This window comes from Nicoliella sp. ESL1149 (genome assembly GCF_058107265.1).
The window spans coordinates 1153428-1268770 of the sequence record NZ_JBYLUE010000002.1; the positions used below are offsets into that span (position 1 = coordinate 1153428).

Annotated in this window: 105 protein-coding genes, 14 tRNA genes, 3 rRNA genes, 1 riboswitch and 3 other annotated features (1 of these 126 only partly in view); of the genes, 106 read left to right on the plus strand and 16 right to left on the minus strand. The window is 34.1% G+C overall.

Translation table 11 applies throughout. The features are described 5' to 3' along the window. Nucleotides 1–90: 90 nt before the first annotated feature. The 4 genes from AC3B6G_RS05585 to AC3B6G_RS05600 form a co-directional block, all read right to left on the minus strand. Nucleotides 91–1374, minus strand: a complete 1284-nt coding sequence (locus tag AC3B6G_RS05585; RefSeq protein ID WP_489849411.1) for a replication-associated recombination protein A — start codon at nt 1372–1374, stop codon at nt 91–93. 13 nt (nt 1375–1387) lie between these two features. Continuing rightward, nucleotides 1388–1858, minus strand: a complete 471-nt coding sequence (locus AC3B6G_RS05590; protein ID WP_489849412.1) for a YueI family protein — start codon at nt 1856–1858, stop codon at nt 1388–1390. A gap of 99 nt (nt 1859–1957) precedes the next feature. After that, nucleotides 1958–2566: a 30S ribosomal protein S4 gene (gene rpsD / locus AC3B6G_RS05595; protein WP_489849413.1), complete on the minus strand. Its 609-nt coding sequence runs from the start codon at nt 2564–2566 to the stop codon at nt 1958–1960. A gap of 182 nt (nt 2567–2748) precedes the next feature. Continuing rightward, nucleotides 2749–3222, minus strand: a complete 474-nt coding sequence (locus AC3B6G_RS05600; RefSeq protein ID WP_489849414.1) for a GAF domain-containing protein — start codon at nt 3220–3222, stop codon at nt 2749–2751. Between the two features lie 158 nt (nt 3223–3380). Between AC3B6G_RS05600 and ezrA the strand changes: the two genes are divergently transcribed. From ezrA to trxA, 33 genes are all read left to right on the plus strand, one after another. Further along, nucleotides 3381–5081, plus strand: coding sequence for a septation ring formation regulator EzrA (ezrA, locus tag AC3B6G_RS05605; protein ID WP_489849415.1), 1701 nt, complete (start codon nt 3381–3383; stop codon nt 5079–5081). A gap of 98 nt (nt 5082–5179) precedes the next feature. Then, nucleotides 5180–6325 carry a cysteine desulfurase family protein gene (locus AC3B6G_RS05610; protein WP_489849416.1) on the plus strand — a complete coding sequence of 382 codons (1146 nt, stop codon included), beginning with the start codon at nt 5180–5182 and terminating at the stop codon, nt 6323–6325. 12 nt (nt 6326–6337) lie between these two features. Next, nucleotides 6338–7555, plus strand: coding sequence for a tRNA uracil 4-sulfurtransferase ThiI (gene thiI / locus AC3B6G_RS05615; protein ID WP_489849417.1), 1218 nt, complete (start codon nt 6338–6340; stop codon nt 7553–7555). Between the two features lie 59 nt (nt 7556–7614). Continuing rightward, nucleotides 7615–7821, plus strand: a binding site (T-box leader). A gap of 49 nt (nt 7822–7870) precedes the next feature. Continuing rightward, nucleotides 7871–10534: a valine--tRNA ligase gene (locus tag AC3B6G_RS05620; protein ID WP_489849418.1), complete on the plus strand. Its 2664-nt coding sequence runs from the start codon at nt 7871–7873 to the stop codon at nt 10532–10534. Nucleotides 10535–10583: 49 nt separating this feature from the next. Further along, nucleotides 10584–11885 carry a bifunctional folylpolyglutamate synthase/dihydrofolate synthase gene (locus AC3B6G_RS05625; RefSeq protein ID WP_489849419.1) on the plus strand — a complete coding sequence of 434 codons (1302 nt, stop codon included), beginning with the start codon at nt 10584–10586 and terminating at the stop codon, nt 11883–11885. Between the two features lie 86 nt (nt 11886–11971). Continuing rightward, entirely contained in the window at nt 11972–12976 is a 1005-nt protein-coding gene (locus tag AC3B6G_RS05630; protein ID WP_489849420.1) for a rod shape-determining protein, read from the plus strand. Nucleotides 12977–13037: 61 nt separating this feature from the next. Further along, complete coding sequence (gene mreC, locus AC3B6G_RS05635) at nt 13038–13886, plus strand: rod shape-determining protein MreC (protein WP_489849421.1); 849 nt, start codon at nt 13038–13040, stop codon at nt 13884–13886. A 12-nt stretch (nt 13887–13898) separates the two neighbouring features. Then, nucleotides 13899–14408: a rod shape-determining protein MreD gene (mreD, locus tag AC3B6G_RS05640; RefSeq protein ID WP_489849422.1), complete on the plus strand. Its 510-nt coding sequence runs from the start codon at nt 13899–13901 to the stop codon at nt 14406–14408. A 16-nt stretch (nt 14409–14424) separates the two neighbouring features. After that, entirely contained in the window at nt 14425–15099 is a 675-nt protein-coding gene (locus AC3B6G_RS05645; RefSeq protein WP_489849423.1) for a septum site-determining protein MinC, read from the plus strand. Continuing rightward, nucleotides 15092–15898: a septum site-determining protein MinD gene (minD, locus tag AC3B6G_RS05650; protein WP_489849424.1), complete on the plus strand. Its 807-nt coding sequence runs from the start codon at nt 15092–15094 to the stop codon at nt 15896–15898. The genes AC3B6G_RS05645 and minD overlap by 8 nt, the downstream gene beginning before the upstream one ends. Nucleotides 15899–15974: 76 nt before the next feature. Further along, on the plus strand, nt 15975–17225 hold the full coding sequence (yfmF, locus tag AC3B6G_RS05655; protein WP_489849425.1) for an EF-P 5-aminopentanol modification-associated protein YfmF: 1251 nt from the start codon (nt 15975–15977) through the stop codon (nt 17223–17225). A 4-nt stretch (nt 17226–17229) separates the two neighbouring features. Beyond that, nucleotides 17230–18510, plus strand: coding sequence for an EF-P 5-aminopentanol modification-associated protein YfmH (gene yfmH / locus AC3B6G_RS05660; protein WP_489849426.1), 1281 nt, complete (start codon nt 17230–17232; stop codon nt 18508–18510). Between the two features lie 101 nt (nt 18511–18611). Further along, nucleotides 18612–19520, plus strand: a complete 909-nt coding sequence (locus AC3B6G_RS05665) for a helix-turn-helix domain-containing protein (protein WP_489849427.1) — start codon at nt 18612–18614, stop codon at nt 19518–19520. A gap of 70 nt (nt 19521–19590) precedes the next feature. Continuing rightward, a complete protein-coding gene (gene pgsA / locus AC3B6G_RS05670) occupies nt 19591–20169 on the plus strand; it encodes a CDP-diacylglycerol--glycerol-3-phosphate 3-phosphatidyltransferase (RefSeq protein WP_489849428.1) in 579 nt (192 codons plus the stop codon). Nucleotides 20170–20207: 38 nt separating this feature from the next. Further along, nucleotides 20208–20678, plus strand: coding sequence for a CinA family protein (locus tag AC3B6G_RS05675; RefSeq protein WP_489849429.1), 471 nt, complete (start codon nt 20208–20210; stop codon nt 20676–20678). Between the two features lie 90 nt (nt 20679–20768). Next, nucleotides 20769–21839: a recombinase RecA gene (recA, locus tag AC3B6G_RS05680; RefSeq protein WP_489849430.1), complete on the plus strand. Its 1071-nt coding sequence runs from the start codon at nt 20769–20771 to the stop codon at nt 21837–21839. 175 nt (nt 21840–22014) lie between these two features. Next, nucleotides 22015–23574, plus strand: coding sequence for a ribonuclease Y (rny, locus tag AC3B6G_RS05685; RefSeq protein ID WP_489849431.1), 1560 nt, complete (start codon nt 22015–22017; stop codon nt 23572–23574). Between the two features lie 85 nt (nt 23575–23659). Further along, on the plus strand, nt 23660–24463 hold the full coding sequence (locus AC3B6G_RS05690; protein ID WP_489849432.1) for a TIGR00282 family metallophosphoesterase: 804 nt from the start codon (nt 23660–23662) through the stop codon (nt 24461–24463). Between the two features lie 17 nt (nt 24464–24480). Beyond that, nucleotides 24481–27123: a DNA mismatch repair protein MutS gene (gene mutS, locus AC3B6G_RS05695; protein WP_489849433.1), complete on the plus strand. Its 2643-nt coding sequence runs from the start codon at nt 24481–24483 to the stop codon at nt 27121–27123. A 4-nt stretch (nt 27124–27127) separates the two neighbouring features. After that, on the plus strand, nt 27128–29062 hold the full coding sequence (gene mutL, locus AC3B6G_RS05700; protein ID WP_489849434.1) for a DNA mismatch repair endonuclease MutL: 1935 nt from the start codon (nt 27128–27130) through the stop codon (nt 29060–29062). Between the two features lie 4 nt (nt 29063–29066). Continuing rightward, nucleotides 29067–29675, plus strand: a complete 609-nt coding sequence (gene ruvA / locus AC3B6G_RS05705) for a Holliday junction branch migration protein RuvA (RefSeq protein ID WP_489849435.1) — start codon at nt 29067–29069, stop codon at nt 29673–29675. Nucleotides 29676–29688: 13 nt separating this feature from the next. After that, nucleotides 29689–30693 carry a Holliday junction branch migration DNA helicase RuvB gene (gene ruvB, locus AC3B6G_RS05710; RefSeq protein WP_489849436.1) on the plus strand — a complete coding sequence of 335 codons (1005 nt, stop codon included), beginning with the start codon at nt 29689–29691 and terminating at the stop codon, nt 30691–30693. Nucleotides 30694–30745: 52 nt separating this feature from the next. After that, nucleotides 30746–31087, plus strand: coding sequence for a preprotein translocase subunit YajC (gene yajC / locus AC3B6G_RS05715; protein WP_489849437.1), 342 nt, complete (start codon nt 30746–30748; stop codon nt 31085–31087). Nucleotides 31088–31200: 113 nt separating this feature from the next. Next, complete coding sequence (locus tag AC3B6G_RS05720) at nt 31201–32157, plus strand: DHH family phosphoesterase (RefSeq protein WP_489849438.1); 957 nt, start codon at nt 31201–31203, stop codon at nt 32155–32157. After that, on the plus strand, nt 32154–33515 hold the full coding sequence (locus AC3B6G_RS05725; RefSeq protein WP_489849439.1) for a DEAD/DEAH box helicase: 1362 nt from the start codon (nt 32154–32156) through the stop codon (nt 33513–33515). Before AC3B6G_RS05720 ends, AC3B6G_RS05725 begins: the two co-directional genes overlap by 4 nt. Before the next feature lie 289 nt (nt 33516–33804). Next, nucleotides 33805–36447 (plus strand): alanine--tRNA ligase, encoded by a 2643-nt coding sequence (alaS, locus tag AC3B6G_RS05730; RefSeq protein ID WP_489849440.1) that lies wholly within the window; start codon nt 33805–33807, stop codon nt 36445–36447. A gap of 127 nt (nt 36448–36574) precedes the next feature. Beyond that, nucleotides 36575–36850 carry an IreB family regulatory phosphoprotein gene (locus AC3B6G_RS05735; protein ID WP_489849441.1) on the plus strand — a complete coding sequence of 92 codons (276 nt, stop codon included), beginning with the start codon at nt 36575–36577 and terminating at the stop codon, nt 36848–36850. Then, a complete protein-coding gene (ruvX, locus tag AC3B6G_RS05740; protein WP_489849442.1) occupies nt 36850–37290 on the plus strand; it encodes a Holliday junction resolvase RuvX in 441 nt (146 codons plus the stop codon). The genes AC3B6G_RS05735 and ruvX overlap by 1 nt, the downstream gene beginning before the upstream one ends. Before the next feature lie 9 nt (nt 37291–37299). Then, nucleotides 37300–37596 (plus strand): DUF1292 domain-containing protein, encoded by a 297-nt coding sequence (locus tag AC3B6G_RS05745; protein WP_489849443.1) that lies wholly within the window; start codon nt 37300–37302, stop codon nt 37594–37596. A 68-nt stretch (nt 37597–37664) separates the two neighbouring features. Continuing rightward, nucleotides 37665–37922: a cell division protein ZapA gene (gene zapA, locus AC3B6G_RS05750; RefSeq protein ID WP_489849444.1), complete on the plus strand. Its 258-nt coding sequence runs from the start codon at nt 37665–37667 to the stop codon at nt 37920–37922. Further along, on the plus strand, nt 37923–38390 hold the full coding sequence (locus AC3B6G_RS05755) for a CvpA family protein (RefSeq protein ID WP_489849445.1): 468 nt from the start codon (nt 37923–37925) through the stop codon (nt 38388–38390). It abuts the gene before it with no gap. Between the two features lie 17 nt (nt 38391–38407). Next, nucleotides 38408–40771: an endonuclease MutS2 gene (locus AC3B6G_RS05760; RefSeq protein WP_489849446.1), complete on the plus strand. Its 2364-nt coding sequence runs from the start codon at nt 38408–38410 to the stop codon at nt 40769–40771. 83 nt (nt 40772–40854) lie between these two features. Further along, on the plus strand, nt 40855–41169 hold the full coding sequence (gene trxA, locus AC3B6G_RS05765; protein ID WP_489849447.1) for a thioredoxin: 315 nt from the start codon (nt 40855–40857) through the stop codon (nt 41167–41169). Between the two features lie 37 nt (nt 41170–41206). On the opposite strand, the gene AC3B6G_RS05770 is transcribed toward trxA, so the two are convergent. Continuing rightward, complete coding sequence (locus AC3B6G_RS05770; protein WP_489849448.1) at nt 41207–41716, minus strand: DUF2507 domain-containing protein; 510 nt, start codon at nt 41714–41716, stop codon at nt 41207–41209. A gap of 150 nt (nt 41717–41866) precedes the next feature. On the opposite strand from AC3B6G_RS05770, the gene racE reads away from it, so the two are divergent. Beyond that, nucleotides 41867–42682, plus strand: coding sequence for a glutamate racemase (racE, locus tag AC3B6G_RS05775; protein ID WP_489849449.1), 816 nt, complete (start codon nt 41867–41869; stop codon nt 42680–42682). Next, nucleotides 42675–43259 (plus strand): XTP/dITP diphosphatase, encoded by a 585-nt coding sequence (locus AC3B6G_RS05780; RefSeq protein ID WP_489849450.1) that lies wholly within the window; start codon nt 42675–42677, stop codon nt 43257–43259. The genes racE and AC3B6G_RS05780 overlap by 8 nt, the downstream gene beginning before the upstream one ends. Nucleotides 43260–43304: 45 nt before the next feature. Here the strand turns inward: AC3B6G_RS05780 and AC3B6G_RS05785 are convergent, their stop codons facing one another. Beyond that, nucleotides 43305–44186: a mechanosensitive ion channel family protein gene (locus tag AC3B6G_RS05785; protein ID WP_489849451.1), complete on the minus strand. Its 882-nt coding sequence runs from the start codon at nt 44184–44186 to the stop codon at nt 43305–43307. A 131-nt stretch (nt 44187–44317) separates the two neighbouring features. On the opposite strand from AC3B6G_RS05785, the gene AC3B6G_RS05790 reads away from it, so the two are divergent. The 18 genes from AC3B6G_RS05790 to AC3B6G_RS05875 all read left to right on the plus strand — a co-directional run bounded on the left by AC3B6G_RS05790 (nt 44318) and on the right by AC3B6G_RS05875 (nt 58030). Then, on the plus strand, nt 44318–44713 hold the full coding sequence (locus tag AC3B6G_RS05790) for a DUF948 domain-containing protein (RefSeq protein WP_489849452.1): 396 nt from the start codon (nt 44318–44320) through the stop codon (nt 44711–44713). Nucleotides 44714–44727: 14 nt separating this feature from the next. Further along, entirely contained in the window at nt 44728–45183 is a 456-nt protein-coding gene (locus AC3B6G_RS05795; protein WP_489849453.1) for a hypothetical protein, read from the plus strand. 102 nt (nt 45184–45285) lie between these two features. Then, nucleotides 45286–46290, plus strand: coding sequence for a catabolite control protein A (gene ccpA, locus AC3B6G_RS05800; RefSeq protein ID WP_489849454.1), 1005 nt, complete (start codon nt 45286–45288; stop codon nt 46288–46290). Between the two features lie 111 nt (nt 46291–46401). Then, nucleotides 46402–47136 carry a YebC/PmpR family DNA-binding transcriptional regulator gene (locus AC3B6G_RS05805; RefSeq protein WP_489849455.1) on the plus strand — a complete coding sequence of 245 codons (735 nt, stop codon included), beginning with the start codon at nt 46402–46404 and terminating at the stop codon, nt 47134–47136. Nucleotides 47137–47227: 91 nt separating this feature from the next. Continuing rightward, nucleotides 47228–48205: a competence type IV pilus ATPase ComGA gene (gene comGA / locus AC3B6G_RS05810; RefSeq protein WP_489849456.1), complete on the plus strand. Its 978-nt coding sequence runs from the start codon at nt 47228–47230 to the stop codon at nt 48203–48205. Continuing rightward, nucleotides 48147–49184 carry a type II secretion system F family protein gene (locus AC3B6G_RS05815; RefSeq protein WP_489849457.1) on the plus strand — a complete coding sequence of 346 codons (1038 nt, stop codon included), beginning with the start codon at nt 48147–48149 and terminating at the stop codon, nt 49182–49184. The genes comGA and AC3B6G_RS05815 overlap by 59 nt, the downstream gene beginning before the upstream one ends. A gap of 2 nt (nt 49185–49186) precedes the next feature. Then, nucleotides 49187–49486 carry a competence type IV pilus major pilin ComGC gene (comGC, locus tag AC3B6G_RS05820; protein WP_489849458.1) on the plus strand — a complete coding sequence of 100 codons (300 nt, stop codon included), beginning with the start codon at nt 49187–49189 and terminating at the stop codon, nt 49484–49486. Beyond that, complete coding sequence (locus AC3B6G_RS05825; protein ID WP_489849459.1) at nt 49473–49904, plus strand: hypothetical protein; 432 nt, start codon at nt 49473–49475, stop codon at nt 49902–49904. The genes comGC and AC3B6G_RS05825 overlap by 14 nt, the downstream gene beginning before the upstream one ends. Next, nucleotides 49891–50085, plus strand: a complete 195-nt coding sequence (locus AC3B6G_RS05830) for a hypothetical protein (RefSeq protein WP_489849460.1) — start codon at nt 49891–49893, stop codon at nt 50083–50085. Before AC3B6G_RS05825 ends, AC3B6G_RS05830 begins: the two co-directional genes overlap by 14 nt. Continuing rightward, nucleotides 50075–50509 carry a competence type IV pilus minor pilin ComGF gene (locus AC3B6G_RS05835; RefSeq protein ID WP_489849461.1) on the plus strand — a complete coding sequence of 145 codons (435 nt, stop codon included), beginning with the start codon at nt 50075–50077 and terminating at the stop codon, nt 50507–50509. The genes AC3B6G_RS05830 and AC3B6G_RS05835 overlap by 11 nt, the downstream gene beginning before the upstream one ends. Then, nucleotides 50510–50683, plus strand: coding sequence for a hypothetical protein (locus AC3B6G_RS05840; protein WP_489849462.1), 174 nt, complete (start codon nt 50510–50512; stop codon nt 50681–50683). A gap of 49 nt (nt 50684–50732) precedes the next feature. Beyond that, nucleotides 50733–51755, plus strand: a complete 1023-nt coding sequence (locus AC3B6G_RS05845) for a class I SAM-dependent methyltransferase (protein WP_489849463.1) — start codon at nt 50733–50735, stop codon at nt 51753–51755. Nucleotides 51756–51843: 88 nt separating this feature from the next. Beyond that, nucleotides 51844–53034: an acetate/propionate family kinase gene (locus tag AC3B6G_RS05850; RefSeq protein ID WP_489849464.1), complete on the plus strand. Its 1191-nt coding sequence runs from the start codon at nt 51844–51846 to the stop codon at nt 53032–53034. A 206-nt stretch (nt 53035–53240) separates the two neighbouring features. Then, complete coding sequence (locus tag AC3B6G_RS05855) at nt 53241–54608, plus strand: amino acid permease (protein ID WP_489849465.1); 1368 nt, start codon at nt 53241–53243, stop codon at nt 54606–54608. 102 nt (nt 54609–54710) lie between these two features. Beyond that, nucleotides 54711–55319 carry a metallophosphatase gene (locus AC3B6G_RS05860; protein WP_489849581.1) on the plus strand — a complete coding sequence of 203 codons (609 nt, stop codon included), beginning with the start codon at nt 54711–54713 and terminating at the stop codon, nt 55317–55319. A gap of 15 nt (nt 55320–55334) precedes the next feature. Then, a complete protein-coding gene (locus AC3B6G_RS05865) occupies nt 55335–56714 on the plus strand; it encodes a bifunctional metallophosphatase/5'-nucleotidase (RefSeq protein ID WP_489849466.1) in 1380 nt (459 codons plus the stop codon). 18 nt (nt 56715–56732) lie between these two features. Then, a complete protein-coding gene (locus AC3B6G_RS05870) occupies nt 56733–57239 on the plus strand; it encodes a YutD family protein (protein WP_489849467.1) in 507 nt (168 codons plus the stop codon). An 11-nt stretch (nt 57240–57250) separates the two neighbouring features. After that, nucleotides 57251–58030, plus strand: coding sequence for a TIGR01457 family HAD-type hydrolase (locus AC3B6G_RS05875; protein ID WP_489849468.1), 780 nt, complete (start codon nt 57251–57253; stop codon nt 58028–58030). A 19-nt stretch (nt 58031–58049) separates the two neighbouring features. Here AC3B6G_RS05875 and AC3B6G_RS05880 read toward each other — a convergent pair whose 3' ends face one another. Then, a complete protein-coding gene (locus AC3B6G_RS05880) occupies nt 58050–58688 on the minus strand; it encodes a VTT domain-containing protein (protein ID WP_489849469.1) in 639 nt (212 codons plus the stop codon). A gap of 418 nt (nt 58689–59106) precedes the next feature. Between AC3B6G_RS05880 and AC3B6G_RS05885 the strand changes: the two genes are divergently transcribed. The 17 genes from AC3B6G_RS05885 (at nt 59107) to AC3B6G_RS05965 (ending at nt 68097) form a co-directional block, all read left to right on the plus strand. After that, nucleotides 59107–60683, plus strand: a 16S ribosomal RNA gene (locus AC3B6G_RS05885). Nucleotides 60684–60771: 88 nt separating this feature from the next. Beyond that, nucleotides 60772–60845 (plus strand) — tRNA-Ile (locus AC3B6G_RS05890). A 32-nt stretch (nt 60846–60877) separates the two neighbouring features. Beyond that, nucleotides 60878–60950 (plus strand) — tRNA-Ala (locus AC3B6G_RS05895). A gap of 177 nt (nt 60951–61127) precedes the next feature. Continuing rightward, nucleotides 61128–64043, plus strand: a 23S ribosomal RNA gene (locus AC3B6G_RS05900). A gap of 71 nt (nt 64044–64114) precedes the next feature. Continuing rightward, a 5S ribosomal RNA gene (rrf, locus tag AC3B6G_RS05905) occupies nt 64115–64231 on the plus strand. Together the 16S, 23S and 5S rRNA genes with 12 tRNA genes alongside form the textbook arrangement of a ribosomal RNA operon. Nucleotides 64232–64239: 8 nt before the next feature. Beyond that, nucleotides 64240–64312 (plus strand) — tRNA-Asn (locus AC3B6G_RS05910). A gap of 10 nt (nt 64313–64322) precedes the next feature. Next, a tRNA-Ser gene (locus tag AC3B6G_RS05915) sits at nt 64323–64413 on the plus strand. Between the two features lie 7 nt (nt 64414–64420). Then, nucleotides 64421–64493: transfer RNA gene (locus AC3B6G_RS05920), tRNA-Glu, on the plus strand. Between the two features lie 38 nt (nt 64494–64531). Next, a tRNA-Asp gene (locus AC3B6G_RS05925) sits at nt 64532–64606 on the plus strand. Nucleotides 64607–64649: 43 nt separating this feature from the next. Next, nucleotides 64650–64722: transfer RNA gene (locus AC3B6G_RS05930), tRNA-Phe, on the plus strand. A 4-nt stretch (nt 64723–64726) separates the two neighbouring features. Next, nucleotides 64727–64809: transfer RNA gene (locus AC3B6G_RS05935), tRNA-Tyr, on the plus strand. A gap of 6 nt (nt 64810–64815) precedes the next feature. Beyond that, nucleotides 64816–64886 (plus strand) — tRNA-Trp (locus AC3B6G_RS05940). 13 nt (nt 64887–64899) lie between these two features. Beyond that, a tRNA-His gene (locus AC3B6G_RS05945) sits at nt 64900–64972 on the plus strand. A gap of 48 nt (nt 64973–65020) precedes the next feature. Further along, nucleotides 65021–65091: transfer RNA gene (locus AC3B6G_RS05950), tRNA-Cys, on the plus strand. Between the two features lie 12 nt (nt 65092–65103). Beyond that, nucleotides 65104–65188, plus strand: a tRNA-Leu gene (locus tag AC3B6G_RS05955). 92 nt (nt 65189–65280) lie between these two features. Next, nucleotides 65281–65365, plus strand: a riboswitch (SMK box riboswitch). Further along, nucleotides 65363–66559, plus strand: coding sequence for a methionine adenosyltransferase (gene metK / locus AC3B6G_RS05960; protein WP_489849470.1), 1197 nt, complete (start codon nt 65363–65365; stop codon nt 66557–66559). Its footprint overlaps the riboswitch before it by 3 nt. A 53-nt stretch (nt 66560–66612) precedes the next feature. Next, the gene (locus AC3B6G_RS05965) at nt 66613–68097 is read left to right on the plus strand and encodes an MDR family MFS transporter (protein ID WP_489849471.1); all 1485 of its coding nucleotides are present in this window, start codon (nt 66613–66615) and stop codon (nt 68095–68097) included. Nucleotides 68098–68099: 2 nt separating this feature from the next. Here AC3B6G_RS05965 and mnmM read toward each other — a convergent pair whose 3' ends face one another. After that, nucleotides 68100–68660 carry a tRNA 5-(aminomethyl)-2-thiouridylate-methyltransferase MnmM gene (gene mnmM / locus AC3B6G_RS05970; protein ID WP_489849472.1) on the minus strand — a complete coding sequence of 187 codons (561 nt, stop codon included), beginning with the start codon at nt 68658–68660 and terminating at the stop codon, nt 68100–68102. Between the two features lie 63 nt (nt 68661–68723). Then, nucleotides 68724–68922: a binding site (T-box leader), on the plus strand. Nucleotides 68923–68968: 46 nt separating this feature from the next. Between mnmM and leuS the strand changes: the two genes are divergently transcribed. After that, complete coding sequence (gene leuS, locus AC3B6G_RS05975) at nt 68969–71386, plus strand: leucine--tRNA ligase (RefSeq protein WP_489849473.1); 2418 nt, start codon at nt 68969–68971, stop codon at nt 71384–71386. A gap of 144 nt (nt 71387–71530) precedes the next feature. Beyond that, nucleotides 71531–73198, plus strand: a complete 1668-nt coding sequence (locus tag AC3B6G_RS05980) for a putative polysaccharide biosynthesis protein (RefSeq protein ID WP_489849474.1) — start codon at nt 71531–71533, stop codon at nt 73196–73198. A 64-nt stretch (nt 73199–73262) separates the two neighbouring features. Here AC3B6G_RS05980 and AC3B6G_RS05985 read toward each other — a convergent pair whose 3' ends face one another. Continuing rightward, entirely contained in the window at nt 73263–74096 is an 834-nt protein-coding gene (locus AC3B6G_RS05985; RefSeq protein WP_489849475.1) for an NAD(P)H-hydrate dehydratase, read from the minus strand. A gap of 116 nt (nt 74097–74212) precedes the next feature. On the opposite strand from AC3B6G_RS05985, the gene pepV reads away from it, so the two are divergent. Beyond that, nucleotides 74213–75616, plus strand: coding sequence for a dipeptidase PepV (gene pepV / locus AC3B6G_RS05990; protein ID WP_489849476.1), 1404 nt, complete (start codon nt 74213–74215; stop codon nt 75614–75616). A gap of 51 nt (nt 75617–75667) precedes the next feature. On the opposite strand, the gene mscL is transcribed toward pepV, so the two are convergent. Then, entirely contained in the window at nt 75668–76135 is a 468-nt protein-coding gene (gene mscL, locus AC3B6G_RS05995; protein WP_489849477.1) for a large-conductance mechanosensitive channel protein MscL, read from the minus strand. Nucleotides 76136–76397: 262 nt separating this feature from the next. On the opposite strand from mscL, the gene AC3B6G_RS06000 reads away from it, so the two are divergent. Then, nucleotides 76398–78254, plus strand: coding sequence for a S53 family peptidase (locus AC3B6G_RS06000; protein WP_489849478.1), 1857 nt, complete (start codon nt 76398–76400; stop codon nt 78252–78254). Nucleotides 78255–78287: 33 nt separating this feature from the next. Here the strand turns inward: AC3B6G_RS06000 and AC3B6G_RS06005 are convergent. After that, nucleotides 78288–78371 (minus strand) — tRNA-Leu (locus AC3B6G_RS06005). A 222-nt stretch (nt 78372–78593) separates the two neighbouring features. On the opposite strand from AC3B6G_RS06005, the gene asnB reads away from it, so the two are divergent. From asnB to AC3B6G_RS06025, 4 genes are read left to right on the plus strand one after another with little or no spacing between them, the layout of a single operon-like run. Continuing rightward, the gene (asnB, locus tag AC3B6G_RS06010; RefSeq protein WP_489849479.1) at nt 78594–80483 is read left to right on the plus strand and encodes an asparagine synthase (glutamine-hydrolyzing); all 1890 of its coding nucleotides are present in this window, start codon (nt 78594–78596) and stop codon (nt 80481–80483) included. Nucleotides 80484–80501: 18 nt separating this feature from the next. Continuing rightward, nucleotides 80502–82028, plus strand: a complete 1527-nt coding sequence (locus tag AC3B6G_RS06015; protein WP_489849480.1) for a UDP-N-acetylmuramoyl-L-alanyl-D-glutamate--2,6-diaminopimelate ligase — start codon at nt 80502–80504, stop codon at nt 82026–82028. A gap of 4 nt (nt 82029–82032) precedes the next feature. Further along, on the plus strand, nt 82033–83292 hold the full coding sequence (locus tag AC3B6G_RS06020) for a carboxylate--amine ligase (RefSeq protein WP_489849481.1): 1260 nt from the start codon (nt 82033–82035) through the stop codon (nt 83290–83292). Nucleotides 83293–83297: 5 nt separating this feature from the next. Then, nucleotides 83298–84005, plus strand: a complete 708-nt coding sequence (locus tag AC3B6G_RS06025; RefSeq protein WP_489849482.1) for an aspartate/glutamate racemase family protein — start codon at nt 83298–83300, stop codon at nt 84003–84005. 31 nt (nt 84006–84036) lie between these two features. Here the strand turns inward: AC3B6G_RS06025 and AC3B6G_RS06030 are convergent, their stop codons facing one another. Further along, complete coding sequence (locus AC3B6G_RS06030) at nt 84037–84372, minus strand: DUF1516 family protein (RefSeq protein ID WP_489849483.1); 336 nt, start codon at nt 84370–84372, stop codon at nt 84037–84039. Nucleotides 84373–84460: 88 nt separating this feature from the next. On the opposite strand from AC3B6G_RS06030, the gene AC3B6G_RS06035 reads away from it, so the two are divergent. The 4 genes from AC3B6G_RS06035 to AC3B6G_RS06050 all read left to right on the plus strand — a co-directional run bounded on the left by AC3B6G_RS06035 (nt 84461) and on the right by AC3B6G_RS06050 (nt 90759). Continuing rightward, nucleotides 84461–84531 (plus strand) — tRNA-Gly (locus AC3B6G_RS06035). Nucleotides 84532–84744: 213 nt separating this feature from the next. Continuing rightward, on the plus strand, nt 84745–86439 hold the full coding sequence (gene argS, locus AC3B6G_RS06040) for an arginine--tRNA ligase (protein WP_489849484.1): 1695 nt from the start codon (nt 84745–84747) through the stop codon (nt 86437–86439). A 104-nt stretch (nt 86440–86543) separates the two neighbouring features. Next, nucleotides 86544–88679, plus strand: coding sequence for a transglycosylase domain-containing protein (locus AC3B6G_RS06045; RefSeq protein ID WP_489849485.1), 2136 nt, complete (start codon nt 86544–86546; stop codon nt 88677–88679). Between the two features lie 142 nt (nt 88680–88821). After that, nucleotides 88822–90759, plus strand: coding sequence for an ABC transporter ATP-binding protein/permease (locus tag AC3B6G_RS06050; RefSeq protein ID WP_489849486.1), 1938 nt, complete (start codon nt 88822–88824; stop codon nt 90757–90759). 104 nt (nt 90760–90863) lie between these two features. Here AC3B6G_RS06050 and AC3B6G_RS06055 read toward each other — a convergent pair whose 3' ends face one another. The 3 genes from AC3B6G_RS06055 to AC3B6G_RS06065 all read right to left on the minus strand — a co-directional run bounded on the left by AC3B6G_RS06055 (nt 90864) and on the right by AC3B6G_RS06065 (nt 92617). Beyond that, nucleotides 90864–91778: a peptidylprolyl isomerase gene (locus AC3B6G_RS06055; RefSeq protein ID WP_489849487.1), complete on the minus strand. Its 915-nt coding sequence runs from the start codon at nt 91776–91778 to the stop codon at nt 90864–90866. Nucleotides 91779–91895: 117 nt separating this feature from the next. After that, complete coding sequence (locus AC3B6G_RS06060; RefSeq protein ID WP_489849488.1) at nt 91896–92186, minus strand: hypothetical protein; 291 nt, start codon at nt 92184–92186, stop codon at nt 91896–91898. Beyond that, nucleotides 92186–92617, minus strand: coding sequence for an HIT family protein (locus tag AC3B6G_RS06065; RefSeq protein WP_489849489.1), 432 nt, complete (start codon nt 92615–92617; stop codon nt 92186–92188). Before AC3B6G_RS06065 ends, AC3B6G_RS06060 begins: the two co-directional genes overlap by 1 nt. Nucleotides 92618–92740: 123 nt before the next feature. Between AC3B6G_RS06065 and AC3B6G_RS06070 the strand changes: the two genes are divergently transcribed. The 3 genes from AC3B6G_RS06070 (at nt 92741) to trmB (ending at nt 95446) form a co-directional block, all read left to right on the plus strand. Then, entirely contained in the window at nt 92741–93478 is a 738-nt protein-coding gene (locus tag AC3B6G_RS06070; RefSeq protein ID WP_489849490.1) for an ABC transporter ATP-binding protein, read from the plus strand. After that, entirely contained in the window at nt 93471–94688 is a 1218-nt protein-coding gene (locus AC3B6G_RS06075) for an ABC transporter permease (protein WP_489849491.1), read from the plus strand. Before AC3B6G_RS06070 ends, AC3B6G_RS06075 begins: the two co-directional genes overlap by 8 nt. Before the next feature lie 110 nt (nt 94689–94798). After that, nucleotides 94799–95446 carry a tRNA (guanosine(46)-N7)-methyltransferase TrmB gene (gene trmB / locus AC3B6G_RS06080; protein WP_489849492.1) on the plus strand — a complete coding sequence of 216 codons (648 nt, stop codon included), beginning with the start codon at nt 94799–94801 and terminating at the stop codon, nt 95444–95446. On the opposite strand, the gene AC3B6G_RS06085 is transcribed toward trmB, so the two are convergent. Further along, complete coding sequence (locus AC3B6G_RS06085) at nt 95424–95732, minus strand: hypothetical protein (protein WP_489849493.1); 309 nt, start codon at nt 95730–95732, stop codon at nt 95424–95426. The two genes, trmB and AC3B6G_RS06085, sit on opposite strands and share 23 nt — an antisense overlap. Nucleotides 95733–95810: 78 nt before the next feature. Between AC3B6G_RS06085 and AC3B6G_RS06090 the strand changes: the two genes are divergently transcribed. The 21 genes from AC3B6G_RS06090 to rsfS all read left to right on the plus strand — a co-directional run. After that, on the plus strand, nt 95811–96143 hold the full coding sequence (locus AC3B6G_RS06090) for a thioredoxin family protein (protein WP_489849494.1): 333 nt from the start codon (nt 95811–95813) through the stop codon (nt 96141–96143). 5 nt (nt 96144–96148) lie between these two features. After that, a complete protein-coding gene (gene ytpR / locus AC3B6G_RS06095; protein ID WP_489849495.1) occupies nt 96149–96781 on the plus strand; it encodes a YtpR family tRNA-binding protein in 633 nt (210 codons plus the stop codon). Between the two features lie 55 nt (nt 96782–96836). Continuing rightward, a complete protein-coding gene (locus AC3B6G_RS06100; RefSeq protein ID WP_489849496.1) occupies nt 96837–99122 on the plus strand; it encodes a DNA translocase FtsK in 2286 nt (761 codons plus the stop codon). 70 nt (nt 99123–99192) lie between these two features. Next, nucleotides 99193–100524 carry a UDP-N-acetylmuramate--L-alanine ligase gene (murC, locus tag AC3B6G_RS06105; RefSeq protein WP_489849497.1) on the plus strand — a complete coding sequence of 444 codons (1332 nt, stop codon included), beginning with the start codon at nt 99193–99195 and terminating at the stop codon, nt 100522–100524. A gap of 67 nt (nt 100525–100591) precedes the next feature. Further along, a complete protein-coding gene (locus AC3B6G_RS06110) occupies nt 100592–101293 on the plus strand; it encodes a Bax inhibitor-1/YccA family protein (RefSeq protein WP_489849498.1) in 702 nt (233 codons plus the stop codon). Nucleotides 101294–101390: 97 nt separating this feature from the next. Further along, nucleotides 101391–104033, plus strand: coding sequence for a DNA polymerase I (gene polA / locus AC3B6G_RS06115; RefSeq protein ID WP_489849499.1), 2643 nt, complete (start codon nt 101391–101393; stop codon nt 104031–104033). 15 nt (nt 104034–104048) lie between these two features. Continuing rightward, complete coding sequence (mutM, locus tag AC3B6G_RS06120; RefSeq protein ID WP_489849500.1) at nt 104049–104882, plus strand: bifunctional DNA-formamidopyrimidine glycosylase/DNA-(apurinic or apyrimidinic site) lyase; 834 nt, start codon at nt 104049–104051, stop codon at nt 104880–104882. Further along, nucleotides 104882–105478 carry a dephospho-CoA kinase gene (coaE, locus tag AC3B6G_RS06125; protein ID WP_489849501.1) on the plus strand — a complete coding sequence of 199 codons (597 nt, stop codon included), beginning with the start codon at nt 104882–104884 and terminating at the stop codon, nt 105476–105478. Before mutM ends, coaE begins: the two co-directional genes overlap by 1 nt. 5 nt (nt 105479–105483) lie before the next feature. Next, a complete protein-coding gene (gene nrdR / locus AC3B6G_RS06130; RefSeq protein WP_489849502.1) occupies nt 105484–105969 on the plus strand; it encodes a transcriptional regulator NrdR in 486 nt (161 codons plus the stop codon). Continuing rightward, a complete protein-coding gene (locus tag AC3B6G_RS06135; RefSeq protein WP_489849503.1) occupies nt 105953–107353 on the plus strand; it encodes a DnaD domain protein in 1401 nt (466 codons plus the stop codon). The genes nrdR and AC3B6G_RS06135 overlap by 17 nt, the downstream gene beginning before the upstream one ends. A 5-nt stretch (nt 107354–107358) precedes the next feature. Continuing rightward, nucleotides 107359–108318, plus strand: coding sequence for a primosomal protein DnaI (dnaI, locus tag AC3B6G_RS06140; RefSeq protein WP_489849504.1), 960 nt, complete (start codon nt 107359–107361; stop codon nt 108316–108318). Between the two features lie 359 nt (nt 108319–108677). After that, nucleotides 108678–110627, plus strand: a complete 1950-nt coding sequence (gene thrS / locus AC3B6G_RS06145; RefSeq protein WP_489849505.1) for a threonine--tRNA ligase — start codon at nt 108678–108680, stop codon at nt 110625–110627. A gap of 44 nt (nt 110628–110671) precedes the next feature. Next, nucleotides 110672–110800: a sequence feature (ribosomal protein L20 leader region), on the plus strand. Between the two features lie 34 nt (nt 110801–110834). Further along, nucleotides 110835–111341, plus strand: a complete 507-nt coding sequence (gene infC / locus AC3B6G_RS06150) for a translation initiation factor IF-3 (protein WP_489849506.1) — start codon at nt 110835–110837, stop codon at nt 111339–111341. A gap of 18 nt (nt 111342–111359) precedes the next feature. Then, the gene (gene rpmI, locus AC3B6G_RS06155) at nt 111360–111551 is read left to right on the plus strand and encodes a 50S ribosomal protein L35 (RefSeq protein ID WP_489849507.1); all 192 of its coding nucleotides are present in this window, start codon (nt 111360–111362) and stop codon (nt 111549–111551) included. A 34-nt stretch (nt 111552–111585) separates the two neighbouring features. Beyond that, a complete protein-coding gene (rplT, locus tag AC3B6G_RS06160; protein WP_489849508.1) occupies nt 111586–111942 on the plus strand; it encodes a 50S ribosomal protein L20 in 357 nt (118 codons plus the stop codon). Between the two features lie 118 nt (nt 111943–112060). Beyond that, complete coding sequence (locus tag AC3B6G_RS06165; RefSeq protein WP_489849509.1) at nt 112061–112573, plus strand: YqeG family HAD IIIA-type phosphatase; 513 nt, start codon at nt 112061–112063, stop codon at nt 112571–112573. 10 nt (nt 112574–112583) lie between these two features. Continuing rightward, nucleotides 112584–113705: a ribosome biogenesis GTPase YqeH gene (yqeH, locus tag AC3B6G_RS06170; RefSeq protein WP_489849510.1), complete on the plus strand. Its 1122-nt coding sequence runs from the start codon at nt 112584–112586 to the stop codon at nt 113703–113705. Between the two features lie 12 nt (nt 113706–113717). Next, nucleotides 113718–114029 carry a ribosome assembly RNA-binding protein YhbY gene (yhbY, locus tag AC3B6G_RS06175; RefSeq protein ID WP_489849511.1) on the plus strand — a complete coding sequence of 104 codons (312 nt, stop codon included), beginning with the start codon at nt 113718–113720 and terminating at the stop codon, nt 114027–114029. After that, nucleotides 114030–114668, plus strand: a complete 639-nt coding sequence (locus AC3B6G_RS06180) for a nicotinate-nucleotide adenylyltransferase (protein ID WP_489849512.1) — start codon at nt 114030–114032, stop codon at nt 114666–114668. It begins immediately after the preceding gene. Continuing rightward, nucleotides 114661–115284 (plus strand): bis(5'-nucleosyl)-tetraphosphatase (symmetrical) YqeK, encoded by a 624-nt coding sequence (gene yqeK, locus AC3B6G_RS06185; protein ID WP_489849513.1) that lies wholly within the window; start codon nt 114661–114663, stop codon nt 115282–115284. Before AC3B6G_RS06180 ends, yqeK begins: the two co-directional genes overlap by 8 nt. Before the next feature lies 1 nt (nt 115285). After that, nucleotides 115286–115343, plus strand: partial view of a ribosome silencing factor gene (rsfS, locus tag AC3B6G_RS06190; RefSeq protein ID WP_489849514.1) — the start only. 299 nt of this gene lie beyond the right edge of the window; only the first 58 of its 357 coding nucleotides appear in the window; the start codon lies at nt 115286–115288; its stop codon lies beyond the right edge, outside the window.

A 115343-nucleotide genomic window follows, 5' to 3' on the forward strand; every position in this document is an offset into this window, starting at 1 on the left:
AAAATAAAAAGTTAATTTTTTGGTGTTTCATAAGATAGAATCCAATTATGATTAAAAATAAACTGAATAAAGCTAATAGGATGTTTAAAATCATTTCTTTTTCCTTCCTTGTTTTTGAGCTTTTTGAATTCGCTCATATTGGGACCCAAAAGCTGTTTCGTATCTACCATTTGTTTTAGGATGATAATATTGAGCATCTCGAATAGCATCTGGTAAATATTGTTGGGGTGTCCAATCATTAGGATAATCATGAGGATATTTGTAATCATTTCCGTGACCTAACTTATGAGCACCACTATAATGAGCATCCTTTAAGTGATCTGGAATTGGGCCATAATGATTATTCTTGATGTCACTAAGTGCGGCATCGATTGCTAACATTCCAGAGTTTGATTTTGGTGAAATACATAATTCGATAATAACGTCCGCGATAGGAATGCGTGCTTCTGGTAATCCTAATCTATCGGCGGCAGTGACGGCTTCAACCGTTCTAGCACAAACGCTTGGATTAGCCATTCCAATATCTTCATATGCGATTACGATCAAGCGCCGAGTTAATGAAACTAAATCACCAGCCTCTATTAGACGAGCTGCATAGTGAAGGGCCGCATTTGTGTCTGATCCGCGAATTGATTTTTGAAAAGCAGACATAACATCATAATGATTGTCACCATTTTTATCAGCATCAAGAGATTGTTTTTGCATACAATCTTCCATATCTTTTAATGTAATATGAATGCTATTTTGATTATCGGCTGAAAGAGCCGCTAACTCTAAAGCATTTAGGGCACTTCTCAGATCACCGTTAGTTCCATTACATAGGAGATGCATTGCGTCATCATCGATACTTAAGTTTAAGTTACCCAGCCCTTCCTTTTTATCATGAATTGCTCTTTCAATGGCAATTTTAATATCATTAGGTGATAGGGGATGGACCTGAAAGATTTGGGTCCGACTTCTAATTGCAGGACTGATATTAATATACGGATTTTCCGTTGTGGCCCCAATTAAAATAATTTGACCACTTTCAACAAGCGGTAACAAGAAGTCTTGTTTAGTTTTATCTAGGCGATGAATTTCATCTAGTAATAGGACAACGGTACCACTCATTTTGCCTTCTTCGGCAACAATTTGTAAATCTTTTTTTGAATCAGTCGCAGCATTTAATTTTCTAAATGCATATTTTGTAGAACCAGCGATGGCTCTAGCAATACTAGTTTTACCGGTACCAGGGGGACCATATAAAATCATTGAAGATAGTCTTTTAGCCTTAACCATTCTATTAATAATCTTTCCAGGACCAATTAATTCTGATTGGCCAACAACATCTTCTAGTTTTTTAGGTCGCATTCGATATGCTAAAGGCGAATGCATTTAAACACCTTCTTTAAAATAATTTTTTTAATTTTGTTAGGAATGATGATTTCTGCTTATTTTTTTGATTTGAAGGATTAGATTGGGCTAAGTTACTGTATTTTTGATCCCAATCAATCGGGGATTGATTGATCGATTGTTTAGCAGCATAAACAACCCCATAACTTTCAGGATCATCCCTGTAAAATGAATCGGTTTTAATTGTAAATTGAATATTATTTTGATTTGCAATTTGCATATAAGGACCAAGTAGGTCTTGATTAACTTGTCCATTAGTAATTAATTGTAATCCAGGATTCTTGCTAACTTCTTGTTTAAAAGCGTCAATTGCCTTAGGGTTATTTAAATCTTTAATTTTAATAGCAAAAGAAACTCGTTCCCTAAAAGTTCCTAAATATTTTCGTTGTTCATCGGGATTTATTTTAGGAGTTCCATAATTTGATTGTTCTAAACGATCATTTACTGATCCATTATTATCACTCATAGTCTATTAACCTCACTTTAGTTTTATAGTTTAATAATATAACAAAAAAGATGCTTCGCAAAAGCGAAACACCTTTTAAAGTAAACTTTAATTGATTTATTAAAGTTTGTTGTAGTATTCAACGATAAGGGAAGTATCGATGTCTGCACTCATTTCATCTGGTTGAGGAAGACGATCTAAAGTACCTTCAAGCTTATCAGCATTGAAACTAACGTATGCTGGACGACCAACAACAGCTTCAACGGCATCTTTAATAATTTGTAAGTCTTTGGATTTTTCACGAACACCAATAACTTGACCAATCTTTACTTCATAAGATGGAATATCAACACGCTTACCATCAACAGTAATGTGGCCATGGTTAACTAATTGACGTGCTTGACGACGAGTAGTTGCTAAACCTAAACGGTAAACAACATTGTCTAAACGACGTTCTAGTAAACCAACAAAGTTATCACCGTGACGACCTTCTTTGATCTTACCGGCACGATCGAATAAGTTAGAGAATTGACGTTCAGTCATACCATACATGTAACGTAATTTTTGCTTTTCACGTAATTGAGTACCATATTCTGAAAGCTTTGAACGACGACCTTGACCATGAACACCTGGAGCGTATGGACGACGTTCTAATTCTTTACCAGTACCTGATAAAGAAATACCTAAACGACGAGAGATTCTCCAACTTGGACCTGTATATCTTGACATTAAAAATTCCTCCAATTAATTGTTTGGAGTAAAATAATCGTTTTACATACTTAGTATTCGTGCATATTGCTTTGTAACTTTCACCCCTACAGCAGAAGGGTTACTAATTTCACTTATCAAAACGCATCAATATGTTGACGAGCTTACCGTATGTCGCTGCATTATTTTACACAAGCTTCATCTTACCTACTATTTAAAGGCTTGTCAAGATTTTTCATAAGGTTTTTAGCAAAATCTTCCAATAATTTCTGGTCTTGTTCACTAAATCTGTTTTTTAATGGTGAGTCTAAATCTAATACGCCACCAATGCTCCCATCAGTATGAATAAGAGGGACTACTAATTCTGATTGACTATCACTATCACAGGCAATATGATCTTTCACTGTATGGACATCAGCAATTCTTTGGGTTGATTTGCTTTTTAATGCATGTCCACAAACGCCATTACCGTTTTTTATGTGGACACAAGCAACTTTTCCTTGAAATGGACCTAAAATAAGTTCATCTTTTTGAAGTAAGTATCTGTAAAAACCGGCCCAGTTTAAATCGGGAAGAGTTTGCATAATTAATGCAGAAGCATTAGCTAAATTAGCAAGGGGGTCTTGTTCTTCTTTAATGAGAGCATTTAATTGCTTAATTAAAATTTCATTAGTCATTTTTACACCTGATTTCTTAAATTGTTTATGCGGCAATAACTATCTTATGATATAATTTTAACAATAACATGTTTAAATATGTGGCTTTATCTTAATCCTTACATATTATTAATTTAGTGAAAATAATAAAATTAGAGTTCAAAGGTTGGGATCATCAAATGACAGAAGTTCTTGTCAGCATTATAATAATAATAGGTTTATTTTATTTAGTAACGACATTGTATCAAAGATACATACTAAAAAAAACTAATCAAATTGGAGCTAGTTTTAATAAGATAAAAGAAATTCAGATTAGTAAAGATTTGGAACATGCTTCAAAATTAAGCCTTACCGGAGAATCATTAAAGCAATTTCAAAGTTGTCGAAAAGAGTATGATGACATTAAAAAACAAAATTTTGAAGAAATCCAATCACGGATAGAGTCAATTAAAAAAGACGTTCGTAGCTTAAATGTTTTTAAAACGAATCATAATAATAAAATTCTTGCTGCTGTTGTTAATGAAACGGGGAATCAAGTTGTTACAATTAAAAAAGAATTGGAGCAACTTCATGATCAAAGTCAACAACAAAAAAAAGCAGTTGAGAATTTAAAAGAAAAATATAAGTCGATGAAGAAGACCTTACTTGCTAAGAATTATTTATATGGTGATGCAAGTCAAAAACTTGATATTACTTTAAGTCAGGATGAAAAACTACTTAATAAATTCGCTAAAACCGTTAAAGCTGGCGATCACGAAACTGCTGACAATATTTTAGTTGACTTGAATGATAAAACGTCATTACTGAGTCGTTTAATTGAAGAAATTCCACCCTTATATAAAAACTTTACAAAAGAATTTGTAAATCAAGTTAATGAAATTAAAAAAGGGCATGCTGAAATGCTCAGTAACGGATATAATTTTCCCGATGATAACTTTGATAATAATATTAAATACATTCAAAAACAGATCAATAAAAGTTTAGATTTATTGAAGATCCTTGATTTAGATAAGGCTCGTAATGGTAATCATCAAGTTAATATGATGATTGAACAATTATATGATGAAATGGAATTAGAGCTTAATTCCAAAAAAACGGTTGAAGAAAACACTAATATTGTTAATGCGTACATTAAGCACGCGTTAAATCAAAATGATGCTTTGGATGAAGAATTAACACAATTGAGTCAGAACTATAATCTTAATCACCATGAGATGGAAGATGCTCGTCAGTTAAAAGAACAGATCAAAATGATTGATAGCACAAATCAAAAAGATTTGACAATGATCAAAGATAAAGAAGCGGTTTATTCGATCGTGAAAACGCATCAAGAAAAAGCTAAACGTGATTTGAGCCAGATTGAAGCGGAACAACGAAAAATAAATGATTCAGTTTCTGATCTAACGAAGGAAGAAGAAGAAGCTAGGATAACGATTCAAAAGTATGATTTAATGCTTCATGGAATGAATCGTCAAATTGAAAATTTAAATTTACCAGGGATTTCTGATAATTATTTGGATAACTACGACCAAGTTGATACTGAAATTACTAAATTATTCAAGAGTATGAATCAAGAAAAAATTAGTATGGATGATATTAACAAGCAACTAGAAATCATTCAGCGTGATATTGATAAATTAAATGAGGAAACTAATTCGTTGGTTGACAATGCCATTTTAGCAGAGGAAGTTATTCAGTATTCTAACCGTTATCGGATGACAAATCCACAAATTGAATTAGCAAGTAGTAAAGCAATGAAATTATTTAGCGAAGACTATGATTATGCTCAGAGCTTATCGGTTATATCAACAGCACTAGAAAAAGTTGAACCTGGTGCACTACAAAGAATTTCAAATGCCTATCATTCTAATAATCATTAATTATAAAAGAATCGAATCTATTAACGGATTCGATTCTTTTCTGTTATAATGAATGAGATTGATTATTACGACATAGATTTTATTTAAGAGGTTTAGAAATGATTTATTTTGATAATAGTGCTACAACAAAAGTTGACTCATCAGTATTAGATACTTACAACAAAGTAAGTGAAAACTTTTGGGGAAATCCTTCTAGTCTTCATAACTTTGGAGAACAAGCTGATCATTTGCTTGAACAATCACGAAAACAGATTGCGGATTTATTAAATGTTCATCCTGATGAAATTTACTTTACAAGTGGTGGGACTGAAAGTGATAATTGGGTCGTTAAGGGAACGGTGTTAGCTAAAAGAAAATTTGGTAAACACATTATAACGACGGCTGTTGAACATCCTGCAATTCATAATTCTGTAGAACAAATGAAGCAATTAGGCTGTGATGTTACCTATTTACCAGTTGATAAAGAGGGACGGATTTCTGTAACTGATTTAAAAAATGCAATTCGCCCGGATACAATTTTAGTTTCGATTATGGCCGTTAACAACGAAATTGGTGCGATTCAACCAATTGATGAAGTTGCCGAGCTTTTAAAGAAGTATCCTAAAATTCATTATCATATCGATGCGGTCCAAGGAATTGGAAAGGGAATTCAAGATAAGATTTTTAATGATCGAGTTGACTTTGTTTCTCTTTCTGGGCATAAGTTTCACGCCACACGCGGAATTGGTTTACTTTATAAGCGCCGCGGACGTCAAATTTCACCACTAATGACTGGTGGTGGTCAAGAAAAGAACCAACGAAGTGGGACCGAAAATTTACCTTCGATTGCTGGAATGGCTAAAGCTTTGCGGATTCTATTGGATAATGAAAAACAAAAAGACGCTAACCAATTGAAAGTTAAGGAAACGATTTTAAATCATATTCAACAATTTGAAAAAGTGACAGTCTTTTCACCAGTGAATGCCCATTTTGCACCTCACATTTTATGTTTTGCAATTAAAGGGGTTCGTGGGGAAACAATCGTTCATGCTTTTGAGAGTCATGGAATCTACATCTCAACTACAAGTGCTTGTTCCTCAAAGGAACACGTACCTTCAACAACATTAACATCAATGAACGTTGATTCGGATACTTGTGGCAGTGCAGTTCGAGTTTCTTTAGATGAACATAATACTGTTGAAGAAGCTGAAAAATTTAATCAAGTTTTTGATCAATTATATGAACAATTTGATAAATTAAGTTAAGGAGTGAAAAGAATGCAGTACACCGAAATTATGGTGCGTTATGGTGAATTATCTACCAAGGGAAAAAATCGAAAAACATTCATTCAACAACTTGGTAAAAACATTCGTCATGTATTACATGATTTACCGAAGGCTCATGTGAACCCCCAGCGAGATCGGTTACATGTTGAACTTAATGGTGAAGATTATAATAAGGCGATTGAGAGTTTAAAAAAAGTTTTTGGAATTGAAACGTTATCACCTTCAATTAAGTTACCTTCTGATATCCAAGAGGCAAAGAAGACCGCATTGAAAATGGTGCAAGAACAATATGAACCAGGGAAAACATTTAAAATTCATACTGTTCGTCAAGATAAGGAATTTCCTCTAGATACTTATGGTGTTAATAATGCCTTAGGTAGTTACATTTTTGAAAATGTTGATGGGATTAAAGTTCAAATGAAGAATCCAGATATTGAGATTCGCTGTGAAGTGCGGATGAATGGAATCTTTTTGTCAAGTGAAACCATCAAGGGAATTGGTGGATTACCAGTTGGAACCGGTGGTCGTGCAACAATGATGCTTTCTGGAGGAATTGATTCTCCAGTTGCAACCTACATGGCGATGAAACGTGGTGTTCAAGTGGATATGATTCATTTCTTCAGTCCACCATATACTAGTCAACAAGCTTTAGCTAAGGCGAAAGAGTTAACGGCTCGTGTAGCAAAGTTCGGTGGAAATATCCAATTTATTGAGGTTCCTTTTACTAAGATTCAAGAAGAAATTAAAGAAAAGGTTCCTGAGGGTTATTTGATGACGATTCAACGTCGAATGATGTTAAGACTTGCGGCTGCAATTACGCTTCAAAGAAATTGTAAAGGAGTCTTCACTGGTGAATCATTAGGACAGGTTGCGTCCCAAACGTTGGAAAGTATGATGGCGATCAATGATGTTACTACTTTACCCGTTCTTCGTCCGTTACTATCAATGGATAAAACAGAAATCATTAAAATTGCCCGTCAAATTGATACTTACGATCTTTCAATCTTACCATTTGAAGATTGCTGTACTGTTTTTACCCCACCTGCTCCAAAAACAAAACCAAATTTGGAAAAGTCGCGTGAATACGAAAAACGAATTGACGTTGATGGATTAATGAAAGCAGCAATTGATGGGATTAAAATTTCTAACATTAAACCTGGGGATGAGTATCTTAACCCAGAACAAGATGTTTTTTCTGAATTACTTTAAATTTTTAAAATATATCATTGACGATTAAAATAAAATTGATTATGATATAAGATAATTAATTAAATGTATTGATCAAGATTAGTACCAGTTATCATTTGTTCAGAGAGTTATCGAGTGTTGTGAAGATAACCAAGTGGGACTGGGAAGTAACTTGTGAACTATAATTCTGAAAATAACGTAAGAATTATCGGTAGCGCCGTTATTGCTCTTAAGAGGAACTAGCAATAGTTCAATTTAGGTGGTACCGCGAGCACTTCGTCCTATATTAGGGCGGAGTGCTTTTTACATTTAAAAATCTATAATGAGGTGACAAACATGACTAAAAAAATTGATATGTCCACGAAATATGATCATACCGATGTTGAAAATGGTCGTTACCAAACTTGGTTAGATGAAGATGTTTTTAAACCAAGTGGTGACAAAAAAGCAAAACCGTACTCTATCGTTATCCCACCTCCTAATGTTACTGGTAAGTTGCATTTAGGACATGCTTGGGACACTACGCTTCAAGATATGTTGATTCGTCAAAAACGGATGAAGGGTTATGATACGCTATGGTTACCAGGGATGGATCATGCTGGAATCGCTACCCAAGCCAAAGTTGAAGCCAAACTAAATAAACAAGGAATTACTCGTTATGATTTAGGACGGAAGAAATTCATTGAAAAAGTTTGGGAATGGAAAGATGATTATGCTGCAACCATTAAAAAACAATGGTCGAAGCTTGGTTTATCACTTGATTATAGTCGTGAAAGATTCACGCTTGATGATGGATTATCCAAGGCAGTTCGGAAAGTGTTCGTTAAATTATACCAAAAAGGTTTAATTTATCGGGGCCAATACATCATTAACTGGGATCCAAAAGCACGAACAGCTTTATCTGATATCGAAGTTATCCATAAGGATGACAAGGGTGCTTTTTATCACGTTAAGTATCCATTTACTGATGGAACTACCTTTAATGGTAAAGATTACATTGAAATCGCAACTACTCGTCCTGAAACAATGTTTGGGGATGTTGCTGTTGCTGTTAATCCATCTGACGAACGATACAAAAAAATCGTTGGTAAGACTGTAAAAGTTCCTTTAGTTGGTCGTGAAATTCCAATTATTGCTGATCAATATGTTGATAAGGATTTTGGAACTGGGATGGTTAAGATTACTCCAGCTCATGATCCTAATGACTTTTTAGTTGGAAACCGTCATGATTTGAAACGAATCAACACCATGAACGAAGATGCTAGTATGAATGAAAATGCTGGTAAATATAAGGGTATGGATCGTTTTGATGCTCGTAAAGCAATGACGAAAGACCTTGAAGATGAAGGATACATGCTAAAGGTCGATCCAATTGTTCACTCCGTTGGTCATTCTGAAAGAACCGGAGTTCAAGTAGAATCTCGTTTATCTACTCAATGGTTCGTTAAGATGAAACCACTTGCTGAACAAGCGTTAAAGAACCAAAAGACCGATGATCGGGTTAACTTCGTCCCAGAACGATTTGAACATACCTTTGAACAATGGATGGATAATGTTCATGATTGGGTTATTTCACGTCAATTATGGTGGGGACATCAAATTCCAGCTTGGTACAATAAACAAACTGGTGAAACTTACGTTGGTGAAGAAGCGCCTAAAGATGCTGAGAACTGGGTTCAAGATCCAGATGTATTAGATACATGGTTCTCATCTGCTTTATGGCCATTTTCAACGATGGGGTGGCCTGATACGGATTCCCCTGACTATAAACGTTACTTCCCAACTAATACTTTAGTTACTGGTTATGATATTATCTTCTTCTGGGTATCCAGAATGATCTTCCAAAGTCTTGAGTTTACTGGAAAACGTCCATTTAAAGACGTTTTACTTCACGGTTTAATCCGGGATGAACAAGGACGAAAGATGAGTAAGTCTCTTGGTAATGGTATCGACCCAATGGATGTTATTGATAAGTATGGTGCTGACTCATTACGTTGGTTCTTATCAAATGGTTCTACTGCTGGTCAAGATATTCGTTTTAGTTATGCGAAGATTGAGTCTGCTTGGAACTTCATTAACAAGATTTGGAATGCTAGTCGTTACGTTATCATGAATTTAGGTGACATGGAGGGAACTCCTCAATTACCTGATGCTAATGAATGGAATTTAGCTGATCGTTGGATTTTAAGTAAGTTGAATAAATTAGTTAACCACGTTGATGATCAATTTGAAAAGTATAACTTTGGTGAAGCTGGCCGAGCATTATATGATTTCATTTGGAATGACTTCTGTAGTTGGTATATTGAAATGAGTAAGGAAACATTAACTGGTGATGACGAAGAAGCTAAGAACAATACTAGAAATATTTTAGCCTATGTTCTTGATCAAACACTTCGTCTCCTTCAACCAATTATGCCATTTGTAACTGAAAAAATTTGGTTAACTATGCCTCACGAAGGAGAATCATTAGTTGTTGCTAAGTATCCTGTTGATCATCCAGAATTCAATGACGATAAGTCTGAACATGATATGGATAGCTTGATTGAATTGATTCGAACAGTTAGAAATATTCGTTCAGAAGCGAACGCTAAAATGTCGACAGCGATTGATATCTTAGTTAAAACTGATAATAGCGAATTGAAACAGATTTTTGAAAATAATCAAGATTACATTGATCGCTTCTGTCATCCTAAGACATTATCAATTGGAGCAAACGTTGATGTTCCTAAACTTGCTATGACAGGAATTATGACTGATGCTGAAATTAGTGTCCCATTAACTGAATTAGTTGATGTGGATGAAGAAATTAAACGACTTCAAAAAGAAATTGATACATTTAAATCTGAAGTTCAAAGAGCTGAAAAGAAGCTTGGAAACCAAGGATTTGTTAAAAATGCACCTGCTGAAGTTATTAATTCCGAAAAAGAAAAGTTAGCTGATAATAAGTCTAAGTTAGCTGCTTCAGAATCGCGTTTAGCTACTTTAAAGAATGAACAATAATAAAATACCGGATACTTTGGTATCCGGTATTTTTAGGAGGTTGTAACTTTTGGATTATGAAATGGCTTTAGAGTATATTCATGGACGACCTCGTTCTCATCGGAAGGCAACTCTTGATCGAATGAAAGCGTTGCTTCATCTTTTGGGGGATCCTCAGAACAGGAGTCATTATATTCATGTTGCTGGAACTAATGGGAAGGGCTCAGTTTGTGCTTATTTAACTCATCTATGCTTAGCATCTGGATTAGACGTTGGAACTTATACATCACCTTTTATTGAGAAGTTCAATGAACGAATTCGTTTTAATGGGGTTATGGTCGATGATCAAACGATTGTTGATTTAGTAAGTAGTATTAAACCATTCGTTGAAAAGTTAGACCAAGAGTTAAATGATGGAATAACTGAATTCGAATTGGTTACAGCAATGATGTTCTTATATTTTTATAAGCATCCGGTTGATATAGTTATTTTAGAAGTCGGAATTGGTGGAAGTGATGATTCGACTAATGTCATTATTCCTGAGGTATCAGTGATTACAACCATCGGGTTAGATCACATGCAAATGCTAGGTAATACCTTGACTGAAATTGCCGAAAAAAAAGCTGGGATTATAAAACTGAATGTTCCTGTAGTTACTGGAAAAATTGAAGCATCTCCATTAACGGTTATTGAAAAGACAGCCCAAAATAATCATGCTCCCATGATAAAATGGGAAAAAGATTATGAAGTGAAACCATTACCAATAAATGGGTGGGGTGAAAGTTTCGACTTTATTGATAAGAAATTAAGATTAAAAAAAGTTAAAACTAAACTAATGGGATTGTTTCAATTGCAAAACGCTGCTGTTGCTCTTGAAGCTTTTCATCAATTTTGTAATAAAATTGATTTGATCCCGACGAATAAGCAATTAAAACAGGGGATTGAAACGACCCAGTGGCCAGGACGATTTGAGGAAGTCAATTCTTCTCCATTAGTAATTTTAGATGGAGCTCATAATTTGCCTGCTTTTAAAGAATTAAGAAAGAACATTAAAAAGTATTTCTATAATCAAGAAGTTTATATTATACTAGCAATATTAGTAGATAAACAGTATCAGTCAATGATTGATACTCTAACCGATTTGCCTAATGTTCATTTAATATTAACAGGATTCAGCGGCCCAAATAATCGAACTGTTGCTGATTTAAGCACAGTTGCAGGTAAAACACCTTCAAAACATAAGATCCTGTTTATTCCCGAATGGAAGCGGGCATTTCAATTTACTGTTAGTCGAATGTCAGATGAGGATGTTTTAATTATGGCCGGATCATTATATTTTGTATCAGACGTACGAAAATTATTTGAAATATAAAATTTGGACTTAATATATGATATACTTAATATTGATAAATCTAAGTAAAAAATTAAAGATATAATTGTTGAAGGGATGAAAGTAAAGTGTTTGGAATTGGAACTAAAAACATTGGAATTGATTTAGGAACCGCCAACACCATTGTGTACGTTGAAGGTAAAGGCATTGTCCTTAGAGAACCTTCCGTGGTTGCTAAAAATATTAAAACGGGCGAAATCGTGGCTGTTGGTCAAGATGCTCGTGAAATGATTGGCCGGACTCCAGCTAGTATTAAGGCAATTCGCCCAATGAAGAATGGTGTTATTGCTGATTATGATACAACTGTTGCAATGTTAAAGTATTACATTGGAAAAACAATTGGTCATACTACTGGGAAACCATATGTGATGGTTTGTGTTCCTAGTGGAATTACCGGCGTTGAAAAGCGTGCGGTAATTGATGCAAGTCGTGTTGCAGGTGCTCGTGATGCATATGTGATTGAAGAACCATTTGCTGCTGCAATTGGGGCTGGATTACCAGTTATGGATCCAACAGGTAGCATGGTTGTTGATATTGGTGGTGGTACTACCGATGTTGCTACAATTTCTCTTGGTGGAATTGTTTCTAGTCGTTCAGTAAGAGTTGCTGGTGATAAATTAAATGAAGCAATTGCTACTTATGTTCGTAAGCATTACAACCTCCTAATTGGGGATCGAACTGCTGAAAAATTAAAATGGGATATTGGTTCTGCTTCGATTGAAGAAGCTAAGAAGATGGAAGGAACTACCATTCGTGGTCGTTATCTTTTAACTGGATTGCCAAAATCAGTTGAAGTATCTGCTGAAGATATTGCTAATGCAATTAACGAACCAATTCAAGAAATTATTGGTGCTGTAAAGGAAACTTTAGAAGAAACTTCTCCAGAAATTGCTGCTGATGTAATTGATCATGGGATTGTTTTAACTGGTGGTGGAGCATTACTACACAGTATTGATACTGTTATTTCAGATGCAACCCAAGTTCCAGTTTCTGTTGCTAAGGATCCATTAGATTGTGTTGCAATCGGTACTGGTGAATCATTAAAGAGTATCGACGTCATGAAGAGAAAATAATTAAGGGGCGGGAAGATACTTCTTCTCGTTTTTTAATATCCGATTTGAATGGAGGATAAATATGCATAAACTTTTTTCTAACCGGAAATTAGTTATCGTTGTAATTTGTTTGATTTTTAGTGTTGGTTTTATGACTTTCTCTGTTGCTGTTCGAAATCGTCGTTCGACACCACCTTTAATCCAACAATTTGGAAATGATGTGATTGGTTTCGCTGATCGAATTGTTTCAATCCCAGCTAATTCTTTTGTGAATGGAATCGGATCAATTCACGGATTATTAAATACTTATCAAGAAAACCAAGAATTAAAACAAAAAGTTAATCAAATTACAGCTACTCAAGTGAGAAATCAAACTTTACAAGCTGAAAATAATAAATTAAAGAGTCAATTAAAGTTGAACCAATCTTTAACTAACTATCAATCCATTAATGCGACTGTTATATCCAGGACTCCTTCTTCATGGCAAAATCAGTTGATCATTAATAAGGGTGCAAATGATGGTGTTAAGAAGAACATGTCTGTTTTGGTAGACAAAGGGCTTAGTGGCCGAATTTCTGAAGTTAATCGGACAAATAGTAAAGTGGAATTATTAACGAATAATAATGCTGCTACTAACCGATTTGCAGTTCAGTTAAATTCTAAAAACGGAAAACTGATTAATGGAATCATCACTGGCTATAATTCGAATAGTAATTTGATTGAAATGGGTAATATTAATAATAAAGCGACAATCAAAGATGGTACGAAGGTACTAACTAGTGGTCTTGGTGGAGTGACTCCGAAGGGCTTATTCGTTGGAACTGTTAAAAAAGTTACTTCTGATGACTATGGACTTTCTTCCAAAATTTATATTAAACCTGCAACTAGTTTTAATGATATTGAATTTGTTACTGTTGCAGGCAAAAACTAAGGGGGAATTTGCATGTTAAGAAATTCCTCATTAAGATGGTTATTTCCTTTAGGACTATACATTAGTTTTTGTGCGGATGGTATTTTTGCTAATTTCTTTACGATTCATTCGATGATTCCAACATTCACAATGTTATGGTTAGTTTATGCAGTTTTATTTAAACGTGAGATGAACATGCATTTAGGCTGGTTTGCATTTGGAATTGGAGCTGTAATTGATACTTATTATTATGGTATTTTAGGGGTATTCTTATTCGTTTTGCCATTAATTGTTTATGTTAGTGAAAGACTTTTTAAATATTTATCTTTAAGTTTTTTGAATGGTTTTCTAATTTACTTTATAGATATTACGATTTATATGAGTCTTTATTATGTCGCAAGTCGTTTCGTTTCATTTGCTAATATTCCAATTAGTAGTTTTTTGATTGGCGTTTTGTGGCCAACATTACTTTTGAATTTAGTCGTTTATATGATTTTTTATTTACCAGTTCAAAAGCTATATGATCATTATCTTGATAATTAGTTAGGAGGCGACTGCGGTGAAAACTGTTTCTTTAAAAGGTACAAAAAATGGTTATGAATTTAGTATTCAAGCTACAGCTGATTTTAATGAGGTTTGTAATTCAATTAGAACGTTATTACGTCAGATTGAACGAGAGGATGTTAAAGGAGAAAATTTAAAATTTGATCTATTAACAGGAAATCTATTATTATCGGTAGCAAATAAAAATAAAATCAGAGCTATTTTTGATCAATTTGATAATTTTAATATTAATCGTTTTATTAGTGATGTGACTGCCAATTCTAAAATTAATCAAATCTTAGACCACAATAAAGTTAATTTAAGTTATGATGTGATTAGAAATGGTCAGGATAAACGAATGACTGGAGATGTTCTTTTTTTAGGCGTTGTTCATGAAGGTGGTTGTTTAATTACTGATGGCAATGTTTTTAACATGGGGACGGTTAACGGAATTATCCACGCTGGCTTTCCAAGTTCCGAATCGGCGATGATCATTGGTGACATTAGTAATGCTCAACAATTACGAATTGGTGAACAGTTTGATATTGTTGCTGATCGTAAGTTAAAAAATAATTCTGATTCATTGGTATATATTAATGAATTACATGTGTTAAGTTATAGTCATTTGAAACACCTAAAAGAAATTAATCCGAAATTTTTAAATCGAATTGGAGGAGTTAATAATGGGTAAGGCAATCGTTGTTACTTCAGGTAAAGGTGGGGTTGGTAAAACAACTTCGAGTGCTAACATTGGTGTTGCATTAGCTTTGATGGGAAAGAAAGTATGTTTAGTGGACCTCGATATTGGGCTACGTAATTTAGATGTTATTTTAGGCCTCGATAATCGGATTATGTATGACATTATTGATGTTGTAAACGAAAGAGCGACCCTCCAACAAGCGTTAGTTAAAGATAAACGTTTTGATGGTCAATTATATTTACTTCCTGCTGCCCAAAATACTGATAAAACAGCTATGAATCCAGAACAATCTAAAAAAATCGTTGGTGAATTAACGAACGACTTTGATTATGTAATTTTAGATTGTCCCGCTGGAATTGAACAAGGTTTTATGAATGCAATTTCTGGAGCGCAAGAAGCAATTATTGTTGTTACACCCGAAATTTCTTCAGTTCGTGATGCAGATAGAGTGATTGGATTGTTAGCACAACATCCACTTAAAGAAACGCCAAAATTGATTATTAATCGGATTCGCCCTAGTTTAATGGAAGATAATGATACGATGGATGTAGATGAAATCACCCACCACTTAGGGATTGATTTACTTGGCATCGTTTTTGATGATGAGAATGTGATTACCACTTCTAATCGAGGAGAACCAATTGTTTTAAATCCAGACGATGAAGCTTCTAAAGGATATCGAAATATTGCTAGAAGATTGGAAGGACAAACTGTTCCGCTGATGAACTATCAAAAAGAGGAACAAGTTTCTTTCTGGCAAAAACTTGGTAAGTTTTTTTTCAAAAAATAATCTAGTGATTTAAAAATAAAGTTCCTTTCAAAATTTGAGAGGAGCTTTTTATTTAATTAAAGAAAGTGGCGATTAAGTGAACTTGCAAATAGCAAATGGTGTTAAATTAAGATTTTTTTCAACTAAAAAATTTAAAACAACAACGGTAATGGTTAATTTAATTAATTCTTTTGACTACAAAGTAAGTGCAAAAAGAGCTTTAGTAGCTAGAATGATGGAAAATGCTAATGCTGATTTTCCAGATCAACAAGCAATTGCAAACCATTTAGCATGGATGAATGGTGCGGATTTTGATAGTGATATATTTAGATATGGAAATTTAAGTATTTTGAGATTGACTTTGACGTTACCAAGCAGCAATGTTTTAATGAATAATTCATCATTAGTGATGGGTCTTGAATTCTTGAAGAGTGTTTTATTTTCACCTCTTGCCAAAAATCGAAAAATTGATCAAGATACTTTAGACTTACAAAAAATTAATTTAATTAGATATCTAGAGTCTATTCTTGATGATAAAGAAACTTATGTAACCCAACAGTTGAAAAAATTATACTATAAAGATAATAAAAATTTATCTTCTGGGGATGCAGGAACGATTGAAGAAGTAAAAACAGCTTCTGCTGAAGATGTCTATCAAACATATCAAGATTTAATTCGAGGATCTGACGTTGAAATTATTGTTTTAGGCAATGCTGATGCAGATATTATTCAACAACAAGTTCAAAAATGGCCTTTTGTAAATCGAACGTTACCATCATTTTCAGTTAAGGTGCCACCAGTTGAACATAAAATGATTAAAAAAATAGAATATCAACAAATTCAACAAACAAAAATAAGTCTCGCATATCAATTCCCAATTTATTACGATGATGCAAGGTTCTTTGCTGCAATTTTACTTAATGCTTTGTTGGGTGGATCGTCACAATCTAAATTATTTAAAAATGTTAGAGAAAAGAATCACCTTGCTTATTATGCTGATAGTATTTATGAATCATTTAAGGGATTACTATATATTCAAGCTGGGGTTAATCAATCTCAATATTGTCAAGCTATAGAATTAATTTTTAAACAGGTAGCAGATATTCAAAAGGGTGATTTCAGTGAACAAAATCTTGATCGAATCAAGAAGCAAATTATAAGGGCTAAGATTTCTCTCCAAGATAGTTCACATCAATTAACTTTAGAGAAGTTAGATCACGTTATTGTACATCGTGATTTGTCAGATGAAGAGTGGTGTGCTAAATTAAATCAGGTTAAAAAAGCTGATATTATAAAAATTGCTAATTTATTAGATTTAAAAGCACAATTCACTTTGATGGGGGAATAAATTTATGAAACAAAAAGATTATCCCAAGTTAGGAGATTCTGTTTTTTACGATACTTTAGACAACGGTTTAAAATTATTTATAAATACTAAACCAGAGTTCAAAAAAACATTTATCAGTTTAAGTGTTGATTATGGTTCGATCGATAATACCTTCATTTCATCGGTATCAAATAAAAAAATCATCTTACCATCAGGAGTAGCTCATTTCTTAGAGCATAAGATGTTTGATAAGGATGGTTATGATGTTGATGATGTGTTTGATCATTACGGAGCTAATTCTAATGCATTTACAAGCTTCACGAACACGTCATATGTTATTGAGTTGATGGATCATTTAAAAGAAAATCTAAACACATTGTTGGACTTTGTTCAAATTCCTTTTTTTAGTCAAGAAAAAGTTGATCGTGAGAAGGGAATCATCGAACAAGAAGTTAAAATGTATAACGATGATCCAGAAACCCAATTATATAATAAAACGGTTCAAAATTTATATCCTGATTTCCCATTGAATCAGGATGTTGCAGGAACTGTTGATTCAATTTGTAAAATCACCGTCGACGATTTATTTGCTGCTTACAATAATTTTTATGTTCCTTCAAATATGAAATTAGTTGTTTCTGGAGATGTTGATCCTGAGAATATCTTGAAAATTGTTTCTGATAACCAAGCTAAGAAACATTTTAAGTATTTAAAAAAAGGAACTACTATTTTTGATCAAGCTTCTCAAGAACGAACGATTCCTTCTGAAGTTAGTAACTTCAAGTTATCTCAGTCTAAAGCTTCCATTGGCATCAAGGGATTGAGTGACATGGGAAGTGGATTAACTAATTTAAAGAACGAATTGATTATGAATATGTTGGTTGAAATTTTGATTTCTGATCATTCAAGGGTTAATTCCGAAATGTATAAACAAGAATTAATAGATGATTCTTTCGGTTGGGAATGTGAAAATGAACGTGAATTTCACTTTATATTTATTGCTTCAGATACTGATCATCCTGATGAATTTATTAAAAAAGTTAAGGATACGTTATTGAATGCTCAAAATGAACTAAAAAATAAACACAATGAATTGCAATTGATCAAAAGAGAGTGGATTGGAAAGAAAATAATGGCATTGGACTCTCTAGAACAACTTACAATTCGAATTGGTGATGAGTATAATCAATATTGTAATATGTATGATGAAATTGAATTGGTCAATACAATTGAATTGACAGATTTAATATCAATGGCTAAGAAAATTTTTAAAGAAGAAAATATGACTTTTAATATTATTAAATAAAGTTTGTGGACTTTAATTTTAACGGTTAAATATGATATTATTATATTTGTGATTATTTATGAACAAACTAAACATAAAAAAGTAATTGGGGAATTGATAAAATGGCTAATGAAGATAATCAAAATAAAACAAACAAAAAAGACGTTAATGAAATTGGGAAACAATTACATGACGCTCGTGTAGCCAAGGGATACACTATTGATGATTTACAAAAACGAACTAAGATTCAAAAGCGTTATTTAATTGCGATTGAAGAGGGTAAATTTGATGCGTTACCTGGAGATTTCTATGTTCGGGCATTCGTTAAACAATATGCTGATGCCGTATCATTGAACGGTAGTGAGTTATTAAAGCATTATGATAATGATTTACCTGACACCAACAATCCTGAATATGTTAATGATGTTAGTGAAGATAAGATTGCCTCAAGAAGTGCACAACGTAAGGTTGACGATCGTTACCAACAAATTCGTCGTTATATTCCAGTTGCAGCTATTTCATTGGTGGTATTGGTTGTTATTATTGTAATTTGGGTAGCAGCAGCTAAGAACCATCAAAATAGCAGTCAAACTAATATTCATCAAAGTAGTTCAGTTAGTGTTTCTAGCAATAAAAAGAATAAATCAGAATCAAGTAGTTCTTCAAGTTCATCAAAGAAGACAAGTAAGAAAGCGAAGAGTTCTGATAAACCTGCTAAAACCACTACTAGCGGAACTACAGTTAAGAAATTAGGAACTGAAAACGGCAACGAAACTTACCAAGTTAAATCTGACAAGAGTAGCAACAAGTTATCATTAGACGGTGCTTGGTTCGGAGTTACTGAAGATAACGGTCAACAACAATCAGTTTCTGCCTCTAATGGTAGGCAGGTTGTTAAATTAAAGAGTGGGACTAAGACTGTTGATATTAGCATGGGAAATGCAATCAAGACGGTTGTTAAGGTTAATGGAAAGACTATTCCTGTAACTAAGAGTGTTTCACAAAAGACGGTTACTTTAAAAATTAAATAAAAGATAGTAATAGAAGGGCTGGGCTAATAATTTAGTCGAGCTTTTCTTATTTTAGTTAGGAGAAATTGAAATGAATTTACCAAACAAATTAACGATTATGAGAATCTGTTTAATTCCAATTTTTATTTTGTTATTAGTATTACCCTTGAATTGGGGTGGTTTTACTTGGTTGGGGACTTTTATTCCTTGGAATCAATTAATTGCAATGCTTGTCTTTGCTGGAGCTTCAATTACAGATTTTTTGGATGGTCAGATTGCCAGGAGAGAGCACTTAGTAACTAATTTTGGAAAATTTGCTGACCCATTAGCTGATAAAATGCTTGTAATGACAGCATTTATTATTTTAGTATCGATGGGTTTAGTTCCCAGTTGGGTTGCCGCAATCATTGTTTGTCGTGAACTTGCTGTTACTGGATTGAGATTGATTGTTGTTGAGAATGATGGAGAGGTCATTGCAGCGGCATGGCCAGGTAAAATTAAGACGGCTTCTCAGATGTTTGCCATTATTTTATTATTGTTAAATAACTTTTTGTTACCAGGTTTAAGAATTGGCAGTATCTTACTATATGTTTGTTTATTCTTTACCGTTTATTCTGGTGTGGAATACTTTATCAATAGTAAAGATGTTTTTAAAGATTCATTTAATTAAAAATAATTTACGTATTTATATATTGAGGAGCTTGAAGAATGAAAGATTTAAAATTTGACGTCGTGAATAAATTAATTCAAAAAAACATTTCAATCACCGCGGCAGAAAGTTTAACAGCAGGAAAGTTTTTAGCTAGTTTAGGTGATGTGCCTGGGGTTTCTAAGATATTAGCTGGTGGACTTGTAACTTATTCTAATGAAGCTAAACATGATGTTTTAGGGGTTCCTGATAAATATATTGAGCAAGATGGGGTCGTTTCTAGTTCGGTTTCTGAGTCAATGGCCGATAACGCTAGAAGAATTTATCATGCTGATATTGGGATATCTTTTACCGGAGCCGCTGGACCAGATTCACTTGAAGGTCATCCTGCTGGAACGGTGTGGATTGGAATATCATTTAAGGATCAAGAAACGGTTGCTCATTTGTACCATTTTGAAGGTGATCGAAATGCAGTCCGAAGTCAATGTGTTCAACAAGCTTATCAGTTGATTGCAGAAAAAATAAAATAAGCGAACTTTTGTTCGATTTTGCTTGCTTTTTTAATTTTTGCTTAGTATAGTATAGAGAGTAACTGTCAATGATAAAGGAGGAATTATAAATTGGCTGATGAACGAAAAGCAGCGTTAAATAACGCTTTAAAGAGTATCGAAAAAGAATTTGGAAAAGGCTCCATTATGCGAATGGGTGATCGTGGAGATACAAGAATTTCAACTGTATCATCAGGTTCATTAAAATTAGATAATGCTTTAGGTGTGGGTGGTTATCCACGTGGAAGAATTGTTGAAATTTATGGACCTGAAAGTTCAGGGAAGACGACGATGGCACTTGAAGCAGTAGCTGAAGTCCAAAAGCAGGGTGGAACAGCAGCATATATTGATGCTGAAAATGCTTTAGACCCTGAGTACGCAACCAATTTAGGGGTTAATATTGATGATATGCTTCTTTCCCAACCGGATACTGGGGAACAAGGGTTACAAATTACTGATGCCTTAATTTCTAGTGGTGCTGTTGACATTGTTGTTGTTGATTCAGTTGCCGCTTTGGTACCAAGAGCTGAAATTGAAGGTGAAATGGGAGATTCCCATGTTGGTCTTCAAGCTCGTTTAATGTCACAAGCATTACGAAAATTATCAGGATCAATTAATAAAACTAACACAATTGCAATCTTCATTAATCAAATTCGTGAAAAAGTTGGGGTTATGTTTGGTAGCCCAGAAACTACACCTGGTGGACGTGCTTTGAAGTTCTATTCTACGATTAGATTAGAAATCAGACGTGGTGAACAAATTAAGGATGGTACTAACATTATTGGTAGTAAAGCTAAGATTAAAGTTGCTAAGAATAAGGTTGCACCTCCTTTCAAACGAACTGAAGTAGATATTATGTACGGAACTGGAGTTTCAAAAATGGGTGAATTGGTTGATATGGCGGCTGATGAAGACATTATTGATAAGGCTGGTTCTTGGTATTCATACGGAAATGATCGAATTGGTCAAGGAAGAGAGAATGCTAAGAAGTATCTAGAAGATCATCCTGATGTTGCTGATGAGGTTTATAACAAAGTTCGGAAAGCATATGGAATGACTGGTGCTGCAGAAACTGAAGAAGATAAAGCAACTAAAGATGATAAAAAGACAACTTCTCCAAAAGAAAGTAAACCTAAAAAATAAGAAAGTGTGCTAATCAGTGCACTTTTTTATTATTTAAATTTTTATCTAAGATACTTTGAGTTGACACTGCTACCAGTTAAACTTAAAATATAGTAATGTGTTAGTAATTAAAATAACATTAATTTGATTTAAACATTAATAAACACAATTTATTAGATGATGCGGAGGTGAGAGAGTGTTATACTTTGACCTAATCCTCGCAATCATCGCTATTATTGTTGGTTTTTTAATCGGTTTGTATGGACATCGTTACTTAGTTAACCAAAAACTAAATCGATTACATCAAAACGCTGATGACATTTTAAGTGCTGCTAAACATGAAGCCAAGACCACTAAAAAAGAAGCAATTCTTGAAGCTCGTGAAAAGAGCAATGACTATCGTTCTAAAATTGAAAAAGAGCTTAAACAACGTCGAAGCGAAATTCAAAGACAAGAAGATCGTTTATTACAAAGAGAAAAATCTTTAGATCATAAAGATGCGGCTTTTGAAAAAAGGGATAATTGGTTTAATAAGAAAGAAGCACAGTTGAATACCAAGTTAAAGCGGGTTGACCAAAAACAACAAGAAGCTGACTCGCTAATAGAACAACGACGATCAGAGGTGGAAAAAGCATCATCACTTTCCCAGGAAGATGCACGAAAGTTGATTTTAGATGAAACAAAATCTAAATTGGCTGATGAACGTGCAAAAATGATTAAGAGTAGTTATGAACAATCTCAACGTGAAGCAAAAGCAAATGCGAAAGAACTTATTGTTCAAGCAATTCAACAAAGTTCTGCTGATATTGTTTCAGAAACTACTGTTACGGTCGTTAATCTTCCCAATGATGATATGAAAGGGCGAATTATTGGTCGTGAAGGTCGCAATATTCGAACTTTTGAAACCTTAACTGGAATTGACCTTGTTATTGATGATACTCCTGAAGCAGTTATTTTAAGTGGTTTTGATCCAATTCGGCGTGAAATTGCTAAAATGGCTTTGGAGAAATTAATTAAAGATGGTCGAATTCATCCAGCTAGAATTGAAGAAATGGTTAATAAGAGTAAGGCTGAACTTAACCAAATTATTCAAGAAACTGGTGAAACGGCAATTTTTGATTTAGGAATTCATACAATGAGTCCCGAACTTATTAAATTAGTTGGACGTCTTAAATTTAAGATGTATCGGGGCCAAAATGCACTTGGTCGTTCCATTGAAGTTGCTAAGATTTCAGGAGCGTTAGCTTCTGAATTAGGTGAGGATGTTACATTAGCAAAACGTGCGGGATTATTACACGAAATTGGAATTGCTGTTGATCAAGACGTTGATTATTCACATATTAAGGCTGGTGCAGATGTTGCTAAGAAATATCACGAAAGTCCAGTCGTTATTGATTCAATTGAAGCTTATCATAATGGACATAAGCCGAAATACATTATTTCTGAACTAGTTTCTGTAGCTGAAAAAGTTTCTATTTCAAGACCTGGTGCACAAAGTAAATCATTAGAAAGCTTCGTTCATCGTTTGGAAAACTTGGAAGAAATTACAAATAGCTTTTCTGAAGTTAATAAGAGCTATGCTATTCAAGCAGGACGTGAAATACGGGTAATTGTTAATCCGAAGAAAGTATCTGATACACAATCAATCGTATTAGCTCGCAATATTAAGCGAAAAATTGAATCTGATATGGAATATCCTGGTCATATTAAAATTACCATTATTCGTGAAACAAGATCAGTAAAATATGCCAAATAAAAAGAGTTCCGATGAGGGCTCTTTTTTATTTTAAAATTACCGTGTTAAAATTAATTATAAATAAAATTTGAGAGGATTATGATCAATGAAAATTCTATTTACGGGAGATGCAGTTGGGGATATTGGGGTTGAAATGCTAACGAAGTATTTGCCGCAGTTGAAACGAGATTTAAAACCACAAATTACAATTTGTAATGGTGAAAATGCTACTTCTGTCGGTCGAGGGATTAGTCATAAAATTTTTAAAATAATGATGAAAGCGGGAGCTGATGTTGTAACTTTAGGGAATCATGCTTGGAATAATGCGGAAATCCTTGATTTTATTGATGAAACGCCGCGCTTAATTCGACCAATGAATTATCCAGGTAAAAATGTTCCTGGAAAGGGAATTGTTCAAATAAACGTTAATGGTCATCAAGTCTTCATTATAAATTTACAGGCAAGAATATTTATGGACCCTTTAGATGATCCTTTTCAGGTCATTGATGAAGCTTTAGAACAAATAAAGGAAAAAAATCCAATTATTTTTGTTGATTTTCATGGAGAAACCACTAGTGAGAAATCAGCCATGGCTCAATACTTAGACGGTCGAATATCTGCGTTAGTAGGAACCCATACGCATGTTCAAACTAACGATGCTAGAGTATTAATAAATGGAACAGCTTTTATGACGGATGCAGGAGTGACTGGACCGTATAATGGTGTAATTGGAATGAAGTATGATAATGTTATTAAACGTTTTTTAACACAAAGGCCCACTAGATTCGAGGTTGAAGATCATGGTCCTGGAATTTTATCAGGATGTATCATTGATATTAACGATACTACAGGAAAAGCAAGACGAATTAAGCCGATTTTAATTAGTCCAGATCATCCATATCAAAATTAAGAGAAAGGAATCTTTTTATGAGTAAAACAGCTAATCAAACACCAATGATGCAACAGTATCAAAAAGTAAAGGATCAATATCCAGATGCTTTTTTGTTCTACCGGCTTGGTGATTTCTATGAGATGTTTAACGAAGATGCTGTTAAGGGTTCCCAAATATTAGAATTAACGTTGACGACTCGTAACCATAGTTCCAAGAATCCAATTCCAATGTGTGGAGTTCCTCATCGTGCGGTTCAAAATTATGTTGATATTTTGGTGGATAAAGGATATAAAGTTGCCATTTGTGAACAGATGGAAGATCCTAAGCAAGCAAAAGGGATGGTCAAGCGAGCTGTTATTCAATTAGCAACACCAGGAACTTATAATGACATTAGTGCTGATAATGCTAAGGATAATAACTATTTAACGGCTTTAACATATGATACGAATGCTCATCAATTTGGTTTTGCTTATGCTGATTTATCAACGGGTGAATTAAAAACAAGTTTATTAAAAGACTGGGAAAGTATTTTGAATGAAGTAATGAGTTTGCAAACTCGTGAAATGGTTGTTGATAATTCAATTGATAGGGCTTTAACTGACAAACTTCGTAAGATTGGGATTTTAATTTCTCCTCAAAATGATGAAGAACATTCATCTGAAACGAGCTATTTGGTTCAAAACTTGGATTCTAGTTTAGAAGTTAAAACGGTAAAAATGTTATTAACTTATATTAAAGTGACCCAAAAACGGGATTTAGCGCATCTCCAAACAGCTGTTGCTTATGAACCAGCTCAGTTCTTAAAAATTGATCATAATTCTCAATATAATTTAGAAATTGTTCGCAATATTAGAACGGGAAAGAAATCCGGAACATTACTTTGGTTGTTAGATAATACTAAGACCGCTATGGGCGGAAGAAAGCTAAAGCGGTGGTTGAATCGGCCATTGATCAATCATCACCAAATCCAAGAACGACAAGATTCTGTTCAAGAATTATTGGATAATTATTATGAACGAAGTGAACTACAAGATGCTTTAATTAAAGTATATGATTTAGAACGTTTAGCAGGACGGATTTCATTTGGGAGTGTTAATGGACGAGATTTAATTCAATTAAAATCATCGCTTCAACAAATTCCAAAGATAAAATACGTATTAAATCAGTTAAATCAACAAGTTTTTGGTAAATATTATTCGAACTTAGATCCTGTAGATGAAGTTGTTGATTTAATTGAGGATGCTATTAATGAAGAGTCACCAATTTCAATTACTGAAGGTGACGTGATTAAAGATGGTTATGATCATCAACTAGATGAATATCGTGATGCAATGAGAAACGGTAAAAAATGGATGGCTGAGCTCGAAGCACGTGAACGACAAATAACTGGAATCAATAATCTTAAAATTGGTTATAACCGTGTTTTTGGTTATTATATTGAAGTAACAAAGGTCAATTCTAATAAGGTTCCACGAGATCGGTATCAACGGAAGCAAACGCTATCAAATTCGGAAAGATTTTCAACTCCTGAATTAAAAGAAAAAGAAGCTTTAATTTTAGAAGCACAAGAAAAATCAAAGAGTTTGGAATATAATTTGTTCACGTCAATTAGAGAACAGGTTAAAGATCACATTAGTAGAATTCAACGGCTAGCAGATGTCATAGCAAGTTTGGATGTATTACAAAGTTTTGCAACCGTTAGTGAAGAATATCGATTTATTAAACCAAAATTGTCTGATGATCATGATTTAGAAATTAAAGACGGGAGACATCCGGTCGTTGAAAAAGTTCTTGGCCATCAAACCTATGTTCCTAATGACGTTAAAATGGATCCTGAGACCGAAGTGTTATTGATAACAGGACCTAATATGTCAGGAAAGAGTACTTATATGCGGCAATTAGCTTTGACGGTCATTATGACCCAAGTTGGTTGTTTTGTTCCAGCTAAAAGTGCCAAAATGCCGGTATTCGATCAAATTTTCACTCGAATAGGAGCTGCTGATGATTTAATTAGTGGTGAAAGTACGTTCATGGTGGAAATGAAGGAAGCAAATGATGCTCTTCAGCATGCAACCCCTAATAGTTTGATCTTATTCGATGAATTAGGACGAGGAACGGCAACCTATGATGGAATGGCCTTAGCTCAATCGATTATTGAATATGTTCATAACCATATCCACGCTAAAACATTATTTTCAACTCATTATCATGAATTAACAGTTTTAGATAAAGAATTAAAACACTTAAAAAACATTCATGTTGGAGCAGCTGAAAAAAATGGTGAATTAGTTTTCTTGCATAAAATAAAAGCTGGCCCTGCTGATAAGTCATATGGAATTCATGTTGCTAAGATTGCAGGATTGCCTAATTCGTTGTTATCACGAGCTGATGTAATTTTGAAACATTTAGAAGGCCAGGGAAAGCAGCTAGATGATCAAGCATTAGATGAGCATCAGGCTGCCGCTCCTGAGCCAGAGGTAGGAACTAAAGATCATGAGGAACAGCTTGCTTTATTCGAACCTCCTCATAATAACGATCAAAAAGTGATAGTTGAGTCTACAAATGATCAAAAGGTCTTAAAGGCACTAAAGCAAATTGATTTAATGGCTTTAACACCAATGGATATCATGAATCAAGTTTACAAGTGGAAACAAACGTTAAATCGGAAAGGAAAATAGTTGAATGGGAAAGATTCATCAATTATCGACAACCTTGGCGAATCAAATTTCAGCCGGAGAAGTTGTTGAAAGACCTGCTTCAGTCGTAAAAGAACTTATTGAGAACTCAATTGACGCTGGTAGTCATGAAATTGATGTCGAAATTACTGCAGCTGGTTTGCAAAAAATACAAGTTATTGATGATGGTCATGGAATCGATAATGATGATGTCCAAACAGCTTTTCTTCGTCATGCTACCAGTAAAATAACTGATAGAACTGATTTATTCAAGGTGAGCTCTTTGGGATTCCGTGGAGAGGCTCTTCCAAGTATTGCCTCTGTGGCTGATGTTGTTTTAAAGACTTCAACTGGTGGTCAAGGAACGGAAATCCATATTCAAGGCGGAAAATTGATCGATCAAAAACCTGCTGAAGCTCGACAAGGGACTAGCATCATAGTTTCAAATCTATTTTTTAATACCCCTGCAAGATTAAAATATATGAAATCACCTGCAACCGAATTAGCAAAAATAACTGATATTATTGATCGCCTAGCATTGGGGCATCCAGAAATTTCTTTTTCATTAGTTCATAATGATCGTGAACTTATTCGGACATCTGGTCGTAATAATCTACAACAAGTTATCGGAAGTATTTATGGGACACCAAAGGTTAAAAAGATGCTTTCGATAAAGGGACAGGATTTAGATTTTCAAATTAATGGATACGTTAGTTTACCTGAATTGACCAGAGCGAGTTCTAATTATATTTCGATTATCATTAATGGTCGTTATATAAGGAACCATGATTTAAATCAAGCTTTAATTGCCGGATATGGTTCTAAATTGATGGTCGGAAGATATCCAATTGCAGTGATTGAAATTGAAATGGATCCAATTCTGGTTGATGTAAACGTCCATCCAACTAAGCAAACAGTACGAATTAGTAAGGAGGACCAACTTTGTGACTTGTTAACTAAAGTTGTAAGCTCTCGTTTGAGCAAACAGAATTTGATTCCTAATGCAATTGAAAGACAGGGAGCAGTTCAACCTAAGTATTTAAATAGTGATTTAGATATTAAATGGAATGATTCTTCTGATGATCGATTAACAAATGTTGATAATGATTTTGCAGAAGATTTCTCCAATCATAGTTTGGAATCAAAATTGGATAATGATTCATTAAAATTACCTCCATCACCAATTATTATTAAGGTTAAATATGATTTGAATTCAACAGAAATGCACCAATTTGATGAGTTTTATCAATCGGAACAACACCAATTACCATTTGGAAATGGAAGTTCTACGTTACCTATTAATCAAGAGGTTGAGCAACAACGACCTTTCCCACATTTAATATACATTGGTCAAATGCATGGAACTTATTTATTAGCGGAGTCCGATGATGGAATGTACATTGTTGATCAACATGCTGCTCAGGAACGCATTAATTATGAAAAATTCAGGGTTTCAATTGGAGAAGTTAGTAACGATCAACAGGATATGTTAGTTCCAATCGTGTTGGAATATTCCAATGCTGATTATCTAAAATTGAACGAACGATTGCCAGTTCTTCATGGAATTGGGATTGACTTAGAGCAATTTGGAAAAAATAGTTTTATTATTCATCATCATCCAAGTTGGTTGCCAGAGGGTCAAGAAGAAAATGTAATCCGTGAAATGATTGATTGGGTGTTAAAAAATGGAAAGATTTCTGTGACGGATTTTCGTGCCAAAACAGCTATTATGATGAGTTGTAAACAAGCAATCAAAGCTAATCACCATCTCAATCGCCAGCAAGCAGAAGCATTATTGAATAAACTACAAACGACTGAAGATCCGTTTAATTGTCCACATGGCAGACCTGTTCTGGTCCATTTTTCTAATTATGATATGCAAAGGATGTTTCGACGAGTTCAAGATAGTCACACAAGTTTAAGAAATGAACAAGAGGAATGAAAATATGTTTGAATATTTAAAGGGATATATTACTGATATCCAACCAGCTTATGTTGTTTTAGAAGTAAACGGAATTGGTTATCTAATTTATTCGGCCGATCCTTATCACTATCATATTGATGAAAAAACCCCAGTCCGTGTCTATGTTCATCAGGTTGTAACTGATTCTTTTCAGTCATTATATGGTTTCTCAGATCGAAATAGTAAATTATTGTTTGAAAAATTAATTAATGTTTCTGGAATTGGGCCAAAGAGTGCTAATGCTATTTTAGCTGGAAATAAGGATAACTCACTATTGAACGCCATCAATGAAGAAAATATTACATTTTTAACTAAATTTCCTGGAGTTGGTAAAAAAACAGCTAATCAAATTGTTTTAGACTTAAAAGGGAAATTGGATGATTTATTAGAGGATGATCTTTTTCATCCTCAAACAACTGCATCGACAACTTCCAGTTCCAATCAAGCATTTGAGGAAGCTCTTTCTGCTTTATTGGCATTGGGATACAGTGAACGGGATATTAATAAGATTAAGAAACCAATGTTAGCTAAAACAGGATTGAGTACTAATGATTATTTGAGTTTAGGATTGAAATTATTAACTGGGATGTAGGGAGGTGCTTTAAATGACGGAAGAACGAATTGTTTCAGGAAAGTCTGATGGGGATGATGAATCTATAATTGAAGGTTCATTAAGACCACAGAGTTTAGCACAGTATATTGGGCAAAAAGATTTAAAGCATGAGTTATCTGTCTACATTAAAGCTGCCCAAATGCGAGAAGAATCTCTTGATCATGTTTTGTTGTATGGACCACCAGGACTAGGGAAAACAACGTTAGCTCATATCATTGCTAATGAAATGCATGTTGGCATCAAGACAACCACGGGTCCAGCAATTGAGAAGAACGGTGATTTATTGTCGCTGTTAAATGAATTACAACCAGGTGATCTTTTATTTATTGATGAAATTCACCGCTTACCAAAAACGGTTGAAGAGATGCTTTATTCAGCAATGGAAGATTTTTATGTAGATATTGTCATTGGCCAGGGACCAACCGCTCATCCGGTTCATTTTCCACTCCCACCATTTACATTGGTTGGAGCGACAACTAGAGCTGGATTACTAGCCCCACCATTAAGAGATCGTTTTGGAATTGTTGAACATATGAAGTATTATGATACCGAAGAGTTACAACAAATAATCCAACGGTCAGCTAAAATTTTTAATGTGAAGATCGATGATCAAGCTGCTAAAAAGTTAGCACTTCGTTCACGTGGGACTCCCCGAATAGCGAACCGCCTTTTGAAACGGGTTCGTGATTTTGCCCAGGTTGAAAAACAACCACAAATTACAACAGAAACAATTGAACACGCATTATCTTTATTAGGTGTTGATAGTGTTGGGTTGGATGGAGTGGACCAAAAGATTCTAAAGACCATGATCGATTTCTATGATGGGGGCCCAGTTGGAGTAAAAACCCTAGCTGCTAATATCGGAGAAGAAGCTGATACGATTGCTGAAATGTATGAACCATATTTGCTGCAAATTGGTTATATTAAGCGAACCGCACGGGGACGAATCGTTACTTCAGCGGCATATCAACATTTAGGAATAAATAAAGTGGACTAATTGGTCATATTTTGATAAGGTAGTAGTGTTAAGTTCAAAGGTGGTGAAAATTATGCAACAATATTCAAGTTTAATTTTTATCGTAGTAATCATCGCTGTGATGTATTTCATGATGATTCGTCCACAAAAGAAGCGTCAACAAAAGCATCAACAAACTCTTAGTCAATTGAAGAAGGGTGACCACGTTGTTACAATTGGTCGTCTTCATGGAGTTGTTGATTCAATCGACCAAAACAGTAAGACTGTTTCATTAGATTGTTCTGGAGTATTTTTAGAATTTGATTTAAATGCAATTGCTAAAGTTGAAGATCAAGCAAGCGCACCTAAACAAACTTCTGATTCTAAAGATGAATCAAAAGATGAATCTGATTCTAACGCTACTGATAAGAAATAAAATATAAGAAGCCTGAGTTAAAGCTCAGGCTTTTTTGCTGTTAATTTAATTCGCCAAATTTCGCTAGTATGGTAAGATAGTAATAAGAAATAAAAACAGAAAAGAGTTACATTATGACAGTACAAGCAAAGATTATCGATGCAATAAAAAAATATGATACTATTATTATTCATCGACACCAACGTCCTGATCCAGACGCAATTGGATCCCAAATGGGACTTGCTGAAATCATTCGGCATACCTTTCCTAATAAAAATGTTTATTCGGTCGGGAAGCAATATCCAGGTTTTGACTGGATGGGCAAAGCAGATGAAATTTCAGATGATACTTATAAAGATGCTTTAGTTATCGTTACAGACACTGCTAATCAACCTCGTGTTGATGATCAACGTTATACAAAGGGAAAAATGATGATTAAAATTGATCATCACCCTAATGATGACCAATTTGGTGATCTGATGTGGGTGAAACCAGAAGCATCAAGTTGTTCAGAATTAATTTATGATTTATATTCATCTTCAGATGAATTAAAGATTGATGCTGAAGCCGGACGCTTATTGTATGCTGGAATTGTCGGTGATACTGGTCGATTTAAATATTCATCTACCACTGCCCATACTTTTGCTGTCGCTTCTAAATTGGCAGAACTTGATTTTTCAATTAGTGATGTAAATCAAATTGAAGATTCTATTGATGTGGCTCAAGCACGTTTAAATGCTTATGTTTATCAAAACTTAACGATTTTAGATAGCGGTGCTGCGTATTTAATTTTAACGAATCGGATTCTTAAAGACTTAAATATGTTGGATGAAAGTACTGCATCAGCAGTTCCATTACCTGGTCGAATTAATACTGTAAAAAGCTGGGCTATTTTTGTTCAACAAAAAGATAACACCTATCGGGTTCGTTTACGTTCTAAAGCACCAGCCATTAATGAATTAGCTAAACATTTTGGAGGTGGTGGACACCCATTAGCAAGTGGTGCAACCGCTAATGATGATAAAGAAATTAAGCAGGTAATTAAAGAATTAGATGAAATTGCCAAGAATTACAAGGGAGATATTGCATGACCAAGAGTTTTAAAGATTTTAAATTTAAACCTTTTATTAATAAGGCCCTCGATCAATTACACTTCACAGAACCAACACCAATTCAAGAAAAGTTAATTCCCGTAATCGAAAAAGGGAAGAATGTAATCGGGCAATCAGCTACAGGAAGTGGAAAGACTCATGCCTTTTTACTACCAATTTTTGATCAATTAGATCTTGATAAAAATAGCGTTCAGGCTGTTATTACTACTCCTAGTCGAGAATTAGCTTATCAAATTTATGAAAATGCAAAACAATTAGCTGAAGCAGCAGATCAAACGATTCATTTGGCAAACTATGTTGGGGGTACTGATAAGAAGCGCCAAATTGAAAAATTGAAGAATGAACAACCTCAGATTGTGATTGGAACTCCAGGAAGAATCATGGATTTAATTGAATCACAGGCTTTGGATATTCATACTGCTGATCGATTAGTAGTTGATGAAGCTGATATGACCTTTGATTTGGGCTTTTTACCTCAAGTTGATAAGATTGCAGCTAGTTTTGGAAAAGAACTTCAAATGATGGTTTTCTCTGCTACAATTCCGCAATCTATTAAACCATTTTTAAAGAAATATATGGATAATCCGGTTGTTGAGAATATTCCAGTCAAGACGGTTATTAGTGCTAATGTTGATAATTGGTTAATTTCTACCAAAGGTCAAGATAAGAATCAATTAATCTATGAACTAATTACAATGGGAGAACCATATTTAGCTTTTATTTTTGCTAATACACGAGAGCGAGTGGAAGAGTTAAATGACTTTTTAAGAGACCAAGGTCTTAAAGTTGGAATGATTCAGGGTGGAATGAAGCCACGTGAAAGAAAACGAATGATGAAACAGATTCAAAATCTGGATTATCAATATGTCGTTGCTACTGATTTAGCTGCTCGAGGAATTGATATTGATGGAATTTCATTAGTTATCAATGATGATATTCCAGAGGATTTAACTTATTTTATTCATAGAGTTGGTAGAACTGGTCGTAATAAGATGAAGGGAACAGCAATAACTCTTTATTCGCCAAGTGAAGAAGATAAGATTGATGAATTAGAAAAAATTGGAATTGATTTTAAACCGAAAGCAATTCGGAATCATGAAATTGTTGATTCATATGATCGAAAACGGCGTAAGAAACGGCGTAATCCGCATGATAAACTTGATGTTTCAATGATTGGGTTAATAAAAAAGAAAAAGAAAAATGTTAAACCCGGTTATAAACGAAAAATTAAGACTGCTATTAAAGAAAATGATGCCATGAAACGAAAAGTGGAACGACAACATGCGGATCGAGAACGTCGGAAGGCTCGAAAGAAGAGTTCAAAACGTTATCGTTAAAAACAACATTTTAATTGGCTAAAAAATTAAAATGGGGTATAATGAAATTGTTTTTAAATAAGTCATTAATTAATTAGAAATATATTTTATTTACTTCTGAAAACAGAGACGCTTTGATTGGTGTGAAAAGCGCAGTGGTGAACAAAATGCTCTTCTAAATATCAATTACGCTACTCAGCGTTATCGAGTTGAGAGGTAAACGAGAACATCGTTGCAATTAGAGTGGAACCGCGTTAACAGCGTCTCTATGAGCAACGGTGTTTTTGTGTCTTAAAGGAGGAAATTAGTAATGAAGAAATTAAGCAGTTCACAAGTTCGGGGAATGTATCTCGACTTTTTTAAGGATCGTGGACATACAATTATGCCTAGTGCATCATTAGTTCCAAAAGATGATCCATCATTACTCTGGATTAATTCTGGAGTTGCGACCATGAAGAAGTATTTTGAAGGTCGGGTTGTTCCAAAGAACCGTAGAATGACCAGTTCTCAACCAAGTATTAGAACTAACGATATTGAAAATGTTGGTAAGACAGCTCGTCACCAAACCATGTTTGAAATGTTAGGGAACTTTTCAGTTGGGGATTACTTCAAGGAACAAGCCATCAAATGGGCTTTTGAGTTATTAACTTCACCTGACTACTTTGGTTGGGATAAAGATAAGTTATACATGACTGTTTATCCTAAGGATGAAGATGCTAAGAAATTTTGGCAAGAAGCAGGGGTTGCTAAAGATCATTTGATCGATATGGAAGATAACTTCTGGGATGTTGGTCAAGGTCCTTCAGGGCCAGATTCCGAAATTTTCTATGATCGTGGTGAAGAGTTTGATGATTTAGCACCAGATGATCCCGAAAATTATCCTGGTGGTGAAAATGAACGTTATCTTGAAGTTTGGAACATTGTTTTTTCACAATTTAACCATAAACCAGATGACACTTATGAACCACTTCCTCGGAAGAACATTGATACGGGGATGGGATTAGAACGGGTCGTTTCTATTTTCCAAAATGCGCCAACTAACTTTGAAACTGATTTGTTCTTACCAATTATTCATAAGACCGAAGAATTAAGTGATAACAAGAAATATGATGATAACGCTGACGATGATGTTTCCTTTAAGATTATCGCTGATCATATTCGGGCAATTTCATTTGCCATTCATGATGGGGCTTTACCATCAAACGTTGGCCGTGGATACGTTATTCGGCGTTTACTTCGTCGGGCAATCGTTGCTGGTCGTAACTTAGGAATTGAAGATAATTTCTTATACAAGTTAGTTCCTGTTGTTGGTGAAATTATGAAGGAACACTATCCAGATATCTTAAAGCAAAGTGACTACATTTCTAAGGTTGTCATTTCCGAAGAAAAACGTTTTAATGATACCTTAACTGATGGTTTAACGATGTTGAATCAATTAATTGCTAACTTGAAGAAGTCTGGTGACAAGACAATGACTGGGGCACAAGCATTTAAGCTTTACGATACTTATGGTTTCCCATTTGAATTAACTCAAGAATACTTAAATGATGAAGGTTTAAGTGTTGATGAGGATGGGTTCAACAAAGAAATGTTGAAGCAAAAAGACCGTGCTCGTAAAGCCCGTGGTGATGAAGCTGGAATGGGACTTCAAAATGAAGCCTTAGCTGACATTAAATCACCTAGTGAATATGTTGGTTATGATCATCTTACTGTTAACGATGCTACGCTTTCTGATATCGTAGTTGACGAAAAAGACGTTGATGAAGCTGATAGTGGCAAAGCAATGGTTATTTTTGATAAGACCCCATTCTACGCTGAAATGGGTGGTCAAGTTGGTGACCGTGGTACAGTTAAGGATACTGACGGAAATGAAGTCGCTAAGGTTGTTGATGTTCAACACGCTCCAAATGGTCAAAATATTCATACAGTTGAAATTGAACAACCACTTCATAAAGGTAGTAAGTATCAACTAGATGTTGATCGTAAGTTCCACAGTGGCGTTGAAAAGAACCATACTGCAACCCACTTATTAGACCAAGCTTTACGGAATGTTTTAGGTGGTCATACTCAACAAGCTGGTTCATTAGTTGAACCTAATTATCTTCGTTTTGACTTTACCCACTTTGGTCAAGTTACTGATGAAGATTTGAAGAAGGTCGAAGCTTTAGTTAATAAGGAAATCTTTGCCGCTCTTCCCGTTACGACCGTTGTTACTGATCCTAAGACTGGTCATCAAATGGGTGCGATTGCCTTGTTCAGTAATAAGTATGGTAAGAAGGTTCGGGTCGTTAGTGTTGGGGACTTCTCTGTTGAATTTTGTGGAGGAGATCATGTTAAGAACAGTTCTCAATTAGGATTGTTCAAGATCGTTTCTGAATCTGGTGTTGGAGCTGGGGTTCGTCGGATTGAAGCTGTTACTGGTGAATATGCATTCGATCTTTTACAACATCAATCAGACTTACTATCACAAACTGCTAAGAGTTTGAAAATTGGTAGTGTTAAGGATGTTCCTGCTAAGGTAAGTCAATTACAAGTTGATATGAAACAACTTCAACAAAAACAAGATTCATTAGCTGCTAAGTTAGCATCACAACAAGCTAGTGATGTCTTCAATAATGTTGAGGATGTAAATGGAATTAAGTTGATTGTTGGTTCCCTAAAAGATTCTGGAATGGGTCAATTAAGACAATTAGCCGATACTTGGCGGACGAAGGGCTTATCCAATGTATTGGTTCTTGGAACTAATAGTAATGGGAAAGCAAACTTAGTTGTTGCTGTTGATGATGACACCATCAAGAAGGGTGTTAAAGCAGGCGATTTAATTAAAGCAATCGCTCCTAAAGTTCAAGGTGGCGGTGGTGGCCGTCCTAATATGGCTCAAGCCGGAGGAAGTAATCCTGCTGGATTATCAGATGCTTTAGCTGAAGCTAAAAATTGGTTATCAAATAAATAAATTTTTACAAGACATTAACGAATTGTTACCGTTAATGTCTTTTTATTTGTTAAATTAATTTTGTGTTATAATAACAATACATTGAGAAGTTTCGAGTAGATTTAATTTAAAATTAGAGGTGTTGAAAATGAGTTCACTAGATAAGACAATGTTTTTTGATTTTAATAATAAAAAACCAAAGGATGTTCACGATACATTGTTGATCGTATATCGTGCACTAGAAGAAAAGGGATATAACCCTTATAATCAAATTGTTGGGTACTTGTTATCTGGTGACCCAGCATACATCCCCCGTTTTAAAGATGCCCGGAATTTAATTCGGAAACATGAACGTGATGAAATTATTGAAGAATTAGTCCGCTTTTATTTGGATAAAAATGGTAAGGATGGCGATGAAATTTAATGCGTATTTTAGGGCTTGATGTTGGTTCACGAACAGTGGGAGTTTCAGTTAGTGATATGCTTGGCTGGACTGCCCAAGGAGTTGAAATTATTCGAATCAATGAAGATGAAGAACAATTTGGCTTACAGCGATTAGGTGAGTTAATTAAGAAATATGATGTTCAAGGAATTGTTCTTGGATTACCTAAGAATATGAACAACACCTCAGGACCTAGAGTCGATGCATCAAGACGCTATGGTAAAATGGTGGAAGATAATTTCCATTTGCCAATTGATTTTCAAGATGAAAGATTAACAACAGTTGAAGCCAACCGAATGTTGATTGAAGAAGCGGATACTTCTCGTCGAAAGCGAAAAGAAGTTATTGATAAAGTAGCTTCAGAATTTATTTTACAAAGTTACTTAGATCGAAAGGGCCCATTGGTCGAAAAATTAAAGTGAGGTTTTATGGTGCGTAAAGAACAACCAAAAGATGAAACTGAACAAGTTTCACTCTACGATGATGATGGGAATGAAATTTTATTCAATGTTTTGTTGACGTTTCATTCTGATGATTATAATCGCTCATATATTCTATTATATCCAGCAAGTGAAAAAGATGGTGAAGAACTCGGTGTTCAAGCATATGCACTTGGTCCCGATGACGATCCTGTCTATCCAAAGGGTGGTAATCTAGTTCCAATTGAAGATGACAAAGAATGGGACATGGTAGAATCGGTATTAAATACTTTTATGAGTGAAGATTAAGTGGAAGCTCCTATTTTTTATAAGTAGGGGCTTCTTTAATGATTAAAATAATTAGGAGTTGATAAAAAATGGCAAAGAGTCGTTTTAAGGCTAAGATTGGGACTCGAAATTATACGTTCGTTGGAAATAGCTCAGATGAACATATGCGTGCGGTAACCGAATTAATGAACAAACAATTAGAACAATTGAATAAATTATCTGATAAAATCAGTTATGATGATTCATTAGTTTTATTGGCCTTTAATGCTTTATCAGATCAATTGAAGTTACAGCATGAATTAGATGTGTTGAAAGCATCCAAGTCGACCAAAGACGGAGAAGAATAAATGCTGTTATCCATTGGACTGTTAATTTTAATAATTTGGAATGGAATGCTTGGATATCGAGAAGGCTTGGTCTCTAAAGCAGTTCATTTATTTAGTTATATCGTTGCAATTTGGGTAGCAATTCAATTTACACATCCAATAAGTAGTTTATTGGTTTTTGATATGAATAGTAATTTGGTAATAATAAATGCAATTATTTTTATGATTTTGTTTATTATTACTTTTATTATTGTTAGAAAAATTGGTCAATTATTAAATGAAATTGCTAACCTACCACTATTAAATCTAGTTAATAAATTGTTAGGAGTTATTTTAGGATTAATTTTGGGATACATTATTTGTAGTTTAATTATTAGTTTGGGAATCCCATTAATAAATAATCAGTGGTTAAATGCTCAGGTATTAAATTCGCCAGTTGCGCATTATATAATGATGCATTCTTTATGGAATCAGAATTGGATGAATTAAATAAGTAGGTGTCAGAAATGAATAAAAAAAGTTTAGAAACTTTAGAATATCAAAAAATTAAACAACAAATTTTAGCGTCGATTGTTACGCAAGCTGGTCAGAGAGAATTGCAAGAAATGCAACCCAGTAGTAACAACGAATTGGTTCATCGTCAATTGCAAGAAACTGATGACGGTGCTCATATTTTAAGATTACAAGAGGCAATCCCGCTAGCCAAAATTAAAGACATTCAACCATATATGAAACGCTTATCGATTCAAGCTAATCTTAGTGGTAAAGAATTAGCTCAAGTCGCAAATGTTTTGTTCACGGTTCGAAAAATTATTGGCTTTTTTCAACGACTTAAAGGACAAAAGGTGGAATTATATTCACTGTATGAAATTATTCGTCGTTTTCAGACATTGCCAACTATAACTGATCAATTGAAACAGTCTGTCGATTTAACTGGTCATATTTTAGATGGGGCTTCCGATGAATTATATGGACTAAGGAAACGGATTACTAGAACCGAAGATAGAATCAAAGAGAAAATGAATCATTACATTCACGGAAAGAACGCTAAATATTTAAGTGAAGATATTATTACAATTCGTGATAACCGGTATGTAATTCCGGTAAAGGCTGAACATCGAAATCATTTTGGTGGAATTGTCCATGATCAAAGTGGGTCTGGTCAAACTTTGTATATTGAACCGGGGGCAGTAATTGATTTTAACAATCAACTTCGTCAAGATCAGTTAGCAGAAAAGCATGAAGAACTTCGTATTTTAGCAGTATTATCTGATATTTTAAGACCATATCAACAAGAACTAATGGATAATACAAAACTGATTGGACATTTAGACTTAATAAATGCGAAAGCTAAATATGCTAAAAAGATTCATGCTACCTTACCGAACATTTCAAATGATAACGTTGTTGAATTAAAAAAAGCTCGTCACCCTTTGATCAACCGGCATAAAGTAGTTGGCAATGATATTTTAATCGGTGGTGATTATAAAACAATTGTAATCACTGGTCCAAATACTGGTGGTAAAACCATTACTATCAAGACACTAGGATTACTTCAATTAATGGGGCAATCTGGATTATTTATTCCAGCCAATGAAGGTAGTCAAATTGGTATTTTTGACAATGTTTTTGCTGATATTGGTGATGAACAATCAATTGAACATAATTTAAGTACATTCTCATCTCATATGGATAATATTGTTAACATTTTAAAACAAATTACCCCGCAGAGTTTAGTCTTGCTTGATGAAGTGGGTGCTGGAACTGATCCACGCGAAGGAGCAGCTCTAGCAATGTCAATTCTAGATTATATAGGAAGTCATGGTAGTGAAGTCATTGCAACGACTCATTATCCTGAATTGAAAACATATGCTTATAATCGACCAGATACTATCAATGCTTCAATGGAATTTGATTTGGAAACTTTAAAGCCAACATATCATTTGTTGTTAGGAATTCCAGGACAAAGTAATGGGTTAAATATTGCTAAACGATTAGGACTTCCTGAAGAAATTATTCAACAAGCTGAATCAGAAACTAGTGATACCAGTAAAGACATTAATAACATGATTACCGAATTGACTGAACAAACTCGTTCTGCACGCCAAGATGCTGAAACGCTACGTCAGGAATTATTCGATACAACAAAATTACATCATGAATTAACTGATAAGTTTGGCCGTTATGAAAAACAAAGGGATCGATTAAACCAAGAAGCAAAAGAACATGCTAATCGAATTGTTCAAGAAACAAAAGAAAAAGCTGACCGAATCATTAAAGAAATTCATAAAAAACAAAGGAATTTAAAACATTCGGCTGTAAAAGAAAATGAATTAATTGATGCTAAAGGGAAATTAAATTCATTGCATCATAATGTTGCTCTTAAAAATAATCGAGTCTTAAAACGTGAAAAAGAGAAGAAAGCATTTCACAAAGGAGACGATGTTTTGGTTCGTTCCTACGGTCAAATGGGAGTTTTAGTTAAGAAATTAACTGATAGTGATTGGGAAGTTCAAATTGGAATTTTAAAGATGCGAATTAATGAAGCAGATTTAGAAAAAGTAAATTCCGGAAAAGAAAAGAATCCTCGTCAGTATGGTCAAGTAAGAAGAACTCGTTCCACTCATTTATCTACAAAATTAGATTTAAGGGGCCAAAGATATGAAGCTGCAATGCATCAATTGGATCAATATATTGATTCAGCGCTACTTGCTGGGTATCCTTCTGTGACAATCATTCATGGTAAAGGGACTGGAGCATTGAGAAAGGGAGTTACTCAATATCTTAAACAAAATCGACGGGTTAAGTCATTTGGGTATTCAGCCCCTAATGCAGGTGGAGATGGTTCTACGTTCGTTAAATTTAAATAAAATTATATTGTAAGCAATATAATTGCTTTTTAAATTAATAATGATAAAATAAATTTAGTTATCTAAAGTAAGGAGGAATTGAAATGGTACATGAAACGACTGATAAAACCTTTGAACAAGATACTTCTAAAGGTGTTACATTAACTGATTTTTGGGCTGCTTGGTGTGGTCCATGTAAGATGCAATCACCAGTTATTGATCAATTATCTGATGATATGGGTGACAAGGTTACTTTTAATAAGATGGATGTGGATGCCAATCAAGAAACTCCCCAAAAGTTCGGTATTATGAGTATTCCAACGTTATTAATTAAAAAAGACGGTAAAGTTGTTGATACTGTGATTGGTTATCATAGTAAAGAACAATTAGCTAAGACTTTAGATCAATATGTCGATTAATAAAAAAATAAGAGTCGGGGAAGAAAATCCCTGACTCTTATTTTTTTTCTGATTCTGGTTGATTAAATTTTAGATCGGGCTGATTGATTAACTCAGTAGCTGGTTGGTTTGGATCAAGATGAACTTGAATTGTAACAAGTCCATTTTTAGTCTTTTTAGGATCCATTTCAGCTTCAGTAACAATTCCCTGTTGATGTTCGATTTCTTGAGCTAAAAATCCAGCTTCAAACATGAAATCAGCATCTTTTCCAACGGATTTAAGACGTTCCTCAATCATTGGTCCAGAAAGTTTAAATAGGATTAAATCACTATCATTAGAAGTTTGAGTCAAATTCCCTAATTTAGTTTGTTCAAAGAAGTGAACTAAATCATTTACATTAGCAAGTGGTAATTCACGGGCCATTCTTTTTCCTGCCCAATAAAGAATACTGTGAGTGTCACTTCCCAATAATTCAGGGATAAAAACATCTCTAAAGAAAGTTTGTCCCCATTGTTCATTTACTTTAGAGTTATTGATGAAATTATAATAAATATCTTGAATTGTCACACGTTTAACCTCAATTCTGCTTAAGTTAATACTTCTATTATACATTTGAAATAATAAAAAAAATAGGTTAATTGTTTGATTTATCTTGAAAGAAAAAATAAAAAAGTAGATAATAAAGACTTGATATCTAATCGGAAGGAATGATTAAAGATGGATTCACGCCCAATTGGATTTATGGATTCAGGTGTGGGAGGGTTAACAGTTGTAAAAACGGTAATTAAACAACTTCCAAATGAAGATATTGTTTATTTTGGTGATGAAGCACGGTTACCATATGGTGAAAAAACACCTGAACAAATTCAAACTTTTGCAAGTGAAATTGCGCGTTTTTTAGTAAAAAAGCGAATTAAGCTTTTAGTAGTGGCTTGCAATACGGCAACCTCTTTAGCCTTACCTTTGTTAAAGAAAATTTTACCAATTCCTGTAATTGGAGTGATTGAACCTGGAAGTCAATTAGCAATTCAAAACACTAAAAATAATCATATTGGAGTAATTGCAACTAATGGAACTGTAAAAAGTCATTCCTATGAGCAAACCCTTCATAAATTAAACCAACAAGTGAGCGTTAAAAGTATTGGTTGTCCTCGTTTTGTTCCGCTTGTTGAGAGTGGTAAATATCAATCAAATAAAGTGCAAAGTGATGTTGATGTCGATCTAAATGATTTTAATACAAGTGGTATTGATACTTTGATTTTAGGATGCACCCATTATCCAATCATGAAAAAGCTAATTCAAAAAGCAGTTGGTGATGACGTAACATTGATTGATCCTGCTGATGGAGTGAGTGAACAAGTTAAAACGTTATTAAATCAAACCGATTTAAATAATACAGCTCATCAACAATTATCATATCAATTTTATACGACTGGAAATAAAACTAGTTTTGAAAAGATTGCTGAAGATTGGTTAAGAATTCCTGTAAATGTTGATCAGATCTCTTTAGAGGAGTTAAAAAAATATGACTAAAACAATTTTAATTGCAACTAAGAATCCAAATAAAGTGCGTGAATATCGGGAAATGTTAACGCCACTTGGTTATGATGTTAAGACTCTTTTAGATTTTCCAAACATTCCAACAATTGTTGAAAATGGACAGACGTTTGAAGAGAATGCGTTAATAAAGGCAAAAGTCCTTGTGAAAGCTACTCATCTTTCTGTAATGGCAGATGATTCTGGACTTCAAGTAAAAGCATTGAATGGCGAACCAGGAGTTTATTCTGCTCGTTATGCAGGTGATCATGATGATAAATCAAATAATAAAAAATTGTTAACTAAATTGATGAATCATTCTGATCGCTCAGCTAATTTTACAACTTGTTTAGTACTATTGCATCCTAATGGAAGTAAAATTGTTGTTCATGGAAATTTACATGGTGAGATAACTAAGGAACCGCATGGAGAAAATGGGTTTGGTTATGATCCATTGTTTTATGTTCCAGCTAAGAAAGCAACTTTGGCTGAAATGACTGGTGATGAAAAGAATTCGCTTAGTCATCGTGGAAGAGCAATGCAAGCAATGATGAAAAAATTAAATCAAAAATAAAACACTATTCTTAGAATAGTGTTTTATTTTTGATTTATAATTTAACTAGTTTGTAGATTGAGTAGGAAGAACATTTGCTTTTGGAAGATCAATTCCTTGAGCAGTAATAGCTTCAAAATAAAGTTTTAAGAATTCGTGTTGTACTGCAACTTGAGCTCCATTTCCACTCGTTTGAATATTAACTTGAACGGCAGGATTACTATCAGGTAGTTCAATCGTTCCCCAAATTACTGGGTCTTCAATAATTTCAGGGTGCTTTTTAACGTTTTCTTTATTTACTTGTCTAATAATATCGTAAATCTTATCAATTGGTGTATCTGGATAGACTCTGAAAACAATAAGAGCCTTCATGTTTCCCTTTGAAACATTTGAAATCGCCATTACTTGTCGATTAGGAATGAAATTAACGGTCCCATCAAAAGCAGTTAATTTAGTTGAACGCAATCCAATTTCAGTAACAGTTCCACTTAATGGTTGAGATGTTGTTGTAACAGTAATATATTCACCAATATTGATTTGTTTTTCGAACAAAATAAAGAAACCACTAACGATATCAGTTACAAAACCTTGAGCTCCAATACCAATTGCAACACTAAAGATACTTGCACTAGCTAATAAAGTTCCAATTGGAACGCCAATTGAAGATAGGACTGAATATAACCAGAGGAAGGCTAAGATGTAGTTAAATGTTGTGATTGATAAAGAATTTAACGTTGAGCTACGTTTGTCAGAATTACCATCTGTATTACTTTTATCGTAATGTTTAAAGCCCTTATTAATGAAATAATGTCCTAATTTACGAATGATAATGAAACAAATAGTAACCATAACAATTGAAAAAATAACGTTAGTTAGATGATTTAAAATTTGATTCCACTTAAAAGTAGATAAATATTGCTGTAATAATGATGAAACCTTTAAACTCATTATTATTGTTCCTCCTTTTTAATAATAACTAAATGATAACATATTATTTAGTTTTCAATTAATATTATTGTCAAATCATTGTTAAAATGCTATTCTTAAATGTATAAATGTACTCTATTAGGAGGGGTAATATGACAGGTGGAGAAATTGCTGGTTTGATTGCCGCAATCGCATTTTTATTGTTAGTAATTTTTATTGGGGTTTTCTTATTAAAAGTTATCAGAACTCTAAACCAAGTTGAATCAACTATTTCATCTATTACAGATGATGTTGATGTTATTTCTCAACAAACTGGAAAAATCTTAGCTTCTTCAGATACTTTAATTAAGGATTTAAATGATAAGCTTAATGAAGTTGATCCAGTTTTTAAAGCTAGTGCTGATTTAGGAGAAAGTGTCTCTGATTTGAATGATTCAACTCGTCAAATGATTGATAGAGTTCATTCTAAAAATAAAGTTGGTTTAATTGGTAGATTATGGACAGGGTTAGCATTTTTAAAATCACATCGCAAAAAAAATGAAAAATAAGGGAGTGGCTTTTCATGAGTAAAAAATCATTATTTGGTTTCGGAGTCATTGTTGGAGGTGCAGCAGCTGCTGCATATGTTGCTTTTAGTCGTTTGAATAAAGAAGACAAGAAGCGTGTTGTTAGTAAAGTAAATCATGGTGTTAATAATTTAAAAGACCGTGCTGTTGATTATGCATTTTATGCTAGTGATGCAATTGATGATATCAAACAAGTTCTAAGTGAAAAAGCTGATAACGTTAAAGATTCTTTAGATGATACCAAGAATAAAATTGATGGTGGAATAAAGAATGCTACTGATGATAATGGCGAAGATAAAAATTCCCAATTCAAAACAGCTGCTGATCGTTTAAAGGATGAATTGCATGATTCTTCAGAGGATGCTGAAGATGATATTGTTGTTAATGCTGACGATGTCTTAAATCACAATAACAATAAACGTGTCGAAACGTTTTACCCACAAAACAAATAAAAATGAGAGTCCGGGAGGGCTTTTTTATTTTACAAAAATAAGCACTTTTTATGTTAAAATAAATGTAAGCGCTACAAAGACTGTTTTTAAAGGAAGACGATTATGGAAAAAGCCACAACAATTTACGACGTAGCAAGAGAAGCACACGTATCAATGGCAACTGTATCAAGAGTTGTTAATAACAGTTCAAATGTTAGACCTACGACGAAAAAAAAGGTAATGGACGTTATTGAACGGTTAAACTACCATCCAAATGCTGTGGCCCAGGGATTAGCTAGTAATAAAACAACTACGGTTGGGGTAATTATTCCAGATATTACTAATAGCTATTTTTCAACTTTAGCTCGTGGAATAGATGACATTGCGGCTATGTATGAATACAATATTATTTTAGCTAATTCGGATGGGAATAGTAAAAAAGAATTTAAGGTTTTAAATACGATGTATAGTAAACAAGTTGATGGAATTGTCTTTATGGGGAATAATATTACTAATAAATTAAGGGAAAAACTTATTAATTCTAAGACTCCAGTTGTTCTTGCGGGCTCTGTAGATGATCAGCAAACCCTACCAAGTATCAATATTGATTATCAAAAAGCGATTAAAGATGTTGTTTTAAAATTATCCCAAAGAAAACAGCAAAAAATTGCTTTAATTACTGATTCAATGGATTATGCTATAAATCGACAATTTAGACTAAACGGATTTAAGGATGGATTAACAGAAGCTAGAATGTCCTTTAATCAAGAAAATGTTTTTGAAACCAGTGGTGATTATGATGCTGGATATCAACTTGCTCAAAAATTAAAAAACGAAGGATACACATCTGCAATCGTAACAATTGATGAATTAGCAGTTGGAGTTGAAAACGGATTACTTGATAATGGAGTCAAGATTCCAGAAGAATTTGAATTAGTAACAAGTGATAATACTAAAATTACTGAAATGATTCGACCAGAACTAACATCAATTGCTCAACCATTATATGATATTGGTGCTGTTGCAATGCGACTTTTAACCAAAATTATGCATAAGGACATTATTACAGATAAAAACGTTTTATTGCCATATTCAATTATTGATCGACAAACAACTCTTCATTCTTAAGAGTGAAACATTTAAATAAAGATGGTGGCTTCTTGCTAATTCAGTGTTTAGTTGTTATAATTAAAAACGTTTTTTAAAATATAAGTAAATAAATGAGAGGAGTGCTGCATTATGTCAGGACATTCAAAATGGCATAACATTCAAGGTCGTAAAGGTGCTCAAGATAAGAAACGTGGGAAAATCTTCCAAAAGATTTCTCGTAACTTATACCAAGCTGCAAAAGCTGGTGGAGTTGACCCAGATGGTAATCCACAATTACGATTAGAAATGGATAAAGCGCGTGCCGCTAATATGCCAAAAACTAACATTCAAAGAGCTTTAGATAAGGCTTCTGGTGTTGGTGGTTCTAAATTCGAAGAAATTAATTACGAAGGTTACGGTCCTGGTGGGACTGCTATTATGGTTTCAGTTTTAACTGATAACAAGAATCGGACTGCTGCTGCAGTACGTTCCGCATTTACCCATCATGGTGGTTCATTAGGTGCTAATGGTTCCGTTTCTTACTTATTTGAAAGAAAAGGCTACATTGTTATCTTACGTGATGGCTTAGATATTGATGAAGATTCAATGTTGATGGCTGCACTAGATGCTGGTGCTGAAGATATGAAAGCTAGTGATGATCGTTTTGAAATCTTCACTGCTCCTAATGATTTAACTAGTGTTCGTGATGCATTACAAAAGGATTATACTTTAGATACTGCTGAAGTTAAAATGATTCCTACTACCATTACTGAAGTGCCTGAAGATAAGGTTGCTCAATACACTGGATTAATTGATGAATTAGAAGAAAATGATGATGTTCAAGATGTTTACGAAGCAGCTTCTTTACCAGATGATGCTGAATAATTAACTAAATTATTTTTAGAGCAAGTAATTTTAAATTACTTGCTCTTTTTTTTTACTTTTTTCGTATTTAAATTATGAAGGAGGTTGAAAAATGAGTTTTGAAAGTGAAATTAAGTCTTTAATGAAAAAAGCAATCGGTCAAACTGCATCGGATATTTATTTTTTACCACATGATACCAACTATCAAATTAAATTTCATACTAATAATGGGCTTGTGAATTATTTAGAGATATCTCCTGATAAGATTAAAATGATGATTAATTATTTTAAGTATCATGGACATATGCAACTAACAGAAAGAAGGAGGCCATTGGTCGGTTCATTGGAATGGCAATATGATAATCAAATATATCATTTAAGATTATCGACAGTGGCTGATTTTAATGGGAACGAAAGTTTAGTAATTAGAATTATTTATCCATTCGATAGTTTATCAACGAAATATTTAGTTTCTTACCAATATGAAAAACTAAAAGACTCATTATCTAAAAGGGGATTGATAGTTTTTGCTGGACCAACTGGATCAGGTAAAACAACTACAATTTATCAATTGGCCAAAAAATTAAGTTCTCAACAATTAGTAATGTCCATTGAAGATCCAGTAGAAATTCATGAATCATCTTTTTTACAATTACAGGTAAATCAAGATGCTGAGATGAGTTATGCTGATTTATTAAAAGTTGGCTTACGAAATCGTCCAGATATATTTATTATTGGGGAAATCAGAGATTCAAAAACAGCAATGATAGCTGTTCAGGCTGCTTTGAGTGGACACTTGGTCTTCAGTACAATTCATGCTAAAGACGCATTGGGAGTTATTGATCGTTTAATGAATTTGGGGATTAGTTATGATTATTTAAAAAGTTGTTTGAACATGATTGCTTATCAACGCTTAATTCCATTAGTCAATCAATATGCAACTTTGTTTTCGTTAGTAGATAATAAAATGGCTTTTGACAATAAAATAACGAAAAATTATTTAATGAAAGAATGGAGGAATAACTTAGATAATGCGTATCGCGAAGATAAAATTAGCAAACAAACTAAAACAAGGTTTTGGTACGGGTAATCGAAGTTTAAAATCACAATTATCTTTTTTTACAATGTTAAGTGATTTAATTCAAAATGGATTTTCAATTCGTCAAAGTATTGAATTTATTACAACAATTGATAAGGATGACTTTTATGCCAAAGTAATTATTCATAAGTTGTCTTTAGGAATGTCATTTTCTCAATCATTAAAGGGAATTGTAGATAATAATATGTATTATCAACTCATGGTTGCCGAACAGCACGGTAAGTTAATTCAAACTTTAAGAGAAGTAACGTCATTATTAGAATTTAAGTATCGTCAAAAAGCACAAATTAAGTCTTTAATGTTATATCCTGTATTTTTATTTATTTTTTTATTAATGATTATTATTGGTAGTCAGTTTTTCATTATTCCTCAAATTAATCAAATGGGAAATACTCACTCAGTACTAGATAAATCTATTATTTGGGTATTAGGTGGGATTGGAATAATTATTAGCTTATTAGTATATTTAACTGTAATTAAATATCGTCAATTAAGAGCAATCGAACGTGCTCAAATTTTAATTAAATTACCACTTATTGGGAAAATCTTTCGTTATTATTATCAATATTACATTAGTTCGATGTTATCTTTAATGTTAAAAAGTGGTTTAGATAGTAAAGCAATTTTAGAAGTTTTATCTAATTTTGATAAACGTTCATTTTTATTTCAGCTTAGCAATGAAATTGATGAAAAATTAAAAAATGGAAAAGATATTTTAACAGCTTTTTCAAATAACAATTTGATTCCAAAAGAAATTAATATGTTTATGTTAAAGGGAGATCCTAAAGAGAAATTATCAAGGAACATATTTGCTTTTTCTAAATTAACATTTAACAAGATGATTAAGAATACTAAAAATTTAATTGGAATGGTTCAACCATTGATGTTTTTAATAATCGGAATAGGAATTTTAGGAACATATTTATCTATTTTAATGCCAATGTATAACTCACTTAAGGGAGGATATTGACAATGAAGAAAGTTAAAAAAGGCTTTACATTGATTGAGATGACGATTGTTTTATTTATTATTTCATTATTAATTTTAATCATTGTTCCTAATTTAGCTCATCAAAAGAAAAATGCACAGGGAATTCACAGTAATGCCATGACAAATGTAGTTCAAATGCAAATCGATGGCTATTTAAATGATAATAATGGCGATCATGTAACTTATGAAAAATTAGTAAGTAGTGGATATCTTAGTTCAAAACAAAGTCGTCAAGCACAAAATGAAGGAATAAAAATAGTCGATAATCATGCTCAAAAATAGAATCGGATTTACCGTTATTGAAACGTTAATTGTATTATTTATAAGTATGATTTCGTTAGTACTATTAATGATGTTATCTAGTTTTTTTCAAGATAAAAACCAAAATGAACATTTATTTTGGAAAAATTTTAATCAAGAATGGCAATTGATTGGTAGATCTGCAATGCAAAACCAAGATAGCGCTACAATCATTTTCGGAGAAAATAATGTTGTATTTAAATCAAGTAATCACGATTTGGATACAACCTTAACCTATCCAAAAGGGTTAAAAATTTTAACACCTGGCAAACAAGTATTTGTAAATGATAATGGTTATAGTAGTCCTAAAACAATTCGATGGTATTCAAATAGTTTAAAACAATATTGGAATTTAAAATTTCAATTAGGATGGGGAGTTTATCGACTTGAAAAGGGATAAGTTAAGATCTGGTATGACTTTAATTGATTCTGTAGTGGGATTTAGCATTATTTCTTTAGCACTTTTTTTATTTATCAATACCAATAATATTATAAATCAACAACGGAAACATAATGAGCAAAGCGAACACCAATTAAGAGCTGAATATGAAAAGAAGTTGAAACTTAGATATGAAAATTAGAATTAAACCAGCTTTTACTTTAATGGAAAGTATTCTTTCATTAATAATTGTTGCATCTGCAGTATTAATAATTCAACTTGTGCTAAATATTATCAACCCAAAGCCTAGAATAAATTCTTCCATGCATTATCTAAATAATTATTTAAGAATTTTAGAATCTGATGAATATAAATTTAAATTTGTAGACTTAAACTCAAATAAATTAACTTTACTAGGTAACAAAAAGAATAAAAAATATATTTTTTATTTGAAAAACGATGTTTTACAATTTACTAGTGAACATGGTGGATATATGCCATTACTAGATAAAGTAAAATTAGTTAAGTGGGATTATCATGATCCTATTTTAAAGACAAAAATCATTATGAATGATAATCGAGAATATGAGACGACCTCATATATTCCAATTAAAAAGGATAAGTAAATGAAGAAAAAAGGCTCTTTAACTATAATTTCACTTTTGTTTTTATTATTTGTTGTAGGAATCGTTGAAAATCATATTAAAGAATTTAAAGTTGAACAAAAACAACATCAGCTTATAATAAAAAATTATCATCAAAGAATTAATCAGTTAAAGAATTCAAAACGACTATCTTGAAAAAAATGTTTAATCTGTTATTATGAAAAATGTTTTAACGAGTTTAATAATGGAGATGATTATTCTGTCAGAGAAGCAGACAGAAGCATTTTTTAAAGAATTAGATCATTCAACTGACATAATTCAAAAAGATATTGGAATATCTTATTTAGATGCTTTTATTGAGAACGGTCAAAACATATTGACTGGTAATATTAATGTTGAGGATGGTAAGCCTACTAAAGATGTTGTTGATGAATTAAAGCAGATATATTCAAAAATTAATTTATCCTCAATGTCCTCAGAAACAATTCGTCGAGCTTTGCAATTGATTATGTTAAAAATAGTTAATAGGGATGCAATTCAAGCTAACCATCAATTGACTCCAGATACAATTGGTTTTCTTATGGGATATATGATTATGCGTTTGGTTAAAAATAAACAAGAACTAACAATTCTAGATCCTGCTGTGGGGACCGCTAATTTGTTAACATCAATTATTAATCAAATTACTAATGATCTTCATATTAAGGTAAATTCCATTGGAATTGATAATGATGATTCGATGCTTCAATTGGCAAATATTAATGTCCAGATGCAAAAACAAGCAACCGAATTAATTCATCAAGATGCCTTGAGCCCAATTGATGTTCCTAAAGTAGATTTAGTGGTATCAGACTTACCAGTTGGCTTTTATCCAATTGATTTAAATGCAGATCGATTTGAAACGAAGTCTGAAAATGGTCATTCATATGCTCATCATCTATTGATAGAACAAAGTATGAACAATGTTAAGGAATCTGGTTGGGGAGTATTCTTAGTTCCAAGTAAGCTGTTTGATACGAAAGAAGCAAAACAACTATTAAAATGGATGCAAGATAATGCTTATTTACAAGCTTTAATTAATTTACCTCAGGAGTTGTTTATAAATAAAGAGGCTCAAAAGGCAATTATGTTGCTTCAAAAACCTGGAAAGAGTGCAAAACAAGTTCAAAAAGTAATGTTAGGAGAATTTCCTTCATTTAAAAATCAAACAGAATTTCAAAAGTACATTGCTGAAATTGTTGAATGGGAAAGAACTAATTTTGAATAATCTAGATTAGAATTATTTTTGATTCAAAATTGTGTTTGCTGTTATAATTAATTTAGTTTTTAAATTAATTTTTGTTAGGAGATTAGTAATGGGAAAATCAATTGCAATTAATGCTGGTAGTTCAACATTAAAATATAAATTATTCGAAATGCCTTCAGAAAAACTTATTTCAAGTGGAGATATTGATCGTCTTGGATTAGGTAAATCAAATGTAAAAATCAAATATGGTGATGGTAAGAAATATACTGATACTTTAGATATTAAGGATCATGAAGAAGCCATTAAATTAGTTTTAGATAAACTATTAAGTTTGAATATTATCAAAGACTATAATGAAATTACTGGTGTTGGTCACCGAGTAGTTGCTGGTGGAGAAGAATTTACTGATTCTGTTGTAATTACTGATGAAGTTTTAGATAAATTAGAAAAATTATCCGAACTAGCTCCATTACATGAACCTGCTAATATTTTAGGAATTAAAGCATTTAAGAAAATTTTACCTAATGTTATTAGTGTTGCTGTTTTTGATACATCTTTCCATACTACAATTCCAGAAAAGAATTATGTTTATGGAATCCCTTACGAATATTACCAAAAACATCAAGCTCGTAAGTACGGAGCTCATGGTACAAGTTACCGTTATGTATCACAACGTGCTGCTGACATGTTAGGTAAACCATTAAAAGATTTAAAGTTAGTCATTATGCATTTAGGGGCTGGTGCTTCTATTTGTGCAGTTAAAAATGGTAAATCATATGATACTTCAATGGGGTTCACTCCAGTTTCTGGAATTATGATGGCTACTCGTTCTGGAGATGTTGATCCTTCTGTTCTTGCTTACGTAATGGAAAAAGAAGGAATCAAGAACATGAGCGATATGATTAGTATTTTAAACAATAAATCTGGTTTATTGGGTGTTTCAGGTCATTCAGCTGATATGCGTGAAGTTGAACAAGTAATGGATAAGAATCACCAAGCTTATTTAGCGCGCGAAATGTATAAGAACCGTATCATTAGATACATTGGTCAATACATTGCTGAGATGAATGGTGTTGATGCGATTGTATTTACAGCTGGTGTTGGTGAAAATGATATTATGATTCGTCAAGAAGTTACTGATGAATTAGGCTACTTTGGGATTGGCGTTGATCCTAAGAAGAATGATATTCGTGGCGAAGAACGTGACATTAGTACTGATGATGCTAAAGTTAAAACATTGTTGATTCCTACTAATGAAGAATTAATGATTTGTCGTGATATTGAACGTTTAAAAAAGTAATTAAATAATAAAATAAAAGTCGCTTTTTAGCGGCTTTTTTATTTTCATCTTTAGATGACATAAATTCATCTATAAATATTAAAGATGAAAAAACGTTGACATAACAACTCTTAATTATTTATTAAGTTCAAATGAATATTATTGTTATTTGTCAAAATCATACGTTATTCAATATAATACGAGTAAATAAAAGAGGAGTGAGGAATATGTCTGAAAAACAAAACAGTCCTGAGATGACAAGAGGATTGAAAGAACGACATGTACAATTAATTGCTTTAGGTGGAACGATTGGAACAGGTTTGTTCTTAGGAGCGGGACAATCAATTCAATTTGCTGGCCCATCAATTCTATTAGCTTACATAATAGCTGGATTTGCATGTTTCTTTTTAATGAGAGCATTAGGTGAACTGTTAATGGCGAAGCCAACAGCTCCTTCTTTCATTACTTTTATTAATAAGTATATTGGTCATCATACTGGTTTTGTTGCAGGATGGACATATTGGATTTGTTGGGTAACGATTGCAATGGCAGAAATTACTGCTGCAGGATTATATATGCAATTTTGGTTCCCAAGCTTACCAAAATGGGTAACGGGTGTTGTGTTATTAGGAATTATGTTTTTGTTAAATTCTGTTAACGTTGCTGCTTTTGGTGAAACAGAATTTTGGTTTGCAATTATCAAAGTTGTAGCAATTATTGCTTTAATTATTACTGGAGTTATTTTATTATTAATTCATTTCAAAACACCAGTTGGCCATGTTAGTATCAGTAATTTAACTAATAGTAGTTTCTTTGCGCATGGATGGAAAGGATTCTTTCTATCATTTCAAATGGTATTGTTTAGTTTTGTTGGAATTGAAATGATTGGAATGACAGCTTCAGAAACAAAAGATCCACATGAAGTAATTCCAAAGAGTATTAATTCTGTGCCAATGAGAATTATCTTGTTTTATATCGGGTCATTACTAGTATTAATGTTCATTTATCCATGGAGTGATATTAGTGCAGATTCAAGTCCTTTCGTTCAAGTTTTTAAAAATGTTGGAATTAATTCAGCTGCCGCAATTATTAATTTCGTTGTTTTAACGGCAGCAGCTTCTTCTTGCAACAGTGCAATTTTTTCCACTAGTCGGATGTTATATTCACTTGCAGGAGAAAATAGTAAAAATAAGAATAACTGGCTTCACAGATTGTCTCCTAAACATCATATTCCTGTTAATTCAATTATTGTTTCTACTTTACTAATCATGTTAGCAGTATTGATGAATATCTTTATTCCACATGGGGTATTTGAATTTATTTCTAGTATTGCAACTACTTGTTTCTTATACATTTGGGGAGCAATTGTCGTTGCACATATTTCATATCGTCACAAGACACATAGTGAAAATGATGATAGTAAATTACTGTTTAAAATGCCTGGTTATCCAATTAGTGATTATTTTGTTCTATTATTTTTATTAGTGGTCGGAATTGTAATGCTATTTAAGGTTGAAACCGCATTTGCATTGCTTGGCTCAATTGTGTTCATTATTGCTTTATATATTTTCAATCATTTTAAGACGCAGGCATAACTTATTAACGACTTTGATATAATTATCAAAGCCGTTTTTATTTTGTTAGGTTCTTAATTAGGTGTAATATATACTTATAATTATGTAGTGAGGTGAGTGATGATGAATTATTTCACTGCTGATACACATTTTTTTCATAAAGAGTTATTAGGATTAGATGATTTTGCACCTCGTCCATTTACAAATGTCTCGGCTATGAATGAAACAATCATTAAGAATTGGAATGCAAAAGTTGATGAGAATGATATTGTTTATCATTTAGGTGATATTGCTCTTCATTTCATTCGTCCTGAAAAACAAGCGCATCAAGATGTTTTTGATGTTTTGAAACGTTTGAATGGGCAAATTATTTTTATTAAGGGTAATCATGATAGTCGAAGCCTTTTTAAATTTATTAGAAAACAAGGTTTAATGATTAATGGTAAACCTAAGTTCCTTTTTCATGATGTTGGAACTATCATTAAGTTTGACCATCGTCAATATTATTTGACCCATTATCCAATGTTACTAGGAAAAGTTAAACAAATTATTAATTTACATGGGCATATCCATCATTACACTGTGCCATTTAAAGAAAACATTAATGTTGGAGTTGATACACCAGAAAAAGATTACTTAGACCATCAGATACCTTTTGGGGCTCCTTTTTCTGAGGCTGAAATTGAAGAAATGGTTCAAGCTAAATTTGATGATTTTCATAAAAGAAAATAACAAGGAGTGATTTAGTTGGAACAAGTTGTCATTTTACACACAAATGATTTACATTCTCATTTAGAGAATTGGCCAAAAATTAGACGATATTTAAATGATCAACGTGAGCAAGCAATTAATGAAGGTAAAACTGTTTTAACTTTAGACATTGGGGATGCAGTTGATCGATTCCATCCTTTGACAGAAGCTACTAATGGACAAGCCAATATTGAAATTTTAAATCAAGTAAATTACGATGCAGCAACTATTGGAAACAATGAGGGAATTAATAATACTAAGCAACAATTAGACCATTTGTATGATAAAGCTGATTTTGATGTTATCGTTAATAACCTTTTTGATCCTAGTGATCATCAAATTCCTAAGTGGTCAAAACCAGATAAATTGATTAAAACAACGGAAGGAACTAGGATTCTTATTTTAGGGTTAACTGCTCCGTATATAAGCACCTATGAAGATATTGGTTGGGAAATGAAAGACCCAATTAGTTTGATTCCAGAATTATTGAAGAAACATAAGGGGCAATATGACGTTTTAATTTTAATGTCTCATTTAGGATTATCAAGTGATATTAAGATTGCTAATCATTTTCCTGAAATCAATGTTATTTTAGGTGGACATTCCCATCATCTATTGGTAAATGGACGTTGTCAAAATAATTCTTTGTTGGGAGCTGCTCAAAAATATGGTCATTATGTTGGGAAAGTGGAATTAACTTTAGATGATCATAAAATTGTTGATAAAAAAGCTAGTGTCGTAAAAACAGCTGATTTACCTAGTGAAGCTGGCGATATTAATGAAATTAGTGGATATGAAAATGAAGGAGCAAAATTATTAGCTAGTCGTAAGTTTGCAAAAATCGATCATTCTATGAAAAAAAATTGGGAAGGTGATTCTGAATTAAGTCAAATCGGATTATCCGCAATGAAAGAAAAAGCACATACTGATATGGCAGTTATAAATAGTGGATTGTTCATGCATGATTTACCTAAGGGGATTATAAATAAAAATCAAATTCATGAAATTTTACCACATTCAATGCATGTCATGCGGAGTACTTTTAAAGGTAGCGATTTATGGCGCTTAATAAGGGAAATGGAAAAGAATCGATATTTTCTTTTACGTTTTCCTCAGAAAGGAATGGGCTTTCGCGGGAAAGTATTTGGTAGCCTTATCTATTCAGGATTTTATTATGATTCAAAGACTGATAAAGTAATGTATCATAATAAACCAATTGATATGGATAAAGAATATTCAATTGCTTTGCTTGACCACTACATGTTTATTCCGTTCTTCCCAACTATTGCCATTGTTGGTAAAAATAAAATCTTTTTTGACCAAATGTTGAGAGGAACTTTTTCACAATATTTAAGCGAACACTATCCATTATCTTAAGATTCAGGAGGTATTTACTTGGAACGTAAAAAAATTAGTGAACTTGTTGAGGAACGAAATCAAAATCGAAAATTATTGGCACATATTTCATTAAATGGTTCTGATGATATTGTTATTAATGGTCATCATTATAAAATTATTGTTAATGAGAACGATGCTTTTGATCTAGATACCTTTGAAAACAAATTTGTTCCTAGTCTAAGTCATTATAATTATATTGTCGGTGATATTGGATATAATCAATTACGTTTAAAGGGATTTTATAATGATGAAAGAAATGTAAAGTCTTTACAAAGGGTTTCTGACATTGATACTTATTTAAGTGAGTATTGTAATTTTGGATCTCCATATTTTATTTTGCATAATCTTGAAGCGAAAGGTTATAGTCGTAATCATCATTTTGAAACCAGAAATAAAACTCGTAATTTTCACCATGAAAATAGAAATAAATTTCAAAAAAAACGAGAAAGAAAAAGTCGTTTTAAAGGACATAAGAGCTTTCGAATCGTAACTAAAACCAAATAGGAGAAACATTAATGAAAAAATATAATGGTTATTTTATTGACTTAGATGGAACTATTTATGCAGGAAAGAAAAGAATTCCAGCTGCTAAACGGTTCATTGAAAGATTACAAAAGAAAAACATCCCATTTTTGTTTGTAACAAATAATACTACTAAACTCCCAAAAGATGTTGTTAAAAATTTAGCTGATAATCATGATATTCATGTAGAAGAGAATAATGTTTATACGGCAGGATTAGCAACTGCTGATTATGTAAAACAATTGGCTGATCGAGATGGTAAAGAGAAAACTGTTTATATTGTTGGTGAATCAGGATTATATGATGCATTGGAAGAGCAAGGTTTTACAATTACGTCTGATCATCCTAATTATGTAGTGGTCGCATTAGATTCTAATGTTACTTATGAGAAATTTAGTTTAGCAACTTTAGCAATAGAAGATGGAGCAACTTTTATTGGTAGTAACCCAGATACTAATTTACCTAGTGAAAGAGGGATGTTGCCTGGTGCAGGCTCTTTAATCGCACTAGTTAAATATGCAACTCAGGTGGAACCGATTTTTGTTGGTAAACCAGAACCAATTATTTTAGAAAATGCTTTGAAGAGAATTGGTTTAACTAAAAAAGATGTCGTTATGGTTGGTGATAATTATAATACTGATATTAAAGCGGGAATTAATTTTGGAATTGATACATTGCTTGTTTATACAGGTGTTTCAACACCCGATGATATTAGTAAAGTAAAAATTAAACCTACTATAATTGTTGATAGTTTAGATGACGTTGAACTATAAAAAAAGCTGATCGATTTGATCAGCTTTTTAATTTTTCTTTTATGATAGTGATAATTCCAGGGATTAATGAAACTAAAACAATTAGAATAACAATTAATGAGAAATGTTCTTGAACAAAAGGAATATTACCAAAGAAGTATCCTCCACCACAACATAATAATACCCAAGTAATACAAGCAATTAAGTTATGTTTTAAAAATTCTTTGTAAGATAATCCGCTATTTGCTGATATAAATGGAATGATAGTTCTGATAATTGGCATAAATCTAGCTAGGAAAATTGCACTAGCTCCATGTTTAGCAAAAAACTTTTCAGATTGTTGAATGTATTTTGGCTTAATTACTTTTTTTACAATATTATTTTGAAGGATTTTTTTACCAAATTTTTCACCGATGATGAAGTTTAGGGAATCTCCACCAATAGAGGCAATTAAAAATAATATTATAAATATAGATATATTTAAATGATACTTACTATTAGCAGATATTGCAGCAGCGGCAAATAATAGTGAGTCACCTGGCAGAAATGGTAAAATTATTAAACCTGTTTCACCAAAAATTACTAGAAACAAAATAATATATGTCCAATCTCCAAAGGTGTTTACTAAATTAATAATATGGTTATCAATGTGCAATATAAAATCTATAACTGTGTTCATTTCAATCTCCTTTTTAATTTAATTGCGTTACCTATTTTATCAAATAATTAATATTGATGTGGGAGAGTTTAATTGAATTAATGAAAAGATAATATATTTTATAAAAATCTTCTTGACGTTTCTAATGATAATTGATAATATATTAAACGTTGCTTATTTTAAAAGTCAATTGAAGAAATGAATTAAAAAATAATTATATTTTATGTTGACATTCAATAAAGCAAATGATATTATTTAATAGTTGTCTTGAAAAAAGACTGCATTAATTAAAAAAGTAGATCTTTGAAAACTGAATAAGATATGACAATAAATGTGTAAGGACATTTTACATTAGTAAAATGAATTAAAACATTTGCGAATGTCAATTCGTAAAAAAAGAAACAATATTTGAAGAGCTAAATTAAGCTATTCATATTTATAATATGAGAGTTTGATCCTGGCTCAGGATGAACGCTGGCGGCATGCCTAATACATGCAAGTCGAACGAGCTTCCGTTAATGATAGTTGGTGCTTGCATCAACTTGACTTAACATCGAAGCGAGTGGCGAACTGGTGAGTAACACGTAAGGAACTTGCCCTAGAGTAGGGGATACCACTTGGAAACAAGTGCTAATACCGTATAACAACGAAGACCACATGGTCTTCGTTTAAAAGGTGCGTTTGCATCGCTTTAGGATAGTCTTGCGGCGTATTAGCTAGTTGGTGAGGTAATGGCTCACCAAGGCGATGATACGTAGCCGACCTGAGAGGGTAATCGGCCACAATGGGACTGAGACACGGCCCATACTCCTACGGGAGGCAGCAGTAGGGAATCTTCCACAATGGACGAAAGTCTGATGGAGCAATGCCGCGTGAGTGAAGAAGGGTTTCGGCTCGTAAAACTCTGTTGTTAAAGAAGAACGAGTATGATAGGAAATGATCATTCCGTGACGGTATTTAACCAGAAAGTCACGGCTAACTACGTGCCAGCAGCCGCGGTAATACGTAGGTGGCAAGCGTTATCCGGATTTATTGGGCGTAAAGCGAGCGCAGGCGGTTCCTTAAGTCTGATGTGAAAGCCTTCGGCTTAACTGAAGAAGTGCATCGGAAACTGGGGAACTTGAGTGCAGAAGAGGATAGTGGAACTCCATGTGTAGCGGTGAAATGCGTAGATATATGGAAGAACACCAGTGGCGAAGGCGGCTGTCTGGTCTGCAACTGACGCTGAGGCTCGAAAGCATGGGTAGCAAACAGGATTAGATACCCTGATAGTCCATGCCGTAAACGATGGATACTAGGTGTTAGAGGGTTTCCGCCCTTTAGTGCCGCAGCTAACGCATTAAGTATCCCGCCTGGGGAGTACGACCGCAAGGTTGAAACTCAAAGGAATTGACGGGGACCCGCACAAGCGGTGGAGCATGTGGTTTAATTCGATGCTACGCGAAGAACCTTACCAGGTCTTGACATCTTCTGCTAACCTAAGAAATTAGGCGTTCCCTTCGGGGACGGAATGACAGGTGGTGCATGGTTGTCGTCAGCTCGTGTCGTGAGATGTTGGGTTAAGTCCCGCAACGAGCGCAACCCCTGTTACTAGTTGCCAGCATTTAGTTGGGCACTCTAGTGAGACTGCCGGTGACAAACCGGAGGAAGGTGGGGATGACGTCAAATCATCATGCCCCTTATGACCTGGGCTACACACGTGCTACAATGGGCGATACAAAGAGTTGCGATACCGCGAGGTGGAGCTAATCTCCTAAAGTCGTTCTCAGTTCGGATTGCAGGCTGCAACTCGCCTGCATGAAGTTGGAATCGCTAGTAATCGTGAATCAGCAATGTCACGGTGAATACGTTCTCGGGTCTTGTACACACCGCCCGTCACACCATGAGAGTTAGTAATACCCAAAGCCGGTGCAACAACCTCTTTTGAGGAGTAAGCCGTCTAAGGTAGGACTGATGATTAGGGTGAAGTCGTAACAAGGTAGCCGTAGGAGAACCTGCGGCTGGATCACCTCCTTTCTAAGGAATAATACGGAACCTTACGCATGTCAATCTTATTTAGTTTTGAGAGGTCTACTTCTCAATGTTATGCTTAATTTCAACACTTGGGCCTGTAGCTCAGTTGGTGAGAGCGCACGCCTGATAAGCGTGAGGTCGATGGTTCGAGTCCATTCAGGCCCATTCCTGACACTTGTCGGGTGAACATAACATATGGGGAATTAGCTCAGCTGGGAGAGCACCTGCTTTGCAAGCAGGAGGTCAGCGGTTCGATCCCGCTATTCTCCATTGATACCGTTAGGTATCAAACTTGGTTCTTTGAAAACTAGATAATATTAATTTTTTCAAATTTGATTTTATATTTTATATAATTTCAACCGAGAACACCGCGTTATTTTGAGTTTTTTAATATAGTTCAATTCGTATTTACTCAATTAACCAAATCAACCACGCAGTGGTTAGATAGGTTAAGTTATTAAGAGCGCATGGTGGATGCCTTGGCACTAGAAGCCGATGAAGGACGGGACTAACACCGATATGCTTCGGGGAGCTGTACGTAAGCTTTGATCCGGAGATTTCCGAATGGGGAAACCCAATGATCTTAATCGATCATTATCAACTGACTAATACATACTCAGTTGAAGGTAGACGTGGGGAACTGAAACATCTCAGTACCCACAGGAAGAGAAAGAAATTTCGATTCCCTTAGTAGCGGCGAGCGAACGGGGAACAGCCCAAACCAATGAGCTTGCTCATTGGGGTTGTAGGACTGAACATTTGAGTTACCAAAGTATTCGATAGTCAAAAGATCTGGAAAGTTCTGCGAGACAAGGTGATAGCCCTGTAGACGAAATCGAATACCCTCAGTTCAGGATCCTGAGTACGGCGGAGCACGTGAAATTCCGTCGGAATCTGGGAGGACCATCTCCCAAGGCTAAATACTCTCTAGTGACCGATAGTGAACCAGTACCGTGAGGGAAAGGTGAAAAGCACCCCGGAAGGGGAGTGAAATAGTTCCTGAAACCATGTGCTTACAAGCAGTCAGAGTCCGTTAATGGATGATGGCGTGCCTCTTGCAGAATGAACCGGCGAGTTATGATTGCATGCCAGGTTAAGACGAAAAATCGGAGCCGTAGCGAAAGCGAGTCTGAAATGGGCGTTTTAGTATGTAATGATAGACCCGAAACCAGGTGATCTACCCTTGAGCAGGTTGAAAGTGTGGTAAAACACACCGGAGGACCGAACTCGTGTACGTTGAAAAGTGCTGGGATGACTTGAGGGTAGCGGTGAAATTCCAAACGAACTTGGAGATAGCTGGTTCTCTCCGAAATAGCTTTAGGGCTAGCCTTGGAGTAAAGAATCTTGACGGTAGAGCACTGTTTGGATAAAGGGTCCGTCTTGGATTACTGAGTTCAGATAAACTCCGAATGTCAATGATTTATATCCAGGAGTCAGACAATGAGTGATAAGATCCATTGTCGAAAGGGGAACAGCCCAGACCACCAATTAAGGTCCCTAAATATATGCTGAGTGGAAAAGGATGTGGAGTTGCATAAACAACTAGGATGTTGGCTCAGAAGCAGCCACCATTTAAAGAGTGCGTAATAGCTCACTAGTCGAGTGATTCTGCGCCGAAAATTTACCGGGGCTAAGCATATTACCGAGATTGTGGACGCAACTACGTTGCGTGATAGGAGAGCGTTCTAAGGGCGTTGAAGTCAGACCGTAAGGACTGGTGGAGCGCTTAGAAGTGAGAATGCCGGTATGAGTAGCGAAAGACCAGTGAGAATCTGGTCCACCACATGACTAAGGTTTCCTGGGGAAGGCTCGTCCTCCCAGGGTTAGTCGGGACCTAAGCCCAGGCTGAGAAGCGTAGGCGATGGACAACAGGTTGATATTCCTGTACTAGTTAATTATGTTTGAACGATGGAAGGACGCAGAAGGCTAAACGATGCATACTGTTGGATATGTATGTTCAAGCAACAAGTCAGGTGATGAGTCAAATGCTTATCACCGGGTTGACAAGTTGTTACGAGGACCGAAATTTAGTAGGGAAGTCGTCGATGTCACGCTGCCGAGAAAAGTTTCTAGTTAGTAATTAACTACCCGTACCGCAAACCGACACAGGTAGTCGAGGAGAGTATCCTAAGGTGAGCGAGTGAACTCTCGTTAAGGAACTCGGCAAATTGACCCCGTAACTTCGGAAGAAGGGGTGCTGCACTAACGTGCAGCCGCAGTGAAGAAGCTCAGGCGACTGTTTATCAAAAACACAGGTTTCTGCAAAATCGTAAGATGAAGTATAGGGGCTGACGCCTGCCCGGTGCTGGAAGGTTAAGTGAAAGAGTTAGCTTCGGCGAAGCTCAGAAACGAAGCCCCAGTAAACGGCGGCCGTAACTATAACGGTCCTAAGGTAGCGAAATTCCTTGTCGGGTAAGTTCCGACCCGCACGAAAGGCGTAACGATCTGAGCACTGTCTCAACGAGAGACTCGGTGAAATTGAGATACCTGTGAAGAAGCAGGTTACCCGCGACAGGACGGAAAGACCCCATGGAGCTTTACTGTAATTTGATATTGGGTGTTGACATGACTTGTACAGGATAGGTAGGAGCCGTAGATATCGGGACGCTAGTCTCGATGGAGGCGTTGTTGGGATACTACCCTCGTTGTGTGAACACTCTAACCTTCACCACTAAGCGTGGTGAGAGACAGTGTCTGATTGGCAGTTTGACTGGGGCGGTCGCCTCCTAAACAGTAACGGAGGCGCCCAAAGGTTCCCTCAGAATGGTTGGAAATCATTCGCTGAGTGTAAAGGCACAAGGGAGCTTGACTGCGAGACTGACTAGTCGAGCAGGGACGAAAGTCGGGCTTAGTGATCCGGTGGTACCGTATGGAAGGGCCATCGCTCAACGGATAAAAGCTACCCTGGGGATAACAGGCTTATCTCCCCCAAGAGTTCACATCGACGGGGAGGTTTGGCACCTCGATGTCGGCTCATCGCATCCTGGGGCTGTAGTTGGTCCCAAGGGTTGGGCTGTTCGCCCATTAAAGCGGTACGCGAGCTGGGTTCAGAACGTCGTGAGACAGTTCGGTCCCTATCCGTCGCGGGCGTAGGAAATTTGAGAGGAGCTGCCCTTAGTACGAGAGGACCGGGGTGGACATACCGCTGGTGTATCAGTTGTGCCGCCAGGCGCATCGCTGAGTAGCTATGTATGGATTGGATAAACGCTGAAAGCATCTAAGTGTGAAGCCAACCTCGAGATGAGATTTCCCATTTCCTTGTGAAAGTAAGACCCCTGAGAGATGATCAGGTTGATAGGATGGAAGTGGCAGCATAGTGATATGTGAAGCGGACCATTACTAATCGGTCGAGGACTTAACCAAGTAAGGTGTTCTCACCAGAAAGAATTGATATTAGCTAGTTTTGAGAGAACGAAGTTCTCATCATACAATTGTGTGGTGGCGATAGCCGGAAGGATACACCTGTTCCCATGCCGAACACAGAAGTTAAGCTTCCGCACGCCAAGAGTAGTTAGGGGATCGCCCCTCGCGAGGGTAGGACGTTGCCACGCAATATTATTCCGGCATAGCTCAGTTGGTAGAGCACCTGACTGTTAATCAGGTTGTCGACGGTTCGAGCCCGCCTGCCGGAGTTGTCATTTTGGAGAGTTGTCCGAGAGGCCGAAGGAGCATCATTGGAAATGATGTAAACGGGTAAAATCCTGTTTCGAGGGTTCGAATCCCTCACTCTCCATTTTTATGACCCGTTGGTCAAGTGGTTTAAGACACTGCCCTTTCACGGCAGTAACATGGGTTCGAATCCCGTACGGGTCATTACAATTTAATATTGTAGTTAATAACCTTTTTAATATGGTCCGTTGGTCTAGTTGGTTTAGGACGCCTGCCTGTCACGCAGGAGATCACGAGTTCGAGTCTCGTACGGACCGTTATTGGTTACTATCAATTTAATAATTACCTTTTGTATCATTTGGCTCGGTAGCTCAGTCGGTAGAGCAATGGATTGAAGCTCCATGTGTCGGCAGTTCGATTCTGTCCCGCGCCATCATGGAGGGGTAGCGAAGTCTGGCTAAACGCGGCGGACTGTAAATCCGCTCCTTCGGGTTCGGTGGTTCGAATCCACTCCCCTCCATTTTATAGGGATATAGTTCAAGGGCAGAATACCGGTCTCCAAAACCGTTGATGTGGGTTCGAATCCTACTATCCCTGTTATAATGTTATGGCGGTATTGGTGAAGTGGTTAACACACTGGTTTGTGGATCCAGCACGCGTGGGTTCGATTCCCACATACCGCCTTTTATTGATAGTTAACTAGTATTATTTAACCTTTAAAATGGTTGAATGGCGGTATAGCCAAGTGGTAAGGCAGAGGTCTGCAAAACCTTTATCATCGGTTCAAATCCGATTACCGCCTTTGCTCTACTATGCCGGAGTGGCGGAATTGGCAGACGCGCTGGACTCAAAATCCAGTGATCGTTTAGATCGTGTGGGTTCGAACCCCACCTCCGGTATAAAATAAAAACTCTTACCTAATATGGTGAGAGTTTTTTTGTACATTAATAACTATCATTCTTTCTTTTAATTGCAATATGTGATAATCTTAAATAGTTATAAGTCTATTCCCGATAGGATTCACAATAAGTGAAGATGCCTTGTAACCAAATAATTTAGGGGGAATCATTTTTATGGAAAACCAAGAAAAACATTTATTTACATCTGAATCAGTTTCAGAAGGTCATCCCGATAAAATAGCTGATCAAATAAGTGATGCTGTTTTAGATGCAATTTTAACGAAAGATCCAGATGCACGAGTAGCCTGTGAAACATCTGTAACGACTGGATTGGTATTAGTATTTGGTGAAATATCTACATCTGCCTATGTTAATATTCAAGAAATAGTTCGTTCAACCATTAAACGGATTGGCTATGATAATAGTGAGTTAGGATTTGATGGAAATACATGTGCAGTTTTAGTGGCTGTTGACGAACAATCACCTGATATTGCAATGGGAGTCGATGATTCACTAGAAACTAAATCTGGTAATAACGATGCTTTAGATCAAATTGGTGCTGGTGATCAAGGAATTATGTTCGGATATGCTGTTGATGAAACACCCGAATTAATGCCAATGCCAATTTCACTTGCCCACAAGATTATGCGTAAAACGGCAGAAGCTAGAAAAAGTGGAGAAATTGAGTATCTAAGACCCGACGCTAAAGCAGAAGTTACGGTTGAATATGATGATAATGATAAGCCGTTTCGTGTTGATACAGTCGTGTTAAGTACGCAACATAATGAAGATGCTACTCTTGATCAAATTAAACATGATATGATTGAAAAAGTCATTAAAAAAGTAATTCCTGAAAATTTACTTGATGAAAAAACAAAGTATCTAATTAACCCAACTGGTCGTTTTGTGATTGGTGGCCCCAAGGGTGATGCCGGATTAACTGGTAGAAAAATAATTGTTGATACTTATGGAGGTGCTGCTCGCCATGGTGGGGGAGCATTTTCTGGAAAAGATGCTACTAAAGTTGATCGTTCTGCTTCATATGCAGCAAGATATGTTGCTAAAAATATTGTTGCTGCTGGGTTAGCTAATAAGTGTGAGATTCAACTTGCGTATGCAATTGGAGTTGCAAAACCAGTTTCAGTTTCTATCAATACGTTTGGTAGTGGTAAAATTTCTGAAAAAGAATTAACTAATGCTGTTCGTAAGATATTTGATTTAAGACCTGCTGGAATTATTGAAATGCTTGATCTTAAGCGCCCAATTTATGAACAAACTGCAGCTTATGGTCATTTTGGTAGAACAGATATTGATTTGCCATGGGAACATACGGATAAGGTTCCAGATTTAAAAAAATACTTTAATTTATAATATAAAAAGCGGCTTTACAAAGCCGCTTTTTATTAAATTATAGAGGTACATGAATGAAATTTATTAAGTTAACTCAAGATACAAATATTAAAATGGTAACGATCGCACTATGGATTGCTGTTGTTTTAAGCGCTATAGAAGGTACGGTCGTTGCTACGGCTACACCAAGTATCGTGGCTAGTTTTCATGATGTTTATGGTGTTAATTGGATTTTTTCAGTATATTTATTGACTTCTACAATTATGACACCAATATACGGAAAGTTAGCTGATCAATTTGGTCGTAAATTAATTTTATTGTCTGGACTTGTAATATTTATAATTAGTTCAGTATTATTAGGACTAGCTAATAGCATGACGACATTAATTATTGAACGAGCTTTTCAAGGAATCGGAGCAGGGGCTATTCTACCAATTGCCAATACTATCATAGCCGACATGTATTCATTTTCAAATAGAGCTACCGTTATGGGAGTCAATAATTCTATTTGGGGTGTAACATCAGTTATTGCTCCATTATTAGGTGGTTTTATTGTTGATAATTTTGGTTGGCAATTTATTTTTTGGGTAAATGTTCCTTTTACTCTCTTAATAATTATATTGGTAAGTTATGGTCTACATGAAAGAAAAATTAAGCAAAACAATATTATAGATTATTTAGGAATATTATATTTAACGATAATAGTTTCTTCCATGATGTGGATTATAGATACATTAGGAAAAAGAAAAATTGATTTACAAGTGATTTCATGGAATATAATAATTATTATTGTTGTTGGAGTCATATTTGCTAGAAGAGAAAATTCGTTTAGTGAGCCTTTGATACCAATGCATTTATTTAAATCAACTACTTTTGTTACGCAAAATTTGATTATGTTTTTAATTAGTGGGTATTTAATTGCACTAAATGTTTATTTGCCTGATTGGATTCAAGGATTACTAGGATATCACGCAATTTTCTCAGGTTTTGCTATGGCCCCAATCTCATTATTATGGATTTTTGGTTCATTTATTTCTGGTTTCTTATTGACAAAGATATATGCTAAAAAAATTACTAATATTGGACTTATCTTTATGATAATTGGATCTGCGTCAATGACGCTTGTATCGCAACAATCAACTATTTTTTCTTTAATAATTATCTCAGCTATAAATGGTTTAGGATTAGGAATGATTATTACAAATGCTACCGTCGCTGTTCAAAACGAAGTTGATGCCAAAAACATTGGTGTAGCAACGTCATTTAATACATTATGTCGAAACATGGGTCAAATATTATTCATTACGATTTTTGGAATTATCATGAATACTTCTTTAAGAATTGGTAGTTTACAAACTGACCATCCTAAGAGAACGTTGCGATTGATGAGTAAACTGATAAATCCAAAAACTGCTCAATCATTATCAAATAAAATGGTTGAACAGCTACATGAAATTCTATTTTCAGGTTTGCATAACGTTTTTGTGATTGGGTTAGCTTTAATTGTTGCAATTTATTTAATTAATTTTTTTGATGTCAAAAAAAGACGGAAAGATTAGTTTTAACGTTTCTGAATTGCAATTAAAAATGGTGGAAAATGAATTTGATTTAAAAATTGATATTGCAAGACGGTGTATTGTTTTTGGTCCAATTGGGATCCAAACTTCAATACATCGTTTTTTTCTTGTTGTCCTCCCGGATGCCCGTAATAGACGACAAGAATAACAATTCCATTTGGTTTTAGAAGCGATAAGCATCCTTTGATTGCATCAATTGTTGTTGCACTGCGAGTAATCAAATTATGATTTCCACCAGGAAGATATCCTAAGTTAAAAATGGCAGCATTAATTGAGTGCGTAACTAATTTTTTAATATTCTCATGTCCTGAATTAAATAGGGTAACTCGATTTAACAGATTATTTTTTTCCAATCGTAAAGTTGTATTTTTAATAGCTTGTTCTTGAATGTCAAAACCATAAACAAGGCCTTTATTACCAACAAGTTTTGCTAAAAATTCTGTATCATTACCATTTCCTACTGTTCCATCGATAACGTAATTACCTGATTGGACAAATTGTTTGAGAAGTTCATGACTATAATTTATTGCTGAAGAAATTTTCAATATTAAACCTTCTTAACTAAATTTGCTTTTATTAAATATCTCTGCTATTATAACACTAATTTAATAAATTAAATCAAATGGATTAGTAGCGAACAGTATTCAAAAGAGACTAAATGGTTGGTGTGAATTTAGGATTATTGTTTTGTGAACTCGCCATTATCATTTTTTTAATTGAACTAATAGTAAATTAAGACGTTTTCCGCGTTATGGATTTGAGAGCCAATTGGAACTTAGGTGGTACCGCGGTATATTCGTCCTATAAGATTATTTCTTATGGGATTTTTTTATTTTAAGGAGGAATTTTGATTATGGCTTATGATCACTTGAAGATTGAAAAAGCATGGCAAAAATATTGGGATGACCATGAAACATTTAAGACTAGCGATAAAATGGATAAAGAGAAGTATTATGCACTTGATATGTTCCCTTATCCATCTGGAAAAGGACTTCACGTTGGACATCCTGAAGGTTATACAGCAACTGATATTATGTCTCGGATTCAACGAATGAAAGGAAAGAATGTTTTACATCCAATGGGATGGGATGCATTTGGTTTACCTGCAGAACAATACGCATTAAAGACTGGCCACCAACCAGGTAAGTTTACTGAAGAAAATATTAATCATTTTCGTGAACAAATTAAATCATTGGGATTATCATATGACTGGTCGCGTGAAGTAAATACCACTGATCCAAGTTATTACAAGTGGACTCAATGGATTTTTGAACAATTATATAAGCATGGTTTAGCTTATGAAGATGAGATTGAAGTTAACTGGGCTCCTGATTTTATGGGTGGGACCGTTGTGGCAAACGAAGAAGTTGTTAACGGTAAGACCGAACGTGGTGGCTATCCAGTTTATCGGGTTCCAATGCGTCAATGGGTATTAAGAATTACCGCTTATGCCGATCGTTTAATTGATGATTTGGATGACTTAGACTGGCCTGAAAGTATTAAGGAACAACAACGTAATTGGATTGGTCGTTCTGTTGGGGCTAGTGTTGACTTTAAAGTTAAGGATCATGATGATAAGATTACGGTATTTACGACTCGTCCAGATACCTTATTTGGGGCTGGGTACATGGTCTTAGCTCCAGAACACGAATTAGTTGATAAAATTACGACTCCTGAGCAAAAAGACAAAGTTGCTGCATATAAAAAGAAGGTCGAAACTAAGTCCGACCTTGAAAGAACTGATTTAAACAAGAATAAATCAGGAGTATTTACTGGGGCATACGGGATTAATCCAGTAAATGGTGAAGAATTACCAATCTTTATTGGTGACTATGTTCTTAATTCATATGGTACTGGTGCCATCATGGCGGTTCCAGCACATGACCAACGTGACTACGACTTTGCTAAGAAATTTGATTTACCGATCAAACCCGTTATTGAAGGTGGAGATATTAGTAAAGAAGCTTACACTGGTGATGGTAAGCATATTAATTCTGGTTTCTTGGATGGTATGGATAAACAAACTGCAATTGATACGATTATTAAATGGTTAGGTGATCATAAAGCAGGGAAAAAGAAGGTTAATTATCGTCTTCGTGATTGGATTTTCTCTCGTCAACGTTACTGGGGGGAACCAATTCCAGTTATTCATTGGGAAGATGGGGAAACGACTTTAGTTCCGGAAGATGAATTACCATTACGTTTACCAGAAACTGATGATTTACAACCATCAGGTACTGGTGAAAGCCCATTAGCTAATATTAAAGATTGGGTGAACGTTACCGATAAGAATGGTCGGAAGGGTAAACGTGAAACGAACACAATGCCACAATGGGCTGGTAGTTCCTGGTACTTCTTAAGATATATCGATCCACATAATGATAATAAAATTGCTGATCCTGAAAAATTGAAATATTGGTCACCAGTTGATCTATACGTTGGTGGTGCTGAACATGCTGTTCTTCATTTACTTTACGCTCGTTTCTGGCATAAGTTCCTTTATGATATTGGTGTTGTTCCTACTAAGGAACCATTCCATAAATTGGTTAACCAAGGAATGATTTTAGGTAAGAATCATGAAAAGATGTCCAAGTCTAAAGGAAACGTTGTTAATCCTGATGATATTGTTCAAGAATATGGTGCTGATACTCTTCGTCTTTACGAAATGTTTATGGGACCATTCACTGAATCTAAGCCTTGGAGTACTGAGGGAATTAAGGGATCATATCGTTGGTTGAACCGTGTTTGGCGCTTATTCGTTAATGATGATGATAAACTTAGTGATAAAATTGTCGATGAAAATGATGGTTCATTAGATAAGATTTATAACCAAACCGTTAAAATTGCTTCGGATGATTTTGATGGGATGCGTTTTAACGTTGCTATTTCACAGATGATGGTCTTTATTAATGAAGCTTATAAAGTTAAAACAATTCCTCGTGAATATTTTGAAGGCTTTGTTAAACTTCTTTCACCAATTGCCCCTCATATTTGTGAAGAATTCTGGAAAATTGGTGGACATCATGAAACGATTGCTTATCAATCATGGCCAACTTTTGATGAAAGCAAATTAGTAGAAGCTACGGTTCAAGTTGTTGTTCAAGTGAACGGAAAAGTTCGTGCACATATTGAAGTAAGTAAAGACTCTTCAAAAGATGCTACTAAGAAAAAGGCTTTCGAAGATGAAAAAGTAAAAGAATTTATTGACGGAAAAGATATTAAGAAAGTTATTATTGTTCCAAATAAAATCGTGAACATCGTTGCCAAATAATTGAAAAAAACTGATTACATTTTTGTAATCAGTTTTTTACTGTTAAAAAGTAAAATTTGTTAAATTGTTATTGATATAATGAACTTTTTTATTTACAATTAATTCATTGTGTTAAAAAGTTGAAATAAGAAAGTAGGAAGTTAAATGAAAGAATCACGCAAAGAAACTGACGAACTTGGCGTTGATGATCTCAAATCCCGTGATAAAATGCTCACGGGATCTATGTGGATGACAGCAGGAAGTATCTTGTCACGGATTTTAGGAGCCATCTATATTATTCCATGGCGAAAATTATTAGGAAGTGAGTATCTACCTGCTAACGCATTGTATGTTCAGGGTTATAACGTTTATAGCTTATTGTTGATCGTTGCAATTGCTGGGATTCCATCTGCAATCGCTAAACAAGTGGCTCATTATAATGCAATGAATGAGTATGGAATTGGGGTTAAGTTATATAAAAGAGGCTTAGTAATTTCAACATTAATGGGAATTATTTCTGCAATTCTTTTTTATTTTATTGCTCCTTTTATTTCCAATAGTGATCCAGCTGTTATTCCAGTCATGCGTTCATTAGCTTTGGCAATTTTAATTATTCCTACGGTTAGTATTACCAGAGGTTTTTTCCAAGGATATCAAGACATGGCTCCTTCAGCTATTTCACAGTTCATGGAACAAGTTTTCAGAATTGCTTATATGTTATTGATGACGTTCCTAATTATTGATGTTTGGCATGGCAAATGGACAACGACAGTTACCCAGTCAACATTAGCAGCTTTTATTGGTTCATTGGCAGCTTTATTGACCTTAGGTTTGTACTATCTTAAACGGCGTAAGTATTACCATCGACTAGTTGCTAATAGTAATAATAAAGTCCATGTTGATACGATGAAGTTATATAAAGAGATATTTCAACAAGCACTTCCATTTATCATTTTAGGTGCTGGGACTTCTATTTTTCAGTTAATTGATCAATATACATTTTTTGATCTAATGCATATTTTTAGAAATTACCCTTATGCAATTGTTCAAAAGTTATATGCTATTTTTGCTGGAAATGCCAATAAGTTAATTATGATAATCGTATCGTTGGCTTCTTCATTTGCGATAACGGTTGTGCCACTCTTGTCTGAAGCATACACTAATCGTGATTTGCATAAAATTAGGACCCAAATCGTGAATGGATTAATCTTATGTGAATTCGTCATGTTTCCAGCTTCTCTTGGAATGGCTGCAATTGCGGGTCCTCTAAACCGAGTTTTTTATGGTTTAGGTCGTCAGGGACTTTCAGCAAATATTCTTTCATTTTATGCTTTGATTGGGATTAGTTTAGGATTATTTACTGTGTTATCCGCAATGATGCAGGGAATTTCTCAAAATAAATTAGCTGTTAAATACTTTGTAATTGGAACGATCGTGAAAATAGTAGCCCAAATTCCAGCAATTTATTTCTTTGGAACTTTTGGACCGTTAATATCCACAGGATTAGGGTTTATGGTAGCTAATTTTTTGATTATGTTTTCAATGAAAGATCAATTTGGGGTTAATTACCGTAAAGTGATTATGAGAACAAATCAGATTCTTTTATTCTCGTTGCTAACATACTTAGCAGCCTTAATTGTTGTAAAATTAACGAATTTAGGATTGGCAACTTTTATGGATGTTGAATCATCAATTGCTAGTTTAATTGTTACTGGATTGGCATCATTAATTGGTGGAATTGTTTATGTCTATTGCATTCTTAAATCACGTTTAGCTGACGATGTCTTAGGTGATCGAATGATTAGATTAAGATCGAAATTGCATATAAAATAAAAAAATGCTTAATTTGTAATTAATGAAAAACACCCCAAAGTCGTTTAGACTTTGGGGTGTTTTTTTATTTTCTATTTTGATGTTCTTTCATGTATTCAGGAATTTTGTGAATAATTTGATGTGGTAAAACAACATATTGATTTTGAGCAAGTTGATCTGCAATATCACTATGAGCATAAACAGCACTAAGAACGGCATCATCTAAGTTCTTAAATTGAGCACTGAATCCGCTGATCATTCCAGCTAATGTGTCACCCATTCCACCAGTTGCTTGTGCTGGTGTTCCACAAGGATTGACATAAATATCATTATTGGTATATACACGGGTATGATGGGATTTTAATACGACAATTCCGTTCAAATCTTGTTGAGCACGTTGATTTAATGCATTATCATCTTGTTGTGATAATTTAATTCCAGAAAGGCGTTCCCATTCTACTTGATGGGGGGTAAAAATTAATCGTGCTTTTGGTAAAGATATTTCTTTGGTTGCAACAAGTGTGATGGCAGAACCATCAATTATTAAAATCTGATCTGGAGTGACCCAGTCAAAAACATTCTTTAAAATTTGAAGACTTTGATCATCAGTACCTAAACCAGGTCCAATCACAATTACGTCTGCTTTATCTACTAGTGGATGCAGTGTCTTAGGATTTGTAAAGTCAGTTATCATTGCTTCAGGTAATAGGGAGTGAAGGCTGGAACGATTAACTAAGTCACTAGCAGTGGTTACTAGACCTGCTCCTGAGTAAACACTAGCCATACTGGACATGATAATAGCACCACCAAACTGAGCGTTACCACCAATTAAAATTACGTGTCCATAAGTTCCTTTAAAGCTATTATTATTTCTCTTAACAATTGTTCTTTTAACCAATTCTGGCGTTATTTTTTGCAATTAAATCACCTCATTTTTATTATAGCATTCCAAATAATATGCAAAAGTGTTTAGTCCTGGAAGTTGATAATAAATATGCTACTATGATATTGAAGAGTAATTGAGGAGGAATTTTGATGATTAACTGGAAAGAACAAGCTAATTCATATAAAAATGATTATTTAAATGATTTAAAAGAACTGGTAAAGATTGATAGTGAAAGAGACGATAAAAATGCGACCGACGAATATCCACTAGGACCTGGTCCTGCTAAAGCATTACAAAAATACTTAGAGTTTGGTAAAAGAGATGGATTTAAAGTTAAAAATCTCGATAACTTAGTCGGATATATTGAATATGGTGAAGGAAATGAAACCCTTGGTATTTTAGCTCATGCAGATGTTATGCCTGCAGGTGAAGGATGGAATACTGATCCGTTTGATGCCATCATAAAAAATGATAATATTTATGGACGTGGCACTTCAGATGATAAGGGACCAGGATTAGCAGCTTATTATGGTTTACGGATGTTAAAAGATAATCATATTGATCCTAAATATAAGATCCGCTTTATTATTGGAACTGATGAAGAAAGTGAATGGAAGGGTATGAAACACTATCTTTCTTTGGAAAAGACTCCTGATTTAGGATTTTCCCCGGATGCTGAATTTCCTTTAATTAATGGTGAAAAGGGTATCACAAGTTTCATTACAAAATTTTCTGCTGATGGAAAAGACTCGATCGATTCTAATGTAAGTTTGGAATCATTTAAGTCTGGACTACGTGATAACATGGTTCCCCGGGATGCGTTTGCAATGCTTCAATCTGATGATAATGAACAATTATCTGCTGATTTTACTGAATTTTTGGATAAGGAACCAATTAGTGGGGATGCAATTTTAACTGCAGATGGTTTGAAGTTGCATGTTATTGGTAAAGCTGCCCATGGAATGGCTCCAGAAAATGGTGTAAACGCGGGAACTTATTTGGCTTCTTTTCTTTCCAAGTACGATTTAGCAGGTAACAGTGGCTTTTTCATTAAATTCATTGCTGACTATTTGCACAATGATACAAGAGCCCAACATTTAGGATTAGCTTATCATGATGATAAAATGGGTGATTTAACCATGAATGTTGGAATTATGAAGTTCAATGCTCATGATGGTGGAATGATAAATACTAATTTTAGATATCCAAAGGGGATAACTTCAGAACAGTTAAAGAATGGTTTGAAAAATCACGCCAGTGGTGGAAAAGTTGAACAATTAGATGATATGAAGCCTCACTTTGTTTCGGAGGATGATCCAATTGTTAAGAAATTGATGAAAGTTTATCAAGAACAAGCTAATGTAGCTAATGCTAAACCAGAAGTTGTTGGTGGTGGAACATATGCAAGAATCATGAAACGTGGAGTTGCGTATGGAGCGTTATTACCAAATACACCAGATACAATGCATCAAGCAAATGAATTTCAACCAATTGCTGATTTAATATTAGCGATGTCTATTTATGGCCAAGCAATTTATGAATTAAATCGATAAACGATTAATCAAGTTAATAAAAAAGATTCAGTGTTTTTAACACTGAATCTTTTATTTACTATTGGTATTTGAATTATTGCTTGAATTAGCTGCAGGCGCTTTTTGTTGGGTTGAATTTGTTGTTGAACTGGAATCAGAACCATTATTATTGGAATTTGTTTGGCCTTCCAATAAGTTCTTGATATCAGTTAATAATTGATCAGAAGTTGATAATGTTGTAGGAGCAGGTTTCTTCTTAGTTAACTTATTAATAAACTTAACCAGAAGGAAAACGACAAATGCAATAATTAAGAAATTAATAATGGCATTTAAAAAGTTACCAATTTTAAAAGTTGCGTTACCTACCTTTAAATAAATGTTAGATAAATTAATCTTACCAATAAAAATTCCTATCAATGGATTAATTAGGTTACCAGTTAAAGATTTAACAATTCCTGTAAAGGCAGATCCAACAATAACCCCAACGGCCATATCCATTACATTCCCTTTGGCAATAAAGTTTTTAAAATCTTTGAACAAAATGATTTTCCTCCTTAAAATATGCTATTATTATAATAGCATTAACATTTAAAATATTGAAGGGAATTTCAATTTGTGAATAAAAAGGAATACTCGATTATAATTTTAGTAAGTCTATTTTTTGCTGGAATTGCAATATGGCTTACTTCTAATTTAAGTCGAGCTGCTTTTATTGTTACCTGGTTAATATTATTTATAATAATTCAATTCATTTTAACTATTGTAATAGTGATATTAAATAAAAAACGGCAACGCGGAAAGGATGATAACAATTCAAAGTAAATTTCATTTTAAAAGAACTTTGATGATTATTGCTGGGCTTGTAATTTTATCAGGTGGTTCAGTTACATTAATGTCAGCAGTAGATGCTTCCGCTAAGGCTACTCATCATTCAAGATCAAGAATTATAAATGTATCTGGATCAAAAAAGCAAACGGTTAGTATTATTTTAAAGCCACATAATTTAAATGGCTTACAAAATTTCATTTATAATATTACTAATCCAGCAAGAGATAATTTCAGAGAATATCTTTCTACTGAACAATTTGCAAAGCGTTATGGACAATCCAATAAACATGTTAAATTAATTACTAAATACCTTCAAAAAAATCATTTAACGACTAATGCTTTGTCTGGAAATGTAGTTATTAATATTTCTGGTAAAACTAAATATTTCAATCGAGTATTTAAGACTAAAATTAGATTGGAAAAAAGTGATACAGGAACCTATCAAAAAGTGAGTAAAACTCCTAAACTACCTGGCAAATTAAATGGATACGTATTAGATACAGTTGGGCTTTCAAGTGATAGTAACGTAAAATCAAAGAGTAATTCATATGTTTCTAATGCAACCCCAATTGACGATCAAAATAAAACAAGTGGGGCTCCTGCTAAATTTATTGATCGTTATAATATGTCTTCACTATATAATCGTAAATATTTAGGAGAGGGACAATCCATTGCGATTATTTCTTTTGGTGGATACAGTAAGAAATACGCTCAATTATTTTGGGATAATGAAAATATTCCAACAAAGAATAATCGTCTTCATAATTTTTATGTAGATGGGTTAAAACATAATCAAAAAGAATCGAATGAAACTGATTTAGATGTTCAACAGGCTGGAGCAATTGCTCCGCATGCTGATATTGATGTATATATGAGTCAACCTAGTGTTAAGGGGATGATTGATTCTCTAGCATCTGCAATTAGTCGAAATCGTGATCATAGTATTTCGATTAGTTGGGGACAAAGTGAAAGTAAGATTCGAAATGGAATCAAGAATGGAACGGTTCCAAAGAACTATAACGAAATCATGAATTTATTACTAATGCAAGCTAGTGCTCAAGGAACTAGTGTCTTTTCTGCCAGTGGAGATAATGGAGCTTATGATGGAATGACAGTCGACCAACAGGATCCTAATTTAACGGTTGATACACCAGCTAATTCACCATATATAACTGCTGTTGGTGGAACAACTTTGCCAAGTCAATATACTATTAATGGGAAAGTTGTTTCTATTTTAAAGGAACGGGCTTGGGGAAATGAGTACTTCTATCCTGAATATCGTAAGAATAAGTCAATCAATAGTAATCTAGAAAAATTTATTACTTCATATTTTGTTGGTAGTGGTGGTGGATTTAGTGACTTTAATCCACTTCCTGTCTATCAAAGGGGAGTGCCTGGAGTTGGAACATTTGAGGCTAATCAATTATGGCAGTCACATGATGGTTATATGTCATCAGTAGTTCCTGCTAAACATGTTACTGGGCAACGGGGCGGAAGAAATGTTCCAGATGTTTCTGCTAATGCCGATCCTAAAACTGGTTATGAAGCATATTACCACGGGTACTCACTTACGATGGGAGGAACTAGTGTTGTTTCCCCTCAATTTGCAGGTGCAAGTGCTGTGATCAATAGTTCATTGAATGAAAATGTTGGTTTTTGGAACCCACAAATTTATCGTTTAGCTGTGAGAAATGATTCTCCTTTTACTCCGCTAGATAGTGATGTTGATAATACAAATTTATATTATACTGGTCAACCCGGTAAAATATATAATCAAGCTAGTGGATTAGGAACAGTTAACTTTGGGCAATTAAGAAAATTATTGCGATAAAAATAAAAAGACGCTTAATAGCGTCTTTTTTTATGCCCCAAGCAGGATTCGAACCTGTACTTGAAAAATCAAACAGCGACCTGAACGCTGCGCGTCTGCCAATTCCGCCATTGGGGCATATGTATAAGTTTACAATAGAAACATATAAAAATAAAGTTCTAAAAGCTTGGTGGTAATTATTTGTAGTTAAAAAATAATTGTGTACAATGTAAACAGAAAAGATGATTATTAAGATATTCTAAGGAGTGTGGTTGAAGAAATAAATTTTTGGTAGAATAATAAATATGTGTATAGATTTTAATATAAGATGATTTTCAGTAACTTAAAGGGGAATAAATTATGTGTGGATTTACAGGATATATTAATCAAAAAGATGTCCCAACTAATACAATTGTAAATATGGCTAATAGGATTAAACACCGTGGCCCTGATGACGAAAAATACTTCCAAGATGAAAATGCTTCATTAGGATTTAGAAGACTTTCGTTCTTGGACTTAGCACATGGTGGACAACCATTATTTAGTGAAGACCATACAATGGCTTTAACTTTCAATGGTGAAATTTATAACTATCGTGAAGTTAGAGCTGAATTAAAAGAAATGGGTTACAAATTTGAAACTGATGTTGATTCTGAAGTTTTAATTCGTGGTTATGAAGCATGGGGACCTAAGCTTTTGGATAAGATTCGAGGAATGTTTGCTTTTATTATTTACGATAGTAAAAACAAAGAAGTATTTGGTGCCCGAGATCACTTTGGAATTAAGCCACTTTACTACTATGATGATGATAAAACATTCCTTTGGGGTTCAGAAATCAAAGCATTTCTTGAACATCCTAATTTTAAAAAAGAATTGAACGAGAAATTATTACCAATTCATATGAGTTTTGAATTTGTGCCTTCTCGTGAAACAATGTTTAAGCATGTTTATAAGTTATTACCAGGTCAATACTTTATTCACCATATTGGTGGCGAAACTGAATTGCATCGTTACTTTAAATTTAACTATGATCATATTGATAATAGTCAGACCGTTGATGGGGATGCAAAGAAGATTCAACAATTAGTAAAAGACTCTGTTAAAGCTCATATGGTTGCTGATGTTGAAGTTGGAAGTTTCTTATCTAGTGGTGTTGACTCTAGTTACGTGTTATATGAAGCTTCTAAGCTTAAACCAATTCATTCTTTCTCATTAGGATTCAAGAATTCTAAATACAGTGAATTAGCATGGTCATCCAAGTTTGCTAAAGAAATTGGCCAAGATAATGTTCCAATTTACATTAATGGTGATGATTACTTTAGATTCTTACCTACAATGATGTATTACATGGATGAACCATTATCTAATCCTTCTGCAATTCAATTATATTACCTTTCTAAACGGACTCGTCAAAGCGTTAAAGCAGCTTTATCTGGTGAAGGTGCTGATGAATTCTTTGGTGGATACAACACTTACCTAGAAGCAATTCCGTTTGAAAGATATCAAAAATGGGTTCCTCAATTTGCAAGAACTTGTTTTGCCAAGGTTGCCGAACGATTACCTCGCTTCCATGGTCGCCGTTTCTTAATTCGGGGAGCTGAACCATTAAGTGAACGTTATTACCGGGTTAACTATGTATTTGATTATGAAGATCGTGATAAGTTATTAAAGGATTCTTCTTTAAATGTTGACTCAGGTCAATATACTAAACACATTTTTGATGATGTTAAAGATAAAGATGAAATGACACAAATGCAATATTTCGATATCAATACTTGGTTACCATATGACATTTTGCATAAAGCTGACCGAATGAGTATGTGTAATTCTCTTGAAGTGAGAACTCCATTAGTAGATAAAGAAGTTGCTAAGTTTGCTGCCACAATGCCAGTTAAGACTAGAATTACTCCTAAAGAAACTAAGATTTCTTTACGGACTGCTGCGGCTGCTGCTTTACCTGATAGTGTTGCTAAGAAGGAAAAGATGGGATTCCCATCCCCAATTGCTAGTTGGATGAATGAACCTAAGTATCATAAATTGATTGTAGAGGCTTTCCATTCTGATATTGCTAACAAGTTCTTTAATGTTGATTATTTAGATCATTTATTGGAAGAACATGCAAATGGTAAGTCAAACATGCAAAAGATTTTCACGGTTTACACATTCATTCTTTGGTATGGTGTGTACTTCCCTGAAAATACTACTATGAATACCATTAAAAAGGTTCAAAAAACAAAGACTGATCTTTAATTTTAGGAGCGATTTAAATTGAACTTGGATATCGAAGAAATTGTTACGTTGCTTGCTGAACATGATTTATTAAAAGAGTATCATGTTGTTGATGAGCATGATCATTTTGATAATATAAGCTATGATTCTCGTCATGTAGGATCAAATGGATTGTTCTTTTGCAAGGGGAACTTTAAGCCAGAATATTTGAATGGAGCAAAAGAAAACGGGGCTGTTGCCTACGTTTCAGAAACTGATTTAAACGAATCTGACCTAACAAGCGTTCTTGTAAGGGATGTTCAAAAAGCAATGTCATTATTAAGTGCGGCTTTTTATGATTATCCTCAAAATGATTTATTTATTATTGCCTTTACTGGGACAAAGGGGAAGACAACTTCTTCTTATTTCACAAAAAGCATTTTAAATAATTCAACTAATCATAAAACAGCAATGTTTTCTACGATTGATACTTATCTAGGCCCCGATGATAGTACCAAGTTCAAATCACATTTAACAACTCCTGAATCGTTAGATTTATTTAAGAATATGAGAACTGCGGTCGATAATGGAATGACGCATTTAGTAATTGAGGTATCTTCACAAGCCTATAAGAAAAATCGCGTTTATGGACTTCATTTTGATGTTGGCTTTTTCTTAAACATTTCTCCTGACCATATTGGAATAAATGAACATCCAACTTTTGCTGATTATTTGCATTGCAAAGAACAGTTATTAGTCAACTCAACTTCTTGTGTTATAAATGCAGAGACCGATTATTTTACGGATGTGTATAAGACGGCTAAAGCAACATCGCAACCGGAAAATATTTATACTTTTGCTCGTAAGGGAAGTCAAAATAATGTTGAGGCTGATATAGAATTTGAAAGTTTAACTGATGATTTAAGCCATAACGAAATTACCGTTAAAAGTAATTCAAAAGATAACCGTTTAAATCTGAATGCTAATTATAAACTTTCTTTACCAGGGGATTATAATGAATCTAATGCAGTTGCAGCATTGATTGCTGCATCCATTTCTGGAGCATCTATTAAGGATTGTCAACAAGGATTAGCGAATGTTAATGTTCCTGGAAGAATGGAACGTCATTTTAGTAAAGAACATGGAACTATATATGTTGACTATGCTCACAATTATGCCAGTATGCATGCTTTATTGCATTTCCTTAAGCGGGAAAATCCAACCGGTAAAATTATTGTCGTTGTCGGAAGTACAGGTGATAAGGGAGAAGATAGACGCCAAGGATTTGGCAAGGCACTGAGTGAAGAGGCAAATGTTGCATTATTAACTACTGATGATCCTGGAGATGAGGATCCAATGGTGATTGCAAAAGAAATTGCAAGTTATACTGATCAAAGTAAAGTTCAAGTTCATTTTGAAATGGATCGTAAAAAAGCAATTCTTGATGCAATAAAAATGGCAGGAAATAATGATATGGTCGTAGTTGCAGGTAAGGGACTTGATCCTTATCAAAAGATTAATGGGGTTGACGTCCCTTATCCGACCGATTCAAAAGTCGTCCAAAATATTTTGAAGGGTAATGATTAAAATAATGAGTAACCAAGACAATTCATTCACACCAATTTTATTGGGTAGTGATTTTAATGTTTATGGAATGGCCCGTTCACTTTATGAAAAGTACGGAAAACCAGTAAAAGCATTTGCACAGGTTGAATTAGCACCAACCCGTTTTAGTAAAATTGTAGATTTGGAATTTATTCCAGACTTTAGTGAGGATCCAACTTGGATTGAAGCTATGCGTAAAATTAAGAAACGTTATGCTGATCATAAAGAACCTGTAATTTTAATTGGTTGTGGTGATGGATACGCGGAATTGATTTCTAAACATAAGGATGAGCTTAGTGACGTTTTCGTTTGTCCTTATGTTGACTATGATAAAATTCGCCAATTGAACAGCAAGGAAAACTTTTATAAACTTTGTGATAAATATGATTTGCCATATCCTAAGACTCATCTCATTACTCGTAAGGATTATGAGGCCAATAAAGGAAACGTTGAACAACCTTTCCAATATCCAGTTGAACTCAAGCCTACTAATAGTGTTGAATGGTTAGATATTCATTTTGAAGGACGAAAAAAAGCATTTCGGATTAAAACAGAAAGTGAATATCAAGATATTGTTGGTAAAATTTATGATAATGGCTACACTTCGGATTTAATTTTGCAAGACTTTATTCCTGGCGATGATAGTAATATGCGAGTTTTAAATGCTTATGTTGATAAGGATCATAATGTTAAAATGATGTGTTTAGGACATCCACTTCTTGAAGATCCTGCTCCTTCCGCAATTGGGAATTATGTTGCTATTTTACCCGAATATAAAGAAGGAATATATCGACAAATCCAAAGCTTTTTAGAAGCCATTGAATTTACTGGTTATGCTAATTTTGATATGAAGTATGATCATCGTGATGGGACTTTTAAGTTATTTGAGATTAATCTTCGTCAAGGAAGAAGTAGTTTCTTTGTTACTTTGAACGGTTATAACCTTGCTGACTGGGTAGTCCAGGACTATGTTTTTGATAGTTTAAAGGATAAAAAAACTGTTTATGCTAATAAAAACAAAGCTAATCGTTACCTCTGGCTTAATGTTGGGACAAATGTTTTTGAAAAATATGCGAAAGAAAATCGTTATAAAGATGAAGCAATGGAACTCATTCACAATGGTCATTATGGAAGTACTTTTTGGTACTCTAAGGATAGAAACCTAAAGCGGTGGGCTTTAATGAAATGGATTCAACATAATTACACTAAGAATTTTGCCCGTTATTTTGCGGAAAATAAGGAGTAATTAAAATGAAACATTTTTTTTCAATCATTGGAGGAATGGGAACAGAAGCGACTGAAAGTTATATTCATTTATTAAATTCAAAGACACCGGCTTATAAAGATCAAGATTATTTGAATTATATCTTGGTTAACCATGCGACAGTTCCTGATCGAACCGATTATATTTTGGATCATAGTAAACCAAGTCCATTACCACCATTATTGGATGATATTAAGCAACAAAGTTTGTTAAAACCTGATTTTTTTGCACTTCCTTGTAATACGGCACATTATTTTTATGATCAGCTCCAGGCCAGTACGGATGTTCCAATTTTACACATGCCTAGAGAAGCAGTTGCATCCATAAAAAATAAATTTCCAACTGCAAAGAAAATTGGACTAATTGCTACTAGTGGGACGATTCATGATGGTATTTATGATCATGAAATTGAAAAAGCTGGCTACGAAGTAATTAAACCAAATGCAAAAATTGAATCACAAACAATGGAATTGATTTATCAAGATATCAAAGAACAAAATAAAGTAGATGCTGAACTTTATCATCAAATTTTACAAGAAATGATTGATAAGGGTAGTGATGTAGTTATTTTAGGTTGTACTGAGTTATCTGTTGCTCAAGAAAGGGCAGCTGATAAAAAATATCCAGTCGTTGATGCTCAAGCTGTTTTGGTTGATCGATCAATCGAAGAAGCATTAAAAACACAACGTAAATAAAAAGCAGAATGATGTTTATCATTCTGCTTTTTTATAAGATTAATTGTTGACTAATAATATTAATTAGAATCATCAATATTATAAGATACATGTCTATCGGTTTCATTCGCATGGTAATTTTTTGAAGATAACCAACTTCAATTAATGCAATTGTAATTACTCCTAAAATAGCATTGAAAATAACTAATATTGGCAAATGCAAAAATATTCTAACACTAATTATGAACTGAGTAATAATAACAATAAAATAAATAATTCTTGAATATATCATCATTTGAACGATTCGTTTAGATTCATGACGGGTATAACCCCAAATAACTGATATTGCTAATAAAATCCATAGCATATTGTGAATGAAAACTAACATTTAAATCCCTTCTTTACTAGATTAATAATATCATATTCTAATCATAGTTTTGTAATCTAAATAAGATATGATATACTTATTAAGTAATGCGGGTATAGTTTAGTGGTAAAATGTAAGCTTCCCAAGCTTAGGTCGCGGGTCCGATTCCCGTTACCCGCTTAGCGATGAGCTATTAAAAAGAGTAGTAAAACTAATAAATTGTTCAGCAAGTTTGGAATGATGGAAGCCAAATCAATTTTTAGTTCGAAAGCGTGCTTTTTAGATTAATTAGATAATTTATCGGAGTTATAAATTAGAGTGGTACCGCGAGTTTTCTCGCCTCTTACAACATTTGTTGTAAGAGACTTTTTTATTTTAGGAGGACTTACAAGAATGGATCAATATAAAAAATTAGTTGCAGACTTAATTACCCCAACTTTAGATGGTAAATTAACTACCCAGGAAGTATTAGATAAAATTGAACGCCCTAAAAAAGAATCAATGGGTGATTTATCATTTCCAACTTTTACGCTTGCAAAAGAATTGAGAAAAGCACCTCAAATGATTGCGCAAGATATCGTGGCTCAAATTAAGTCAGATAAGATTGAAAAAGTAGTTGCAATGGGACCTTATGTGAACTTCTTCTTAAAGAAAGCTGATTTCAGCAATGAAGTTTTAAAAACAATTTTAACTGAAAAAGCAAATTATGGTCAAAACGAAGATGGTAATCATGGAAAGGTTCCAATTGATATGTCTTCTCCTAATATTGCTAAGCCAATTTCCATGGGCCATTTACGTTCAACTGTTATTGGAAATTCAATTGCTGAAATTTTAAGTAAAAATGGTTATGACCCCATCAAGGATAACCATTTAGGTGACTGGGGAACCCAATTTGGTAAGTTGATCACTGCTTATTTAAAGTGGGGAAATGAAGAAGACGTTAAGAAAGATCCGATTAATAATTTAGTTAAGTATTACGTTAAATTTCATAAAGAAGATGTGGAACATCCAGAATTAGATGATGAAGCTCGTGAATGGTTCAGTAAACTTGAAAATGGCGATCCAGAAGCTATTAAATTATGGAAGTGGTTCCGGTCTGTTTCATTGGTTGCATTTGGTAAGATTTACGATAAATTAGGAATTAAATTTGATACTTACAATGGTGAAGCTTTTTATAATGATAAGATGCCAGAAGTTATTCAAATGCTTAAAGACAAACATTTATTAAAGGAATCTCAAGGGGCGCAAATTGTAGATTTGAGTAAATATAACTTAAATCCAGCTCTTATTTTAAAGAGTGATGGAGCATCCCTTTACATTACTCGTGATATTACAACTGCTATCTATCGTGATCGGACTTATCATCCAGCAATGAACTTATACGTTGTTGGATCTGAACAAATGTACTACTTTAAACAGTTAAAGGCCGTTTTAAAGGAAATGGGGGTTCCATCAGCAGACAACCTTCATCATATTCCATTTGGTTTAATTACTGTTAATGGTAAGAAGCTATCAACGCGTTCAGGACGCATTATCTTATTAGATGATGTTTTGAATGATTCAATTGCACTTGCTAAAAAGCAAATTGAAGAAAAGAATCCTGATTTACAAAATAAGGATGAAGTTGCTAAACAAGTTGGAGTTGGAGCCATTATCTTTGGTGATTTAAAGAATAACCGAATGGACAGTATTGACTTTGTATTAGAAGAACAATTGAAGTTTGAAGGTGAAACTGGTCCATATGTTCAATATTCTCGAGTTCGTGCAGAAAGTATCTTAAGAAAAGCTGGTAATCCAGATTTATCAAATGCTAAGTTTGATTTAGATGATAATGAATCCTGGCCAGTTATTAAGTTATTAAATGATTTCCCAATGATCGTTAAGGAAGCTTGTCATGATTTTGAACCTTCTGATATTGCTAAGTATGCATTAAGATTAGCCAAAGCCTTTAATCAATACTACGCTCATTCTCGAATCTTAGATGATGATGCTCAAAAGGAATCTCGTTTAGCTTTAGTTAAAAGTGTTTCCATTGTCTTGAAGGAATCATTACGTTTATTAGGGGTTCAATCTCCAGACGAAATGTAATTTAAGATTAAAAATATAAATTTAGACGTTTCTAATTTGTTAGAAACGTCTTTTTTTGTCATAATATACTTAGCGATAAAATATCAAGGAGCTTCATTATAATTATGAAATCAAATCAGCATCAAAGTAATAATCAATCATTTTGGTATCAATTTAGACAAATTATTCATCGATTAAATCAAAGGTATCATTTAATCCGATTTGCCTTAGTAATAGTTTTAACAATTGTTTTTGTGACTAGTGCGTATTTAACGTTCATGGCAAAAACAATGAATGTTAAGAATCTTCATTCGTCTTTAGAACGGTCAACGATGATTTATGATATGAATAATAATAAAGCGGGGAGTTTATACGCTCAAAAGGGAACCTATACTGGAATGAAGCACATTTCAGTTAATGTTCCAAATGCTATTTTATCTACGGAAGATCGTAATTTTTATTATGAAGGTGGTTTTTCGTTCAAGGGGTTTGGTCGAGCAGCTTTGTTAATGATAAAAAATAAAATTCTTCATCGTGATTACATTAGTGGTGGAGGAAGTACGATAACTCAACAATTAGTTAAGAATGCTTATTTATCACAACAACAAACTTTGGGAAGAAAATTAAGAGAGCTATTTATATCAATTCAGGTCAATAATACCTATTCTAAAAATGCAATTTTAACGATGTATATGAATAATGCTTATTTTGGTAACGGAGTTTATGGGGTTCATGATGCAGCGCAACGTTATTTTGGACGTTCTGTGGATGATTTACCCGTTCAAGATGCAGCAGTTTTGGCGGGGATGTTGACTAATCCTAGTGCGTATAATCCTGTTGATCATCCGGGCCTTTGTCGACAAAGACGTAACGTTGTTTTAGATTTGATGGTAGAGAATCACAAATTGACTGCTAAGCAAGCAAGTTATTATAAGGCACTTCCGGTTGAGGTAAAAAATACCTACGTTTATCATGATAGTTATCGTTATCCTTATTATTTTGATGCTGTTATTAGTGAAGCCATCAATAAATATGGTTTAAGTGAAGCTGATATTATGAATCGTGGATATAAGATTTACACTAATTTAAATCAAAAACAGCAACAAGCAATGCAAAGTGATTTTAATAATAATAGTATGTTTCCTGAAAATGCTTCCGATGGAACAAAGGTTCAAGCGGCTTCAATTGCTTTGAATGCAAAAACAGGTGGTGTTCAAGCAGTCGTTGGTGGAAGAGGGAAACACGTTTTTAGAGGTTATAATCGAGCTACGCAAATGAAACGGCAACCAGGATCAACGATTAAACCAATTGCTGATTATGTTCCCGCTTTGGAAAATGGTTATAGTTATGATTCGATTCTTAAGGATGAAAAGAAATCATATGGTAGTAATCACTACACTCCAGAAAATTATAATAATGTTTTCTCTGGTAAGGTTCCAATGTACCAAGCCTTAGCACAAAGTATGAATGCCCCAGCAGTTTGGCTTTTGAACAAGATTGGTTTAGACAAGGGTTATGACTCAGTGAAAAACTTTGGTTTACCTGTTACCAAGAGTGATAAGAATCTTTCATTAGCGTTAGGAGGCCTTTCGAATGGAGTTTCACCACAACAAATGGCAGGAGCTTATACGGCATTTGCAAACCATGGAGTAAAACATCAACCATTTTATATTCGTAAGATCGTTGATGCTTCAGGAGATGTAATCGTGAATAATCCAACACCAGGTGGCGATCAAGTAATTAGTTCCGGGACAGCTCGGCAAATGACTAGTATGATGCTAGGAGTCTTTGACCATGGAACCGCAAGTGACGCTAAACCAGCTGGATATAATGTTGCTGGGAAAACAGGAAGTACCGAGGATAGTGTTGCTAACGATAGTGATGCTACTCGTGACAAGTGGATCATTGGATACACACCTAATGTGGTCGTCGCTAGTTGGGAGGGATTTGATACTACTAGCAAAGCTCATCACCTAGAGAATTTGAGTGGAACTGGATTAGGACCATTATTTAAGAATGAAATGCAATCTATTATTCCCACCACTGATCAAACTCAGTTTGGGGTTCAAGACGCATACACCATTGCAAGTAATCAGAATCAAAATAATGGGAGTAGTAATAGTAATCTCTTCAGTGGTTTTAATAAGAAAACCAGTCAATTTAGAAATGATGTTGATAAAGATGTTGATAAAGATGTTGATAAAGCCAAGAGTACAGTTGGCAAGTGGTTCAATAAAGCTCAAAAATGGTTAGGAAAGTAACTAAGTGTTCAAAAAGACTAAGTTAATCTTAGTCTTTTTTATTATCCTTAAAATTTTATTAATTAACTATATATTGAAACAGCATTCTGATATACTTAATCACACTGAAAAATGTAATAAAAACTGACAAGGGAGATTTGAAATGGCACTTTTAGAATTAAAAGATATTCATAAATCCTATTATTTAGGAAAAGAAGAATTTAAGGTCCTTAAGGGAATTAGTCTTAAATTTCATCATGGTGAATTTGTTTCATTACTAGGTGAATCTGGTGGTGGAAAATCTACTTTGATGAATATCATTGGAGGATTAGATAGTAACTATCAAGGAGACGTGTTTTTAAATGGAAAGTCATTAAAGCATGATACTAGTAAACAATTAGATGAGTATCGACGTAAAACGATTGGATTTATTTTCCAAAATTTTAATTTGATTAGTCATATGACAGTTCTCGAGAATGTTCGTGTTGCCTTGGAAATGAGTACCCTTTCCCATGCTGAACAAACAAAGCGTTCTGAAGAATTATTGAAAAAAGTAGGATTAGGAGAACACATTCACAAACATCCTAACCAGTTATCAGGTGGCCAAAAGCAACGGGTTGCAATTGCAAGAGCGTTGGCGTCTGATCCAGATATAATTATTGCAGATGAACCAACTGGAGCTTTAGATGCTAAAAATACGGATGAAGTATTAAAGTTATTAGATGAGATTGCTTCTGAGGGTAAATTGGTGCTAACTGTGACTCATTCTGATAAAGTTGCAGCTTATGGGACTAGAGTTGTCCACATGTCAAATGGTCAAATCGATAGTGATAAAAAATTACGTGATAGATATGAAACAGAGCCATCAAAGGGCATGAAGTTACATCCATTAAGAATGTTAGATACGTTTAAAATGGCTTTTCATCAGATGACCTATAATATGAAACGGAACCTATTAATTATTTTCGGTGGTTCGATTGGGATTTTTAGTGTTATTTTCATGTTAGGATTAGGTAACGGGATTAAGGGTTATATTAATAATCAAATCTATTCTCAAATTAATCCTAATTCTGTTCAAGTCTTGAAGGGAAAGAGTGGAACTGACACTAGTTCTTTTGCTAAGTCGAATGTGACCAATCAAGATATAAAAAAACTAAAGAGTGTTAAGAATGTTAAGTCGATAGAAAAAGGTGCAATGGCAATGACACCACAGTTGGATTATAATGGTAAGGATACGCAAGGCCAAATGCTTCAAACTTATAATTCAACAATGTTATCTAAAAACATTAAACGGGGAAATAAGCCAACCAAGTCAAATACGATTTTATTACCCAAGAGTATTGCTTCAAAAATGACAAAACATGCTTATGACATGGTTGGTAAAAAAATAAAATTATCTTTTGCTGTTGTTGGGAACAATGGACAACCTCAAGCAATAACACAAAAAGTTACCGTTAGTGGGATTTCTGATAGTGCTTCACCTGCGGTATCAACTAGCTATGAAACCTTAAAACACATTTACAAGAATAACGGTAAGACTTTAAAGACTAACTTTATTACTGCTAATATCAAGGGTGGCGTATCAAACGTTAATCCAACCCAGGATCGAATTAAAGCTTTGAAGGATACAAATGGTAAAAAGGATTATCAAATTACTGGTGCTGGTTCAATTGTATCAACATTGAACACTTACATTAGTCTAGCAGTTAATGTATTAGCTGCAATCGCTGGAATTTCATTATTAGTTTCAGCAATTATGATTATCGTTGTGTTATATATCAGTGTTGCAGAAAGAACCAAAGAAATTGGAATTCTTCGCGCATTAGGGGTAACCAAAGGTAATATTCGAGGATTATTCTTTAGTGAAGCAATTTTACTAGGAATCTTTTCGTCAGGATTAGCATTAATTATTGCTTATTTGATTGAATGGGGAATTAATAGTGCCACAGGTAGTGCAATTAATTATTCTATTATTCAAATATCTGCTGGGAATGCAATTTTTGGAGTAGTAATTGCATTAGTAATCAATATTTTAGCAGCCATGCTTCCAGCTGGTAGAGCAGCTAAATTAGATCCGATTGAAAGTTTAAGTGGAGAATAACGAATATAAAATAACTCATCTTAATTGATGAGTTATTTTTTTGTAGAAATATGTAAAAAAAAGCTCATCACCAATTAAGGTGATGAGTTTAAAAATCATAATGATTATTTACTTGTAGTAGTTGAACCAGTCTTAGATGATTGTGGGTTAATGTAGTTAGCTAAGATGTTCTTTAAGTCCTTATCCTTAATGTCAATGTTACCATTCTTAAGAATCTTGGAAACCGTCTTTTGAGGGGTTGAACCATCTTTTAACTTAGCAGCAACGATTTGATCCTTCAAGTCACTAATGTGAGACTTGTATGAACCCTTCTTAGGATGGTTAATCATCTTAATTACATCGTAAGTAGAAGTACTACCTTGTTGTGATTGAGTAGTTGACTTAACAGCTGACTTAGTGTATTCACCGTTAGAAAGCTTGAATGCAGCATTCTTAACAGCAGTAGGAATACTAGTAGAAGTATTGTCAAAACTAGTCTTTTCAGCACTCTTAGAAGAAGAGTACTTCTTAGCAACAGCATCGAAGCTCTTACCACTCTTAAGTTGTGCGATTGCTGCATTAGCATCACTCTTCTTAGTAGTAGCAATAACTTGAACAGTTACCTTAGGTTGATATTGCTTAAATTGTTTTTGTAAAGCAGCATCAGTAAATTTAGTGTTATCACGAACAGCTTGTTCTAACAATAAGTTAGTTCTAAGTTGTTGTTTGAAGGATGCATTTGTTAAACCTTGTTGTTGTAACAAAGCAGCAAATTGTGATCCATATTGACTCTTATATTGGTTGTATTGAGCATTGACCTTTGAAGCCTTAACTTGACTACCATAATCATGTTCAAGTAACTTATTAAGAATCATTGTTTGTAATACTTGCTTACCATTAGAGGTTTGCTTCATACTACTGTAATATTGACTTTGAGTAATCTTACCACCATTAGTAGTAGCAACAGTTTGGCTACCACAAGCAGCTAATGAGATACCCATTAAGGCACCGGCAACGCCGACTAACCATTTTTTCTTCATGTATATACACTCCAGTTTCTTTTTCAAGATTAGTACAAGTTTTAATATAACATAATTAATAAAAAAAATAAATTGATTGTCAAATAAGGCAATCAATTTAATTAAAAATATATGATTTTAATTCTTTTTCAAACGATTTAATCTTTTTTGAATTTTTTGGATTCGAGGATTTATCATGAATTTAAACTCATTAATTTCAGTTTGAATATCTTGAACCACTTTGAGATTATCATTAAGTGCTGATTTTAAGTTGTTAACGTTTGCTTGAACTGTTTTTTTATCAGTGTTAACTTGTTGAACATCGTCCTTGGTTTTTAGGATAAAAGCTCGAAACCGTTGATTGTTAATTAAGTATCCAGCACCAGTCAAAGTTGATAGTCCTAAAATGATTTTGGTAGCGCCTCTCATTAATCTTCACCTAGTTGTTTTTCAATTTTTTGTTGAATTTCTTGATATTGAGCTTGTTGATAATCATTACTATTATCTTGAAAACTCATGCTAAAGCCATCATTGTCTGAATATCTTGGAATAAGATGGAAATGGGAGTGAAATACTGATTGGTAAGCAATCTCACCATTATTATTAACGATGTTCATTCCCTTAATTTCGGGGTTAGAATTTTTAATTGCTCGAGCAATCTTTGGAATTCTAGAAAATACTTGAGCAGCAAAATCTGCATCATAAGCATAGATATCTGGGACATGTTTCTTAGGAATAACTAGAGTATGTCCCGGAGTAGCTTGTGAAATATCTAAAAATGCTTTTACCACATCATCTTCATAAACGGTATAACTTGGGATGTCCCCGTTAATAATTTTGCAAAAAATACAATCAGTCATAAAAAGACCTCCTCAATTTATAATAGTTTAATTATATACTAATTCGAATTCAGATGGTATGCAGTGACTTTTAATAACTGGTATTATGTATAATGTAGAATTAAGAAAGTGAGAGTGTTAATAATGACGCTAAAAGTAACCCATGTAATTGGTGGTTATACTCAATTACCAGTATTAAAGGATATTTCATTTGATGTAAAAGATGGCGAATTAGTTGGGTTGATCGGTTTAAATGGTGCCGGTAAATCAACGACAATAAATCATATCATTGGTTTATTAACGCCTTTTTCTGGAACGATTGAAATTAATAATGAAACCATTACTAAAAATCCACAAGCATATAAAAAGCAAATTGCGTATATTCCTGAAATTCCAGTTCTTTATCGTGAATTAACTTTAAAGGAACATTTAGAAATGACGATTATGGCATATGGACTTGATCAAAATGAAGCCTGGAATAAGGCACATGCCCTTTTAAAAAAATTTAGATTAGATAATAAATTAGATTGGTTCCCAGAAGATTTTTCTAAAGGAATGAAGCAAAAAGTAATGATCGTTTGTGCATTCATTACTGATGCTAAGTTATTTGTGATCGATGAACCATTTTTGGGACTTGATCCATTAGCAGTTAACGATCTTTTAGATTTAATTGAGGAACAAAAACAACATGGTAGTTCAATTTTAATGTCTACGCATGTTCTCGATACTGCTGAACGGTTTTGTGATCGCTTTGTTTTAATTAATGATGGAAGAATTAAAACAGAAGGCACAATGGCCGAGTTACAACAACAATTCCCTGATGCTGGTGATTCGTTGAACAACATCTATTTAGACTTAGCAAAGGGTGAAGAAAATGAATAAATTCTTTCAAAAGCGATTATCTAAACATTTGTTGGAAATGACTAGGTATTTACGCTACGTGTTGAACGATTTTTTTATCTTAGCATTAATGTTTTTTGTTGGAGGATTAGGGTTAGCATACTCAAATCTTTTAAAGACACTTCATTTCGGAGTGTGGTGGAGTAAACCATTAACGTTTATTATTATTTTATTGGTAAGTCAAGTTGGTGGTTTCGCTACATTATTTGAAAAGGCTGATAAGGTTTTCTTATTACCTCGTGAATTAGATTTACGAAAATATTTAAAGGAGGCTTTTAGATATAGTTTAATTTTAGCGTTAATTCCGCAAGTGTTGGTCTGGTTTATTATGCTGCCTTTTTTAAAGGTGACGCAAGGTCTATCCATGACTAACTTAATTTTATTGTTAGTTTTTATGGTAATATTAAAAATTATTGTTCTTCAATATAAATATTTTAATTCCTATCAGTTAAATCGAAATGACTTACGTGGTTGGTTCGCAAAATGGGGCATTCCCGTTTTATTGACCTATTTCAATGTTTATAATCTTGGCTTTTATATTTTAATTTTGTCCTTTGCCATCCTGTTAGGGCAACAATTTGCATATAAGAAAGCGATTATTGGCCCCTTGGCTTGGAACCATTTGATTGATTCTGAAGATCATCGGATGCATCGAATCTATCAATTCTTTAATATGTTTACTGATGTTCCCCAATTAGATGGTCGAGTTCGTCGCCGTCGATATTTAAACCCTATCTTACAAAGATTATCAGGAAAGATGGATCGACCTTATCTATATTTATACCTACGAGGAATGGTTCGCGATACTGAAACTAGTGGGCTATATATTCGTTTAACGTTGATTGGTGGATTGATATTAGCATTGCTCAATGGCTTTTGGTTGCCGCTAATAATTAGTGCTTTATTTATTTATTTAATCGGTTTTCAGTTGATTCCATTTTATTTTCATTTTATTGATAATGTTTTTACACATGTTTATCCATTGGATCAAAAGTTACAACTTAAAAGTTTTCAAAAAGTTATTCAATGGTTATTATGTACAACAACGATTTTGTTCACGATTGCTAGTTTCGTTACGATTAAAGCGTTTAGTTTATCGGGATTGATATTGGTAATTGATGGAATTGAAAGTATTTTGATCGTGAAAGCATACTTACCACGTCGAATCAAAAAAGAAATAAAATCACTATAATGTCAAAAAACAGCTAAAGTTTATGATAAAATAAAATTAATGTGATTTTTGACAAAAGAGTCAAAACAATTATTGTTTGGCTCTTTTTTAAATGATAAGGAGAATGATTTATGCGAGTTCGCCATAAAAAATGGGCCCAACCATATATTGAGGACCATCCCGAATTTATCGTTTCAGAACCTGAAAAATGGTTAGGTAAATGGAACCAGCGATTTGAAAAGCGCCAACCATTAGCGATGGAGATTGGAATTGGAAAGGGGCAATTCATTGTTGAGATGGCAAAAAAACACCCAGAAATAAACTTTCTGGGTGTAGAAATTCAAATGTCAGTGATCGCAGTTGCACTTCGTAAAGTTGTGGATAGTGGGGTTAAAAATGTTCAATTGATTCACACTGATGGAGCAATGGTTGATTCATTTATTCAAGAACATGAAATTGATCGATTATATTTGAACTTTTCTGATCCATGGCCTAAATCACGACATGCTAAACGTCGATTAACATCTCCTCAATTTTTAGATAGTTATAAAAAGGTATTAAAGAAGAATGCTAATCTTGAATTTAAGACGGATAATCGGGGGCTATTTGAATATTCTGTAGTTACATTTAACAATTATGGATTAAAATTTGATTATCTATCATTAGATTTGCATAATAGCGAAGAAGCCACTGATAACGTTGAGACGGAATATGAAGAAAAATTCAGTCTTAAAGGGCCAATATATAAAATTATTGTCACTTTTCCACAAAATAGTTAGGGATTCGATGAATCAATTTAATTCTATTTATCGAACCAAAATGATTAGTTGTAAAGCGATATTGATCTAATTGAGATTGATTTTTAATGTTAATTCCACCATGATAACGATTATTAAATGGATTTGAACTGGTTTTTCTTACCCATGTTCCATAAATAGTATTGATTGAGAAACGTTTCATGATTTGATGTTTAATCCGATGATCAAGAATCGTTTTTCTGTTTATGATTACAAATGCTGAAATGCTTGCTGCAACTGAAATTGATACTTTAGTAGTTGTTTTCATTTGACTGAACTCCTTTATGGGTAAAATGAAATAATAATTATAATGATTCAATAATATGTTAATTAAGGAGACTATAAAATGCAAACAATTCCACAATTAAATTTAAAAGAGTTAAAAAGTAAAATCAACAATGGTAAATATATTCTACTTTTTAGTGCTGATTGGTGTCCAGATTGTGTTTTTATTAAACCATTCTTATCTGAAATTATAAAAGAATATCCTGATTATAAATTTTTAGCCGTTGATAGGGATGAAAATATTGATTTGGCTGCTGAATTGAACGTATTCGGAATTCCTAGTTTCATTGCATTTAACGATGGTCAAGAAATCGGCCGGTTTGTAAATAAGGATCGTAAAACAAAACAACAAATTGAATCATTCATTGATAATTTGATGACAGAAGAGGAGTAGATAAAATGATTGCAAGTTACAATTCCGCCGAAGCTGGCGATGTTTTAATTTTAATTTTAAATCAAGATACAAAAGACCAAACCATAGAAAAACATGGTGATGTTGTAAAAATAATTGGTGATAATGATAAGGTTTTAGGATATAACTTTTTTAACATTAGTAAAGTCTTTTCTGAAATTAAAACTAAAAGCGGCCAAATTGACCTCACTGATGATGATTTAACTAAATTGAACCATGTCCTTGAAGATAATAATTTTACCGGTGACTTGAAACCTGATTTAGATTCACACTTTGTTGTTGGATATGTAAGGAGCGTTGAGCCCCATCCAGATTCAGATCATTTGAAAATTACACAAACTGAGATTGATGGTGGAAAGACACTTCAGATCGTTAGTGGCTCACCTAACATGAAAGCTGATATTAAGGTTGTTGTAGCAAAATCTGGAACAATGATGCCTAGTGGGTTGATTATTTGGCCAGGAAAGTTAAAAAAAGTCGAAAGTGACGGAATGATTTGTTCTGGGCGTGAATTAAGGTTACCAAATGCACCACAAAAACCAGGGGCCTTAATTTTGCCAGATGACTTTGAGGTCGGGACTGCTTTTGATTTTGATAAGGGTGCTAAGTTGTTTAAATAAGTTGAATAGTGGGGTAACCCACTATGTACATAATTTTATTTAAGGATGAGGAAATATGAAGGATTATGATGGCCCAGCATTTTATCGACGTTTTGTTAGCAATACACATGATGAAAAAAAAGCAGATAAGACAAATCAATCTAGTCAACAAATAAGACAAATTACCCAGTTGCAAAAGAAAACTAAAAGATTTGATCCAAAATTTAATTCAAAGGATTATGGGGATAATAAGTTAATGAAGATGACGAATGCGTTTACGCCGAATCGGGATTATAAACGCAAAAATCATTTAGTTAACCGCAATGTTTCGACTATTAATCAATTTTACACGCGTTTGATTGCCGAATTAGAGAAATCAGCAATGGATTGTATATTGTTAGGAGAAGTTCCAACGAGTGGATCAGCAAAAATAAACTACCATTTAGAAAAAGCCACTCCAGTTTCGTCTTCTGCTGAACAACCAACGAAAGCAAGTATACTTCGTTCCATCCATGCTCGAAATATGAATCGCTCTATTACAAGTGAAAATAGTTTATCAAGTAGTCATTCTGATGTAGTTCAAAGTAGCTCAATCAATTCTGAACAGGATGAATCAAGTTTAGCTTCACATGGGCAAGTTAATTCATCAACAACTGATTCTTTTATTTCGCAGCGTAGTGAAGGAATGAAAGAAAAAAGTTCAGTCGTTGAGGATCAATCAATGAGTTCTGATTATTCAGCGGTAAATTCTGCTGAGACAGTTGATAATTTCAAATCAAGTGACAATGTTTCAGCATCATCCAATAGCGAACAGGTTGATGAAGATGATCAAAAAAGAGCATTAGGAAGTTCCTTGGATAAAATCATTGATAATGAAGAGAAGCAAAATCAAAAAATTTCGTTATTTGATAAGCCAACTCAAGTTATTAATAATGAAGTTGATCATAACTACCATTTTCCAGAGTATACACTTTTAAATGAACCTCAAAGAGACGATGATGAGCAACTTGATGATTGGATTATTAATCAATCTGATGTATTGGATCAAACCCTAAAGGCATTTAATGTTGATGGTGAGGTTGTTGATTGGACAAATGGACCAACGGTAACCCGTTTTCAAATCAAGTTGAAATTAGGGGTTAAAGTTAATCGAATCACAAATTTAGCTGATGATCTTAAGATGGCGTTAGCCGCTAAAGATATTCGAATTGAAGCCCCAATTCCTGGAAAACGGACGGTTGGGGTAGAAATTCCTAATCCTAAGCCGAGACCAGTAATGCTTTCAGAAGTATTAGAATCGCCTGAGTTTAAAAATGCCAAGTCACCGATGACTGCTGCATTAGGGGTGGATTTATCTGGAAAACCACAGGTTACTGATTTGAGAAAGATGCCCCATGGTTTAATTGCTGGGGCAACTGGATCAGGAAAAAGTGTATTCATCAATAGTTTATTGGTTTCATTGTTATATAAAGCAACTCCTGCTGATTTAAAGTTATTATTGATCGATCCAAAAGCTGTTGAAATGGCTCCTTATAATAATTTGCCACATTTATTAGCCCCTGTGATTTCAGAACCAAATGAGGCATCAGCAGCATTAAAATGGGCCGTTAAAACAATGGATGAACGATATGAACGGTTAGCTGCTGCTGGTGCTAGGAATATTGAACAATATAATGAACAAGCTGAAAAGCATCATCAACTCAATTTAAAGATGCCATACATTTTAATTGTTATTGATGAGTTAGCTGATTTAATGATGGTTGCTTCAACTGAGGTTCAAGATTATATTGTTCGAATTACTCAAAAAGCACGTGCAGCTGGAATTCATTTGATCGTTGCTACACAAAGACCAAGTGTTGATATTGTGACTGGAACGATTAAAAATAATATTCCTACTCGGGTCGCGTTTATGGTATCTAGTCAGGTCGATTCTAGAACGATTATTGATACTGCAGGAGCGGAACGCTTACTTGGAAAAGGGGATATGTTGTATCTAGGTAACGGTAAGAGTCAGCCATTGAGATTACAAGGAACTTTTGTTTCGAATGATGAAATTGAACGGGTAACCGCTGCTGTTAGAAAGCAAGGCAAACCACATTATGCCTTTAACCCTAAGGCACTGTTAAAAAAGGTTAATCAAGTTGATAAACAAGATGAGATTTTACCAGAAGTCTTAGAATATATTTCTAAGGAAAAACATGTTTCAACTTCAAAATTACAACGGGTCTTTTCAATAGGTTACAATCGAGCAGCCACTTTAATTGATGATTTGGAACAACAAGGGTTTGTTTCTGGTCAGCATGGATCAAAACCACGGGAGGTCTATTTGACACCTGATGATTTTAAGAAGTTAAATTTATAATTCATTTATCTAATTTTGGTATATACTAATTAAAAGAACTTTTAAATTGCAATAGGGAGCGTGAAGTTTAATGGATAAGAACACGATTTATCATTTTGTAGGAATTAAGGGTACTGGTATGGCTGCGATGGCTAGAATTTTAAAGGACCGTGGCTATAAGGTTCAGGGTTCCGATATTGAAAAATATACTTTTACTCAACGGGGATTGGAACAAGACGGAATTAAGATTTTGCCTTTTAACCCGGATAATATTAAAGAAGGAATGACTGTCATTGGTGGGAATGCTTTTACTGATGACCAACCTGAAATTAAACGAGCATTAGAAATGAAAGTACCATTCTTACGTTATCATCAAATGTTAGGTAAGATGATTGAAGGATACACCAGTATTGGTGTTTGTGGTGCTCACGGTAAAACAAGTACTACCGGGCTACTTGCTCACGTTTTAAGTGGAGTTGCCCCAACTGAATACTTAATTGGTGATGGAACTGGTAAGGGTGTTGAAGGAGCTCGTTTCTTTGCTTATGAAGCAGATGAATATCGTCGACACTTTTTAGCAACTAGTCCTGATTATGCTATCATGACTAACATTGATTTTGATCATCCTGATTATTACACTGGGATCGATGATGTTCGTGATGCTTTTCAAACCTTTGCTAATCAAGTTAAGAAGGGTATCTTTATCTGGGGTGACGATAAGAATCTTCGAAAGTTAACTGCTAATGTGCCAATTTATTCCTATGGAACTAAGGATACTGATGATTTTCAAGCAATTAATATTAAACGGACGACCAAGGGTTCTTCATTCGATGTAATGCACGATGGTAAGAATCTTGGTAACTTTGAAATTCATTTATTCGGTGAACATAATATTTTGAATGCATTATCTGTTATTGCGGTTGCTTATTTCGAAGATATTGATTTAGATGAAATTAAACGTGAATTGTTGACCTATAAGGGTGCTAAACGTCGTTTCTCACAACGTAAGGTTGCTGATATGAACATTATTGATGATTATGCTCATCATCCTTCAGAAATCAACGCTACTTTAGATGCTGCTCGTCAAGAATATCCTAATAAGGAATTGATTGCAGTTTTCCAACCACATACGTTCAGTCGAACGATTGCTTATATGGATGATTTTGCTAAAAGCTTAGATAAAGCTGATAAGGTATACGTTACCAAAATTTATGGGTCACCCCGTGAAAAGTCAGGTCATGTTTCTAGTCAAGATTTAGTTAATAAATTGACTAAAGATGGCGGATTGATTGAAGCCGAAAACATGTCACCATTATTGGACTATCATGATGCAGTTGTAATTTTCATGGGTGCCGGTGATATTCAAAAATACGAAAAAGTTTATGAAGATTTGCTTAATCATTTACGTCCAAACGCAAATTAATAGCCTTTTTAATCTTATCTCTGTATAATTATAGTTATGATAAAAATTAAAGGAGAGATGATTAAAAATGAATGATTTTGATCAACAAACACAACCTCGAATGGTTAACAATGCAGTCGGGTTGAATCGTTTTTTGACTAGAATGTACGGATGGATGAGTGCTTCTGTTCTACTATCTGCTTTAGTGGCATACATGGTAAATGCAAGTGATATTCAAATTGGTGGAATTGGAATGATCGTTGCTCTTATTGTATGGTTCGTTATTCCATTCTTTGTTTCTACAAAATCAATGACAAATCCAACTGCTGCACTGATTGGATTGCTAATATATGCGGGATTGACTGGGGTTGTCTTTTCGTCAATCTTTACGGTTTATACTAAGACATCAATAACCGAAGCATTTGTTTCAAGTGCGAGTGTCTTCATTGCAATGTCAATTTATGGAACCATCACACACAGAAGCTTGGATAAGTTAGGTGCACAACTTTCAGCAGCATTAATTGGTTTGATTGTCGGAATGCTAATTAACTTGTTCTTACACAGTTCATTAATTTCGCTTGTCTTTTCAGGATTAGCTGTTATTATCTTTACTGGATTAACAGCTTATGATACCCAAAAAATGAAACAATTGTATAACGAATACAATCAACAAATTTCATTAACTGGTTTAGCAATTAATGGGGCTTTAGTTCTATACTTGGACTTCATTAATATCTTTATTAGTTTATTACAAATTTTTGGAGTTATGAACGGTGACAACCGGAACTAATTTGAACGAAGAAAAAGCATCGATAGCGATGCTTTTTTTATTTACATAAAATGTTATATAATCATATGTAGTAATTAAATGAGTAAAGGAGAATTTGATGAGTGATAAGCGGCTCCTATTAATTGATGGTAATAGTTTAGAGTACAAGGCTTTTTATGCGTTGTACACTTCTATGGATCGATTTACAAATCCAGAAGGTTTGCATACAAGTGCAATTTATGGTTTTAACAACATGTTAAATATTATGCTTGAAACTGTTAAGCCAACAGCAGCATTAGCAGCTTTTGATGCTGGGAAAGTAACCTTTCGAACTAAAATGTATAAAGAATATAAGGGTGGTCGACCTAAAACACCACCAGAACTAGTTGAACAATTCCCATATATCAAAGAGCTTTTAAAGAATCGTGGAATTAAAACTTATGAATTAAAAGATTATGAAGCTGATGATATTATTGGAACTTTATCTAAAGAAGCTGAAGAACAGGGATATGAAGTTACTATCGTCACGGGGGATCGTGATTTAACTCAATTATGTTCTGATAAAACAACTGTCAGTATTTCTAAAACAGGAGTTAGTAACATTGTTCATTATGATACTAATTATGTTAAAGAAACAATGGGAATTACTCCCAAGCAAATAATTGATGTAAAGGGTCTGCAAGGTGATTCTTCGGATAATTATCCTGGGGTTACCAAAGTTGGTCCTAAAACTGCTGAGAAGTTAATTCAAGAATATCAAAGTGTTGAGGGTGTATATGATCATATTGATGATATTACAGCCAAAAAATTAAAAGAGCATTTGATTGATGACCATGATCAAGCAATCATGTCTAAAAAATTAGCGACGATTCTACGAGATGCACCACTTACAATTGGCGTTGATTCATTAGAATACGAAGGTGATCAAAAGACACTTGTTGATTTCTACAAAAAAATGAATTTTAGAAAATTCTTAAGTGAAATGGACCGTCAAGATACTGAATCAAAGCCAGAAATTTCATATACTGAATTAAATGCTAATACTCTAGGGAAATTAAAAGAGCTTACTTCACCGGTAACATTTTATTTAGAGATGGATGGGGATAATTATCATACAGCGCCGTTTGTTGGTTTTGTAATTGGTAATGATGATCAATGGTATGTTTCAAGAAATATTGAATTGCTTCAATCTCAAGAAGCAAAATCTATTTTAAGCCAAAAATCAATTAAGAAGAATGTTTTTGATGCTAAACGAGCTTACGTAGGATTAAATCGATTAGGTGTTGATCTTCAAAATGTTGATTTTGACATGTTACTAGTTTCGTATCTTTTAAATACAAATGATAATAGTAATGATTTAAGTGAGGTAGCAAGTCAACATGGTTATTATGGTGTTGAGTCCGATGAAAAGGTTTATGGTAAGGGTGCTAAACATTCTATCCCAGATGATGACAGCATTCTATTTAAACATTTAGTCAGTAAAGCGATTGCAATTGAAAAATTACAAGCACCAATGTTTAAGTTACTAGATGAACATGATCAAAGTGACTTATACTGGAAAATTGAATTACCGATTGCGTTTGTTTTAGGACGAATGGAAATGGCCGGTGCCAATATTGATCGTAACTGCCTTCAACAAATGAAGAGTAAATTAAGTGAGGAACTTAGCCAAATTCAACAGGAAATATATAATGAAGCTGGTGAAGAATTTAACATCGGTTCACCTAAGCAATTAGGACAAATTTTGTTTGAAAAAATGAAGTTACCAGTTTTGAAGAAAACTAAAACCGGTTATTCAACAGCAGTTTCAGTTCTTGAAAAGTTGGCTGACCAAGCACCAATTGTACAAAATATTTTGAAATACAGACAAATTGCAAAAATTCTTTCAACATATGTTGATGGGCTATTAAAGGTGATTAGTCCTAAAGATCATAAAGTTCACACTAGGTATTTACAAACTTTGACCCAAACGGGACGGTTATCTTCTGTTGATCCCAATTTGCAAAATATTCCAGTTAGAACTGAACAAGGGAAGTTGATCCGACAAGCCTTTATTCCTAGTCATAAAGGATGGCAAATATTATCGTTTGACTATTCCCAAATTGAATTACGGGTATTAGCTTCTATTAGTGGCGAAAACAATATGATCGATGAATTTAAGGAAAATGATGATATTCATGCTTCGACAGCCCGAAGAATTTTTAAGTTAAAAAGTAATGCTGATGTAACTGCTGATTTAAGAAGACAAGCTAAAGCGGTTAATTTTGGAATTGTTTATGGGATTAGTGATTTTGGTTTAGCCCAAAATACGGGGATTTCTAGAAAAGCTGCTGGTGAATTTATTGAAAAGTACTTTCATGAATATCCAAAAATTAAAGTTTATCTTGATAACGTTGTTAAACAAGCACGTGAAAAAGGTTATGTCGAGACGATTACCAATCGGCGTCGTTATTTACCGGATATGCATTCGAAGAACTTTCATCTAAGATCTTTTGCTGAAAGAACTGCTATGAATTCTCCAATTCAGGGAAGTGCAGCTGATATTATTAAAATTGCAATGATTAACGTTGAAAAAGCGATTAAAGATATGAAAGCAACGATGTTACTTCAGATTCATGATGAATTAATTTTTGAGGCTCCTGCTGAAGAAGTTGAAAGATTATATCAAATTATTCCAAAACAAATGGATTCCGCTGTTAAACTCAAAGTACCTTTGAAAGTTTCTCATAATCATGGGAACACTTGGTACGATACCAAATAAAAAGGAGCAAAAATTATGCCAGAATTACCTGAGGTCGAAACCGTTAGAAGAGGATTAACGGAGTTAGTGAAAGGCAGTCATATTAATAGTGTTGATGTTATTTATGAAAAAATGCTTAGTAATATTTCAGCAACTGATTTCAAAAAAGATTTAAAAGATACTAATATTGATCGAATTGATCGCCGTGGAAAATATTTATTATTTAGAATTAGCAATGGAATGACATTAGTTTCCCATCTGAGGATGGAAGGAAAATATGATGTTGAGCCAGAGGGAACCGCTCCTGATAAACATACTCATATTATTTTCCATTTGAATAATAATCGAGAATTGAGATATAACGATAGTCGTAAATTTGGTCGAATGGCATTAGTTAAAAATGGTGATGAAAAGACCTTGTCTGGTTTAGCAACCATTGGGCCTGAACCTACTGAAGAGACATTAACTTTTGAATACATGAAGAAAATCATGAACAAAAGTCGTGGTAAGATTAAACCGTTCTTATTAAATCAAAGCCATATTGCTGGACTTGGTAATATTTACTGTGATGAAGTTCTTTGGATGAGTAAGATTCATCCAGAACAACCAACTAATTTAATCAGTGATGAAAAAATTAATATCCTTCGTCGTAACATTATTGATGAAATTGCAGAAGCGATTAAGGGACATGGAACAACTGTTCATTCTTATTCGAACGCATATGGAAAAGCAGGTCAATTTCAGAATCATCTTCATGTTTACGGTCGTAAAGGGGAACCATGTGAACGCTGTGGAACAAAGATTGAAAAGATAAAGGTTGCTCAAAGAGGAACTAGTTTTTGTCCTCATTGTCAAAAGGTTGTCCGTTAATGCCAAAAGTGATTGGTTTAACTGGCGGGATCGCGATGGGAAAATCTAATGTTAGTGATTACTTAGCTGAATTGGGAATGGAAGTAATTGATGCTGATGCTATTGTTCACTCTTTACAAGAAAGAGGTACTGATTGCTATCAAACATTGGTTGCTTTTTTTGGGAAACAGATTTTAAATTCGACTTTAGATATCAATCGCAAAAAGTTAGGCGAAATTGTTTTCAATAATCCCAATAATTTGAAACAACTTGTTCTTTTAATGGATCCCTATATTAGAAAAACAATCTTATCAAAAATTAAAATGACAAAGAAACCAATTGTTATTTTGGACGCACCAACATTATTTGAAAATGGTTATCAGTATCTAACTGATCAGATAATGGTTGTTCGGTGCGATCCAATAGTTCAGATGCAACGGCTTCGAGAAAGAAATCATTTATCTTATTCTCAAGCATCGAAACGGATTGCTAACCAGTGGCCAATTGATATTAAGGTCGCGTTAGCTGATGTAGTTATTGATAGTGATGGTTCTATTAGTCAAACTAGACAGCAAGTGTTAAAATGGTGGAATGAATATTCTAAATTAGTGAGGTGAGTTTAATGCAATGTCCACGTTGTCATAAAAATGGTTCGCGAGTAATTGATAGTCGCCCTTCTAACGATGGAAAAGTAATTCGACGCCGTCGGGAGTGTGAAGAATGCGGATATCGCTATACTACTTTTGAACGAATTGAAGAAACTCCATTATTGGTTGTTAAAAGAAACGGAAATCGTGAAGAATTTAATCGTGAGAAAATTTTACGTGGAATCATTCGATCGGCTGAAAAACGACCAGTTTCAATGGATAAAATGACTAGTGTCGTCGATAAAGTCGAAAGTGAATTACGCTCTTTAGGTGAAAATGAAATTTCTAGTCAGATCATTGGGGAACACGTAATGAAAGAATTGGCTTCTGTTGACGAAATTGCCTACATTCGTTTTGCTAGTGTTTATCGCCAATTTAAAGACATGACTGTTTTTTATAATGAATTAACTCAAGTAATGAAACGTGATAAGGATAACAACGCTCATGATGACAAAAAATAATGAAGCAAGTGGAAATGAAGAACGATATATTGAACCAGATATCGGCTGGCTAATTTATTCTGATGATGTTATATCAGAGATTCAGTTACAACGGATCGACATGTTATATCAACCAATCGTTGGAATCATAGCTACTAATTTGATTCATTATTTTTGGAATTACTTTCGATTGTCTAGTAATGCATATCATCAAAAGCCAAATTCTGATCTATATCAATTATTGCATATTAATCCGCAACAGCTTTACCAAGCTCGAATCCGTCTTGAAGCATCCGGCCTTTTGAAGACCTTTATTCAACAAAGTGAGTCAAGGCCTTTTGTAATATATAAATTAGTCTTACCTTTGAGTTCTCGACAGTTTTTTGAGGATAGTCTTTTATCGACGACTCTATTAGAAAATGTTGGAGAAAAGAATTTTCATCAGCTTAATCATGAACTAATCCCTCCTAAGCTTGATTTATTTCGAGATGCAAAGAATATTTCTCATGATTTTTTAAGCGTTTTTAATATCAATCATGATGATTTAATTAATCAACCAGAAGCAATTAACGATGGGAAAAAACGTTCTGAGGTTGATAATGCAGATAAGAAACATCATGTTCAACATGATAATGATGATACTTTTAACATGAAACTATTATATGATATGTTAAATTCATCCTTTGTTAATGTTGAGACTGTTAAAAGATGTCAAAAAGATATTGTCGAGCTTAGTAAGTTATATGGAATTGATGAGATTGAAATGAATACTTTAATTACGAAAGCGACAAATTTAAGAAATAACGTTTTTAGCTTAGATAAATTAAAGTTATTAATTAATCGGCAATTCAATGCCACTCATCAAAGTGGTTCTAATGATAAAGATGAACATTCCCATGAAAATGTTTCGAATTTAGATGAACAACAACGTTCATTAGTTAAAATTGCCCAAGAGTATTCACCAGTTAAATTTGCCCGGAAAATTAAACAACAAAAGGATAGCAAGGCATTTTTAGGACGAGATGAAATGCAATCGATCGAAGAAATTGTTAGTCGACATTCGATTTCAACGGGAGCTATTAATATTTTGATTTACCATTTGTTCTGTGATCTTAATCATACTAATTTACAAGGCGTTGTGATGAACCGAATCATTAATGATTGGTTACAGAAATATCATGTTGAAACTGCTGCTGATGCAATCAATGCAATTAAGGAATATAATAAATCGAATAATAATCGAACTTACAAAAAGGGTTATAAATCTAAGCCTCGAATTGTTAATGATGTTCCAGATTGGATGAATGAAAAGTATGATCGTAAGGCCAACCAAATTACACCGGAACAGGAACGAAAAAATGCAGCTAGTTTAGAAAAACTAAAACGGTTACGAGAAAATAGGTGATATAAATGACCAAAAAGTCCAATGATGATTTTAAAACGGTTTCCAATGCAATTTCTGATGATAATGGCGAGATGAAAAATAACTACCTAAGGATTCTTCATTCAATTTATAATGATCCTGAAGTTAAGGCGTTCATTAAGAAAAACAATATTTCAGATCAAGATGTTAATAATGCTAGTGCTAAATTGTATGAATTCGTTGATCAAAGAAATAAGTTTGAACGTGGTGAAGAGGGTGTTGTTCCAGGTTATGCACCTAAATTAATTTGGGAAAACGGTCGAATTGATGTTGCTTATCAACCAACTGCAGAAACTGTTAAAAGACAACGAAATAAATCAATCGAACAACGATTTCACGCTTTTTCAATGCCAAAGAAAATTTCAAGAGCTAGTTTAAGCGATTTTCATACGGAAAATGATAATAATAGAAGTGAATTGTGGACTTGGTCAATTGATTTCATAGAACGGTACGTTGCTAATAGAGGACGGGATATTAATCAACGTGAATATTTACCTGGATTATATTTATACGGTAATTATGGAGTAGGGAAAACATATCTATTGGGTGCGATTGCCAATGAATTGGTTTCGTCAGGGATTCCATCAACGATGGTTCATTTTCCTAGTTTTGTTGTGGATATTAAAAACTCTTTCAAGGATAATACTTTTGAACAAAAAATTTCGTTCATTAAGAAATCTGAAGTTTTATTTTTAGACGATATTGGAGCGGATACAATTACGCCGTGGGTTAGAGATGAGGTTCTAGGTGTGATTTTGGAATATCGAATGCAGAATGATTTAACAACGTTCTTTAGTTCTAATTATTCAATGAAAGAATTACAAAATAAATATTTAGCTATCGATAAAGATGGTAATCAAGATTTAGTTAAGGCAGAACGGTTAATGCAACGAGTCCGTTATCTTTCTAGAGAGTACAAATTCGTTGGAGATAATCACCGTTTTTAAGTTAACTAAATCCAAGTTGCTTTTGGTTGACTTTAAATCTGAAAAGGTGTTTAATAACAATTGTAAATAATTTTTGAATAAAATTAACGAAAGACAAGATTTAAATTTAGTTGTTCTCAGGGAATGAAGATTATAACTGGAAGTCTTCTGGATGATAATTTGAATTACCACTTTCTCTAATGTTTAACGGAAATGTTAAACCGTTTTATCGCGTTAAGATAATTAGAGTGGCATAGTAATTATTATGCTTAATCTGGGTGGAACCACGTTAATGACGTCCCTCGTGTACATTTTGTGTGCACAGGGACGTTTTTTTTATTCAAGAATAATAAATCAATACATTAAAAGGGGATATAAACATGGCACAACTTTCATTTGAATTTCCAGATGGTAGCGTTAAAAAATTTGATGATGGCGTTACAACTGAAGATATTGCTAAAAGCATTTCAATTAGCTTAGCAAAAAAGGCCGTTGCTGGTAAGATTGATGGTAAATTAGTATCAATAGATGAATCATTAAGCAAGGGTGGAAAAATCGAAATCGTTACACCAGATACTAAGGAAGGTCTTCAAGTTTTAAGACAAACTGCCGCTCAAGTTTTGAAGGCAGCTTTAGCTGATGACTTTAGTGATATTCAATTCGGTGAAAGCGTGGCCGACGAAGATGGTTTTTATGTTGATACGGACCGTCGTGGTGACCAAGGTCAAGTTAGTGCTGATGAATTATCCGAAGTTGAAGACCGGATGCGTAAAATGATCAAGGAAAACGTTGTTCTTGAAAGAAAGACATTGAGTCTTGATGAAGCTTTGAAGCAAGTTGATGGCGATCCTTATCAAGCTAAGTTAGTTAACAAGTTCGCTGTTGATGGGAAAGTTGACTTCTATCAAATCGGTGATTACCTTGGTTTATCTGAAGGGGTTGTTTTACCTTCATCTAAGGATATTAAACAATTCAAGTTGTTATCAGTTGCTGGTGCATATTGGGAAGGTAAATCATCTAACCCAATGTTACAAAGAATTTATGCTACTGCCTTCTTCAAGAAAGCTGATTTAGAAGCTGACTTAAAGAAACGTCAAGAAGCTAAGGAACGTGATCACCGGGTTATCGGTAACAAGTTAGATTTATTCTTCGTTGACCCTAAAGTTGGAGCAGGTTTAGCATATTGGATGCCTAATGGTGCAACTGTTCGTCGAGTAATTTCCCGTTACATTGTTGACAAGGAAGTTGCTAATGGTTACCAACACGTTATCACCCCAGTTCTTATGAACTTGGATGCTTACAAGACTTCTGGTCACTGGGCTCACTACCGTGAAGACATGTTCCCACCTATGGATATGGGTGACGGTGAAGAACTTGAATTACGTCCAATGAACTGTCCTTCTCATATCCAAATTTATAACCATCATATCCGTTCATATCGTGAATTACCATTACGGATTGCTGAATTGGGAATGATGCATCGTTTTGAAAAATCAGGTGCTTTAAGTGGTTTACAACGGGTTCGTGAAATGACTTTAAATGACGGACACACTTTTGTTCGTTTAGACCAAATTGAAGACGAATTCAAGAAGATTCTTCACTTAATGATGGATGTTTACAATGATTTCGATATTAAGGAATATCACTTCCGTCTTAGTTACCGTGATCCTAAGAATACTGAAAAGTACTTTAATGATGATGAAATGTGGAACAAGTCTCAATCCATGTTAAAGAAAGCCATGGATGACCTTAACCTTGACTATGTTGAAGCTGAAGGGGAAGCCGCTTTCTACGGTCCTAAGTTGGATGTTCAAACTTACACTGCTTTAGGAAACGAAGAAACTCTTTCCACGATTCAATTAGACTTCATGTTACCAGAACGTTTTGATTTACATTACGTTGGTGAAGATGGTCAAGAACATCGTCCAGTTATGATTCACCGTGGATTAGTTTCAACAATGGAAAGATTTACGGCTTACTTGATCGAACAATACAAGGGTGCATTCCCAACTTGGTTATCACCAAAGCAAGTTAAGATTATTCCTGTAAGTATGGACAAACATGGGGACTACGCTAAGAAACTTAATGATAAGCTTCGAACTTTGAAGCTTCGTTCAGAAGTTGACGAACGTGGTGAAAAGATGGGTTACTTAATTCGTGATGCTCAAACCCACAAGATTCCATACACTTTAGTTGTAGGTGATGATGAAATGAACAGTGGTAATGTATCTGTTCGTCGTTATGGTCATGATGATAGTAAAGAAGAAAGTTTTGATGACTTTGTAAAAGAAATTCAACACGATATTGCTAACTACTCTCGTGAAGATTAATTTTCTTTTGACAAATCAAAATAAATGATGTAATATATTAAGTATTGAAAAAGCAGAGGCTACCCGCTTCTCGCCTTAGTAATTTTAATTGCTGGGCTAATGATCGGATTAACTCATTTTTAGTGAGTTCAAAAAGCGGGGAGACTTATGTCTTCCCGCTTTTCTGCTTTTTAATTAACTTGGAGGTGAATCACCATAGCAAACGATATGATAGTTAATGAAGGAATTCGCGCTACTAGCGTTCGTTTAATTTCTGCTGGCGGAGAACAATTAGGTGTTAAAGATACTAAAGAAGCTCTAAGAATGGCCGAAGAAGCTAACTTAGATTTAGTATTGATGGCACCAAAAGCTAAACCACCAGTTGCAAAGATTATTGATTATGGGAAGTACCGTTTTGAACAACAAAAGAAAGCCCGTAAATCAAGACAACGTCAAAAGACAGTTAGCATGAAGGAAATTCGTTTAAGTCCTACGATTGATACGAATGATTTCAATACTAAATTGAACCGAACCCGTGAATTCTTGAGTAAAGGCGCAAAAGTGAGAGTTTCTATTCGTTTTAAAGGTCGGGCCATTACCCATAAGGAAATTGGTCGTGACGTATTGAACCGAATGGCAGATTCAACAAAAGATGTCGCAACTGTCACTCAAAGAGCTAAAATGGATGGTCGTAGCATGTTCTTAATGCTCGCTCCAAGTGATCAAAACAAATAATAAGAAGGAGTTTTTTCTATGCCTAAGATTAAAACTAATCGTGCCGTAGCAAAGCGTTTCAAAAAGACTGCTAAGGGTAACTTAAAGAGTGCTCATGCGTTCACTAGTCACCGTTTCCATGGTAAGACTAAGAAGCAACGTCGTCATTTACGTGGAACTCACACAATTAATCCAATTCACTTAAAGAAATACCAAAGTTTATTAAAGTAATTTTTTAATGTTATTTAAATAGGAGGAATTCAATATGCCACGAGTTAAAGGTGGAACAGTTACACGTGCCCGTCGTAAGAGAGTCTTAAAGGCTGCTAAAGGTTACCGCGGTGCTAAGAGTAAATTATTCAAAACAGCTAAAGACCAAGTTATGAAGTCCCGGACTTATGCTTTCCGTGACCGTCGTAACAACAAGATCCAATACAGAAAGTTATGGATTGTTCGTATTAATGCTGCTGCACGGATGAATGGTTTGAGCTACAGTCAATTAATGCACGGTTTAAAGACTGCTAATATCGAAATTAACCGTAAGATGTTAGCTGACTTAGCTGTTAATGATGCTGATGCTTTCAAGCAATTAGCAGATCAAGCTAAAAAAGCTTTAGCTTAATCTAAAATTATTAAACTTTCACTAGCAATTGCAGTTAGTGGGAGTTTTTTAGTATATTAGTTATAATAGAGATGAAGCCCTTCATCTCGAATACATAAATTTTAAGGAGTTGGATAAATTGATTGATCGTTTTAAACCCACTTGGACTAGAGATAGTATTTACGATATTACCCCAGAGTTTCTTAAGGCCCAGGGGATTAAAGCAATTTTTACTGATTTAGATAACACTCTAATTCCTTGGAATCGTCCCAATGGAACCGCTGAAACATGGAAGTGGATGAATGAAATTGCGGATGCACATATTAAATTGATTATTGTTTCTAATAATCGACATGGTCGGGTCAAGAAAGCAGCAGATAATTTAAAATTACCATTTGTTTCTAGGGCATTAAAACCGTCTTCACTAGGAATTGACCGTGGCTTGAAGCGTTATAAATTACAGAAAAATGAAATCGTAATGGTTGGTGATCAGTTACTGACCGACATTCTAGGTGCTAATAATAGTGGAGTGAAAAGCATCTGGGTCAAGCCATTAGTTAAAACTGATGCTTTGAATACTCGAATTAATCGGGTGATGGAAAAACAAATTTTAAAACGTTTGGTTCGTAAGTATCCAGACTTACGTTGTTAGGAGATATTAAATGACAGATAACGAATTACGTTGTATTGGTTGTGGTGCAGTATTACAAAGTGATGATAAAAATGAAATTGGTTATGTTCCTTCATCTACAATGAAGAAGTATGCTGAAAACGATGAACAAGATATTTATTGTCAACGTTGTTTTAGACTCAGACATTATAATGAGATTGCACCAGTAAGTTTAACGGATGATGATTTTAGACATCTGTTAAGCCAAATTAGAGATTCAAATTCATTAGTGGTTTACGTAATGGATGTATTTGACTTTAATGGAAGCTTAATTCCTGGGTTGGCCCGTTTTGTTGGAGATAATCCAATCATGTTAGTAGCTAATAAAGCTGACCTACTTCCTTCTTCGTTTAAAGAAAGTAAGTTAAAGGATTGGATTCGTCAACGTTCAAACGAAGCTGGACTGCGACCAATTAACGTAAGTTTGGTTTCTGCTAAGACAAATCAATCTGTTGATGATTTGTTAAAAGAAATCGATAAGTATCGAAAAGGAAAGGATGTTTACGTCGTTGGGGTCACCAACGTTGGTAAATCTACTTTAATTAATCAAATCATTCGACAAAACTCTGGAATTAAAGATTTAATAACAACTTCTCGTTTTCCAGGGACAACTTTAGATCAAATTAAAATACCACTTGAAGATGGAAAATCAATCATTGATACTCCTGGGATTATCCATAAGGATCAAATGGCACATTATTTAACTAGTAAAGAACTAAAGTTTGTTTCGCCACAAAAGAAAATCAAGCCACGTTCTTATCAATTGAATCCTGAACAAACCCTTTTCTTAGGTGGAGTTGGGCGTTTTGATTATATTAAGGGGCTTGGTAAAAAAGGCTTTACGGTATTCGTTGAAAACACGCTTTTAGTTCATCGAACGAAACTAGAGAATGCCGATGAATTTTATGATAAACATGTTGGAGAATTATTGACCCCCCCAACTGAAGAAACACTAAAAGATTTTCCAAAGATGGTTCGTTATGAATTTAAAACTCATTATAAATCTGATCTTGTAATAGAAGGTCTTGGCTGGGTATCTGTTCCTAAGGATGTCATAATTGCTGGATGGGCTCCTAAGGGAGTTGCTGTCTTACTGAGAAGATCAATGATTTAAGGAGTGAAAAATATGCAATTAAGAGGAAAGCAAAAGCGTTATTTAAGATCGCAAGCTAATCATTTACGGCCTATTTTTTCAATTGGCAAAAGTGGAATTGATGATAATTGGTTAGAACATGTTGTAGATGCCTTGAACAACCGTGAGTTAATTAAGGTTAATATTTTACAAAATGCGGCGATTACTCCAGATGAAGCTGCAGAATACATTGAACAGAATAGTTCGGTTCAGGTCGTTCAAGTGATTGGAAAGACTTTATTACTATTCTTAAAGTCAAAACGTCCTGGCCGTCAACATATCTCATTAGCTGTTGAGAGCATTTAAATGAGAATTGATAACGAGAGTGGTTTTGGGTACAGACCTCAACCCCAAACATTATTTGAAGAAGAGAGAAATCGTCGTAGAATTGGTATTTTAGGTGGGACTTTTAACCCGGTTCATATTGGGCATTTGATTATTGCGGATCAAGTTCGAAACCAATTATGTTTAGATGAAGTTCGGCTCATGCCTGATTTTATTCCACCGCATGTTGATAAAAAGACGGCAATTGATGCAGATAAAAGAATTGATATGCTTAACTTAGCGATTGATGATAATCCTCATTTATCATTGGAATTAGCAGAAATTGAACGTGGTGGGAAAAGTTTTACTTACGATACAATGAAAAAAATGACGGAAGAACATCCAGAAAATGATTATTACTTTATCATTGGTGGTGATATGGTTGCATATTTACCAAAATGGTATCGTGTTCATGATCTTTTTGGGTTAGTTCGATTTGTTGGAGTAAAACGTCATGGATATTCAAGAAGAACTGATTTTCCAATTATTTGGGTCGATATTCCTACTATGAGATTATCTTCGACAGACATCAGAAGAAAAGTCAGCCTAAAACAATCAATTCGATATCTAGTTCCAGATGAAGTTAGAGATTATATAAAGGAGCATCATTTATATGAATGAAGTAATATTAACTTATCATGAAAATATCGTTCCATTTAGTCGAGATGAATTAATTCATCGTTTGGATGAAGCACTTACAACATCTCGTTTTGAACATTGTAAACGAGTTGAACAAATGGCAATTAAATTAGCTCGCTTAAATGGTGAAGATGAAGAAAAGGCAAGTATTGCTGGTTTAGTTCATGATTATGCTAAACAACGTCCTGCCGAAGACTTTATTAAAGTAATCAAGGATTATAAGTTAGATCCTGATTTATTGAATTACAGTCGTTCGATTTGGCATGGATATGTCGGCTGGATCCTAATTAAAAATGAATTAGGGATCAATGACATTGATATTTTAAATGCTGTTAAGTATCACACGATTGGGAATCCGCACATGTCAAAATTAGCTCAAATTACTTATATGGCTGATTATATTGAAATGGGACGGACTTTTGATAAAGTTGAAGAAGCTCGAAAAGTTACTTTTGATAATTTACAAAATGGGGTTGCTTATCAAACTAAAAACACTTTAAAATTTTTAGTTAAATCAAACAAGAAAATTTATCCGAAGATGATTAATACCTATAATGCATGGGTACCATCTTCCGATTTATATCGCAAGGAGAGTTAAGATGGACAGCAAAGAAATTTTAGAATTAGTGGTAAAAGCTGCTGACGATAAAAGAGCTC

Excerpts from the sequence above, each read along its gene's own strand:
- AC3B6G_RS05585 (WP_489849411.1), bottom strand. The coding sequence starts at position 1,374 with ATGCATTCGCCTTTAGCATATCGAATGCGACCTAAAAAACTAGAAGAT.
- AC3B6G_RS05590 (WP_489849412.1), bottom strand. The coding sequence starts at position 1,858 with ATGAGTGATAATAATGGATCAGTAAATGATCGTTTAGAACAATCAAAT.
- rpsD (WP_489849413.1), bottom strand. The coding sequence starts at position 2,566 with ATGTCAAGATATACAGGTCCAAGTTGGAGAATCTCTCGTCGTTTAGGT.
- AC3B6G_RS05600 (WP_489849414.1), bottom strand. The coding sequence starts at position 3,222 with ATGACTAATGAAATTTTAATTAAGCAATTAAATGCTCTCATTAAAGAA.
- ezrA (WP_489849415.1), top strand. The coding sequence starts at position 3,381 with ATGACAGAAGTTCTTGTCAGCATTATAATAATAATAGGTTTATTTTAT.
- AC3B6G_RS05610 (WP_489849416.1), top strand. The coding sequence starts at position 5,180 with ATGATTTATTTTGATAATAGTGCTACAACAAAAGTTGACTCATCAGTA.
- thiI (WP_489849417.1), top strand. The coding sequence starts at position 6,338 with ATGCAGTACACCGAAATTATGGTGCGTTATGGTGAATTATCTACCAAG.
- AC3B6G_RS05620 (WP_489849418.1), top strand. The coding sequence starts at position 7,871 with ATGACTAAAAAAATTGATATGTCCACGAAATATGATCATACCGATGTT.
- mreC (WP_489849421.1), top strand. The coding sequence starts at position 13,038 with ATGCATAAACTTTTTTCTAACCGGAAATTAGTTATCGTTGTAATTTGT.
- mreD (WP_489849422.1), top strand. The coding sequence starts at position 13,899 with ATGTTAAGAAATTCCTCATTAAGATGGTTATTTCCTTTAGGACTATAC.
- minD (WP_489849424.1), top strand. The coding sequence starts at position 15,092 with ATGGGTAAGGCAATCGTTGTTACTTCAGGTAAAGGTGGGGTTGGTAAA.
- yfmH (WP_489849426.1), top strand. The coding sequence starts at position 17,230 with ATGAAACAAAAAGATTATCCCAAGTTAGGAGATTCTGTTTTTTACGAT.
- AC3B6G_RS05665 (WP_489849427.1), top strand. The coding sequence starts at position 18,612 with ATGGCTAATGAAGATAATCAAAATAAAACAAACAAAAAAGACGTTAAT.
- pgsA (WP_489849428.1), top strand. The coding sequence starts at position 19,591 with ATGAATTTACCAAACAAATTAACGATTATGAGAATCTGTTTAATTCCA.
- AC3B6G_RS05675 (WP_489849429.1), top strand. The coding sequence starts at position 20,208 with ATGAAAGATTTAAAATTTGACGTCGTGAATAAATTAATTCAAAAAAAC.
- AC3B6G_RS05690 (WP_489849432.1), top strand. The coding sequence starts at position 23,660 with ATGAAAATTCTATTTACGGGAGATGCAGTTGGGGATATTGGGGTTGAA.
- mutS (WP_489849433.1), top strand. The coding sequence starts at position 24,481 with ATGAGTAAAACAGCTAATCAAACACCAATGATGCAACAGTATCAAAAA.
- mutL (WP_489849434.1), top strand. The coding sequence starts at position 27,128 with ATGGGAAAGATTCATCAATTATCGACAACCTTGGCGAATCAAATTTCA.
- ruvA (WP_489849435.1), top strand. The coding sequence starts at position 29,067 with ATGTTTGAATATTTAAAGGGATATATTACTGATATCCAACCAGCTTAT.
- ruvB (WP_489849436.1), top strand. The coding sequence starts at position 29,689 with ATGACGGAAGAACGAATTGTTTCAGGAAAGTCTGATGGGGATGATGAA.
- yajC (WP_489849437.1), top strand. The coding sequence starts at position 30,746 with ATGCAACAATATTCAAGTTTAATTTTTATCGTAGTAATCATCGCTGTG.
- AC3B6G_RS05720 (WP_489849438.1), top strand. The coding sequence starts at position 31,201 with ATGACAGTACAAGCAAAGATTATCGATGCAATAAAAAAATATGATACT.
- AC3B6G_RS05725 (WP_489849439.1), top strand. The coding sequence starts at position 32,154 with ATGACCAAGAGTTTTAAAGATTTTAAATTTAAACCTTTTATTAATAAG.
- alaS (WP_489849440.1), top strand. The coding sequence starts at position 33,805 with ATGAAGAAATTAAGCAGTTCACAAGTTCGGGGAATGTATCTCGACTTT.
- AC3B6G_RS05735 (WP_489849441.1), top strand. The coding sequence starts at position 36,575 with ATGAGTTCACTAGATAAGACAATGTTTTTTGATTTTAATAATAAAAAA.
- ruvX (WP_489849442.1), top strand. The coding sequence starts at position 36,850 with ATGCGTATTTTAGGGCTTGATGTTGGTTCACGAACAGTGGGAGTTTCA.
- zapA (WP_489849444.1), top strand. The coding sequence starts at position 37,665 with ATGGCAAAGAGTCGTTTTAAGGCTAAGATTGGGACTCGAAATTATACG.
- AC3B6G_RS05755 (WP_489849445.1), top strand. The coding sequence starts at position 37,923 with ATGCTGTTATCCATTGGACTGTTAATTTTAATAATTTGGAATGGAATG.
- AC3B6G_RS05760 (WP_489849446.1), top strand. The coding sequence starts at position 38,408 with ATGAATAAAAAAAGTTTAGAAACTTTAGAATATCAAAAAATTAAACAA.
- trxA (WP_489849447.1), top strand. The coding sequence starts at position 40,855 with ATGGTACATGAAACGACTGATAAAACCTTTGAACAAGATACTTCTAAA.
- racE (WP_489849449.1), top strand. The coding sequence starts at position 41,867 with ATGGATTCACGCCCAATTGGATTTATGGATTCAGGTGTGGGAGGGTTA.
- AC3B6G_RS05780 (WP_489849450.1), top strand. The coding sequence starts at position 42,675 with ATGACTAAAACAATTTTAATTGCAACTAAGAATCCAAATAAAGTGCGT.
- AC3B6G_RS05785 (WP_489849451.1), bottom strand. The coding sequence starts at position 44,186 with ATGAGTTTAAAGGTTTCATCATTATTACAGCAATATTTATCTACTTTT.
- AC3B6G_RS05790 (WP_489849452.1), top strand. The coding sequence starts at position 44,318 with ATGACAGGTGGAGAAATTGCTGGTTTGATTGCCGCAATCGCATTTTTA.
- AC3B6G_RS05795 (WP_489849453.1), top strand. The coding sequence starts at position 44,728 with ATGAGTAAAAAATCATTATTTGGTTTCGGAGTCATTGTTGGAGGTGCA.
- ccpA (WP_489849454.1), top strand. The coding sequence starts at position 45,286 with ATGGAAAAAGCCACAACAATTTACGACGTAGCAAGAGAAGCACACGTA.
- AC3B6G_RS05805 (WP_489849455.1), top strand. The coding sequence starts at position 46,402 with ATGTCAGGACATTCAAAATGGCATAACATTCAAGGTCGTAAAGGTGCT.
- comGA (WP_489849456.1), top strand. The coding sequence starts at position 47,228 with ATGAGTTTTGAAAGTGAAATTAAGTCTTTAATGAAAAAAGCAATCGGT.
- AC3B6G_RS05815 (WP_489849457.1), top strand. The coding sequence starts at position 48,147 with ATGCGTATCGCGAAGATAAAATTAGCAAACAAACTAAAACAAGGTTTT.
- comGC (WP_489849458.1), top strand. The coding sequence starts at position 49,187 with ATGAAGAAAGTTAAAAAAGGCTTTACATTGATTGAGATGACGATTGTT.
- AC3B6G_RS05825 (WP_489849459.1), top strand. The coding sequence starts at position 49,473 with ATGCTCAAAAATAGAATCGGATTTACCGTTATTGAAACGTTAATTGTA.
- AC3B6G_RS05835 (WP_489849461.1), top strand. The coding sequence starts at position 50,075 with ATGAAAATTAGAATTAAACCAGCTTTTACTTTAATGGAAAGTATTCTT.
- AC3B6G_RS05840 (WP_489849462.1), top strand. The coding sequence starts at position 50,510 with ATGAAGAAAAAAGGCTCTTTAACTATAATTTCACTTTTGTTTTTATTA.
- AC3B6G_RS05845 (WP_489849463.1), top strand. The coding sequence starts at position 50,733 with ATGGAGATGATTATTCTGTCAGAGAAGCAGACAGAAGCATTTTTTAAA.
- AC3B6G_RS05850 (WP_489849464.1), top strand. The coding sequence starts at position 51,844 with ATGGGAAAATCAATTGCAATTAATGCTGGTAGTTCAACATTAAAATAT.
- AC3B6G_RS05855 (WP_489849465.1), top strand. The coding sequence starts at position 53,241 with ATGTCTGAAAAACAAAACAGTCCTGAGATGACAAGAGGATTGAAAGAA.
- AC3B6G_RS05860 (WP_489849581.1), top strand. The coding sequence starts at position 54,711 with ATGAATTATTTCACTGCTGATACACATTTTTTTCATAAAGAGTTATTA.
- AC3B6G_RS05875 (WP_489849468.1), top strand. The coding sequence starts at position 57,251 with ATGAAAAAATATAATGGTTATTTTATTGACTTAGATGGAACTATTTAT.
- AC3B6G_RS05880 (WP_489849469.1), bottom strand. The coding sequence starts at position 58,688 with ATGAACACAGTTATAGATTTTATATTGCACATTGATAACCATATTATT.
- metK (WP_489849470.1), top strand. The coding sequence starts at position 65,363 with ATGGAAAACCAAGAAAAACATTTATTTACATCTGAATCAGTTTCAGAA.
- AC3B6G_RS05965 (WP_489849471.1), top strand. The coding sequence starts at position 66,613 with ATGAAATTTATTAAGTTAACTCAAGATACAAATATTAAAATGGTAACG.
- leuS (WP_489849473.1), top strand. The coding sequence starts at position 68,969 with ATGGCTTATGATCACTTGAAGATTGAAAAAGCATGGCAAAAATATTGG.
- AC3B6G_RS05980 (WP_489849474.1), top strand. The coding sequence starts at position 71,531 with ATGAAAGAATCACGCAAAGAAACTGACGAACTTGGCGTTGATGATCTC.
- pepV (WP_489849476.1), top strand. The coding sequence starts at position 74,213 with ATGATTAACTGGAAAGAACAAGCTAATTCATATAAAAATGATTATTTA.
- AC3B6G_RS06000 (WP_489849478.1), top strand. The coding sequence starts at position 76,398 with ATGATAACAATTCAAAGTAAATTTCATTTTAAAAGAACTTTGATGATT.
- asnB (WP_489849479.1), top strand. The coding sequence starts at position 78,594 with ATGTGTGGATTTACAGGATATATTAATCAAAAAGATGTCCCAACTAAT.
- AC3B6G_RS06020 (WP_489849481.1), top strand. The coding sequence starts at position 82,033 with ATGAGTAACCAAGACAATTCATTCACACCAATTTTATTGGGTAGTGAT.
- AC3B6G_RS06025 (WP_489849482.1), top strand. The coding sequence starts at position 83,298 with ATGAAACATTTTTTTTCAATCATTGGAGGAATGGGAACAGAAGCGACT.
- AC3B6G_RS06030 (WP_489849483.1), bottom strand. The coding sequence starts at position 84,372 with ATGTTAGTTTTCATTCACAATATGCTATGGATTTTATTAGCAATATCA.
- argS (WP_489849484.1), top strand. The coding sequence starts at position 84,745 with ATGGATCAATATAAAAAATTAGTTGCAGACTTAATTACCCCAACTTTA.
- AC3B6G_RS06045 (WP_489849485.1), top strand. The coding sequence starts at position 86,544 with ATGAAATCAAATCAGCATCAAAGTAATAATCAATCATTTTGGTATCAA.
- AC3B6G_RS06050 (WP_489849486.1), top strand. The coding sequence starts at position 88,822 with ATGGCACTTTTAGAATTAAAAGATATTCATAAATCCTATTATTTAGGA.
- AC3B6G_RS06055 (WP_489849487.1), bottom strand. The coding sequence starts at position 91,778 with ATGAAGAAAAAATGGTTAGTCGGCGTTGCCGGTGCCTTAATGGGTATC.
- AC3B6G_RS06060 (WP_489849488.1), bottom strand. The coding sequence starts at position 92,186 with ATGAGAGGCGCTACCAAAATCATTTTAGGACTATCAACTTTGACTGGT.
- AC3B6G_RS06065 (WP_489849489.1), bottom strand. The coding sequence starts at position 92,617 with ATGACTGATTGTATTTTTTGCAAAATTATTAACGGGGACATCCCAAGT.
- AC3B6G_RS06070 (WP_489849490.1), top strand. The coding sequence starts at position 92,741 with ATGACGCTAAAAGTAACCCATGTAATTGGTGGTTATACTCAATTACCA.
- AC3B6G_RS06075 (WP_489849491.1), top strand. The coding sequence starts at position 93,471 with ATGAATAAATTCTTTCAAAAGCGATTATCTAAACATTTGTTGGAAATG.
- trmB (WP_489849492.1), top strand. The coding sequence starts at position 94,799 with ATGCGAGTTCGCCATAAAAAATGGGCCCAACCATATATTGAGGACCAT.
- AC3B6G_RS06085 (WP_489849493.1), bottom strand. The coding sequence starts at position 95,732 with ATGAAAACAACTACTAAAGTATCAATTTCAGTTGCAGCAAGCATTTCA.
- AC3B6G_RS06090 (WP_489849494.1), top strand. The coding sequence starts at position 95,811 with ATGCAAACAATTCCACAATTAAATTTAAAAGAGTTAAAAAGTAAAATC.
- ytpR (WP_489849495.1), top strand. The coding sequence starts at position 96,149 with ATGATTGCAAGTTACAATTCCGCCGAAGCTGGCGATGTTTTAATTTTA.
- AC3B6G_RS06100 (WP_489849496.1), top strand. The coding sequence starts at position 96,837 with ATGAAGGATTATGATGGCCCAGCATTTTATCGACGTTTTGTTAGCAAT.
- murC (WP_489849497.1), top strand. The coding sequence starts at position 99,193 with ATGGATAAGAACACGATTTATCATTTTGTAGGAATTAAGGGTACTGGT.
- AC3B6G_RS06110 (WP_489849498.1), top strand. The coding sequence starts at position 100,592 with ATGAATGATTTTGATCAACAAACACAACCTCGAATGGTTAACAATGCA.
- polA (WP_489849499.1), top strand. The coding sequence starts at position 101,391 with ATGAGTGATAAGCGGCTCCTATTAATTGATGGTAATAGTTTAGAGTAC.
- mutM (WP_489849500.1), top strand. The coding sequence starts at position 104,049 with ATGCCAGAATTACCTGAGGTCGAAACCGTTAGAAGAGGATTAACGGAG.
- coaE (WP_489849501.1), top strand. The coding sequence starts at position 104,882 with ATGCCAAAAGTGATTGGTTTAACTGGCGGGATCGCGATGGGAAAATCT.
- nrdR (WP_489849502.1), top strand. The coding sequence starts at position 105,484 with ATGCAATGTCCACGTTGTCATAAAAATGGTTCGCGAGTAATTGATAGT.
- AC3B6G_RS06135 (WP_489849503.1), top strand. The coding sequence starts at position 105,953 with ATGATGACAAAAAATAATGAAGCAAGTGGAAATGAAGAACGATATATT.
- dnaI (WP_489849504.1), top strand. The coding sequence starts at position 107,359 with ATGACCAAAAAGTCCAATGATGATTTTAAAACGGTTTCCAATGCAATT.
- thrS (WP_489849505.1), top strand. The coding sequence starts at position 108,678 with ATGGCACAACTTTCATTTGAATTTCCAGATGGTAGCGTTAAAAAATTT.
- infC (WP_489849506.1), top strand. The coding sequence starts at position 110,835 with ATGATAGTTAATGAAGGAATTCGCGCTACTAGCGTTCGTTTAATTTCT.
- rpmI (WP_489849507.1), top strand. The coding sequence starts at position 111,360 with ATGCCTAAGATTAAAACTAATCGTGCCGTAGCAAAGCGTTTCAAAAAG.
- rplT (WP_489849508.1), top strand. The coding sequence starts at position 111,586 with ATGCCACGAGTTAAAGGTGGAACAGTTACACGTGCCCGTCGTAAGAGA.
- yqeH (WP_489849510.1), top strand. The coding sequence starts at position 112,584 with ATGACAGATAACGAATTACGTTGTATTGGTTGTGGTGCAGTATTACAA.
- yhbY (WP_489849511.1), top strand. The coding sequence starts at position 113,718 with ATGCAATTAAGAGGAAAGCAAAAGCGTTATTTAAGATCGCAAGCTAAT.
- AC3B6G_RS06180 (WP_489849512.1), top strand. The coding sequence starts at position 114,030 with ATGAGAATTGATAACGAGAGTGGTTTTGGGTACAGACCTCAACCCCAA.
- yqeK (WP_489849513.1), top strand. The coding sequence starts at position 114,661 with ATGAATGAAGTAATATTAACTTATCATGAAAATATCGTTCCATTTAGT.